Origin of the sequence: Streptomyces sp. NPDC015345, assembly GCF_043078805.1 — a bacterium.
Lineage (GTDB): Bacteria > Actinomycetota > Actinomycetes > Streptomycetales > Streptomycetaceae > Streptomyces.
The window spans coordinates 1-115343 of sequence record NZ_JBIBTX010000010.1 but is presented as its reverse complement, the minus strand read 5'-3'; the positions used below and the strand labels follow the sequence as shown (position 1 = coordinate 115343).

100 protein-coding genes and 1 pseudogene (1 of these 101 running past the window's edge) are annotated in these 115343 nt (G+C 72.1%); 57 read left to right on the top strand and 44 right to left on the bottom strand.

Translation table 11 applies throughout. The features are described from left to right. The 4 genes and pseudogenes from ACF062_RS33435 to ACF062_RS33420 all read right to left on the bottom strand — a co-directional run. Positions 1-476: the start of a right-handed parallel beta-helix repeat-containing protein gene (locus tag ACF062_RS33435; RefSeq protein WP_356576225.1), read on the bottom strand. It extends 1930 nt beyond the left edge of the window; the window shows 476 of its 2406 coding nt (coding positions 1-476); it begins with the start codon at positions 474-476; its stop codon lies off the left edge, out of view. A gap of 173 nt (positions 477-649) precedes the next feature. Then, entirely contained in the window at positions 650-1255 is a 606-nt protein-coding gene (locus ACF062_RS33430; RefSeq protein ID WP_392143341.1) for a hypothetical protein, read from the bottom strand. Positions 1256-1356: 101 nt separating this feature from the next. Further along, a pseudogene (locus tag ACF062_RS33425) lies at positions 1357-1458 on the bottom strand (MOSC domain-containing protein); the annotation flags it as partial. A gap of 92 nt (positions 1459-1550) precedes the next feature. Next, the gene (locus tag ACF062_RS33420; protein WP_223773245.1) at positions 1551-1976 is read right to left on the bottom strand and encodes a DUF6643 family protein; all 426 of its coding nucleotides are present in this window, start codon (positions 1974-1976) and stop codon (positions 1551-1553) included. Positions 1977-2275: 299 nt separating this feature from the next. On the opposite strand from ACF062_RS33420, the gene ACF062_RS33415 reads away from it, so the two are divergent. Then, positions 2276-3544, top strand: coding sequence for a TerD family protein (locus tag ACF062_RS33415; RefSeq protein WP_392143513.1), 1269 nt, complete (start codon positions 2276-2278; stop codon positions 3542-3544). Positions 3545-3554: 10 nt separating this feature from the next. Here the strand turns inward: ACF062_RS33415 and ACF062_RS33410 are convergent, their stop codons facing one another. Next, positions 3555-4760 (bottom strand): glycosyltransferase, encoded by a 1206-nt coding sequence (locus ACF062_RS33410; protein ID WP_392143340.1) that lies wholly within the window; start codon positions 4758-4760, stop codon positions 3555-3557. A gap of 58 nt (positions 4761-4818) precedes the next feature. On the opposite strand from ACF062_RS33410, the gene ACF062_RS33405 reads away from it, so the two are divergent. The 6 genes from ACF062_RS33405 to ACF062_RS33380 all read left to right on the top strand — a co-directional run bounded on the left by ACF062_RS33405 (position 4819) and on the right by ACF062_RS33380 (position 12795). Next, the gene (locus ACF062_RS33405) at positions 4819-5610 is read left to right on the top strand and encodes a glutamate racemase (RefSeq protein ID WP_392143339.1); all 792 of its coding nucleotides are present in this window, start codon (positions 4819-4821) and stop codon (positions 5608-5610) included. Between the two features lie 73 nt (positions 5611-5683). After that, entirely contained in the window at positions 5684-6259 is a 576-nt protein-coding gene (locus ACF062_RS33400) for a hypothetical protein (RefSeq protein WP_392143338.1), read from the top strand. Between the two features lie 520 nt (positions 6260-6779). Continuing rightward, positions 6780-8390, top strand: coding sequence for an apolipoprotein N-acyltransferase (lnt, locus tag ACF062_RS33395; protein WP_392143337.1), 1611 nt, complete (start codon positions 6780-6782; stop codon positions 8388-8390). A 48-nt stretch (positions 8391-8438) separates the two neighbouring features. After that, the gene (locus ACF062_RS33390) at positions 8439-8918 is read left to right on the top strand and encodes an NUDIX domain-containing protein (RefSeq protein WP_392143336.1); all 480 of its coding nucleotides are present in this window, start codon (positions 8439-8441) and stop codon (positions 8916-8918) included. A 59-nt stretch (positions 8919-8977) separates the two neighbouring features. Continuing rightward, positions 8978-10189 carry a methyltransferase gene (locus tag ACF062_RS33385; RefSeq protein WP_392143335.1) on the top strand — a complete coding sequence of 404 codons (1212 nt, stop codon included), beginning with the start codon at positions 8978-8980 and terminating at the stop codon, positions 10187-10189. A 185-nt stretch (positions 10190-10374) separates the two neighbouring features. Then, the gene (locus tag ACF062_RS33380) at positions 10375-12795 is read left to right on the top strand and encodes a phosphoketolase (RefSeq protein WP_392143512.1); all 2421 of its coding nucleotides are present in this window, start codon (positions 10375-10377) and stop codon (positions 12793-12795) included. 133 nt (positions 12796-12928) lie between these two features. On the opposite strand, the gene ACF062_RS33375 is transcribed toward ACF062_RS33380, so the two are convergent. Next, entirely contained in the window at positions 12929-13426 is a 498-nt protein-coding gene (locus ACF062_RS33375; protein ID WP_392143334.1) for a methylated-DNA--[protein]-cysteine S-methyltransferase, read from the bottom strand. Positions 13427-13608: 182 nt separating this feature from the next. On the opposite strand from ACF062_RS33375, the gene ACF062_RS33370 reads away from it, so the two are divergent. Both ACF062_RS33370 and ACF062_RS33365 read left to right on the top strand, forming a co-directional pair. After that, positions 13609-15630 (top strand): FAD-dependent oxidoreductase, encoded by a 2022-nt coding sequence (locus ACF062_RS33370; protein ID WP_392143333.1) that lies wholly within the window; start codon positions 13609-13611, stop codon positions 15628-15630. 21 nt (positions 15631-15651) lie between these two features. Continuing rightward, positions 15652-16185 carry a PadR family transcriptional regulator gene (locus ACF062_RS33365; protein WP_392143332.1) on the top strand — a complete coding sequence of 178 codons (534 nt, stop codon included), beginning with the start codon at positions 15652-15654 and terminating at the stop codon, positions 16183-16185. 103 nt (positions 16186-16288) lie between these two features. Here ACF062_RS33365 and ACF062_RS33360 read toward each other — a convergent pair whose 3' ends face one another. The 4 genes from ACF062_RS33360 to ACF062_RS33345 all read right to left on the bottom strand — a co-directional run bounded on the left by ACF062_RS33360 (position 16289) and on the right by ACF062_RS33345 (position 19757). Further along, positions 16289-17410 carry a Gfo/Idh/MocA family protein gene (locus ACF062_RS33360; protein ID WP_392143331.1) on the bottom strand — a complete coding sequence of 374 codons (1122 nt, stop codon included), beginning with the start codon at positions 17408-17410 and terminating at the stop codon, positions 16289-16291. Continuing rightward, on the bottom strand, positions 17407-18168 hold the full coding sequence (locus ACF062_RS33355; RefSeq protein WP_392143330.1) for a sugar phosphate isomerase/epimerase family protein: 762 nt from the start codon (positions 18166-18168) through the stop codon (positions 17407-17409). Before ACF062_RS33355 ends, ACF062_RS33360 begins: the two co-directional genes overlap by 4 nt. A gap of 464 nt (positions 18169-18632) precedes the next feature. Continuing rightward, positions 18633-19139, bottom strand: coding sequence for a hypothetical protein (locus ACF062_RS33350; RefSeq protein WP_392143329.1), 507 nt, complete (start codon positions 19137-19139; stop codon positions 18633-18635). A 189-nt stretch (positions 19140-19328) separates the two neighbouring features. After that, a complete protein-coding gene (locus tag ACF062_RS33345) occupies positions 19329-19757 on the bottom strand; it encodes a nuclear transport factor 2 family protein (protein WP_392143328.1) in 429 nt (142 codons plus the stop codon). Positions 19758-19879: 122 nt separating this feature from the next. On the opposite strand from ACF062_RS33345, the gene ACF062_RS33340 reads away from it, so the two are divergent. Next, positions 19880-20452 carry a PadR family transcriptional regulator gene (locus ACF062_RS33340; protein WP_392143327.1) on the top strand — a complete coding sequence of 191 codons (573 nt, stop codon included), beginning with the start codon at positions 19880-19882 and terminating at the stop codon, positions 20450-20452. Positions 20453-20459: 7 nt separating this feature from the next. Here the strand turns inward: ACF062_RS33340 and ACF062_RS33335 are convergent, their stop codons facing one another. From ACF062_RS33335 to ACF062_RS33325, 3 genes are all read right to left on the bottom strand, one after another. Next, complete coding sequence (locus ACF062_RS33335; RefSeq protein ID WP_392143326.1) at positions 20460-21407, bottom strand: fibronectin type III domain-containing protein; 948 nt, start codon at positions 21405-21407, stop codon at positions 20460-20462. Between the two features lie 174 nt (positions 21408-21581). Then, entirely contained in the window at positions 21582-23873 is a 2292-nt protein-coding gene (locus ACF062_RS33330; protein WP_392143325.1) for a hypothetical protein, read from the bottom strand. A 40-nt stretch (positions 23874-23913) separates the two neighbouring features. Further along, entirely contained in the window at positions 23914-26934 is a 3021-nt protein-coding gene (locus ACF062_RS33325; protein ID WP_392143324.1) for a CHAT domain-containing protein, read from the bottom strand. A 105-nt stretch (positions 26935-27039) separates the two neighbouring features. On the opposite strand from ACF062_RS33325, the gene ACF062_RS33320 reads away from it, so the two are divergent. Continuing rightward, positions 27040-27477 (top strand): hypothetical protein, encoded by a 438-nt coding sequence (locus ACF062_RS33320; RefSeq protein WP_392143323.1) that lies wholly within the window; start codon positions 27040-27042, stop codon positions 27475-27477. 2 nt (positions 27478-27479) lie between these two features. Beyond that, positions 27480-28457 (top strand): hypothetical protein, encoded by a 978-nt coding sequence (locus ACF062_RS33315; protein ID WP_392143322.1) that lies wholly within the window; start codon positions 27480-27482, stop codon positions 28455-28457. A gap of 26 nt (positions 28458-28483) precedes the next feature. On the opposite strand, the gene ACF062_RS33310 is transcribed toward ACF062_RS33315, so the two are convergent. The 3 genes from ACF062_RS33310 to dhaK are packed head-to-tail and all read right to left on the bottom strand — an operon-like array spanning position 28484 to position 30512. Further along, a complete protein-coding gene (locus ACF062_RS33310) occupies positions 28484-28894 on the bottom strand; it encodes a PTS-dependent dihydroxyacetone kinase phosphotransferase subunit DhaM (protein WP_392143321.1) in 411 nt (136 codons plus the stop codon). Then, positions 28887-29513 carry a dihydroxyacetone kinase subunit DhaL gene (gene dhaL / locus ACF062_RS33305; protein ID WP_392143320.1) on the bottom strand — a complete coding sequence of 209 codons (627 nt, stop codon included), beginning with the start codon at positions 29511-29513 and terminating at the stop codon, positions 28887-28889. The genes ACF062_RS33310 and dhaL overlap by 8 nt, the downstream gene beginning before the upstream one ends. A gap of 6 nt (positions 29514-29519) precedes the next feature. Next, complete coding sequence (dhaK, locus tag ACF062_RS33300) at positions 29520-30512, bottom strand: dihydroxyacetone kinase subunit DhaK (RefSeq protein WP_392143319.1); 993 nt, start codon at positions 30510-30512, stop codon at positions 29520-29522. Between the two features lie 333 nt (positions 30513-30845). Between dhaK and ACF062_RS33295 the strand changes: the two genes are divergently transcribed. Continuing rightward, complete coding sequence (locus ACF062_RS33295; protein WP_392143318.1) at positions 30846-32039, top strand: amidohydrolase; 1194 nt, start codon at positions 30846-30848, stop codon at positions 32037-32039. 34 nt (positions 32040-32073) lie between these two features. Here the strand turns inward: ACF062_RS33295 and ACF062_RS33290 are convergent, their stop codons facing one another. Together ACF062_RS33290 and ACF062_RS33285 are read right to left on the bottom strand one after the other, a co-directional pair. Next, positions 32074-32340: a DUF5133 domain-containing protein gene (locus tag ACF062_RS33290; protein ID WP_392143317.1), complete on the bottom strand. Its 267-nt coding sequence runs from the start codon at positions 32338-32340 to the stop codon at positions 32074-32076. A 164-nt stretch (positions 32341-32504) separates the two neighbouring features. Beyond that, positions 32505-33653, bottom strand: coding sequence for an amidase domain-containing protein (locus ACF062_RS33285; RefSeq protein WP_392143316.1), 1149 nt, complete (start codon positions 33651-33653; stop codon positions 32505-32507). A gap of 451 nt (positions 33654-34104) precedes the next feature. Between ACF062_RS33285 and ACF062_RS33280 the strand changes: the two genes are divergently transcribed. Next, on the top strand, positions 34105-35964 hold the full coding sequence (locus ACF062_RS33280; RefSeq protein ID WP_392143511.1) for a transglycosylase domain-containing protein: 1860 nt from the start codon (positions 34105-34107) through the stop codon (positions 35962-35964). A 55-nt stretch (positions 35965-36019) separates the two neighbouring features. Here ACF062_RS33280 and ACF062_RS33275 read toward each other — a convergent pair whose 3' ends face one another. Then, on the bottom strand, positions 36020-37357 hold the full coding sequence (locus tag ACF062_RS33275; protein ID WP_392143315.1) for a hypothetical protein: 1338 nt from the start codon (positions 37355-37357) through the stop codon (positions 36020-36022). Positions 37358-37711: 354 nt separating this feature from the next. On the opposite strand from ACF062_RS33275, the gene ACF062_RS33270 reads away from it, so the two are divergent. Further along, positions 37712-39349: a class I adenylate-forming enzyme family protein gene (locus ACF062_RS33270; RefSeq protein ID WP_392143314.1), complete on the top strand. Its 1638-nt coding sequence runs from the start codon at positions 37712-37714 to the stop codon at positions 39347-39349. Positions 39350-39409: 60 nt separating this feature from the next. Here ACF062_RS33270 and ACF062_RS33265 read toward each other — a convergent pair whose 3' ends face one another. The 5 genes from ACF062_RS33265 to ACF062_RS33245 form a co-directional block, all read right to left on the bottom strand. Beyond that, positions 39410-40858 (bottom strand): rhamnulokinase family protein, encoded by a 1449-nt coding sequence (locus ACF062_RS33265; protein ID WP_392143313.1) that lies wholly within the window; start codon positions 40856-40858, stop codon positions 39410-39412. Between the two features lie 5 nt (positions 40859-40863). After that, positions 40864-42903 carry a bifunctional aldolase/short-chain dehydrogenase gene (locus ACF062_RS33260; RefSeq protein ID WP_392143312.1) on the bottom strand — a complete coding sequence of 680 codons (2040 nt, stop codon included), beginning with the start codon at positions 42901-42903 and terminating at the stop codon, positions 40864-40866. 79 nt (positions 42904-42982) lie between these two features. Next, positions 42983-44143 carry an L-rhamnose isomerase gene (gene rhaI / locus ACF062_RS33255; RefSeq protein WP_392143311.1) on the bottom strand — a complete coding sequence of 387 codons (1161 nt, stop codon included), beginning with the start codon at positions 44141-44143 and terminating at the stop codon, positions 42983-42985. Positions 44144-44453: 310 nt separating this feature from the next. Continuing rightward, the gene (locus ACF062_RS33250; RefSeq protein WP_392143310.1) at positions 44454-45032 is read right to left on the bottom strand and encodes a DinB family protein; all 579 of its coding nucleotides are present in this window, start codon (positions 45030-45032) and stop codon (positions 44454-44456) included. A gap of 212 nt (positions 45033-45244) precedes the next feature. Further along, positions 45245-45712, bottom strand: coding sequence for a pyridoxamine 5'-phosphate oxidase family protein (locus tag ACF062_RS33245; RefSeq protein ID WP_392143309.1), 468 nt, complete (start codon positions 45710-45712; stop codon positions 45245-45247). A gap of 151 nt (positions 45713-45863) precedes the next feature. Here ACF062_RS33245 and ACF062_RS33240 point away from each other — a divergent pair, with 151 nt between their 5' ends. Next, positions 45864-46487, top strand: a complete 624-nt coding sequence (locus tag ACF062_RS33240) for a hypothetical protein (RefSeq protein WP_392143510.1) — start codon at positions 45864-45866, stop codon at positions 46485-46487. Positions 46488-46509: 22 nt separating this feature from the next. Here the strand turns inward: ACF062_RS33240 and ACF062_RS33235 are convergent, their stop codons facing one another. After that, positions 46510-47256, bottom strand: coding sequence for a TetR/AcrR family transcriptional regulator (locus tag ACF062_RS33235; RefSeq protein WP_392143308.1), 747 nt, complete (start codon positions 47254-47256; stop codon positions 46510-46512). A 162-nt stretch (positions 47257-47418) separates the two neighbouring features. Between ACF062_RS33235 and ACF062_RS33230 the strand changes: the two genes are divergently transcribed. From ACF062_RS33230 to ACF062_RS33210, 5 genes are all read left to right on the top strand, one after another. Beyond that, positions 47419-48450, top strand: coding sequence for a medium chain dehydrogenase/reductase family protein (locus tag ACF062_RS33230; RefSeq protein WP_392143307.1), 1032 nt, complete (start codon positions 47419-47421; stop codon positions 48448-48450). Between the two features lie 131 nt (positions 48451-48581). Then, positions 48582-49973 (top strand): carotenoid oxygenase family protein, encoded by a 1392-nt coding sequence (locus tag ACF062_RS33225; RefSeq protein WP_392143306.1) that lies wholly within the window; start codon positions 48582-48584, stop codon positions 49971-49973. A 286-nt stretch (positions 49974-50259) separates the two neighbouring features. Beyond that, positions 50260-50952, top strand: coding sequence for an ABC transporter permease (locus tag ACF062_RS33220; RefSeq protein WP_392143305.1), 693 nt, complete (start codon positions 50260-50262; stop codon positions 50950-50952). Next, entirely contained in the window at positions 50949-51629 is a 681-nt protein-coding gene (locus tag ACF062_RS33215; RefSeq protein WP_392143304.1) for an ABC transporter permease, read from the top strand. Before ACF062_RS33220 ends, ACF062_RS33215 begins: the two co-directional genes overlap by 4 nt. After that, positions 51626-52573 carry an ABC transporter substrate-binding protein gene (locus ACF062_RS33210; protein WP_392143303.1) on the top strand — a complete coding sequence of 316 codons (948 nt, stop codon included), beginning with the start codon at positions 51626-51628 and terminating at the stop codon, positions 52571-52573. Before ACF062_RS33215 ends, ACF062_RS33210 begins: the two co-directional genes overlap by 4 nt. 79 nt (positions 52574-52652) lie before the next feature. Here the strand turns inward: ACF062_RS33210 and ACF062_RS33205 are convergent, their stop codons facing one another. The 4 genes from ACF062_RS33205 to ACF062_RS33190 form a co-directional block, all read right to left on the bottom strand. Further along, complete coding sequence (locus ACF062_RS33205) at positions 52653-53816, bottom strand: betaine/proline/choline family ABC transporter ATP-binding protein (RefSeq protein ID WP_392143302.1); 1164 nt, start codon at positions 53814-53816, stop codon at positions 52653-52655. Positions 53817-53838: 22 nt separating this feature from the next. Beyond that, positions 53839-54486 (bottom strand): lactate utilization protein C, encoded by a 648-nt coding sequence (locus ACF062_RS33200; RefSeq protein WP_392143301.1) that lies wholly within the window; start codon positions 54484-54486, stop codon positions 53839-53841. Beyond that, on the bottom strand, positions 54483-55949 hold the full coding sequence (locus ACF062_RS33195; RefSeq protein ID WP_392143509.1) for a LutB/LldF family L-lactate oxidation iron-sulfur protein: 1467 nt from the start codon (positions 55947-55949) through the stop codon (positions 54483-54485). The genes ACF062_RS33200 and ACF062_RS33195 overlap by 4 nt, the downstream gene beginning before the upstream one ends. A gap of 71 nt (positions 55950-56020) precedes the next feature. Then, positions 56021-56782, bottom strand: coding sequence for a (Fe-S)-binding protein (locus ACF062_RS33190; RefSeq protein WP_392143508.1), 762 nt, complete (start codon positions 56780-56782; stop codon positions 56021-56023). 223 nt (positions 56783-57005) lie between these two features. On the opposite strand from ACF062_RS33190, the gene ACF062_RS33185 reads away from it, so the two are divergent. The 9 genes from ACF062_RS33185 to ACF062_RS33145 all read left to right on the top strand — a co-directional run bounded on the left by ACF062_RS33185 (position 57006) and on the right by ACF062_RS33145 (position 66835). Then, positions 57006-58505, top strand: a complete 1500-nt coding sequence (locus tag ACF062_RS33185) for a sugar ABC transporter ATP-binding protein (protein ID WP_392143300.1) — start codon at positions 57006-57008, stop codon at positions 58503-58505. A gap of 448 nt (positions 58506-58953) precedes the next feature. Next, entirely contained in the window at positions 58954-59988 is a 1035-nt protein-coding gene (locus tag ACF062_RS33180) for an ABC transporter permease (protein WP_392143299.1), read from the top strand. Continuing rightward, complete coding sequence (locus ACF062_RS33175) at positions 59981-60970, top strand: ABC transporter permease (protein WP_392143298.1); 990 nt, start codon at positions 59981-59983, stop codon at positions 60968-60970. The genes ACF062_RS33180 and ACF062_RS33175 overlap by 8 nt, the downstream gene beginning before the upstream one ends. A 107-nt stretch (positions 60971-61077) precedes the next feature. Further along, a complete protein-coding gene (gene rhaS / locus ACF062_RS33170) occupies positions 61078-62178 on the top strand; it encodes a rhamnose ABC transporter substrate-binding protein (RefSeq protein WP_392143297.1) in 1101 nt (366 codons plus the stop codon). Between the two features lie 57 nt (positions 62179-62235). Further along, positions 62236-63258, top strand: coding sequence for a LacI family DNA-binding transcriptional regulator (locus ACF062_RS33165; RefSeq protein WP_392143507.1), 1023 nt, complete (start codon positions 62236-62238; stop codon positions 63256-63258). Between the two features lie 83 nt (positions 63259-63341). Beyond that, the gene (locus ACF062_RS33160; RefSeq protein ID WP_392143296.1) at positions 63342-64643 is read left to right on the top strand and encodes an alpha/beta fold hydrolase; all 1302 of its coding nucleotides are present in this window, start codon (positions 63342-63344) and stop codon (positions 64641-64643) included. 76 nt (positions 64644-64719) lie between these two features. After that, positions 64720-65124 carry a hypothetical protein gene (locus tag ACF062_RS33155; protein ID WP_392143295.1) on the top strand — a complete coding sequence of 135 codons (405 nt, stop codon included), beginning with the start codon at positions 64720-64722 and terminating at the stop codon, positions 65122-65124. Positions 65125-65178: 54 nt separating this feature from the next. After that, positions 65179-65946, top strand: coding sequence for a PIG-L deacetylase family protein (locus tag ACF062_RS33150; protein ID WP_392143294.1), 768 nt, complete (start codon positions 65179-65181; stop codon positions 65944-65946). Between the two features lie 55 nt (positions 65947-66001). Next, complete coding sequence (locus ACF062_RS33145; RefSeq protein ID WP_392143293.1) at positions 66002-66835, top strand: enoyl-CoA hydratase/isomerase family protein; 834 nt, start codon at positions 66002-66004, stop codon at positions 66833-66835. A gap of 48 nt (positions 66836-66883) precedes the next feature. Here the strand turns inward: ACF062_RS33145 and ACF062_RS33140 are convergent, their stop codons facing one another. Both ACF062_RS33140 and ACF062_RS33135 read right to left on the bottom strand, forming a co-directional pair. After that, complete coding sequence (locus ACF062_RS33140; RefSeq protein WP_392143292.1) at positions 66884-67792, bottom strand: SDR family oxidoreductase; 909 nt, start codon at positions 67790-67792, stop codon at positions 66884-66886. Between the two features lie 317 nt (positions 67793-68109). Continuing rightward, positions 68110-69129, bottom strand: coding sequence for an NAD(P)/FAD-dependent oxidoreductase (locus tag ACF062_RS33135; protein WP_392143291.1), 1020 nt, complete (start codon positions 69127-69129; stop codon positions 68110-68112). A 92-nt stretch (positions 69130-69221) separates the two neighbouring features. Here ACF062_RS33135 and ACF062_RS33130 point away from each other — a divergent pair, with 92 nt between their 5' ends. The 12 genes from ACF062_RS33130 to ACF062_RS33075 all read left to right on the top strand — a co-directional run bounded on the left by ACF062_RS33130 (position 69222) and on the right by ACF062_RS33075 (position 81498). After that, complete coding sequence (locus ACF062_RS33130; protein ID WP_392143290.1) at positions 69222-69839, top strand: helix-turn-helix domain-containing protein; 618 nt, start codon at positions 69222-69224, stop codon at positions 69837-69839. 73 nt (positions 69840-69912) lie between these two features. Next, positions 69913-70881 carry an NADPH:quinone oxidoreductase family protein gene (locus tag ACF062_RS33125; protein WP_392143289.1) on the top strand — a complete coding sequence of 323 codons (969 nt, stop codon included), beginning with the start codon at positions 69913-69915 and terminating at the stop codon, positions 70879-70881. Next, the gene (locus ACF062_RS33120) at positions 70878-72065 is read left to right on the top strand and encodes an acyl-CoA dehydrogenase family protein (protein ID WP_392143288.1); all 1188 of its coding nucleotides are present in this window, start codon (positions 70878-70880) and stop codon (positions 72063-72065) included. The genes ACF062_RS33125 and ACF062_RS33120 overlap by 4 nt, the downstream gene beginning before the upstream one ends. Then, the gene (locus tag ACF062_RS33115) at positions 72062-73153 is read left to right on the top strand and encodes an acyl-CoA dehydrogenase family protein (RefSeq protein ID WP_392143287.1); all 1092 of its coding nucleotides are present in this window, start codon (positions 72062-72064) and stop codon (positions 73151-73153) included. The genes ACF062_RS33120 and ACF062_RS33115 overlap by 4 nt, the downstream gene beginning before the upstream one ends. A 158-nt stretch (positions 73154-73311) precedes the next feature. Continuing rightward, positions 73312-74901 (top strand): ABC transporter substrate-binding protein, encoded by a 1590-nt coding sequence (locus ACF062_RS33110; RefSeq protein WP_392143286.1) that lies wholly within the window; start codon positions 73312-73314, stop codon positions 74899-74901. A 59-nt stretch (positions 74902-74960) separates the two neighbouring features. Next, positions 74961-75926, top strand: coding sequence for an ABC transporter permease (locus tag ACF062_RS33105; RefSeq protein ID WP_392143285.1), 966 nt, complete (start codon positions 74961-74963; stop codon positions 75924-75926). Further along, the gene (locus ACF062_RS33100; protein WP_356576125.1) at positions 75919-76785 is read left to right on the top strand and encodes an ABC transporter permease; all 867 of its coding nucleotides are present in this window, start codon (positions 75919-75921) and stop codon (positions 76783-76785) included. The genes ACF062_RS33105 and ACF062_RS33100 overlap by 8 nt, the downstream gene beginning before the upstream one ends. Before the next feature lie 56 nt (positions 76786-76841). After that, a complete protein-coding gene (locus tag ACF062_RS33095) occupies positions 76842-77756 on the top strand; it encodes an ABC transporter ATP-binding protein (RefSeq protein ID WP_392143506.1) in 915 nt (304 codons plus the stop codon). Then, positions 77749-78405, top strand: coding sequence for an ABC transporter ATP-binding protein (locus tag ACF062_RS33090; RefSeq protein ID WP_392143284.1), 657 nt, complete (start codon positions 77749-77751; stop codon positions 78403-78405). Before ACF062_RS33095 ends, ACF062_RS33090 begins: the two co-directional genes overlap by 8 nt. Before the next feature lie 240 nt (positions 78406-78645). Next, complete coding sequence (locus ACF062_RS33085; protein WP_392143283.1) at positions 78646-79512, top strand: phosphatidylinositol-specific phospholipase C/glycerophosphodiester phosphodiesterase family protein; 867 nt, start codon at positions 78646-78648, stop codon at positions 79510-79512. A gap of 103 nt (positions 79513-79615) precedes the next feature. After that, positions 79616-79810 (top strand): hypothetical protein, encoded by a 195-nt coding sequence (locus tag ACF062_RS33080; protein WP_392143282.1) that lies wholly within the window; start codon positions 79616-79618, stop codon positions 79808-79810. Between the two features lie 95 nt (positions 79811-79905). Further along, a complete protein-coding gene (locus tag ACF062_RS33075) occupies positions 79906-81498 on the top strand; it encodes a hypothetical protein (RefSeq protein WP_392143281.1) in 1593 nt (530 codons plus the stop codon). An 18-nt stretch (positions 81499-81516) separates the two neighbouring features. On the opposite strand, the gene ACF062_RS33070 is transcribed toward ACF062_RS33075, so the two are convergent. Beyond that, complete coding sequence (locus ACF062_RS33070) at positions 81517-82707, bottom strand: phosphodiester glycosidase family protein (RefSeq protein WP_392143505.1); 1191 nt, start codon at positions 82705-82707, stop codon at positions 81517-81519. A 165-nt stretch (positions 82708-82872) separates the two neighbouring features. After that, a complete protein-coding gene (locus ACF062_RS33065) occupies positions 82873-83247 on the bottom strand; it encodes a DUF779 domain-containing protein (RefSeq protein WP_392143280.1) in 375 nt (124 codons plus the stop codon). A 246-nt stretch (positions 83248-83493) separates the two neighbouring features. Here ACF062_RS33065 and ACF062_RS33060 point away from each other — a divergent pair, with 246 nt between their 5' ends. Continuing rightward, entirely contained in the window at positions 83494-84972 is a 1479-nt protein-coding gene (locus tag ACF062_RS33060) for an integrin alpha (protein ID WP_223773190.1), read from the top strand. A gap of 292 nt (positions 84973-85264) precedes the next feature. Here the strand turns inward: ACF062_RS33060 and ACF062_RS33055 are convergent, their stop codons facing one another. After that, the gene (locus tag ACF062_RS33055; protein WP_392143279.1) at positions 85265-86383 is read right to left on the bottom strand and encodes a hypothetical protein; all 1119 of its coding nucleotides are present in this window, start codon (positions 86381-86383) and stop codon (positions 85265-85267) included. Between the two features lie 395 nt (positions 86384-86778). Between ACF062_RS33055 and ACF062_RS33050 the strand changes: the two genes are divergently transcribed. The 7 genes from ACF062_RS33050 to ACF062_RS33020 all read left to right on the top strand — a co-directional run bounded on the left by ACF062_RS33050 (position 86779) and on the right by ACF062_RS33020 (position 94891). Beyond that, the gene (locus ACF062_RS33050; protein WP_392143278.1) at positions 86779-87843 is read left to right on the top strand and encodes a phytanoyl-CoA dioxygenase family protein; all 1065 of its coding nucleotides are present in this window, start codon (positions 86779-86781) and stop codon (positions 87841-87843) included. Then, positions 87825-89150, top strand: a complete 1326-nt coding sequence (locus ACF062_RS33045) for a DUF6271 family protein (protein WP_392143277.1) — start codon at positions 87825-87827, stop codon at positions 89148-89150. Before ACF062_RS33050 ends, ACF062_RS33045 begins: the two co-directional genes overlap by 19 nt. Before the next feature lie 8 nt (positions 89151-89158). Continuing rightward, positions 89159-90355, top strand: a complete 1197-nt coding sequence (locus ACF062_RS33040) for a type III PLP-dependent enzyme (protein WP_392143504.1) — start codon at positions 89159-89161, stop codon at positions 90353-90355. Then, the gene (locus ACF062_RS33035) at positions 90352-90942 is read left to right on the top strand and encodes a GNAT family N-acetyltransferase (RefSeq protein WP_392143276.1); all 591 of its coding nucleotides are present in this window, start codon (positions 90352-90354) and stop codon (positions 90940-90942) included. The genes ACF062_RS33040 and ACF062_RS33035 overlap by 4 nt, the downstream gene beginning before the upstream one ends. After that, positions 90920-92107, top strand: a complete 1188-nt coding sequence (locus ACF062_RS33030) for an MFS transporter (protein ID WP_392143275.1) — start codon at positions 90920-90922, stop codon at positions 92105-92107. The genes ACF062_RS33035 and ACF062_RS33030 overlap by 23 nt, the downstream gene beginning before the upstream one ends. Positions 92108-92269: 162 nt before the next feature. After that, on the top strand, positions 92270-93184 hold the full coding sequence (locus tag ACF062_RS33025) for a diiron oxygenase (RefSeq protein ID WP_392143274.1): 915 nt from the start codon (positions 92270-92272) through the stop codon (positions 93182-93184). 54 nt (positions 93185-93238) lie between these two features. Further along, positions 93239-94891, top strand: coding sequence for an FAD-dependent oxidoreductase (locus ACF062_RS33020; protein WP_392143273.1), 1653 nt, complete (start codon positions 93239-93241; stop codon positions 94889-94891). A gap of 134 nt (positions 94892-95025) precedes the next feature. Here the strand turns inward: ACF062_RS33020 and ACF062_RS33015 are convergent, their stop codons facing one another. Further along, positions 95026-96345 carry a phytase gene (locus tag ACF062_RS33015; protein WP_392143272.1) on the bottom strand — a complete coding sequence of 440 codons (1320 nt, stop codon included), beginning with the start codon at positions 96343-96345 and terminating at the stop codon, positions 95026-95028. A 737-nt stretch (positions 96346-97082) separates the two neighbouring features. Between ACF062_RS33015 and ACF062_RS33010 the strand changes: the two genes are divergently transcribed. Further along, positions 97083-97508 (top strand): DUF1579 family protein, encoded by a 426-nt coding sequence (locus ACF062_RS33010; RefSeq protein ID WP_392143271.1) that lies wholly within the window; start codon positions 97083-97085, stop codon positions 97506-97508. A 195-nt stretch (positions 97509-97703) separates the two neighbouring features. Here the strand turns inward: ACF062_RS33010 and ACF062_RS33005 are convergent, their stop codons facing one another. From ACF062_RS33005 to ACF062_RS32980, 6 genes are all read right to left on the bottom strand, one after another. Beyond that, entirely contained in the window at positions 97704-98228 is a 525-nt protein-coding gene (locus tag ACF062_RS33005; protein WP_392143270.1) for a hypothetical protein, read from the bottom strand. 68 nt (positions 98229-98296) lie between these two features. Beyond that, the gene (locus ACF062_RS33000) at positions 98297-99514 is read right to left on the bottom strand and encodes a hypothetical protein (protein ID WP_392143269.1); all 1218 of its coding nucleotides are present in this window, start codon (positions 99512-99514) and stop codon (positions 98297-98299) included. Between the two features lie 110 nt (positions 99515-99624). Continuing rightward, positions 99625-99792, bottom strand: coding sequence for a hypothetical protein (locus ACF062_RS32995; RefSeq protein ID WP_223773159.1), 168 nt, complete (start codon positions 99790-99792; stop codon positions 99625-99627). 87 nt (positions 99793-99879) lie between these two features. Continuing rightward, positions 99880-101484: a SulP family inorganic anion transporter gene (locus ACF062_RS32990; RefSeq protein WP_392143268.1), complete on the bottom strand. Its 1605-nt coding sequence runs from the start codon at positions 101482-101484 to the stop codon at positions 99880-99882. 54 nt (positions 101485-101538) lie between these two features. After that, a complete protein-coding gene (locus ACF062_RS32985) occupies positions 101539-102180 on the bottom strand; it encodes a carbonic anhydrase (RefSeq protein ID WP_392143267.1) in 642 nt (213 codons plus the stop codon). A gap of 360 nt (positions 102181-102540) precedes the next feature. Then, positions 102541-102963, bottom strand: a complete 423-nt coding sequence (locus ACF062_RS32980; RefSeq protein WP_392143266.1) for a MerR family transcriptional regulator — start codon at positions 102961-102963, stop codon at positions 102541-102543. 239 nt (positions 102964-103202) lie between these two features. Between ACF062_RS32980 and ACF062_RS32975 the strand changes: the two genes are divergently transcribed. The 5 genes from ACF062_RS32975 (at position 103203) to ACF062_RS32955 (ending at position 109464) form a co-directional block, all read left to right on the top strand. Further along, a complete protein-coding gene (locus tag ACF062_RS32975) occupies positions 103203-104744 on the top strand; it encodes a SulP family inorganic anion transporter (RefSeq protein ID WP_392143265.1) in 1542 nt (513 codons plus the stop codon). A 197-nt stretch (positions 104745-104941) separates the two neighbouring features. Next, positions 104942-105838 carry an SDR family oxidoreductase gene (locus ACF062_RS32970; RefSeq protein WP_392143264.1) on the top strand — a complete coding sequence of 299 codons (897 nt, stop codon included), beginning with the start codon at positions 104942-104944 and terminating at the stop codon, positions 105836-105838. A 118-nt stretch (positions 105839-105956) separates the two neighbouring features. Further along, entirely contained in the window at positions 105957-107150 is a 1194-nt protein-coding gene (locus ACF062_RS32965; RefSeq protein WP_392143263.1) for an aromatic acid exporter family protein, read from the top strand. 146 nt (positions 107151-107296) lie between these two features. Beyond that, a complete protein-coding gene (locus ACF062_RS32960) occupies positions 107297-107773 on the top strand; it encodes an SRPBCC family protein (protein WP_392143262.1) in 477 nt (158 codons plus the stop codon). A gap of 59 nt (positions 107774-107832) precedes the next feature. Further along, positions 107833-109464 (top strand): phytoene desaturase family protein, encoded by a 1632-nt coding sequence (locus ACF062_RS32955; protein WP_392143261.1) that lies wholly within the window; start codon positions 107833-107835, stop codon positions 109462-109464. A gap of 303 nt (positions 109465-109767) precedes the next feature. On the opposite strand, the gene ACF062_RS32950 is transcribed toward ACF062_RS32955, so the two are convergent. From ACF062_RS32950 to ACF062_RS32940, 3 genes are all read right to left on the bottom strand, one after another. Continuing rightward, positions 109768-110646, bottom strand: a complete 879-nt coding sequence (locus ACF062_RS32950) for a VOC family protein (protein ID WP_223773151.1) — start codon at positions 110644-110646, stop codon at positions 109768-109770. 137 nt (positions 110647-110783) lie between these two features. Continuing rightward, positions 110784-112940 carry a glycogen debranching protein GlgX gene (glgX, locus tag ACF062_RS32945; protein WP_392143260.1) on the bottom strand — a complete coding sequence of 719 codons (2157 nt, stop codon included), beginning with the start codon at positions 112938-112940 and terminating at the stop codon, positions 110784-110786. A gap of 135 nt (positions 112941-113075) precedes the next feature. Continuing rightward, positions 113076-113678 carry a pep a2 gene (locus ACF062_RS32940; RefSeq protein ID WP_356576071.1) on the bottom strand — a complete coding sequence of 201 codons (603 nt, stop codon included), beginning with the start codon at positions 113676-113678 and terminating at the stop codon, positions 113076-113078. A 304-nt stretch (positions 113679-113982) separates the two neighbouring features. Between ACF062_RS32940 and ACF062_RS32935 the strand changes: the two genes are divergently transcribed. Further along, a partial coding sequence (locus ACF062_RS32935) for a maltotransferase domain-containing protein (protein WP_392143259.1) occupies positions 113983-115343 on the top strand: 1361 nt, incomplete at its 3' end.

The window sequence follows — 115343 nt, the reverse complement described above, 5'->3', positions numbered from 1 at the left end:
CACTCCTCGAAGACGCCACCGCCGCCGTCGAGCACCGCGATGCCGATGCCGCCGGGGTTGTCCACGGTGCAGCGGCGCACCGTCGGGCGCGCGCCGCCGCGCACCTCTATGCCGGCCGCCGAGCGGGTCACGACCCGGATGTCGGTCAGTTCGGGGGCGCCGTCCTCGACGAGCAGCGCGGGCGCGGAGGAGTCCTGACCCTCGATGTGCACGTCCTGCACGATCGCGGAGGCGCGCACCGTGAGGGGCACTCCGTCCGACGGCGCGATGCGCACCGACCCCGCCGAGCCGTCGGGCCCGCGCAGGGTCACCGCGCGCTGCACGACGAGGTTCTCGCGGTAGGTGCCGGCGGCGACGGTCAGTATGTCGCCGTCGCCCGCGGCCTCCAAGGCGGCGGCGAGCGATGCGTACTCGCCGGTGCGGCGCCGCCACCGCGACGTGCCGGTGTGCGTCACCTGGACCGTGCCCTGTGCCATGGAGTTGCTCTGCCCCCACCTCGTCGTACGCGGGTCTCGCGCCGGTGTGCCGCGATGTGCCGCGGCGCCGCGCAAGGAGCCGAAGAGTTCGGCCGGTCCACCGTAGCGCGCGTGAGCAGGGGCAGTTGACCCGATCGGCGGGCTCCGGCCAACCGGCCCGGTCACGGGGGCGGTCAGGAGCCGGTGCCGGCCCTGCCCCAGTCGGGGCCCGCCTTGGCCCACGCCTGGTCCAGGCGGACGTAACGCCCTTGGACGATGCGCCAGAGGACGAGCCTGCGGGCGCCCTCGACGAGGGCGACGCCCGCCGTCGCGGCGCCCAGTCCGGCGAGGGCCGCGTGGGTGGTCGCCGTCACGGGGTCCAGCGGGCGGCCGACGACGCGGCCGCGCTCGTCGGTCCACAGCCTGAAGTGGTCACCGGGACGCGGGGCGTCGAGCCGGGCGACGACGACTCCGGAGCGGTCCGCGCCGTCCGGGCCCGCCCAGCGGGCGAGGACGCGGCTGTGGGCGTCGCGCGCCGACGCGGTCTCGGGGTCGGGGTCGAGCGGGGGAGCGGGGACCTTCCGCACGACCGTGCCGACGGTCGCGTGGCGGGCCTCGCGCTGCTCCCGCACCGAGGCGAGCAGGGCGTCGCGCGACAGGCCGGCGGTGAGGGTGCCGACGACGGGAGCGGCGACGACGATCAGCACCAGGGCGGCGAGCGCCAGCCAGGCCTCCACGAGGTCGGTCCCGCGGCGCAGCGGATTGTGCCGCCAGCGCCAGAGCCCGACGATCGCCCGCACAGTCCTGCACCCCCTTCCGCGTCCGTCTCGACCGGGAACGGCACGTGTCCACGAAGCTCAACGTCCCTGCTCCGCCAACGAGTTCCCCGACCGGATGCGGGTCATTCGGGGATCATGAAGGCGTCACCGACGCGGCTGATCCCGGTGGATGCGGGAACCAGATTCTGCCCGAAGACGAGCTGGGCGCCGAAGCGGCGGTGACGGCGCCCCGGGGCCGGGCGCGGACATGCGAATGCCGCCGCCGGGCGGAGGCTCGGCGGCGGCAGGCGCCATGCTCGGACGGCGACTTCGGCGATCAGTACCCGCGGTAGGGGCGGTTGTACGGATCGTCGTACGGCGCCGGGGCCGGGCGGGGCGACGCCGGGCGCATCGCCTCGTACCCCGTACCGGCCGCGGGCCGTTGGGGCTGGGCGCCCGGGTAGCCGCGAGGGCCCGCGGCCTGCTGCGGGATGTACGGCGCGGGGGCCTGTTGCAGCGGGGCGGGCTGCTGGGCCTGCGGGTAGCCATAGCCCTGGTTGTGATGGGAAGGGGCGGCCGGCAGGGCGGGCAGCGCGGCCGGGAGGGCGGGCAGGTGACTGCCCGTGTCGTACGCGGACGGAACCCGGATCGGGGCGATCTGAGGAGTGCCCCGCTCTGCGACGAGGGAGTCGTAGATCGGAGTGTCCGTGAAGGACGGCGCGGAGTAGTAACCGCCGCCATAGGTGGAGCGGGGGGAGGTCATGCTCCATAAGTTAAGCCCTTGATGTGCTGGTTGGGGAGACCGATAAGAGGGTTGTTTTACGTGTCGGCAGTGGTGACGTGTACCCAATGCGAGCGAACTTGGGAAAATCGGTCGCCAAGTGGCGTAGGGATCGTGTAAAAGCCGCGTTCATGACGGGTTACCGGCGGTTGGCCACGGAGCGGCCGGGAGCCCCCGGGGCGCGGTCGTGGGCCTCCCGGTGATCCGGGTAATAGGTTGGCCGTGAACGGAATCGGCGGCCCTGCCGGACGCGGCGACTTGCGATGGGGGCGGACATGACAATGCCTAAGGGATCGAATGTTCCCGTACCGGCACCCGCGGTACGGGTCGAATTGGGGTGGGGTTCAGGCACCGGGGTGCCCGACGCCGACGCCTCCGCACTGTTGCTGGCCTCTTCCGGGAAGGTGCGCTCGGACGCGGACTTCGTCTTCTACAACCAGCCGGCGCACTCCTCCGGAGCGGTGCGGTACGAGGGCAAGCAGCGCTCCGACGGCGGCGTGAGCGATGTGCTCGCCGTCGACCTCGCGCGCTTGGAACCCGCGATCGAGACCGTGGTGCTCGCCGCCTCGGCCGACGGCGGCACCTTCGGACAGATCCCCGGCCTGTACATCCGGGTGCTCGACGCGGCGAGCGGCACCGAACTGGCGCGCTACGACAGCACGGACGCGACGGTGGAGACGGCCTTCGTCCTCGGCGAGTTCTACCGGCGCCAGGGCGCGTGGAAGTTCCGCGCCGTCGGCCAGGGCTACGGCAGCGGTCTCGCAGGCCTCGCCACGGACTACGGGATCACGGTGGACGAGCCGCAACGCTCCGCGTCGCCGACGGCCCCCGCCGCGGTCACCCCGCCGCCGCAGGCCGCCGCTCCCGTCACACCCGCACCGGCCCCTCCCGTGACCCCGCCCGCCGAGCCCGTGCGCCTCACCAAAGTCACCCTGACGAAGGACGCCCCGTCCGTCTCGCTGACGAAACAGGGCGGCACCTCGGGCGCCATGCGCGTGAACCTCAACTGGGAGATGCGCAAGCAGTTCAAGGGATGGGGCGCGAAGCTCGGCAGAGCCGTCGCCATGCACGCCGATCTCGACCTCGACCTGTGCGCGCTCTTCGAACTCGCCGACGGCCGCAAGGGCGTCGTCCAGGCACTCGGCAACGCCTTCGGGGCGATGCACCAGCCCCCGTACATGCTGCTCGACGGCGACGACCGCACCGGTGCCACGGCCAGTGGCGAGAACCTCACCATCAACCTCGACCACATCAAGGACTTCCGCCGCATCGTCCTCTTCGTGACCATCTACGAAGGCGCGCGCAGCTTCGCCGACCTCAACGCCACGGTCACCCTCCAGCCGCAGCACGGCGCCCCGATCGACTTCTCGCTCGACGAGTGCACCGTCCCCTCCACGGTGTGCGCGCTGGCGCTGCTCACCAACAACGGCGGCGACCTCGTCGTCCAGCGCGAGGCCCGCTACCTCGTCCCGGACCGAGGGGTGAGCCCGCAGCGCACCATCGACCACGCCTATGGCTGGGGCATGAACTGGACGCCCGGCAGGAAGTGACCGCGACCGGTCACCGCTGCTCCGGTGCCGGCTCCGCAGTGGCGTCCGGACGCGCGTATGTACGCCCCTTCCAGGCGGCGCCGCGCCCCCTGTAGTGCCGCACCGCCGAGTCCACCGTCATCAGGAGGTACAGGAACGCGGTGCCGGGCAGCAGCGGGGCGAGCCACAGGGGCTGCCGGTAGTAGCGGAGCATCGGCAGGTACGTCACGGTCATCAGCAACCAGGCGAGAGCGCCCGCGGCCGCCGCCGGCGCGTCGCTCGTGGCGAGGCCCGCGACCAGGGTGAGCGGGGGAGCGAGGTAGACCAGCGCGAGCCCGGCGACCGTGCCGAGGAGCAGCAGCGGCTGGTGCCGCAGCTGGGCGTACGCACTGCGCGCGACCATGCGCCACAGGTCCGCGAGGCGGGGGTAGGGGCGCACGCTGTCGACGCGCTCGGCGAGCCCCAGCCAGAGGTGACCGCCGGAGCGCCGGACCGCCCGCGCGAGCGCCACGTCGTCGATCACCGCGTGCCGGATGGCGTCGGGGATCCGCGCCCGCTCGGCGGCGTCGGCGCGCAGCAGGACGCAGCCGCCCGCCGCGGCGGCCGTCCGTGACCCCTTCCGCCCGATCCGGCGGAAGGGGTAGAGCTGCGCGAAGAAGTACACGAACGCTGGGACCACCAGCCGCTCCCACACGCTGCGCACCCGCAGCCGGGCCATCTGGGAGACCAGGTCAAAACCGCCCGTCTCCGCGGCGGCCACCAGCTCCCGCAGACTCTCCGGACCATGGGCGATGTCCGCGTCGGTCAGGAGCAGGTACTCGGGATCCCGCGCGCGGGCGAGGCCGATCCCGTGGCGCACCGCCCAGAGCTTGCCGGTCCACCCGGAGGGCGGCTCACCGGGGGAGGCGACGGTCAGCGGCAGGCCGCCGTGTTGTTCGCCCAGCGCGCGGGCCAGCTCACCCGTGCCGTCCGTACTGCCGTCGTCGACAAGGAAGACCTCGGCCCGGCCCGGATAGTCCTGCGCCAGCAGCGACGGCAGGCTCTCGGGCAGCATCGCGGCCTCGTCCCTGGCGGGCACGACGACACACACCGTCGGCCAGTGGCCCCGGCTCGTCCCGTCCGCCGGGTCCCGGCGCGGCGGCAGACGCACGTCCGTACGCCAGAAGAAGCCCTGCCCCAACAGCAGCCACAGCCACGCGGCAAGCGATCCGGCGGCGGTCCACGCAACGGCGCTCATCCGCCGAAGTCTGCCCCACGGCACGGTGCCTGTGGGGCCCATCGACTATGGTGACCGGGTGAAGATCGCGCTCATGGACTCCGGTATCGGACTGCTCGCCGCGGCGGCCGCGGTACGCCGCCTGCGGCCCGACGCCGATCTCGTGCTCTCCTCGGACCCGGACGGCATGCCGTGGGGACCGCGGACCACGGAAGACCTCACCGCGCGCGCTCTCGCCGTCGCGGAGGCCGCCGCCGCGCACCGCCCCGACGCGCTGATCGTCGCCTGCAACACCGCCTCTGTGCACGCGCTGCCCACGATCAGGGCCCGCCTGGAGCCCGCCGTCCCGGTCATCGGGACCGTGCCGGCCATCAAGCCCGCCGCCGCGGGCGTCGGCCCCGTCGCCATCTGGGCCACCCCGGCCACCACGGGCAGCCCCTACCAGCGGGACCTCATCGAGCGGTTCGCGCGCGACGTCGACGTCACCGAGGTGCCCTGCCCCGGCCTCGCCGACGCCGTGCAGTACGCGGACGAGAAGGCCATCGACGAGACCATCGCCGCCGCCGCTGCCCTCACTCCGCGCGATGTAAGGGCCGTCGTCCTGGGCTGCACCCATTACGAGCTGGTGGCGGAGCGTATCCGCGCCGCCGTGCAGCAGCCGCAGCTGCCGCCGCTCGCGCTGCACGGCTCGGCCGGCGCGGTCGCCGCCCAGGCGCTGCGCAGGATCGGCGCGCTCCCCAGTACCGACGCCGACGGCGGCGCGACACCCGGTCTCACCGTGCTGCTCAGCGGGCGTGCGGAGCCGCTGCCGCGGGAGGCGCTCACCTACGCCGAGGGACGCGTGCTCGCGGCGGTCACCCCCGCCCTCTGAGCCCTGGAACCCGAATCCGGTCACGCTCCGCGACGCGGTGCCTTCGCGGCGGAACGTGAGTAATCTCGATGGCATGAGGGACCCAGCCCACGAGGAGCACGGCGGGAACGGCGGGGACGGCGGGAATACCGCGCCCGACGCCCCGCCCGAAGTCTGGACCGGCCGCGCGACCAACCGCGTCCAGTGGCTGCTGGCCTGCGCGGGCGCCGCCTGCCTGGCCCTCGGCATCGAACTCGCGGTCGGCTCGATGTGGACATCGGGCTTCGCGCCCCTGCTCATGTCCGTCGTCGGATGCATCGCCGTCGGACTCCTGATGCTCTTCGGGACGCTGGCCTTCGTCCATGTGGCCGTGAAGGTCGACAAGGATTTCCTGGAGGTGCGCTGCGGCCATCTGGGCCTGCCGCGCCGCCACATCCCGCTCTCCCATGTCGTCGGCGCGGACTTCGCCCCGAGCGTCACACCCCGGCAGTGGGGCGGCTGGGGCTACCGCTGGCGGCCCGAGAAGGGCACGGCCGTCGTGGTCCGGCGCGGCGAGGGGCTGGTGCTCAGGCTGGGCGACGGCCACAAGTTCACGGTGACCGTGGACAACGCCGAATCCGCGGTACGCGCCATCCGGGCCCGGCTGAAGGTCAGGGGAACGTCGGTCTGACAAGGTCTGACGCCCACGGCACCGTCGGCACCGTCAGAGCCCCCGGGGTGCCCGGAGCCGTCGGGCAGGGGCCGCGCCGTGGCGATGCCCGCGAGCAGGCCGGCCGCGGCCGTCACCGACGTCACGCTGAGCGCCTTGCCCACCGTCGCCACGGCCGTCAGCGCCGTCAGGGCCGCGCCCGCCGACAGGACGACCTGGGTGGAGCGCGGCGAATGCCACAGGGCGCTGCCGCCGTTCGCGCCCGCCTGCCGGACCGGCCGTCGCGGCCGTACCCGTCGACCCCACCCGCCGCCCCCCGAGGTATGCGGACCCGAACGGCGCGGCCGGCCCACGGTGGCGTGCGCCGGGCCCGCGCCTGAGCCCGGCCACACGCTAACGGCAGGCGCCGCGCCATGGGGCCAGTCGCGCCGGAACGATACGGCGGAGGCGCCCACGACCGCTTTGTCGACGCCCACGACCAGGCTGTCGGCGCCCACGACCACGCTGTCGATGCTCCGGTGACGCGCCGTACACTCCCCGAGTGACAGCCACCACCACTCCCGTAGACGAGCCGGACCAGCTCGATCCGCAGCCCGCGCCGGCCTCCCGCGCCGGGCGCGTCCTGCGGCGGCTCGTGCCCGCCGCCGCGGCGGCCCTCTCCGGAGTGCTGCTCTACGTCAGCTTCCCGCCCCGGACGCTGTGGTGGCTCGCGCTCCCGGCCTTCGCCGTCCTCGCCCGGTGCCTGCACGGCCGCACCTGGAAGGCGGGCCTCGGCCTCGGCTACCTCTTCGGCCTCGGCTTCCTGCTGCCCCTGCTGGTGTGGACCGGCGTCGAGGTCGGCCCCGGTCCGTGGCTGGCGCTCGCCGCCGTCGAGGCGGTCTTCGTCGCCCTGGTGGGCGCGGGCATCGCGGCGGTCTCACGCCTGCCCGGCTACCCGCTCTGGGCGGCCGCCCTGTGGATCGCGGGAGAGGCGGCACGCGCGCGCGTGCCCTTCAGCGGGTTCCCCTGGGGCAAGATCGCCTTCGGCCAGGCGGACGGTGTCTTCCTGCCGCTCGCCGCGCTCGGCGGCACCCCCGTGCTCGGCTTCGCGGTCGTCCTGTGCGGCTTCGGGCTGTACGAGACCGTGCGCCGGATCCGCGACGTACGCGCGACCGGGGTCCTGCGGCGCGGGGCGGCGGCCGTGGCCGGGCTGAGCGTGCTCGTCCCGCTCCTCGGCGCCTTCGCCGCGCGGCCGCTCGTCAGCGACGAGGCCGAGGACGGCACCGCGACCATCGCCGCGATCCAGGGCAACGTCCCGCGCGCGGGGCTCGACTTCAACGCCCAGCGGCGCGCCGTCCTCGACCACCACGTGCGCGAGACCGAACGGCTGGCCGCCCAGGTGAAGGCCGGGAAGGTCAAGCGCCCCGACCTCGTGCTGTGGCCGGAGAACTCCTCCGACATCGATCCGTTCACCAACCCCGACGCGCGCCAGGAGATCGAGAACGCCGTCAAGGCCATCGGGGTGCCCCTCTCGGTGGGCGGTGTCGTCGAGACCGAGGACGGCAAGCTCTTCAACGAGCAGATCCTGTGGGACCCGGAGAAGGGCCCCACCGACACCTACGACAAGCGGCAGATCCAGCCCTTCGGCGAGTACATCCCGCTGCGCGATGTCATCGGCGTCTTCAGCAGCGACGTCGACATGGTGCGCCAGGACTTCAGCCGCGGTTCCGAGCCCGGTGTCTTCACCATGGCAGGCACCAAGGTGGGCCTCGCGACCTGCTACGAGGCCGCGTTCGACTGGGCCGTGCGCGACACGGTGACCCACGGCGCTCAGATCATCTCGGTGCCGAGCAACAACGCCACGTTCGACCGCAGCGAGATGACGTACCAGCAGCTCGCGATGTCGCGCGTCCGCGCGGTCGAGCACAGTCGCGCCGTCGCCGTCCCGGTGACCAGCGGCGTCAGTGCGGTGATCATGCCGGACGGCACGGTCAAGGCGAAGACGGAGTGGTTCACCGCCGATTCGCTCGTCGAGGAGGTGCCGCTGCGCTCGTCGCGGACCCCGGCCACCCGCCTCGGCGCGCTGCCGGAGGGCGTCCTGGTGCTGATCGCCCTCGGCGGACTCGGCCGGGCCGCGGCGTCGGCGCGGGCCCGGCGGGACGCCGGGGAGTAACGCGCGCTCCTGTCAAGGGCGGTGACGGGACGCCGTTAGGGTCGGACCATGGCCACTCCTGAATTCATCCGCACCCTGCGGGCCGACGCCGGCCAGCAGCTGCTCTGGCTCCCCGGGGTCTCCGCCATCGTCTTCGACGACGACGGCAGGGTGCTGCTCGGGCGGCGCTCCGACAACGGCAGGTGGTCGGTGATCGGCGGCATCCCCGACCCGGGGGAGCAGCCCGCGGAGTGCGCGGTGCGCGAGGTGTACGAGGAGACGGCGGTGCGCTGCGTGCCCGAGCGCGTGGTCCTGGTACAGGCGCTGGACCCGGTCACCTACCCCAACGGCGACACCTGCCAGTACATGGACATCACCCTGCGCTGCCGTGCCGTCGGCGGCGAGGCGCGCGTCAACGACGACGAGTCGCTGGAAGTGGCGTGGTTCGACGTGGACGCGCTGCCCGACCTGCACGAGTTCTCGCTCTCCCGCATCAAGCAGGCCCTGGTCGACGGACCCACCTGGTTCGAGCCGAGCACCGAGCGGTGAGACCCCCGCGCCCGGCTGACCGCCGGGCCCGGCAGGCCCTCCGTTAGCCTGAGGGCACGATGAACCGTTTGAGCACGTCATGGGGCGCGTACGACCTCACCCGCTTCCCGGAGGACCCCCGCGACCAGCTGCGCGCCTGGTCGGCGGCCGACGCCTATCTGCTGCGGCACCTTGCGGGCGAGGAAGGGGAGGTAGGGGAGGAAGGGAAGCGAGGGGAGCCAGGGGGCGTCACGGCGGCCGTCGACCTGAGTGGCACCGTGGCCGTCGTCGGTGACCGGTGGGGCGCGCTGACCACCGCGCTCGCGGGGCACGCGCGCGTGCCCGTGCAGATCACCGACTCCTTCCTCGCCCAGCAGGCCACCCGCGCCAACCTCGCGCGGGCGGGCCACGCGCCAGACGCGGCCCGGCTGCTGACGACCAGGGACACTCCGCCCGCCCGTATCGACGTACTCCTGGTCCGCGTACCGAAGAGCCTCGCGCTTCTCGAGGACCAGCTGCACCGGCTGGCGCCCGCCCTGCACGAGGGCACCGTCGTCGTCGGCACCGGCATGGTCACCGAGATCCACACGTCCACGCTGGAGCTCTTCGAGCGGCTCGTCGGGCCGACCAGGACCTCCCTGGCGCGGCAGAAGGCGCGGCTCATCTTCAGCACCCCGGATCCCGCGCGGACCCCGGGCCCCGCCCCCTGGCCCCGTACCCATGTGCTGCCTGCCGACTCCGGGGCCGGCGCGGGCCTGACCGTCGTCAACCACGCCGGCATCTTCTGCGCCGACCGCCTCGACATCGGCACCCGCTTCTTCCTCAAGCACCTGCCGCGCGCCCGGGCTGGCGCGCACGTCGTGGACCTCGGCTGCGGCAACGGCGTGCTCGGCACCGCCGCGTCCGTCGCGGACCCGGACGCCACGGTCACCTTCATCGACGAGTCGTTCCAGGCCGTCGCCTCCGCCGAGGCCACCTTCCGCGCCAATGCCGCCGAGGACGCCAAGGCGCACTTCGTGGCCGGGGACGCCCTCGCCGCCGTGCCGCCGGGGACGGTGGACCTCGTCCTGAACAACCCGCCCTTCCACAGCCACCAGGCCACCACCGGGGCGACCGCGTGGCGGATGTTCAGCGGCGCGCGCGCCGCGCTGCGGCCCGGCGGCGAACTGTGGGTCATCGGCAACCGCCACCTCGGGTACCACGTGAAGCTGCGCAAGCTCTTCGGCAACGCGCGCGTCGTCGCGAGCGACCCGAAGTTCGTCGTGCTGCGGGCGGTCAAGGGCAATCGCTGAGAGGCGATTGCCGAGGCGCCACCGCCCGTGTCGGCGGGGCCGAACGGCCCCCTTCGGGCTCGCGACGGCGGCCGGGCGGTGGCAGCGTCGAGGGAGGAATGCCGGGGCCGGTCCGCTGCCGCGACCGACCCGGCGCCGCGACGACTGACCCGGCGCTCCCGTGGAACCCGCGCCCCAGCCAAGTACTGGAACGTGATTCCGCCGCACACCACGACCCTCGCGAGGAGATCCTCATGGCGCCCATGGCGAAGGAGGACCTGGCGGCACTCGACGCCCACTGGCGTGCCGCCAACTACCTGTCCGTCGGCCAGATCTACCTGATGGGCAACCCGCTGCTGACCGAGCCGCTGCGGCCCGAGCACATCAAGCCGCGCCTCCTCGGTCACTGGGGCACCTCACCCGGCCTCAACCTCGTCCACACGCACCTCAACCGCGTCATCAAGGAACGCGACCTGGACGCGCTGTGCGTATGGGGACCTGGCCACGGCGGACCGGCCGTACTCGCCAATTCCTGGCTGGAGGGCAGCTACACGCAGACGTACCCGGCGGTGACGCGGGACGCGGAGGGCATGGCGCGGCTCTTCCGCCAGTTCTCGTTCCCCGGCGGCGTGCCGAGCCACGTCGCACCCGAGACGCCCGGCTCGATCCACGAGGGCGGCGAACTGGGCTACTCCCTCGCCCACGCCTACGGAGCCGCCTTCGACAACCCGGATCTCGTCGTGGCCTGCGTGATCGGTGACGGCGAGGCCGAGACCGGGCCGCTGGCCGGCTCCTGGCACTCCAACAAATTCCTGGACCCCGCGCACGACGGCGCCGTCCTGCCGATCCTCCACCTCAACGGCTACAAGATCGCCAACCCGACGCTGCTCGCCCGGCTCCCCGACGCCGAGCTGGACGCCCTGCTCAAGGGCTACGGCCACGATCCCCTGTACGTCACCGGGGACGACCCGCACCAGGTCCACCAGACCATGGCCGACACCCTGGACCAGGCCCTCGACCGCATCGCCGCCATCCAGCGCGCCGCCCGCGACGGCGGCGGGCACAACCGCACGCGCTGGCCCGTCGTCGTACTGCGCACACCCAAGGGCTGGACGGGCCCGCGGACCGTCGACGGGGATCCGGTCGAGAACACCTGGCGCTCCCACCAGGTGCCGCTCTCCGGAGTCCGCGAGAACCCGGACCACCTGCGGCAGTTGGAGGAGTGGCTGCGCTCCTACCGCCCCCAGGAGCTCTTCGACACCGAGGGCGCCCCCACCGCCGACGTTCTGGCCTGCGTACCCGAGGGGGAGCGCAGGCTCGGCGCCACGCGGCACGCCAACGGCGGTCTGCTCAGCCGGCCGCTGCCCCTCCCGCCGCTGGAGGACTTCGCCGTCCCCGTCGACCGGCCCGGCGCCACCCTGCACGAGCCGACCCGGGTCACGGGCGCCCTGCTCGCCCGGGTCATGGCCGACACCGCGCGGCGGCGCGACTTCCGTGTCGTGGGCCCGGACGAGACCGAGTCCAACCGCCTCGGCGCGCTCTTCGGCGCCACCGGCAAGGCCTGGCAGGAACGGACCCTCGACACCGACGAGCACCTCGCCCGCGACGGCCGCGTCATGGAAGTCCTCTCCGAACACCTCTGCCAGGGCTGGCTGGAGGGCTACACCCTCACCGGCCGGCACGGGCTCTTCTCCTGCTACGAAGCCTTCGTCCACATCGTCGACTCGATGGTCAACCAGCACATCAAGTGGCTGAAGACCTCGCGCTCCCTGCCGTGGCGAGCCCCCGTGCCGTCCCTCAACTACCTGCTCACCTCACACGTGTGGCGCCAGGACCACAACGGCTTCTCGCACCAGGACCCGGGCTTCGTGGACCACGTGCTCAACAAGAGCCCCGACGTCGTACGCGTCTATCTGCCGCCGGACGCCAACACCCTTCTTTCGGTGACCGAGCACGTCCTCGGCAGCCGCGACTACGTCAACGTCGTCGTCGCGGGGAAGCAGCCCTGCTTCGACTGGCTCACCCTCGACGAGGCCCGCGCCCACTGTGCGCGCGGCGCGGGGGTGTGGGAGTGGGCGGGCACCGACGACGGCACACGCGATCCCGACGTGGTCCTGGCCTGCGCGGGCGACGTGCCGACGCAGGAAGTCATGGCCGCGGCGAGTCTGCTGCGGGAGGCGCTGCCCGAGCTGGCCGTCCGCGTCGTCAACGTCGTCGACATCGCCCGCCTCATGCCCCGCGAGGAACACCCGCACGGCATGCCCGACTCCGAGTTCGACGCGCTCTTCACCCCCGACCGGCCGGTGATCTTCGCCTACCACGGCTATCCGTGGCTGATCCACCGCCTCGCCTACCGCCGTACCGGGCACGACAACCTGCACGTACGCGGCTACAAGGAGGCGGGCACGACGACCACGCCCTTCGACATGGTCGTCCGCAACGACCTCGACCGCTACCGCCTCGTCATGGACGTCATCGACCGCGTCCCCGGCCTTGCCGTGCGCGCCACGGCCGTGCGGCAGGCGATGGCCGACGCCCGCACCCGCCACCACGCCTGGATCCGCGAGCACGGCACCGACATGCCGGAGGTCGCGGAGTGGACGTGGCCCCATGCCGCCGGGCGGTGAGCCGTTCTCCCGCAGATGTCCGGTTCCTGGCTGAAAGCGTGCCGCACGAGTATGGGCCAGGTTCGACTCCACCTCGCAGGTCCGCGACCGCGCGGCGGGCGCGGGGAGCCGGGCCGGGGCGCCCCTGGTGCGGTCATGCCGCCTCCAGGTCGAGGAGGACCCGCTTGCGCTCCAGGCCGCCCGCGTAGCCGGTGAGGGAGCCGTCGGCGCCGATCACCCGGTGGCAGGGGCGCACGACGAGCAGCGGGTTGCGCCCGATGGCCGCGCCGAGGGCGCGCACGGCGGCCCTGGAGAGGCCGAGCTGTTCGGCGAGGCGTCCGTAGGTGGTCGTGGTGCCGTAGGGGACCGTGTCCAGGGCCTGCCAGACCTTGCGCTGGAACGCGGTGCCCGTCCCGGCGGCGTACTCGACGTCGAAGTGGGTCAGGCTCCCGGCGAAGTACGAGCGCAGCTGCGCGGTGATCGCCGTGAACGCCTCGTCGTCGCGGACCCAGCCGTCCAGGACGACGGCGGCGCCCTTCTGGCCCGGCATGGAGAGGGAGGCGAGCGCGGTGCCGCCCTTGGCGGTGGCGGAGGCCTCGCCCACCAGCAGCAGCCTGCCCAGCGGGCTGTCGATCGTCGTGTAGACGGTCATGGGACTCTCCTCCGGCGTTCTTGAGCGATCCGACTTCCAGTCTGTGGTGCGCGCGAGGCGGCGGCTGGCGGGATTCGGACATGACGCTCGCCATGCGTCGGCGGTTTATGCAACTAGTTGCACAACCCGTCGCGCGTCGTCTACAACTGTCCTGTAGACACCGCGTACGGAGGGCCGCCCGCATGAGCCGTTACCCGAACCTGCTGAACCCGCTCGACCTGGGCTTCACGACCCTGCCCAACCGGGTCCTGATGGGCTCCATGCACGTGGGCCTGGAAGAGGCCCCGAACGGCTTCGAGCGGATGGCGGCCTTCTACGCGGCCCGCGCGCGCGGTGGTGTCGGCCTCATCGTCACCGGCGGCATCGCCCCGAACGACGCGGGCCGCCCCTACCCCGGCGGCGCCAAGATGACCACGGAGGCGGAGGCCGCGCAGCACGCGGGCATCACCGCGGCCGTGCATGCCGAGGGCGGCCGGATCGCGATGCAGATCCTGCACTTCGGCCGGTACGCCTACCACCCCGACCTCGTCGCGCCGAGCGCCATCCAGGCGCCGATCAGCCCCTCCGTGCCCCGCGCCCTCACCGACGACGAGGTCGAGCAGACCATCGAGGACTTCGTGCGCGCCGCCGAGCTGGCCAAGCTCGCGGGCTACGACGGCGTCGAGATCATGGGCTCCGAGGGCTACCTCATCAACGAGTTCATCGCGGCCCCCACCAACCAGCGCACCGACCGCTGGGGCGGCGCCTACGAGAACCGCATCCGCTTCCCCGTCGAGATCGTCCGCCGCGTCCGCGAGCGCGTCGGCACGGACTTCATCCTCATCTACCGCCTCTCCATGCTGGACCTGATCCCCGGCGGCTCCACCCTCGAAGAGGTCGTCCACCTCGCCAAGGAGATCGAGGGCGCGGGCGCCACGATCATCAACACCGGCATCGGCTGGCACGAGGCTCGCATCCCCACCATCGCGACCTCTGTGCCGCGCGGCGCCTACACCTTCGTCACCAAGAAGGTCATGGGCGAGGTCTCCGTGCCGCTCGTCACCACCAACCGCATCAACACCCCCGAAATAGCCGAGCAGTTGCTGGCCGACGGCGCCGCCGACATGGTCTCCCTGGCCCGCCCGCTCCTCGCCGACCCCGACTTCGTCGCCAAGGCGCGCGCCGAGCAGTCCGAGGCCATCAACACCTGCATCGGCTGCAACCAGGCCTGCCTGGACCACACGTTCAACCTTCAGATCACCTCCTGCCTGGTGAACCCGCGCGCCTGCCACGAGACCGAACTCGTGCTCGCGCCGACCCGCACCAAGAAGCGCGTCGCCGTCGTCGGCGCGGGCCCCGCCGGGCTGGCCTTCGCCGTCTCGGCGGCCGAGCGCGGCCACGACGTGACGCTCTTCGACGCCGCCTCCGAGATCGGCGGCCAGCTCAACGTCGCCCGCAGGGTCCCCGGCAAGGAAGAGTTCGACGAGACCCTGCGCTACTTCCGCACCCAGCTCCAACTGCGCGGCGTGAACGTCCGGTTGAACACCGTCGTCAACGCCGACGACCTCACCGATGAGGACTACGACGAAGTCGTCGTCGCCACCGGTGTGACGCCCCGCACCCCCGAGATCCCCGGCATCGACCACCCGAGCGTCGTCGGCTACCTCGACGTGCTGCGCGACGGCGCGCCCGTCGGGGAGCGCGTCGCGATCGTCGGCGCGGGCGGCATCGGCTTCGACGTCGCCGAGTACCTCACCGACGGCGGCGAGAAGGCGAGCCTGGACCCGGCGACGTACTTCCGTCAGTGGGGTGTCGACATGGACTACCGCGAACGCGGCGGCCTGACCCCGCCCGAGCGGCCCGCCCCGCCGCGCACCGTCCACCTGCTCCAGCGCAAGGCGTCCAAGGTCGGCCAGGGCCTCGGCAAGACCACCGGCTGGATCCACCGCACCGAACTGCGCCACCGAGGCGTCACGATGGTCGCGGGCGCGAGCTACGACCTCATCGACGACGCGGGCCTGCACATCACCGTCGACGGGGTCTCCTCCGTCATCCCCGTCGACACGGTCGTCCTGTGCACCGGCCAGGAACCGCGCCGCGGCCTGTACGAGGAGCTGCTCGCCGCCGGGCGCAGCGTGCACCTCATCGGGGGCGCCGACATCGCAGCCGAGCTGGACGCCAAGCGCGCCATCAAGCAGGGCACGGAGCTCGCCGCCGCGCTGTGACCCGTCCCTAGGATTGCCCCCATGTCACTCCCGCACGCGATCCTCACCGCCCTGCTCGAGAAGCCGTCCTCGGGGCTCGAACTGACCCGCAGGTTCGACAAGTCGATCGGCTACTTCTGGTCGGCGACGCACCAGCAGATCTACCGTGAGCTGGGCAGGCTGGAGCGCGAGGGGGCGATCCGCGCGCTGCCGCGGCAAGGGGCGAGCCGCGGGCAGAAGAAGGAGTACGAGGTCCTGCCCGAGGGCCGCGCCGAACTGGCCCGCTGGACCGCGGCGAGCCAGGACCCGAAGCCGATGCGCGACACCCTGCTGCTGCGCCTGCGCGCCGCCGCGGTGGTCGGCACCGAGGGCGTCCAGGAGGACCTGCACCGCCATCTCAACCTCCACCGGCGGCAGTTGGCGGAGTACGAGGACATCGAGCGGCGCGACTTCCCGCCGGGGAAGGACGCGGTCGAGGACCGGCTGCGCCATGTCGTGCTGCGCGCGGGCATCGACCTGGAGACGTTCTGGACGCAGTGGCTCACGCGGGCGATCGAGGAACTCGAGGCGCCGTAGCGGGTCCGCGTGCTTCGGGCGCGTGGGTCGCCTTCCAGGGGGCCGGCCCGGGGAACCGGTCGGGGATCCGATCGTGGATCCGGTCCGCGGATCCGGTCGGGGGTCAACCGAGCGTCGCCTCCCGCGGGTCCCACTCCTCGGGCAGTGGCCGCGGCGGCACCACCCGCGTGGTCAGTGGTGTGAAGCGGGAGTGGGCGGCGGAGTCCGCGATCGCCGTCATGGTCTGGAGGACATGCAGGGCCAGCGCGCCGGACGCCCGATGCGCCCCGCCGCCACGCACGGCGCGCGCCATGTCGACCACGCCGAGGCCGCGCCCGTCGGTCCGCCCCCGCACCGGCAGCTCGCGCCACGCGTCAGCGCCGCTCGGCAGCACCTTCAGCGGGCCGCCGAAGGTGTTCGGGTCGGGTACCGCGAGGGTTCCCTCGGTCCCGGTGACCTCGAAGCGGATGCGCGGCAGCGCCGAGTCGAAGCTGAACGTCGAGTCGGCGCGTACGCCCGAGGCGAACTCGATGAGCGCTGACACATGCGTGGGCACGTCCACCGGGAACACCTGCCCCGCCTTCGGGCCCGACGCGACGGTCCGCTCCACGCGGGCGCGCGCGGCGGTCGCTGCCACCTGGGACACGCTGCCGAACAGGGCGACGAGCGAGGTCAGGTAGTAGGGACCGAGGTCGAAGAGCGGGCCCGCACCCGGCTGGTAGAAGAACGCCGGATCGGGGTGCCACGCCTCGGGCCCCAGGCCCTGCGTCACCGTCGTGGCCGCCACGGGCACGCCTATGTGCCCGGCGGTCACCGCCCGCAGCGCCGACTGGAGCCCCGCGCCGAGGAACGTGTCCGGCGCGTTGCCCACGAGCAGCCCGCGTTCGGAGGCCTCGGCGAGGAGCTTCTCGGCCTCCGCCGGGGCGAGGGTGATGGGCTTCTCGCCGTACACGTGCTTACCGGCGCGCAGGGCGGCCGTCGCCACCTGGGCATGCGCGGCGGGCACCGTGAGATTGACGACCAGTTCGACCTCGGGCAGGGCGAGCACGGCGTCGAGGCCGCCGGAGACAGGGACGCCGTGCGTGCGCGCCGCGGCGGCCGCCCGCCGCTCGTCGAGATCGGCGACGGCCACCACGTGGACGTCCGGGAAACCGCTCAGCGTCCGCAGATACTCGGCGCTGATGACGCCCGCGCCGACCACGGCGACTCCGACGGGCCCCGTGCCGCCCGTGACGCCCGAACTCACGCCGCCTCCAGGGAAGTCAGGTAAGTGCGGCTTGCCGCGAGCTCGTCGAAGAGGGCGTCGGCGTCACCCGCGCAGGAGTCGAACTCGACGACGCGCCAGGCGTCCGGGGCCGCGGCGAGGATCTCGGGCACCGGCATGGTGCCCCCGCCGACCGCCACGTTCGGGTCGTCTTTGGTGCCGGGCCCGTCCTTGAGGTGCAGGGCCCGCACGCGGTCGCCGAGGCGACGCAGGAGCGCCGGCACGTCGGCGCCGCCGACCGCCGCCCAGTAGGTGTCGACCTCCAGGAATACGGCGGGGTCCAGCAGCTCGGCCAGCACCTCGACGGCGTGCCGGCCGGCGCGGTCCTCGAAGCGGGGCTCGATCTCCCACCAGTGGTTGTGGTAGCCGACGCGCAGACCGCGCTGAGCCGCCGCGTCGGCAAGGCCGTTGAGGCGGTCGGCGGCGCGGGCGAGACCGTCGTGCGTGGTGAAGTCCTCGGGCGGGATGCCCGCGGGCACGATCGCGAGGTCGGTGCCGAGCGCGGTCACCGCGTCGAGGACGGGCCCGGGCTCCGGGCCGAGCAGCTGGACGACATGCGCGCCGGACACGGTCAGCCCGAACTCGTCGAGGCTCGCCCGCAGCCCTTTGGGGTCGGCGAGTACGTCGTACGGTTCCACCGCGCCGTATCCGAGGTCCGCGAGGCGGCGCAGGGTCCCGTCCCGGTCGGCGGTGAGCTGATCGCGCACGGAGTAGAGCTGAACGCTGAGCGGTCGTGACATGAAAGCGGCCTCCCTGTCGGCTGGGAGGACGGTAAGGCGGTTCCGGGGGGCGGGCAAGGGTGCCGCCGGGGGCGGGCGGGTGCCGGGGGTGGGCGTGGGTGTCGCTGATGCGGGCGGGGACCGTGGTGCGTACGGGTGTCGCCGGGAGCGGGCGGGGACCGTGGCGGGCAAGGGTGCCGCCGGGAGCGCCCAGGGGCTTGGGGGGCAGGCCAGTGTGCCGCCGAGAGCGCAGAGCCCGGAGTCGGCAAGAGTGCCGCCGGGAGCGCCTAGGGGCCAGGGGCGCGCAAGGGCGCCGCCGGCAGCACAGAGCCCCGAGTCGGCAACGGCGGAGCCGGTAGCGCACAGCCCCGGCTCGGCAAGAGCGCCGCCCGTACCGGAGCCGCACACGGCGGCTGCCGCCCACCCGCCACGCGGGCGAGGGAGCGGCAGCCGATGGTGTCGCCGTGGCCGAGCGGTGCCGGGAGTCAGAACCGGCTGCCCGCGGCGCGCCGCCGCAGGTACCAGACGCCGCCGCCCGCGGCCGCCGTGGCCACGAGGACCCCGCCGGTCATGAGCGTGAGCGCGCCCCGGTCCTCGGAACCGCCCCCGAGCCCGCCACGCACACCGCGCGCGGGCGCGGCCGTGGAGGACGCCGTCGGCATGCTGCCGACGGTGACGGTCTGAGGCCCGGCCTGCGAGCCGTCCTGACAAGCGACCAGAACCGTATAGGTGCCGGCACTGACATTCCGCCAGGTGCCGCTGCCGTTCGTCAGCTGCACCTGCCGACCGCCGGCGAAGCTCGCGTTCGCGGCGTCCATCAGCGAGGCCTTGCCGCCGCCCGCGCACGCGGCGGTGGTGACCTGCACGGTGGAGCCGGTGGCGGTCACGGAGATCCCGCCGCCCGCGAACGCCGCAGGCGCGGCCAGCGCCAGCGGAAGCACGGCGGCGGAAACGGTCAGGCCGGCACGGACATATATCTGAGTGCTACGCATGAGTCTGCCCTCCGGTGGCACGGGAGGCGGTACAACCCATGCGCCGCCGCGAGTCGGGGAACGCCCGTGCTACCTGACGAAGAGCCAACGTGCCGCGGGCGCGTACCGCATGCGGACTGCCTCCGGGCAGGTGACGGAATCCTTCGTCCGGCGCAGAGCTGACCTTCCGTCACCCTGCTCGGGGCGCCCTCACCGCGGGGCCGGGACGAGCCCGTCGGCGACCAGCCCCTCGTACACGGCCTGCCCGAGGGCCTGGACCGCGGACTGCGGCCGCACCATCACGGTGAACTCCTTGATCCGGCCGTCCTCGTCGAAGTGCAGCAGGTCGATGCCGTGGATCTCCTTGCCGTGCACGGTCGTCCGGAAGAGGAGGACGGCCGACTCGGCCTCGGCGCCGTCGGTGCTGGTCAGCGCCTGGCCGGCGTACGACCCGACGTACCGGAAGTCCTCGAACGTACGCAGCAGGACGCCGAAGAGCCCGAGCACCATCGGCCGGCCCTCGAAGGGGGTGAACTTCACGGGGCTGTAGAAGCGGATGTCCGGAGTGAACAGATCCGTCAGGGCGGTGAGGTCACGCTTCTCGACGACGGAGCGGAATCGTTCGGCGGTGGGGTGCATGAGGGTCCTCCCTGAGGCGCGCACCGGCAGGGGATGCCACGCCCGTCATAGTCATCAATCTGAGTAGTCATATTCGTGACTATGATGGGGGGTGAAGTGGTGAAAGGGAAGGGGATCGGGCCATGGCTCTGCGGCACGCGGTGCTTGCGGCACTGCTGGACGGTGAGTACAGCGGCTATCAGCTGGCCAAGGGCTTTGACATCGGCGTGGCCAACTTCTGGCACGCGCTGCCCCAGCAGCTCTACGCCGAACTCGCCAAACTGGAGGCGGAAGGCCTGATCGCCGGCCGGGAGGTCGTCCAGGAAGGGCGCCCGAACAAGCGGATGTTCCGCGTCACCGACGAAGGCCTGGCCGAGATGGAGCGATTCGCCGCGCGCGCCGCCAAGCCGTCCTTCATCCGCGACGACCTGCTGGTCAAGGTGCAGGCCGTGGACGGCGTCGACGCCGCGCCGGTGATCGGCCAGCTCACCGAGCGCGCGGAGGTGGCCGACGCGAAGATCGAGATCCTCGAAAAGCTGCTGGTGAAGCTGCGTGGCGGCGCGGACGAGGATACTTTCCTGCGCACCGGCGAGCGCGTCGGCCCCTACCTCACCTGCCTGCGCGGTCTCGCCTTCGAGCGGGAGTCCCGCGACTGGTGCCGGCGCGCGGCGGCCCTGCTCACCGAACGGGCGGCCGCCGCGCGGCAGCGGGGCTGAGCCCGCGTCAGCCCGTGGTCACCGCCCGCGTGGGGGAGTAGGCGCCCCACGTCCCGTCCGGCAGTTTGGGACGGATCCGCACCTGGTGCCGTTCCCCCGCCTTCCTGCCGATGTAGAAGCTGTGCCTGGCCTTGTCCCTCGGCGCGGTACCGCCGAAGACGAGCGAGGTGGCGGTGCGGCCGTCCAGCTGGATCTGATATTCCGTCACCGCGCCGCCCGTCCGCGGCGGCGTCCAGGACAGGTCGATGTAGTGCGCGCCGTCCGCCCGGTGCGTGGCGGCGCGGAAGGCGGTGGGCGCCGTGCCGCGCCCGGAGTCCTTGCCCGCGGCGGTGGTGAGACGGACCGCGGGGCTCGCGGGCGAGAAGTTGTCGGCGGCGTCGCGCGCCTTGACCGTGAACGTGTAGCCGGTGCCCGGCCGCAACCCGGTGACCAGTGTCGCGGTCTGCCCGCCGCCCACGCTGTGGATCTTCGAGGTGCCCTGATAGATCTCGTACGAGGCCACGGCTCGGTCGTCCGTCGACTTCCCCCAGGACAGCGTCACCGACCGGCTTCCCTCGGCCTTGCCCCGCAGCCGTGTGGGCCGGGTCGGGGGCTTGTGGTCGGCGGCGGCCGCGGCGGGCGTCGTGACGGTCAGTCTCCTGCTGTCCTCGCTGAGGTTCCCCTCGGCGTCGCGGGCGCGCACGGTGAAGGCGTAGGTGGTCGACGGCTTCAGGCCGGTGATGTCCACCATGTGCCGCCTGCCCGGCACGTCCTTGACCTTCTTGGCGTCGCGGTACACCGCGTAGCCGGTGACCTGGGTGTCGTCGGTGGCCTGGTTCCACATGACGTGGGCGGTGGTGGCGCTGCCCGCCTGGACGGTGAGGCCGCGGGGTGCCGCGGGCGGCCGCGTGTCCTGCCGTTCATCCTGGCCGCCCCACGCACAGCCGCTCAGCGCCACCGCGGCGGCGAGGGTCACAAGGGCAAGAGGGGCGAGAGGGGTAAAAAGCGACAGAGGGGTCGGCTGGGGGGTCCGTCGCACAGTGCTGCCTTCCGCTCGACGGCATTGGTCCGGACCTATTTGACACACAGGTGACGGGGTCACATCAAGAGGCGGGAGGTACTCGTCGTGGCGGGCGGCCGGACGATCCCCTCAGCCGAGCCAGTTCCCGATCCCGTCCCACGCAGCCTCCAGCGCGCGCCCCTTGGAGGGCAGGGCCCGGACGACGAGTTCGTGGGCCGCCAGCATCGCCCCCATTCCGCCGCGGGCGTGCAGCCGCTCCCCGGCGGCGCGCACGGGAGCCTCCTGGGCAAGGAAGCCGCCGCCGGCGCCCAGCGTGATCAATTCACGTACGGGTTGATGCGGATCGTCCCGCAGTTCGTTGGACAGCAGAGGCTCCCGGTCGGCGGGACAGGCCTGCCTGACCCGCTCCACGGCATCGTCGATGGCATGCAGCCGATCGAGCACGAGATGCGCCGGCAAGGGGTGCGCGTCCGGGCGCCGGAAGCCGAAGAAGGGGATGTCGCCGCGTCGGGCGAGGAGGGCGTCGAAGACACAGCTGACCGCGGTGTCGCCGAGACCCCACAGGGCCTCGACGGCGGTCTCCCGAACGCCCGCGTCCTCGGCCGATACCAGCAACTCCGCCAGGGTTTCCGTACACGCGCACAGAAGAGGGTGGCGCAGGCCCTGCATGACGACCTCGGCATCGGGGTGGTGGAGGAAGACCTCCATCCAGTCGGACACCGACTGGACTAGGGGTTCCTCCCGGGACGAGACGAAAGCGCGGTAGTCGTCATCGTCGGGCCAGGCGTACGGCAGCGGCCTCTGGTGGAGGAACGCTTCCACGTCGACGGAGCTGGGCGCGCGGACCGGCCTCGCCGTCCAGGGTCCGCGGGACCATCCATCGGCCCAGATCATGACCGTACCGCTGCCGCGCGGGGGGTCCTGCCCGGTGAAGGGCGGAGTGATCAGTACGACCCCGTCGGCTGCTCCTTGCCGCCCGGCGCTGGCAACCCTGGACGCCCCGTTGGGGGCGGACAGTGCCGTGGTGATCCAGAGGGCGTCCTCATGCATGCCGGGCCTCGGCTGATGCTCGTTGAACGGCTTTCCCAAGGGGCGGGCAGTGAACGGGTCGTACAGCTGGATATGGACACCGTCGCCCGCCCCCTCGTACTGGCCGGCGACGGCGAGCACGTCGTGGTCACCCAGGCGAACGGCATCCACGCGTACGATCCGCTTCAGTCCGGGGGGAGCGATCCCTGTCTGCTTCCGGCCGGCCTTCAGGTCCCACAGCCCATGCACGCCATGTCCGATGCAAGCGAGAAGGCCGCGGCCGTCGGTGGCCCGAACGGGTGCGTAATGACTGGGCTCAACGGTGCGACCGTTTGGGATGCGTGGCAGCTGGAACGTGGTGATGTGCCGCGTGCCATCGATCGACCAGATGTTCAGCCGGCCGTTCTTGTTGAAGGCGAGGACCGGGGTTTCGGCGTCCCAGTAGAAGGCCCGCAAGTCGGAGATCGTCTCATCAGGGCAGATCTTCCCCCAGCGCTTTTCCAAGGTTGTGATCCTGCGCCCTTTTTCGGGGTCCCAGATCTGGATGCAACGCGACCGCCGGTAAAAGGGTGCTCGGCCGATGGAGAGCGCCGAAGTGGCGCTGATGAGCCGGACCGAACCGTCGGGCAGCTCAAGGGATGCGTATGAGTTGCCCGGGAGGGTATTGCCGCGTGCGCCCCTTAAGCGGCGGACGGTGGCATGCTGTCGACCGATATGCAGGGGATCTACGAGACGGAGATCCCGACCGTGCGGAATGGCCAGCAAGGTGCGGCCGTCCGCAAGGGGAACTGGAGTGAGCTGATTACCCGTCACCGGTATGTCGCTGTCGTGCACCTCCGCACCGAGCAGCGTTCCGGTGGTCGCGTCCCACACGCGGACGGTGTCCTGGTCGCTGGTGACCAGCAGGGCCCTGCCGTCGCTCCCCGGAATCGCCACGAGGCCGCGGATCCGCCCCGAGTGGCCCCCCAGCGTCATCTCTCCGTCGCCGTCCCGGTGGCCGCCGAAGGGGCCTTCCGCGCCTCCGGACGACGAGAGGGGAAAGCCGGATTTCTTCTTTCCTCCCACGAGATAGGAGATTTCATGGTCGCTGAGCGGCTCCGCCTTTCCCTGTTCGGGAAGCGGAGCGCCTGCTTCGTCCTCGAACTCTTCGAAGCTGAGGACGGCGGAGCCGGCGCATGCTTCATGCGACCACACGCTGGCGTAGATGGGGCCGTGGTCAATCGTGGACGGCGCCAGTGCGACGGCGGAGAGGCAAGCCGTCTCTTCCTGTAAGGGGACCGGGCGCGAACAAACCCTACAGGTGGCGGAGCCCTCCGGGGGGTCTGCGAGAATTGCTTCCACGTTGCTCTCGCCGATGCACTCTCGTACGGCATCGGATATTTCGATCGCCATGGTCTCACCTTCGTCGAGCCGCACATGAGGTATTGCGCTGTCAGGCCCCGACATGCAGAAACGAGGCCCAGAGTGACGGGGTGCCGGGAAAAGGGTCGCGGACGTCGCGTACGGCATCGTGCAGCGCGTGAGCGGACCGGCCGGTATCGATCCTCTGTTGCGGCAGACGCAGTCGAGCATAGAAATCCCCGGCAATCGCCGCCGCCATCTGATCGTCGACCTCCCACGCGGTCCCGATCACGCGGGGAAACCCGATGAGTTGAAAGGCCGAAGCCAGATGAATGGCTTCATCCATCAGCCGCGGGGCGTGACTGACCGCCGTATGGCATGCCGACAGGTACGCCAACTGCACCGCGTCGGCATGGACGGGAGCCAGGCCGGCCACGGTGAGGGGGTCCCGCTCGTGATCCATCAGCAGCAGTCGGCTGCTGGACGGTTCGTCGGGATCGGTCAGGCCGTGGCAGGCGAAGTGGGCGATGGGACAGGACGGCAGGTGCAGCAGTACCTCGGCCTTCGTCGGCGCCCGGTCCGCGGGCGGCGCGGGTTCAGGGCCTCCCCACTCGGCAGGTCCGCTCAGGAGCACCAGGTCCGGGACGTGCCGTGCCAGCGCTGCCACCTCCGCCCCCACATGGCGAAGCCGCCCTCCACCGGGCAGGCCGGGGGTCGTCGGCATCGACACGGCCAAGGCACGCGCGCGGGCCGTGGGGGCCGCCCTGCGGCGCGCGTACCGCAGGGCACGGACGGTGGGCGTGTACGAGGACACGACGCGGTCCATCGCCGTACGCCGCCCCACCCCCGTCACCGGCTCCGTGTGGTATCCCGCCGCGTGCAGCGGCAGTTGTCCGAGCAACCCACCAGGCGCCCACCACACGCGCGGCCATTTCTCGTCGTCGGCCGGCTGACGCGTATGGCCGAGCAGGTCGAGTACGGGACTCACCGCGCTGTCCCACAACCATTCCAGGGTCTGCCCGAGGGCCTTCTGGGCCGCACGTCGCTCGCTGCCGCTCGTGCCGGTGGTCGCCTGCCGCAGCGCGGCGTGGAAGGACGCCGTCCGTCGCGCGAGCTCCTTCCTGCCGAGAGCCTGGAGCGGGAGCGTGGCCACGCCGCTCGACGTCAGGACGAGGGCGTCGCTGCGGTACCGGCTGACGTTGAAGACCACGACCGGTCCGGGTTCCGCCTCGGCCAGCAGTTCCTCCGGAGCGGGCGGGCGGCCGAAGGTCTCGAAGCCTTCCTGGGCCCGGATCACGTCGAGTGCGTCGGCGAATTCCTCGGCCAGGCGATTGCGTGCGTCATTGCCCACGGGCCGCCCGTGCAGGCGTACGCCCTCGGTGAAGGTGACCTGTTCCAGGGACGCGTCGGAGTCATTGACGTCCAGTTGGTCGCGGAGCGCTGTGAAGCGGTCGGCCAGGGCGGGGTGGTGACGGCGGAGATCGGCCAGGTCGCTGCGGACGTCGAGCGCCTGGCTGAGCAAGACCGTCCGCCCCAGTTCCAGGATTCCGAGTGCCTTCACGCCTTGTTCCTCGCCCGGCCGGCCGGCCATCGCGAGCGCTGCCGCGTCGCAGGCGAGATCGGATCCCTGGGTGACCAGGGCATGTTCCTGATCGGCACGCCGAAGGTTGCGGGCCGTGGTCTCGGGGAGCGTGAGTACGGCCTTTTCCAGCAGGGCGGCAGCGCGCGCCGCGTCCGTGTCCGCCAGCAGCGCGGCGGCGGACCTGGCTGCCGCGATACGCAGCGACGGCGCTGCCTGCGGGTCCTTCGCCGCCTGCGTGTAGGCGGCGATGGCCTGTTGCTTCGTCGTCACCGCCCGGGTCCGCAGGAACCTGCTGCGCAAGGCGCTGCCGAGATTGAACAGCAGGCTCGTGCGAGAAACGGCATCCACGAGATCGTTCTCGGAAGCCTGCCGACCGATTTTGATCGCCTTGTTGAGGTCATTGACGACGCCGTCTCGCGCGTAGCGACTGACCAGCATGCCCACCAGATTGGCCTGGGACTTCGACAGGCCGGGATGCCCTTCCGGCATGGCCTCCAGTGTCTCGGTGCCGTAGCGGATGGCCGTGTCGAGGTCCCCTGCCGTGTGCGTGGTCTCGTAGCGGCTGAGGAACGCCGACGAAGCGCTGGACAGGATCGCGCTTCGGAAGACATGGCCCGGCGGCACGGCCGCCGCGGCCGCCCGGCCCGCGGCGACCGCGGCGTCCGCGTCGTGCGCAAGGCCCTTGCGTACGTACCGGAGCCTCAGGGCCATGGACAACTGGGCGAGCCGCTCGGGCTTGTAGGCATGGCCATCCGCGGTGGCCTCCACCGCGGCCCGTCCCAGGCGGATGGCATCGTCCAGGTCGGCGATGGCGCCGGTTCGTTCGAAGCGTGCCAGCAATGAACCCGCCAGACTGAACAGGAACTCCCCGAACCTGGGGTGGTCGCCGCTGACCCCGTCGACAGCCAGGCGGCCCTCGGCGATCGCACGATCGGCGTCGGCGATGTCTCCGGTGCGATCGAAGCGGACCTGCAACGCCACACCCAGGTTGTTGTGGTGTGCCGACAGATCGTCATGCCCCTCCGGAGCGGCGGCGATCGCCCCCTCGAATGCGGCGATGGCTGCCGCCAGGTCATCGGCATCGCCCAGGGCCTCGTACCTGGACCGCGCCGTGTTCCCCGAGTTGGCCAGACACATGACGTGAACGGGGTGACCCAAGGGCGCCGCCCGCGTGCTCCGCCGACCGATGTCCACCGCCTCATGCAGATCCGCCACGTCTCCCCCGCACTCCCACCTCAATCGCAGGCACACGCCGAGCCAGGACAGACGCCGGGCGTGAGCGGGGTCATCCGGAGGTGTCGTCGCCGCGGACTCCCGGATGAGTTCCACCGCGAGCCGGACGGCCTCGACCTCCTGGGTGGACTCGTACCGCTCGACGAGCAGCGCCGCCAGGTGCTCCAGGTTTTCGGGGCGAACGGGGTGGCCGGGCGGGGCGGAGTCCGCGAGCCGGACCGACTCAGCCACCGTCAGCGCGCCAAGGCCCCCCTTGAGCACCTCTGCCGCTCCGGCCTTTGCCGCCCGACCGTCCACCGCGCGCCTCCCCACAAGTGCCGCGTACCGGCCCCGCTCCCCGACAACCACCTGTGCGCGTGCGACGGGCCAGTAGAATCCTCGTACCCACTGCGCGAAGCTGCCATGACCTTCGGGGGACGGATGGCCGACGAGCTGAGTCCGGCGGACATACGCACGGCGGACGCCCTCGCGTACGTCTGTGCGAACATCGACGACATACGTGACACCCTGCGTGACAGCGGCCCCGAGCACATGGCCTCGCTCGACGAACTGCTGACCGCGGCGGGCGGCGACGGCGACCTCGGCCCTCTTCTCGACGCGCTGCACGCCGTCGTCCAAGCCGGCGGGGACGCGCGCGGCGTCTACGTACCGGCGAGCGAAGTTCCCACCCGCGGGCTGCCGCGCATCGGCCCGGCATCGGTGCCGGGGTTCGGACCGCCTTCGGAGACGGCGTTCCTGTGTCCGCTGCGCCGCTGCACCCGCTTCTGGCTGCCACGTGCCGGAGAACCGGAACCCTGCTGCGAGATCAATGGGGTGCCGCTCCGCAAGGATCGACTCTAGGCATGGGCGGTCTGCTCTCCGAGCTGGGGAAGAGGCTCGCCGAACGATGGGTGACGCTGCTCGTCCTGCCGGGAGCTCTCTATCTGGTCGTTGCGGCGGCCGGCCACACCCTCGGCCATGCCCGGCCCTTCGACATGACCCGGCTGACGGGGCAACTGACGACGACGGCAAAGGAGCCGGTCGCGCAGACGGTGGGCGGCCAGGCGATCATCCTTGCGGCGGTGCTCGCGGGAGCGGCCGCCGCCGGCCTGCTCGTCCAGGCGATCGGCTCAACCGTGGAGAGGGTGCTGCTCGCCGCCAACTGGTACGCGTGGCCGGGCCCGTTCAAGCATCTCGCGAGGCGCCGCATCACCCGCAGGCAGCGACGGTGGGAGACCGCCACCGCGCATCTGGAGACGCGGCTCGGACAGGATGCCCGGGTCCGTGCCCTCGGCGGCCGGGCCGATCCGGCCGCACGCTGGATGGCGAGGCATCGCCGTGACCGCATCGCCGTCGAGTACCCCGAGCGACCGACCTGGGCGGGCGATCGCATCCACGCGGTGGCGCTGCGGCTGAACCGGGACCACTGTCTCGACCTGGCCGTCGTCTGGCCGGCCCTGTGGCTGGTGCTGCCGGACAGCACCCGCAGCGAGATCACGACGTCGCGCCGTGAGACCGGGCGTGCCGCCTCGCTCATCGCGTGGGGGCTGCTCTACCTGCCCGTCACGGTGTGGTGGTGGCCCGCGGGGCTGATCAGCATCAGCCTCTTCGCCATGGGCCAGGTGCGTTTCCGCAGCACCATCGACGACTACGCGCTGCTCCTGGAGGCCGCGGTCCGGGTGCACTGTGGCACCCTGCTCCAGTACCTCGGCCTCCACCCCGCACAGTCGCCCGCGGCAGCGGACGCACAGGCTCCCCCCTCACCGCTCAACCCTGACGCGGGAGAGGCCCTCATGCGTCTGCTCCGCAGCGAGTCTCCTCCGGGAGCGTCCGGGAGGTAGGTCCTTCACAGCATCGGGCGGCGGGCTCACACCTTCCGACAGGTGTACGCCTCCATGGCCGCTGCCTCGACCGTCGCGAGGTCGGCTCCGGCCGACGCGGTCACCACGGCCGCCACCGCCCCTTCCACGAACGGCGCGTCCACCAGGCGTGTCCCGTCCGGGAGTTCATCGCCCTCCGCGAGCAGGGCCTTCACCGTGATGACGGCGCTGCCGAGGTCCGCGAGCACCGCGACGCCCGCGCCCTGGTCGACGCGGGCGGCGGCCGCCGAGATCAGCTCCGCGCTCGTACCGTGGCCCCCGTCCCGCGTCCCGCCCGCGGCGGCCACGGGGGCGGTGACGCCGCCCCCGGCAAGCGCCGTGGCGAGGGCGGCGACCGCCTCGGCGACGGGACCGCTGTGCGACACGAGGACGACGCCCACCAGCCGGCCGTCAGCCATGGCCGGCCTCCTGCCGCTCGGTGCCCTCCGCGGTCCGTGCGAGCGCCTCGAAGAGCAGCGCCGAGGAGGTCGCGCCCGGGTCCTGGTGCCCGACGCTGCGCTCGCCCAGATAGCTGGCCCTGCCCTTGCGCGCCCGCAACGGCGTCGTCGCGAGCGCGCCCTCCAGCGCGGCGTCCCGTGCCGCCGCGAACGACGTGCCGAGCGCCTCCGCCGCGGGCGCGAGCGCGTCCAGCATCGTCTTGTCGCCGGGCGCCGCGCCGCCGAGCGCGGCCACCGCCTCGACGCCGGTACGCAGCGCTTCGGCGAACCGCGCCGCGTCGACCTCGGGGGCGTCGCCGAGCGCCTTGCCGGCGCGGCGCAGCAACGTGCCGTAGAGGGGGCCCGACGCGCCGCCCACGGTGGAGATCAACTGCCGCCCGGCCAGCAGGAGTACGGCCCCCGGCGTGGGGGGCGCCTCCTTCTCCAGGGTGGCCGCGACGGCGGTGAACCCGCGCCGCAGATTGCTGCCGTGGTCGGCGTCACCGATGGGCGAGTCCAGCTCGGTGAGCCGGGCCGCCTCACGGTCGACGGCATCGGCGGCGTTCAGCAGCCAGCGGTGGAAGAAGTCGGCGTCGAGCACGGGTACTCAGGCCCCCCAGCGCAGCGCGGCCGTGCGGACCGGCGCGTCCCACAGCCGCAGCAGTTCCTCGTCGACCTGGCAGAGCGTCACGGACGCCCCGGCCATGTCCAGTGAGGTCACGTAATTGCCGACGAGGGTGCGCGCGACCGGCACGCCGCGCTCCACGAGCACGCGCTGCACCTCGGCGTTGAAGCCGTAGAGCTCAAGCAGGGGCGTGGCTCCCATGCCGTTGACGAGCAGGAGGACGGGATTGCGCGGGCGCAGGTCCTCCAGTACGGCGTTGACGGCGAAGTCCGCGATCTCGCGCGAGGTCATCATGGGACGCCGCTGCCGCCCCGGCTCGCCGTGGATGCCGATGCCCAACTCCAGCTCTCCGGCGGGAAGTTCGAAGGTGGGGCCGCCCTTGGCCGGCGTACTGCACGCGCTGAGGGCGACCCCGAAGCTGCGCGCGTTGGCGTTGACCTGCCGCGCGATCGCCTCGACCCGCTCCAGCGGCATGCCCGCGTCGGCGGCGGCGCCCGCCAGCTTCTCCACGAAGAGCGTGGCTCCGGTGCCGCGGCGCCCGGCGGTGTGGAGGCTGTCGGTGACCGCGACGTCGTCGTCGACGATCACCTTCGCCACCTGGATGCCCTCGTCCTCGGCGAGCTCCGCGGCCATCTCGAAGTTGAGCACGTCACCGGTGTAGTTCTTCACGACGAACAGCACGCCCGCACCACTGTCCACGGCGGCCGCGGCCCGCACCAGCTGATCGGGCACGGGCGACGTGAAGACCTCGCCGGGGCAGGCGGCCGACAGAATCCCCGGCCCCACGAACCCGCCGTGCAACGGCTCGTGCCCCGACCCGCCGCCGGAGACGAGGGCCACCTTCCCCGCGACCGGGGCGTCCCTGCGGACGATCACGCGGTTCTCGACGTCGACCGTCAGCTCCGGATGCGCGGCGGCCATGCCCCGCAGCGCGTCGGCGACGACGGTCTCGGCGACATTGATCAACATCTTCATGGATACCTCCGCGTAGGTTCGGCGATCGCTTGGGTTCGGCGATGGCGCCGGTTCACGGGACAGCGCGTGTCGGCATGGGCAGTATCGACCTTGCCGGGCCGGTGGTCACTGGGTGCGGTCTCCAGGAGTGAACGGACCAGTCGCGGGGCCACGCATGTGTCGACGACGGCCCGCTCGCCGCCGCCGAGCCTGCCGAGCAGAGCCGTCCGCCCCGTGTGGGCCGCCGGAAACCGTGGAACACGTCCCGTGTCGTCGCCGGGCCACCGAGCCGGCTCGGTCCGAGGAGGTCACGTGTCACAGGCCAAGGACAGGGATACGGACAGGGATACGGACATGGATTCCGTGTACGCCCGCATCGAGCGGGAGGTCGCCGCCCGCGCCGACCGGCTCTGGGACGTGAGCCTCGCGCTGCACCGCGAACCGGAGACCGCCTACGAGGAACACCGTGCCGCCCGGCTGCTCGCGGACGAGCTGGAACACGAGGGGTTCCTGGTGGAACGGGGTGCCGCAGGGCTGCCGACCGCCTTCGTCGCCCGCACGGACACGGCGGCCGCGCCCGGAAAGGGCCCGCGCGTCGCCCTGCTGATGGAGTACGACGCGCTGCCGGAGCTGGGGCACGCCTGCGGGCACAACCTGATCGCGGCGGCCGGCCTCGGAGCGGCCCTCGCCGCGCGGGCCGCGCTCGGCGACACCGGCGGGTCCCTGCTGGCCGTCGGGACGCCGGCGGAGGAGCGCGGCGGCGGCAAGGTCGCGGAGGTCGCGGCGGGCCTGTTCGACGGGGTGGACGCGGCGCTGATGTTCCACCCGGGTGTGTACGACTGGTCGTGGGCACCCCTGACGGCGAGCGCGCAGGTACGTGTCGGTTTCCACGGCAGGGCCGCGCACCCGACGGGCAACCCGACGGAGGGCATCGACGCGCTGGGGGCACTGATCCAGCTGTTCAACACGCTCGGAGTCCTGGACCGGAGGCTGCCCGCCGGATCGCACGTCCAGGGCATCGTCACGGACGGGGGCCGGGCGACGAACATCGTCCCCGAGTACGCGGAAGGGCTGTTCGGGCTGCGCGGCGCGACCGCTTCCGCGCTGGCGGACCTGGTGGAGGAGCTGAGTTCGTGCGCCCGGGGTGTCGCGCTGGCCACGGGGACGAAGGCGGAGATCGCCGAAGTGGCCGCGCGGTACGAGCACTTCCGCGACAACGACGTGCTCTCGGGGCTGTTCGCGCGGCACCTGGAGAAGGCGGGCATCCGGCTTTCGGAGCCCGAGGCGGGGGTCTACCTGGGGTCCTCGGACATCGGCAACGTCAGCACCCGGGTGCCGGCGATCCATCCGTTCGTCGCCATCATGGGGTCGGACGGCTCGGACCACACGCCTGAGTTCGCCCGGGCGGCCGCCGGAGCGCGCGGGCGCGAGGTCATGCTGGCGGCGGCGTACGCGCTGGCGGCCACCGCGGCCGACGTCCTGCTCCGTACGGATGTGTCCGAGCGGGCCTGGGCCTGCCACCACCGGAAGGCCGCCGCCGGGCAGTGACGGCTTCCGGCCAGTGGCGGTTACAGAGGGCGGCTCAGGCCGCCAGGACCGGGTCCTCGGCGGAAGGTGCCGCCGGTCGTGCGTCAGGTCGTGCCGCGGGACGCTCGGCCGCCGCCAGGATCTCGTCGGCCGCCGCGATCGCGTCCGTGATCGACTGGGTGCCCGTCACCACGCACAGCGTGTAGGTGACGTCCTCCAGTTCCCGCTGCCAGGCCGGGTCGGCCTTCTCCATGAGCGCGATGCGCGCGCCCGCGTAACGGGCGAGCAGAGTTCTCACTGAGCGCGGTTCCGGCTTCAACACGACCACAGACCCCTCCAGAAGGCTCTTCGGTGGTCTACGGGTGCCCGTAATCGCGCCCCTCATTCCCGGGTGCCGCATGGCTGCCTTCTGGAGGGACCGGCGCGGGGACCCGGCGAGAGACGCTCGGTGCCGCCCGCGCCGGTCCGGTGGCGCTACCGGTCCCGTCAGGTGCGGTACGCGAAGTAACGCGCGTCGGGGTAGGACGCGAGGACGCTCGCGAGCGACCTGCGGTACGTGTCGGTCGAGTGGTAGGTCAGGTACGGCATGCCCCGCCGGTCGCGGTACGTCACCAGCATGGAGTGGTCCTTGGACCCGTCCCTGTCGAAGTCCGCCTGGAGGACGTCACCGACGTCCAGCTGATAGACGCTCGACAGGTTCGGGGCACGCCGGTTGGACAGCGTGAACCATGCCCATTCGTTCGTGCCGACCCAGGAGGTGCTCTGGCTCGCGCCCTCGTACCACCAGTTCCGGTAGTCGTGGGCGGAGCCGGGGACGGACTTCCAGCCGCCCGCCTTCAGCGCCTGGCTGACGAAGTTGGTGCAGTCGCCGCCGGCTCCGTTGAACTTCCGGTACGCCGGGTTGTAGCTGCGCCAGTACTTCTCCGCGTACCGCGCCATGGCGGAGTAGTCGTAGGCACCGGCCGTCTTGCCCGAGGGCATCGGCGTGGTGGGGTACCGGGTGGACGCCGGCGTGCCGTCCGGGTACTGGTTGCCGTCGTCCTCGACGGTGTTCACCCGGGCCGCCGACGGCTCGGCGACCGCGGCGGGGCCGTTGTCCCGCGAGGTGATCGTGGTGAGCTTCCAGCCGCCGTCCTTCGTGCCGGCGAGCTTCAGCTCCTGCCGCGTCGAGAACGCCGTGGTGTCCGGCGCGTCCCCGCGCGGCTTCTTGTAGGTGAGCGTCGACGACGAGGTGACCTGCACCGTCGCCGTCCCGCCGGTGATCGTGGCGCGCTCCACGACGACGCGGGTGTCCGCCTTCGTGTAGGCCTCGCCGAGCTTCGCGAGGCGCGCCTTGCGGGAGCGCAACGAACGGAGCGCGGCGGCCTCGTCCTTCTTCAGCCGGCCGGACATGCGCGTCGTGGAAGTGTCCTTGTTGGAGCCGCCGCGTCCCGCGTGCTCCTCCACGAGGGCCTCGGCGCGCCGGGAGAGGACGTCATCGGCGATGCGGGCGAAGGCGGCGACCGTCCTGCGGTCGGCCTTGCGGGGCTCGCTGTCGAGGGCGTCGGCGTGTGCGGGGGGCGCGAGCATGGAACCGGACGCAACGGCTGCGGTCAGACCCGCGACGACGGCGGGTCTGTATCTCTTGGGTATCACTCTGTTTCCTCTTTTGTCGCCCGATCACCGCGATCGGGGCACGGAATCTTCGCACAACTCCATGCCTTCACCGCACCGTTCGCCCAGCCCGGAGCCCGGTGGCCGCCGGACCAGGGCTCCAGGACCCCGCCGGTCCCGCCTCACGTACCTCTAGGGTGTCGGCAAAGCGCAGCAGAGGGAGGCATACGGGGTGGGTGGGCGCAGGAGGGCCGCGGCAGGGCGACCGGGGGGTCGGCGGGCGGCAGCATCGGGAGGTCGCCGCGCGGCGACCGGCCGACGCAGGCAGTCAGGGGAACGGCGCAGGGCACGGTCGGACGGCGGCATACCCGGCGCCGTCGCGGGGGCGCGCAGGCAGCTGCGGCGCCTGCGTCCGGCGTACCCCCGGCCGGGGCGCAGCGGTTGGCGGCGGTGGGTGCCCTCGTGGCGCCAGTGGCTCGGCGCGTTCCTGTACATGTTCATCGGTCTGACCGGCTTCGTCGCGATCGCGTACGCGGCCACGGACATACCGGATGACCTCAACTCGTTCGCCACGCAACAGGACAACGTCTACTACTGGTCCGACGGCACTGTCATGGCCCGCACCGGCTGGGTCATCCGGCAGGAGATACCGCTGGACAAGGTGCCGCCGAAAGTCCGGGGAGCCGTCCTCGCGGCCGAGAACGCGAGCTTCTACTCGGATTCCGGAGTCTCGCCGACCGGCGTCCTGCGTGCCGCGACCGCCGCGGTCACCGGAGGGGAGACCCAGGGCGGGTCGACCATCACCCAGCAGTACGTGAAGAACGTCTACCTCAGCCAGGACCGCACCCTGTCCCGGAAGTTCACCGAAGCCCTGCTCGCCGTGAAGCTGGACAACCGGACGAGCAAGGACAAGATCTTCCAGGACTACCTGAACACCAGCTGGTTCGGGCGCGGCACCTATGGCATCCAGCGCGCCTCGCACGCCTACTACGGCAAGGACGTCTCGCGGCTCAGCCCCAGCGAGGGCGCCTTCCTGGCCTCCCTGCTCAAGGGCGCCGGGCTCTACGATCCGGCCCTCGGCAAGGAGAACCGCGCGCGGGCCGTCGAGCGGTGGAGCTGGATCCTGGACCGCATGGTCGCCACCGGCCACCTCACGCAGGCCGAGCGCGCGAAGTACAAGAAGTTCCCGGAGCCCACGAAGCCGGGGTCCGGCGGCACCATCCCGGGCGCGCAGACCGGTTATCTGGTGGAGCTGGCCAAGCGGCACGCGATCAAGGCCGGGCACATCACGACCGCCGACTACGACCTCGGCGGCTACCAGATCCGCACGACCTTCGACCGGAAGCGCACGAAGGCCCTGACCGCCGCCGTCCGGAAGGCCGACAAGGACTTCGACGCCAAGCGGCGGCCCGACACGGACAAGTACGCCCGGATCGGCGCGGCGAGCGTCGGCCGGGACGGCCGGCTGCTCGCCGTGTACGGCGGCCACGACTTCCTGAAGCAGGGCTTCAACCAGTCGAACGCGACGACCATTCCGGCCGGCTCGGCGTTCACCCCCTTCGTCTACGCCGCCGCGCTTGAGGACGGCGTGACGCGCACCCGCGAGGGGGGCCGTACGCCCGTCTCCCCGGCCAGCGTCTACGACGGCGACGACCGGATCGCCGTGCGGACGCCGGAGGGGCCGTACTGGGACCGCAGCGGCAAAGTGGTGAAGGGCCGCAACGAAGGCGGCCGGGACTGGGGCAAGGTGACCCTGCGGCGGGCCGTCGCGAGCTCCGTGAACACGCCCATGCTCCAACTCGGCCTGGACGTCGGCCTCGACCGGGTGGAGAAGTACGCGCTGCGGGCGGGGCTGCTCGAATCGAGCCTCGGGGAACGGATCCCCACGTTCGCGCTCGGGGAGAACTCGACGCCCAGCGCCATCCGGATGGCGGGCGCCTACCAGACCTTCGCCGCCGACGGCATGCACACCGACCCCTATTCGGTGCTCTCGGTCACGCGGGCCGGTGACGCGGTGCCGCTCGCCGAGCCGAAGCCCACGCGGGCGGTGTCGCAGAAGACCGCCAAGGCGGTCACGGACGCCCTGCGGGCCACCATGACCGACGGATCGGCCAAGGCGGCGGGCGGGGCGCATGCCGGCGCCGTGGGCAAGACCGGGACGACCACCGCGAACACCGCGGGCTGGTTCGTGGGCGGCACCGAGGACGAGACGACGGCCGTGGTCGTCTACCGCATGTCGCTGAAGGACCTGGTGCCGCTGCCGCTGAAGGGGCTGGGCGGGGACGCCCCCGGAAGGCTCGGCAGCGAGCGGGCGGTGGGCCTTTGGGCCGACTACATCAAGGCCGTCGAGTAGGGGGCGCCGGGGCGATGCGGCGGTGGGGCCGCGGCGTGCCGCGGCCCCACCCGCGCTACTTGACGAGCGACTTCCAGTCCGGCGCCTGCGCGGGGTCGAGCAGGCGCAGCCGGGCCAGGACCTTCGGGTCCTGGACGTCGAGCCAGTCCGCCAACTCCCTGAAGGACACGCAGCGGACGCCCTTGCGCGGGCACACCTCCCGCATCACGTCCTCGACGGCGTTCATGTAGATGCCGCCGTTCCAGTCCTCGAAGTGGTTGCCGATGAACATCGGCGCCCGGCTGCCGTTGTAGACGCGGTTGAAGCCGTTCATGTACGACTTCCGGACCTGCGCCTCCCACTCCGGGTACTTCTCCGGGTCGCCCTCGGTGCTGTCGCCGGACTGGTGGTAGAGGAAGTTGAAGTCCATGGAGAGGACTTGCACCTCTTTGCCCTCAAGGGGAAGCAGTTGCAGGGGGAAGTTCCATATGTCGTCGACCTTGGACGGCCATATCTGGAAGTCCCCCGAGGAGCTCGCGTCGTAGCGCCAGCCGAACGGCTTGATCGCCGTCAGGAGGTTCTTCTGGCCCTCAAGGCAGGGCGCGCGGCCGCCGACCACTTCCCGGTCCGGGTCGAAGGGCAGGGGCGCCTCCTGGGTGAAGCCGGTGTTGGTCTTCCACTTCTTCATGAACGAGTACGTCTGCTCGATCTCGCTCTTCCACTCCTCGGTGCTCCAGTCCCCGCCGCCCTTGGGGCCGCAGAAGTGGCCGTTGAAGTGCGAGCCGATCTCGTGGCCGTCCTTCCAGGCGCCGCGCAGCTGCTGGAGCGTGGTCTGGATGTGCGGGACGGTCGGGTACGAGATGGCGGCCGACCCCGTGCCGTGCTGCGGGGGGCGGTAGAGCGTCTTCTTGCTCTCCGGCAGGAGGTAGATGCCGGTGAGGAAGAAGGTCATGTGGGCCTTGCTCTCCCGCGCCACCTGACGGAAGTGGGAGAAGCGGTGGTCGTCGCCCTCCAGCGCGCCGTCCCAGGAGAAGACCACGAACTGCGGCGGCTTCTCGCCGGGCTTCAGCTTCTTGGGCTTGAGCTGCCCGCGCGGCGGCCCGGCGTACGAGGTGGAGCCGTCGCCCAGCACCTTGACCTTGCCGTCCCACTTCTCCTCGCCCTTCTTCGAGCGCTTGGCGGAACGCGCCTTCTCCGCCGCGTTGCCCGAGGAAGTGGACGCCGTATGCCGGTCGTCACCGCCGCCGCCGGAGGAGTTCCCGAGGGCGAGAACGCACGTACCGGCCACCCCGCCCAGACCGAGCACGGCCGCGACCACGGCCATTCGCCTGCGCTTGCGCGCCTTCTCCCGCGTCTTGCGGGCGGCGCGGGACTCGGTGCGGGCGGGTCTGTTGGTGCCGTCGGGCTCAATCACTGCGGTCCTACCCCGTGTTCATCGCAGCAGGGCCGCGTGTGAATTGTTTGTATGAATATAGGACCGATGGGGCGTCTTCAGTAGTCCAGGTTGGTCACATCGTCGCCCCGCCCGGAGAACTCGGTCGAGACAGAACTCGTTGCCCTCGATGTCCTGCGTCGCGAGCGGGAATCGTCCTCGTCGGCCGGCACCGCACGCGTACCGCGCCGAGCGCGACCAGGCGGCAAGGGGCTTGTGGAGCCTGTCCTCCGGTGGACATCCGCGTCGGGGGCCGGGGCATGGTACTCCGCCCGTCGACGACCGAACCCGCCCCCTACGAGGCAACGGCCCTGAGTGGCGTGTTTGCATATGTTCATGATCATTAACGCACAGGGGGCATCCGAGCCGCAGACCTACGTCGACCGCGTCCTGGAGCACTGGCACCAGGACGAGGACGCCGAGGCACTCGTCCAAGGGGCGCGGCGGCTGACTCGGGGGGAGGCGCGGCGGAGGCTGTTCGGCCTGGGACACGCGCTGCGTCGGCAGGGGCTCGCGCCCGGTGACGGAGTGGGGCTGTTCCTGGCCAACCGCGTGGACTCCGTCCTGGTGCAGCTCGCGGTCCACCTCATCGGCTGCCGCGTGGTGTTCCTGCCACCGGAGCCAGGACCCGGCGAACTCGCCGCGCTGGTCGAGCAGTCCAAGGCGCGCGCCGTGGTCACCGACCCGCTGTTCGCGCGGCGGGCCGCCGACGCGGCCGGCCGCAGCGTCCACGCACCCGTGCTGCTCAGCCTCGGCCCCTGCGAGGAGCCGTGCACCGACCTGCTGGCCCTGGCCGCCGAATGCCCCGAGACGCGTCCGGACGCCGTGCCCGCACCGGGAGCGGACGAGGCCGTCACCGTCCTCTACACCGGCGGCACCCTGGGCCGCCCCAAGCTCGCCGCGCACAGCCACCGGCTCTACGACGCGCTGGTGGACCTGGCGGACAACGCCTCGGAGGACTCCGGGCCCGCCGTCTTCCCGACCATGGACCCGGACACGGACCGGGTGCTCGTCGCCACGCTGCTCACCCACGGCAGCGGGCACCTCACCTCGGTCCAGGCGCTGGTGACCGGCTCCGTCCTGGTCGTGCTGCCCGAGTTCGAGGCGGGCGCGGCGCTGGCGGCGCTGCGCGAGGAGCGGATCACCGCCACCATGTTCGTACCGCCCATGCTGTACGCCCTCCTCGACCACCCGGCGTGCGGGCCCGGCGCGTTCCCCGCGCTGCGGCGGATCGTCGTCGGCGGCGCGGCCTCCTCGCCCAGCCGGCTCCAGCAGGCGGTCGAGGTCTTCGGGCCCGTGCTCAGCCAGGGCTACGGACAGTCGGAGGCGCTCGGCATCGCCGCGTTCGGCGCGGCGGACCTCGCATCGGAGGGGGCCCGCAGGCCGGAGCTCTGGCGCAGTTGCGGCCGCGCGATATCCGACGTCGAGATCGAGATCCGTGGCGAGGACGGCACGGCGGCACTGCCCGTCCGGCAGGTCGGCGAGGTCTGCGTCCGGGGCGAGACGGTGATGCTCGGCTACTACGAGGACCCCGAGCGCACCGCGCAGGCGCTGCGCGACGGCTGGCTGCGCACGGGCGACATGGGCTACCTCGACGCCGAGGGCTACCTCTATCTCGTCGACCGGGCCAAGGACATCATCGTCACCGGCAGCACCAGCGACAACGTCTACTCCCGCGTCCTCGAGGACTTCCTGCTCACCCTGCCCGGTGTGCGCAACGCGGCGGCGCTCGGCGTACCGGACGAGGAGTACGGCGAGGCCGTGCAGATCTTCCTGGCCACGGCCGAGGGCGCCGACGTCGACCCGGACGAGGTCGCCGCGGCGGTCACCGCAGAGCTGGGCGAGCTGTACACGCCCCGGACGACGGTCCTGCTGGACCGGCTGCCGACGACCAAGGTCGGCAAGGTCGACAAGAAGGCGCTGCGCGCCGCGTGGGCGAGCGGAGCCGTGGACAGGCCGTCCGTGTCGGCGTGAGAGAGGGCGCTCCGGGCGGACGCGGCAGACCCCCTCGGTGTCCGCGCCCGCCCGGAGCGGTCAGGGACAGGCGATCCGCTCGGCGGCAGCCGCCCAGGCCGCCGGAGCCGCACGGTCGCCGGTCGGTTCATAGCGGGTCAGGGGCTGGGTGCCCGCCAGCAGGCGGCGCATCGCGGTGAGGTCGCCGACCAGGCCGTGCGCACGCGCCTGGACGAGTACGTTGCCGAGTGCCGCCGCCTCCGCCGGGCCCGCCACCACCGGCAACCCGCAGGCGTCGGCGGTCAGTTGGCACAGCAGGGCGTTGCGGGCCCCGCCGCCCACGACGTGGATGACGTCCACCGGCCGGTCGGCGAGGCGCCGCGCGTCCTCCACGGCACGGCGGTGCGCGAGGGCGAGCGAGTCGAGGACGCACCTCGTCGTCTCGGCGGGCGTGCCCGGCACCGGCTGCCCCGAGGCGCGGCACGCCTGTGCCACGCGCCCCGGCATCCGGCGGGGTGCGAGGAAGGCCGGGTCCGAGGCGTCCACCACGGAGGCGGGCCCTGGGATCTGCGCGGCCGCTTCCAGGAGTGGCGCGAGCGGCGGGTCGCCCCACTCCCGCAGGCACTCCTGGAGGAGCCACAGGCCCATGATGTTGCGCAGATAGCGGACGGTGCCGTCGATGCCCAGTTCGTTGGTGAAGTTCGCCCGGCGGCTCGCCTCGGTGAGCACGGGCGCGTCGAGCTCCAGGCCCGCCAGCGACCAGGTGCCGGTGCAGATGTACGCGAAGCGGTCGCCCGCGGTGGCCGGTACGGCCGCGACGGCCGACGCGGTGTCGTGCGAGGCGACCGTGGTGAGCGGCACCGGGCCGGCGAGCCCGGCGGTTTCGAGTACCTCGGGGAGCAGGAACCCGGCGGGGTCGCCCGGCCGTCGCAGCGGCGCGAACAGGTCGGTGTCGATGCCCGCGGCCTCGGCGACCGCGTGCGACCAGCCGCCGGTCCGCGGGTCGAGCAGCTGGGTCGTGGACGCGTTGGTGACCTCGGTCCCCTGCTCGCCGGTCAGCCAGTAGGCGATCAGGTCGGGGACGAGCAACGCCCGCCGCGCCGCCGCCAGTTGGGCCGTTCCGTGGGCCGCTGTCAACTGGTACAGCGTATTGAAGGGCGCGTATTGGATGCCGGTCGCCGCGTAGAGCCGGTCGGCGGGGAGGGCGCTCCACACCCGCTCCGCGACGCCCTCGGTGCGGGCGTCGCGGTAGTGCACGGGGTTGCCGAGCAGTTGTCCGTCCGCGTCGAGCAGGCCGTAGTCGACGGCCCAGCCGTCGATGCCGACCGAGTCGACGTGCCCGGCTGCCCGCAGTCCGTCGAGCACGCCCGCGTACAGGGCGAGGATGTCCCAGTGCAGGGTGCCGGCGGTGCGGACGGGGCGGTTGCGGAAGCGGTGTGCCTGGGTCAGCTTCAGCGTGCCGGGACCGACGCGGCCGGTCATGACGCGCCCGCTGGAGGCGCCGAGGTCGACGGCGGCGTAGGTCTTCACGGGTGTCACCGCAGGAAGGCGGCGGCGACCCCGGCGTCCACGGGGATGTGCAGGCCGGTGGTGTGGGTGAGGTCGCCGCCGGTGAGGGCGAACACGGCGTTCGCCACGTGTTCGGGGAGCACCTCGCGCTTGAGCAGCGTGCGCTGGGCGTAGAACTCGCCGAGCTTGTCCTCCTCGATGCCGTAGGTGGCCGCGCGCTGGGCGCCCCAGCCCCCGGCGAAGATGCCCGAGCCGCGGACGACGCCGTCGGGGTTTACGCCGTTCACGCGGATGCCGTGCTCGCCCAACTCGGCCGCGAGCAAGCGCACTTGGTGGGCCTGGTCGGCCTTGGTGGCGGAGTAGGCGATGTTGTCGGGGCCGGCGAACACGGCGTTCTTGGAAGTGATGTAGATGATGTCGCCGCCCAGCCCTTGGGCCCGCATGACGCGGGCGGCTTCGCGGGAGACGAGGAAGGAGCCGCGGGCCATGACGGCGTGCTGGACGTCCCAGTCGTGGGCGGTGGTCTCCAGGAGCGGCTTGGAGAGGGAGATGCCCGCGTTGTTGACCACGAGGTCGACGCCGCCGAAGGCGAGCAGCGCCTCCTCGAATGCCTTGGTGATCTGTTCCTCGGAGGTGACGTCGACGGTGACGGCCATGGCCTTGTCGGGACCGCCGAGCGCCTCGGCGACGGCCTCGGCGTTGCGGGCGTCGATGTCGGCGACCACCACGCAGGCGCCCTCGGCCGCGAGGCGGTGCGCGAGGGCCCGGCCGATGCCGCTGCCCGCGCCGGTGACCAGCGCGATCCGGGTGGCCAGCGGCTTGGGCGCGGGCAGCCGCCGCAGCTTGGCCTCCTCAAGCTCCCAGTACTCGATACGGAACTTCTCCGCCTCGTCGATCGGCCGGTACGAGGAGACGGCCTCGGCGCCGCGCATCACGTTGATCGCGTTGACGTAGAACTCACCGGCGACCCGGGCGGTCTGCTTGTCCTTGCCGAACGAGAACATCCCGACGCCCGGGACCAGGACGATCGCCGGGTCGGCGCCGCGCATGGCGGGGGAGTCCGCGGTGGCGTGGCGGTTGTAGTAGGCGGCGTACTCCTCGCGGTAGGCCGCGTGCAGTTCCTCCAGCCGGGCGAGTGTTTCGTCCAGGGGCGTGGTGGGCGGCAGGTCGAGGACCAGCGGGCGGACCTTGGTGCGCAGGAAGTGGTCGGGGCAGGAGGTGCCCAGCTCGGCCAGGCGCGGATGCTCGGCGCGGGAGACGAAGTCCAGGACGGGCGCGGTGTCGTCGAAGTGCCCGACCTGCGGCCGGTCCCGCGAGGCGAGGGCCCGGACGTGCGGGGCGAGCGCCGCGGCCCGCGCGCGGCGCCCGGCCTCGGGCAGCGGCTCGTACCCGTCGACGACGGGCCCGAAAGGATCCGGCCTGCCGCGCTCGGCGAGGAAGGACTCGGCGGTGCGGATGATGCGCAGCGAGTTGCGCTCGCACTCCTCGCTGGTGGCCCCCCACGCGGTGATGCCATGGCCCCCGAGGACGCAGCCGATGGCCTGCGGGTTGGCTTCCTTGACGGCGGCGATGTCGAGGCCGAGCCGGAAACCGGGGCGGCGCCACGGCACCCATGCGACGCTGTCGCCGAAGCACTCGGCGGTGAGCTTCTCGCCGTCGGCGGCGCAGGCCAGCGCGATACCGGAGTCGGGGTGGAGGTGGTCGACGTGGGCCGCGTCGACCAGGCCGTGCATGGCCGTGTCGATGGAGGGGGCGGCGCCGCCCTTGCCGTGCAGGCAGTAGTCGAAGGCGGCGACCATCTCGTCCTCGCGCTCGTCGCCCGGATACACGTCCTTCAGGGCGCGCAACCGGTCCAGGCGCAGGACCGCAAGGCCCTGTCCGGTGAGGGTGCCCAGGTCGCCGCCGGACCCCTTGACCCACATCAGCTCGACGTCACCGCCGGTGACCGGGTCGGGGGCGGTGCCCTTGGCGGAGGTGTTGCCGCCGGCGTAGTTGGTGTTGCGCGGGTCGGCGCCGAGGCGGTGTGAACGCTCCAGGAGTGCGGCGGCTTCGGGGTGAGGTGCCATGTCCTTGTATGTCCTCAGGTCCGTGACGGGAGGGGGCGGGGGATGATCGGGTTCGGGGGGCGGGCGGGCCAGGGACGGTTCACGCTCCCCAGCCGGCCTGCGCGCCGCCGACGCGCTCCCCGGCGGTCTTCGCGGCCCAGCCGGAGCGGTGGTAGGCGGCGACCGGATCGCCGTCCAGGCCCTGCTCTTCCCGGAGTTCGGCGAGCAGCGGGCGTACGTCGGTGTCGTAGGCGTCCATCAGTACGGCGTTCGCGGCCAGGACGTCGCCCGCGGCCTGCGCGGAGGCGAGGGCCGCGCGGTCCACCAACAGGGCCTTGACGGTGGCCTCTTGGACGTTCATCACCGAGCGGATGATCGCGGGGATCTTCGCTTCGATGTTGTGGCACTGGTCCAGCATGAAGGCGACGCCAGGGGTGAACCCGCCGCCCCGGACGACCTCGTACATGATCCGGAACAGCTGGAAGGGGTCGGCGGCGCCCACCATCAGGTCGTCGTCCGCGTAGAAACGGGAGTTGAAGTCGAAGCCGCCGAGCTTCCCCTCGCGCAGCAGCGTCGCGACGATGAACTCGATGTTCGTGCCGGGCGCGTGGTGTCCTGTGTCGACGACGACCCGTGCCTTGTCGCCGAGCTTGAGGCAGTGCGCGTACGCCGTGCCCCAGTCGGGCACGTCGGTGGCGTAGAAGGCCGGCTCGAAGAACTTGTACTCCAGGAGCATGCGCTGGTCGTCGCCGAGCCGCTCGTGGACGGTGGCGAGGGCCTCGGCCAGGCGGTCCTGGCGGGCGCGGATGTCGTCCTGGCCGGGGTAGTTGGTGCCGTCGGCGAACCACAGCTTCAGGTCCCGTGAACCGGTGGCGTCCATGATGTCCACGCACTCCAGCAGATGGGCGACCGCCTTGCGGCGCACGGCGGCGTCCGGGTGGCAGACGCTGCCGAGCCGGTAGTCGTCGTCCTGGAAGGTGTTGGAGTTGATGGCCCCGAGCCGCAGGCCGCGCTCCTCGGCGTACCGGGCGAGGGCGGCGTAGTCGTCCACCCGGTCCCAGGGGATGTGCAGCGCCACGGTCGGGGCGGCGCCGGTGAACTCGTGGACCTTCGCCGCGTCGTCGAGCTTCTCGCGTGGGCTGCGCGGCACGCCGGGCTGCGTGAACACCTTGAAGCGGGTTCCGGAATTGCCGTACGCCCACGACGGCGTCTCGATGGCCTGGGTCTTCAGCGCGGCCTTCACGGCGGCGACGTCGGTCACGGTGGCTCCTGCGAATCGGAGGCGAGCGGTTGCGTGAACGGGGTGTGAAACGATGCGTGAAACGTGCGTGAAACGATTCAAAGTCTGGGCGAGAAGCTATGAGTCGGCGGCGTCGGTGTCAACCCTTCGGCTCGCTGCTCGGCTGCTGGGGGAGAGGGCACGGTGGGCCCGCCCGCAAGGTGTCCGGGTGGCCGAACGAGAGGGCCGAATCGATTCATTCAGGCGGGCGGGCGCGGGTGCTGTGGCGGAGTGTCGTGGTGCGGTGGTGCCGCTGGGGCGGGCGAGGGTGTCCAGGGTGTCGCCGGCCGTCTCACCCGGCTTCGCGTGCCGCCCGCTCCACCTGGGCGCGGTGCTCGGCCCACCAAGTGGCGTCGCCCTGCGCCAGGTTGTCGTTGTCCTCCCTCAACCCGGCGGTGCCGTCGATCAGTTCGCGGGCGACGTCGGCGTGGCCCGCGTGACGGTCGGTCTCGGCGATCATGTGGACGAGAACGCGGTGCAAGGTGATCTCCCGGCCCTCGGGGCCGGGCAGTCGGCCGATCGCGTCGAGTTCCAGAGACTCGATCGTCGCGTCCGAGTGGGCCCACGCTTTCCGGTAGAGCCCGACGATGTGCTCCCGGCTCTCGTCGGCGGTGGCCCACAGGTCCGCGTTCGGCTCGGCGTCGCCCGTGATCCACAGGGGCGGCCCGTCGAACGGACGCCCGAACGTGGCGCCAAAGTACAGCGCCTCGGCGCCCGTCGCGTGCTTGACCAGCCCGAGAAGGTTGGTCCCGGTCGGCGTCATGGGCCGGCGTATGTCGTACTCGGACAGCCCTTCGAGCTTCCAGAGCAGTGCGTCGCGCGCGTCCTGGAGGTAGACGCGGAGGTCGGTCCTGAAGTCTGAGGGGATCATGGGGGCAAGTCTGTCGTGCGGGGATCTTGGGTGGCGGGGGTGGGGGTGGAATTGATCGGGGCGGGCTTCGCGCGAGGCCGGAAGTCGGGTCCCGTGCTCCGCGGTGAGGGCGCGGGTGGCGGGGTTCGCGTCGGCCGGGAGTCGGTTCGCATGCTCGACGGGGGGCGTCAACCGTTTCAACGTCCCCCGGGCACCCGGGCATCAGAGCCGCGCTACGCCAGCCATACCCCCTCGCGCATGATGACCCGGCCGCGCAGCTCCGCTTCCCCGCGCCAGGCGCGCACCGTCCGGGGCGTAACGCGCAGGTACAGGTAGGGGGCGGCCTCCGCCGTACGCGGATCCCAGCCGAACTTGCCCGCGAACGCGTCCGCGGCAGCCTGGGGGACGTCCCGCGCGGAGTAGTACTCCGCCTCGCCCTGTAGCAGCACCACGTCGAAGGTGTCCGGCAGCGCCAGCCGTACGCGTGGCTCCTCTCGTACATTCCGTGCGGTCGCGGACTTCGCGCCGGTGCACATCCACACCGCCTGCCCGTCCCACAGGAACCACAGGGGAACCTGGTGCGGCCCGTGGTCCGGGTGGGACGTCGACAGCCATATGTCGCGCTCCGCGCCGAGCCGTTCCAGAGTGGCCCGCTTGCGCTCCGCCGGGTCGCGGCGGCGAGTGATCTCGGTGGCTTGCATGGACGCCGACCCTAGCCAGCGACGGCGCCGCGCGCATGGGGCGCGAGGCCTAGGCCCAGCGGCCGACCGCTGCCCCGCCGTCACGGTCACCTGCCGGCGCAGGCCCCCCGGCGGCCCTCGCGCCGCCGTCACGGATCATGGTGGCGTGACGATGCACACGGACGACGAGACGAACGCCGGGGCGGCGGGTGGCGGCCGCGCGCTCTCCGCCTACCAACTCGCCCTGCGGGAGCGCCTCCTGGCGGCACCCGTGGTCGCGCCGCCCACGCCCTGGCGCCCCGTGTTCGAGCCGTACGCGGCCGTCGGCGGGCTGCTCGGCATCGGCTTCGGGGTCCACCCCGACAGCGGCCACGACCTGGTCATGGTCGTCTCGCACGACGGCCACGGGCTCTTCGACGCCGTCACGGGGGAGAGGCTCGCCCGGGACCGCGACCCCGATCCCGAGGACAGTACGCCGGACGCGGTGCCCGATCTCTCCTGCCCGGGGCTCGGCGTGCTCGCCGGGAGCCGCGTCCGCATCGCCGGGCTCTACGGGGGCGGGCTGCACACCACCACGGCCGACGGCTGGACGCTCGAAGTGGTCGCGCCCGCCTGGCCGAACGACCGCGTCCTGCTCTCCACGGACGGCGGCCTGCCCCACCGCGGCCCGCACGGGGAGCGGTGGTGGCACGTCTTCCACTCGACGTACTCGGAACTGCGGACCGCCGGGTTCTCCCCCTCCGGCCGTACCCTCGCCGTCGCCACCAGCAGTGACCTGACTCTCTGGACGCGGTGACCGGTGGACCGGCACGGACCGGTCAGGCCGGCGCGAGCAGTCCTTCCAGCTCCGCCTCGAAGAGCGCACCCGCGTCGAAGCCCATCCCGGTGAAGTGGCCCGCCAGTTCGAGCGAGAGCACGCCGTGCAGGCGGGTCCAGAAGGACAGGGCGCGATGGAGCTGGGCGGGCGTGGCCGGGTGCTCGCCCGCCCACTGGGCGTGCGCCTCGATGTGCTGCTCGAAGGGCCGCGACCGGCCGGCGGCCTCGCCCGAGGTGCCTCCGGGGAGCTTCGCACATGCGTCGAGCAGCGCCGACATGATCTCCGAGGCGATCTCGGTGACGTCGTCCGGGGCGTGGTAGCCGGGCACGGGCGTGCCGTAGACGAGGAAGTACCGGTGGGGGTCGGCCTGCGCCCACCGGCGCAGGGCGCGGGCGAGGCTCGCGAGGCCGGCGCTGTCCTCGGCCTCAGAGGCTTCGGAGGCCTTCGAGGCCTCGGAGCGGAAGGTGTCGGCCAGGCTGCGGTAGGCGTCCCGGATGAGTTCGGTGATCAGCTCGTCGCGGCTGCCGAAGTAGCGGTAGAGAGCCGGTCCGCTCATGCCCATCCGTTTGGCGATCGCGTTCAGTGACAGGGCCGAGGCCCCCGCGTCGGCGATCTGCTCCCACGCGCGTTCCTTGATCTCGGCGCGTACCTGCGCGCGGTACCGCTCGCGGGGCGTCCCCGCAGCGGCGCCGGCCGCCGCCCCCGCGCCCTTCTTCCCTGCCGTGCCCGACCCGCCGGTCTCCGGCATGCCGCCTCCCTCTCCTCTTCCATTCCTGATGCCCTGACGCTGAAGTTAGAGGCTATCACTCGATGTCTTGACGGCCTCGGGAAGACGGTTGTAGCTTCTAACCACGATGGTTACAGCTTCTAACCACAGCGAATACTTCTACGGAAAAGAAGAGGGCGTAAAATGATTGCTGCGGAACTGGTCGAGGTCGTGCTCCCGGGGCAGGTCGAGCCGGAGGGACTCCAGTTGCGGCGCGGGCCCCTGCCCGTCGCGGGCGCCGGTGAGGTCGTCGTCGAGATGGAGGCGACCGGCGTCTCCTTCGCCGAGCAGCAGATGCGCCGCGGTCGCTACTTCGACCAGCCGCCGTTCCCGTTCGTCCCCGGCTACGACCTCGTCGGTACGGTGCTGGCGGCCGGCCCCGGTGTCGCGCCCTCGCTCGTCGGCAAGCGGGTCGCTGCGCTGACCAAGACCGGCGGCTGGGCCAGCCACGTCCTGCTCGACGCGGCGGACGTCGTCGAGGTGCCCGGGGCAGTGGGCGCCGTGGAGGCGGAGACGGCGGTGGTGAACGGCATCACCGCCTGGCAGATGCTGCACCGCAAGGCCCGGGTCCGCGCCGGTCAGACGGTGCTGGTGCACGGGGCGAACGGCGGGGTCGGCTCCCTCCTGGTCCAGCTGGCCCTCGCCGCCGGTGCACACGTGATCGGCACGGCCTCCGCCCGCCACCACGAGGCCTTGCGGCGGCTCGGCGTCCGGACCGTCGACTACCGGACCGAGGATGTCCCGCGCCGCGTAAGGGAGTTGGCGCCTGATGGTGTGGACGCGGTCTTCGACCACGTGGGCGGGCGCAGCGTCATCGACTCCTGGGGGCTGCTGGCTCCCGGCGGCACGCTCGTCTCGTACGGCACCGCGGCCACGCGCGACGACACGGGGTCCAAGCAGTGGCCCGTGCTCAAGATCCTCGGCCGGGTGTGGCTGTGGAACGGCCTGCCCAATGGGCGTCACGCGTACTTCTTCAACGTCTGGGCCGGGCGCGCCTTCGGCAAGGACCGCTTCCGGGCCCGGCTCCGCGCCGACCTCGGCGAGGTGTTCGCCGCGCTCGAACGCGGCGAGATCACCGCCGGCGTCGCCGCCGAACTGCCCCTGGCCCGCGTCGCCGACGCCATGCGGCTCGCCGAGTCGGGCACGGTCAGCGGCAAGGTCGTCCTCACGCCCTGACGGCGCCGGCTGTCTCGAGCCGAACCCACGTGTGCGGTCGGGGCCGAGCGCACCCCGAGCGGCCCCCGGACCGCCCACGCCACACCGGCCACACCGGCCACACCGGCCACACCACAAGGAGAACCCGGACCATGACCACGACCGCGACCACGAGCCATCCCGACAGCGCCGTCGGTGTCGATCGCCCACAACTCCCTTATCTGACCGGCCATTTCACCCCCGTCCCCGACGAGATCACCGCACGGGACCTGACCGTCCGAGGTGCCGTCCCGCCCGAGCTGTCGGGCCGCTACTTCCGTAACGGGCACAACCCCAAGCCCGGCCGGCGGCCCACTCACTGGTTCCGCGGTGCGGGCATGCTGCACGGTGTGCGTCTCGGTGGGGGCCGCGCCCAGTGGTACCGCAACCGCTGGGTCCGCACTCCCGCCCTGGACGGCGCTCCGCTGGTCCGCGGCGACGGCACCGTCGACCTCACCGCCAGCGTCGCGGGCACCCACGTCATCGGGCACGCGGGCCGCATCCTCGCCCTGCAAGAGGCCAACCTGCCCTTCGAGATGAGCCCCGAGCTCGACACGGTCGGCGCGTACGACTTCCGGGGCAGGCTCACGACCGCCATGACGGCGCACCCCAAGGAGGACCCGGGGACCGGCGAACTGCACTTCTTCGGTTATTCGTCCATGGCGCCGTACCTGACGTACCACGTGGCCGACGCCCAGGGGGAGTTGATCAGAAGTCAGGTGGTGCCGGGCGCAGGGCCCACCCTGATGCACGACTTCGGCCTCACCGCGCACCACACCGTCTGGCTCGACCTGCCGGTCGTCTTCGACGCCGAGGAGCGCTCCGGGATCCCGTACCGCTGGAGCGACACGTACCTGCCCCGGATCGGCGTGATGCCGCGCAGCGGTCCCGCCGAGCCCGTCTGGTACGAGGTGGAGGCCGGCGCGATGATCCATGTGACCAACGCCTACGAGGACGCGGCGGGAAGGATCGTCGTGGAGGGCCCCCGCTACGACCGGTCAGCCTGGGAAAGCAGCTGGAAGTGGTGGACCGGCGCCCCCGGTCACCCGCCCGTGCTCGACGTCGGCTCGATGCGGCACCGCTGGATCCTGGACCCGGCCACCGGCACCGCCCGTGAGGAGCGGCTCGACTCCCTCGTCACCGAGTTCGCCACGATCAACGATGCGTTGACCGGCTCGGCGCACCGCTACACGTACACCGTCGCCTTCCCCGGCGCGGGTCTGGAACGGTACGCGCTGGTCAAGTACGACGCGTTGACCGGTCAGCGGCAGATCGCGGACGCGGGGCCCGGGCGGATGTACGGCGAGCCGTACTTCGTACCGGCGGCCGGGGGAACGGCCGAGGACGACGGCTACCTCATGACCCTGGTCAGCGACCTCGCGCGGAACGCGTCCGAGCTCCTCGTCCTGAGCGCGCGGGACATCACCCGGCCGCCGATCGCCGCGGTCGAGCTGCCGCGCCGCGTTCCGGCGGGGATCCACGGCTCGTGGATCCCTGACACCTGAGCCGGGACCGTGCCCCGTCCGGGCCACCCCAACGCGTCACCGCCCACCGCCCCGCCCTGAATGGACGGGTGACCGCACCTCCCGACGACTGCCTCGCGCGGGCCGCCTCCGAGCTCCCCGCCCCGAGCGCGCGGGACATCCCCCGGCCGCCGACCACCGCAGCCGCGCCGCCGCGCCGCGTCCGGCGGGGATCCACGGCTCATCGACCCCGACGTCCGAGACCCGCCGTGCCCCGTCCGGGTCACCTCAACGCGCCGCCATCCGCCGCCCCGCCTTGAATGGACGGGTGACCGCGCCCCCCGACGACTGCCTCGCGCGCAATGAGTGGGTCTGCGGCGAGTATCTGAGCACCCGCCGCCAGATCATCCTCGACGCGGTCGTGCAGCATCTCGAACTGACCGCCGTCTCCGTTCTCATCGCTCTCGTCGTCGCCGTGCCCCTCGCCGTGCTCGCCCGCCGCTGGCGCTGGGCCGCCGGGCCCGTCCTCGCGCTCACCACGATCCTGTACACCATCCCCTCGCTCGCGATGTTCTCGCTGCTCCTGCCGGTGTACGGACTCTCCGCGTCCCTCGTCGTCGCGGGCCTCGTCCTCTACTCGCTCACCCTGCTCGTACGCAACATCCTCGCCGGGCTCCGCGCCGTCCCCGAGGAGACGCGGCAGGCCGCCCGAGGCATGGGGTACGGCCCCGTCCGCCTCCTGCTCACCGTCGAACTGCCCCTCGCGCTGCCCGCCGCCATGGCCGGGCTGCGCATCGCCACGGTGTCCGCCGTCTCCCTGGTCACCGTCGGCGCGATCGTCGGCTTCGGCGGGCTCGGCAACCTCATCTACACCGGCATGAACACCTACTTCAAGGCCCAGGTGCTCACCGCCTCCGTGCTCTGCGTCGTCATCGCCGTCGCCGCCGACCTGCTGCTGCTCGGCGTACAGCGCCTCCTCACGCCCTGGGAGAGCGCGTCACGGGCGGCGGCCCGCTCATGAGGACGCTCACCGACGCCTGGGCATGGCTCACCGACTCCGCGCACTGGGCCGGCGACGACGGCATCTGGCACCGGCTCACCCAGCACCTCGTCCTCACCGTCGTCTGCCTGGTCATCAGCTGCCTGATCGCCCTGCCCGTCGCCCTCGTCCTCGGCCACCTCGGCAAGGGCGGCGCGCTCGCCGTGAACATCTCCAACGCCGGACGCGCGGTGCCGACCTTCGCCGTGCTCGTCCTGCTGCTCCTGACCCCGCTCGGCCGGTGGGGCGACGGACCGACCGTCGTCGCCCTCGTGCTGTTCGCCGTGCCACCGCTGCTCACCAACGCCTACGTCGGCATGCGCGGCGTCGACCGCAGCGTGGTCCAGGCGGCGCGCGGCATGGGGATGACCGGACGCCAGATGCTCTGGCGGGTCGAACTGCCGCTCGCCATGCCCCTGGTGCTCAGCGGCGTCCGTATCGCCGCCGTGCAGCTCGTCGCGACAGCCACCATCGCCGCGCTCGCCGGCGGCGGTGGGCTCGGCCGGATCATCACGGCGGGGTTCAACCTGGCGAGCACCCCGCAGGTGCTGGCGGGCGCCGTGCTCGTGGCGGTCTTCGCGCTCCTCGTCGAAGGCGTCTTCGAGGCGGCCGAGCGGATCGCACCCGGCTGGACGCGGGGCCGGGGAGGCACCGGATGAGGCGCCGCGCCGCCCTGGCCGCGGCCCTCCTCGCCCTGACAGCCCCGGCCACGGGTTGCGCCTCAGGGCCCTCGCTGGAGGACCAGGGCCAGGTCACCGCACCCCCGGGCGACAGCAGGAACCTCGTCGTGGGCTCCGCGGGCTTCACCGAGTCCGACCTGCTCGCCCAGATGTACGCGCTGCTCCTGGAGAAGGCCGGCTACGGCACGCGGATCCTCACCGTGGCCAACCGCGAGCTGTACGAACCCGCCCTGGAGTCCGGCCAGATCGACGTCGTCCCCGAGTACGCCGCCACCTTCGCGGACTGGCTGAACGCCAAGAAGCACGGCGCCGACGCACGCCCCGTCGGCTCGCCCGACCTCGGTACCACCATGCGGGCCCTGCGCCGCCTCGCGACCCCGCGCGGCCTCACCGTCCTCGACCCCGGCAAGGCCGTCGACCAGAACGCGTTCGCCGTCACCGCGTCGTACGCCGCCCGGTACCGCCTGAAGACGCTGAGCGACCTCGGCACGTCACGACAGAAGGTGCGCCTCGCCGCGGGCGACGAATGTGTCCGGCGCCCCTACTGCGCCCCCGGCCTCAAGAAGGTCTACGGCATCGACATCACCGGCGTCGACCCGAAGGGCGTCGGCACGACCCAGGCCAAGAAGGCCGTCCAGAGCGGCCAGGACCAGATGGTGCTCACCACGTCCACCGACGCTACCCTCGACGACTTCGGTCTCGTCCTGCTGAAGGACGACAAGCACCTTCAGAACGCCGACTACATCGTGCCCGTCGTCAACCGCTCCCAGGCGGGCAGCGAGGGCGTCGCGGCTGCGCTCGGGCGGCTCAACACCGTCCTCGGTACGGAGGATCTCGCGTCCATGAACGAGCAGGTGGACAGCTGGCGGCGACTACCGCAGGACGTGGCACGGACGTACCTGGAGGACAAGGGCCTGCTGTAGCGCCCCGTCAGGGGCGCGGGGAACCGCGCGACCAGCCACGGACGGCCCGCAGACGAAGAACCGCCTCACCAGCGGAGCGTCACGCGTCGGCCACCGAGTCGAACTCCACCTCGTCGCGCGCCACGCCCTGCGCGTCCGCGTCCACCGAACGGCGCAGCGCCTCATGCAGCTTCGCCGGGGTCAGGACACCGAGGAAACGCGCCCCGTCGAGCACCGCGACCCAGCCCGCGTCATGCTGCAACATCACACCGAACGCCTGCTTGAGCGGCGCCCCGACCGGCACCCACGAATTCATGCGGTGCGCCAGGTCGCCGACCGTGCCCCCGGCGCCGGCCAATGCCACCTCGTCGACGCCCACCCAGCCGTGCAGATCACCCTCCGCGTCCAGGACCACGGCCCACCGCGCCCCCTCCTCGCGCAGCCGGGCCGCCGCCTGCGCGGCGGGCTCGTCGAGCCGCGCGACCGGCGGCTCCTCCAGGTCGTCGGGCTGGATTTCGGTGACCGACAGCCGCTTCAGACCTCGGTCGGCCCCCACGAACTCGGCGACGTACGGCGTCTCGGGCGCCCCGAGCACAGCGCCGGGAGTGTCGAACTGTTCGATGCGGCCCCGGCCGTACACCGCGATGCGGTCACCGAGGCGGACCGCCTCCTCGATGTCGTGCGTGACGAGCAGGACCGTCTTGCGCACGGCCCGCTGCATCCGCAGGAACTCGTCCTGCAACTGCTCGCGCACCACCGGGTCGACCGCGCCGAACGGCTCGTCCATCAGGAGGACGGGCGGATCGGCCGCCAGAGCCCGCGCAACGCCGACCCGCTGGCGCTGACCGCCCGACAACTGCTCGGGGTAGCGGGATCCGTACGTCTTCGGGTCCAGGCCCACCAGATCGAGCAGCTCCGCCGCCCGGGCCCGGGCCTTCGCCTTCTTCCAGCCGATGAGCGAGGGGACGGTCGCCGTGTTGTCGAGGACCGTGCGGTGCGGGAAGAGGCCGACCTGCTGGATCACGTAACCGATGCGGCGGCGCAGGCGCACCGGGTCCACGCCGGCGATGTCCTCGCCGTCGACGAAGATGCGGCCGGACGTCGGTTCGATGAGCCGGTTCACCATCATCATCGTCGTGGTCTTGCCGCAGCCGGACGGGCCGACGAGCGTGACCAGTTCGCCCTCGGCGACCTCGAAGGAGAGGTCGTCCACGGCCGTCGTGCCGTCCGGGTAGCGCTTGGTCACCTGCTCGAACCGGATCATGCCCTCACGCTAGCCGCGCCCGTCACTCACCGCTCACCAGCACCACCTGAAGGACGCGCGGCCCATGGACCCCCTCGACCCGGTCCAGCTCGATGTCGCTGGTCGCGGAGGGCCCCGAGATCCAGGTCAGCGGACGCGCCGGATCGAGACGTTCGAGGGCCTGCGGGACGGAGGAGACGACCTGCTCCGGGACCCGGACCAGGCAGATGTGATGGTCCGGGATCAGGGTGATGCGGCGACGCCCCTGGTCGGGCGAGCCGTCGAGCACGATCGTGCCCGTCTCGGCGACGGCGACGGCGCAGCCGGTGACGACGGCCCCGCACCGGTCGAGCTCGGTCGCGGTGCTCTCCGCGCGGTCGTGGACGAGAGGCGCGTCGACGGCCGACATCCATCCGGCAGGCAGCCCCGGCGGCACCAGCACTGTGCCGGGCCATCGCTCGGCGAGCAGCCGCATGAGCAGGTGCGGCAGCTCCCCGGCGTCCGTACGGTGCACGATCGCCCGGTAGTCCGTCAGGTTCTCCGCCAGCAGGTCCACCGTCTCCTCGACGGTCCGCTCACCGTGCTGACGGCGGTAGCCGCGGTCGATGTCCATGTCGTACGCGGCCGGGGCCCCGCCCGGTCCGCCGAGCGCCCGCCGCACCCGGTTGAGGATCACGTCCCTGCCGCTCACTTGCCGCCCTTTCCGCTGTCCTTGCCGCCGCCCGTACGCCGCCACCAGTCGCGGAAGGACTCCGCGGGCACCTCCGGCAGGTCCCGGGCCGCCGTCCACGCGCGGCCCGGTCCGGGGAGCGTGCGCGGATGGAACCGCCGGGTGCGCGAGGCCATGCGCTGGCCCGCGCGCAGCACGCCGGGGCGGGCGAACGCGAGGCCCGCCGCCCGCATCGCCGCCCGCTCCGCCGCGTGCCCCTTCGCGGGCTTCAGCGTCACCTTCACGCCGCGCCGCGTCACCTCACCGCCCTGCACGACCCGCTCACGCAGGTGCACCAGGACCTCGGGGATGTCGATGGCCACCGGGCACACCTCGTAGCAGGCGCCGCAGAGCGAGGACGCGTACGGGAGCGACGCGTCGATCTCGCTCGCCGTACCCCGCAGCTGAGGGCTGAGGATGGCGCCGATCGGTCCCGGATAGACCGAGCCGTACGCGTGCCCGCCCGCCCGCTCGTACACCGGGCAGACGTTGAGACAGGCCGAACAGCGGATGCAGCGCAGGGCCTGGCGGCCCACCTCGTCGGCGAGGGTGTCGGTGCGGCCGTTGTCCAGCAGGACCAGGTGGAAGGCGCGGGGGCCGTCCGAGTCCGTCGTACCGGTCCACGTCGAGGTGTAGGGGTTCATGCGCTCGGCCGTCGAGGAGCGGGGGAGCGTCTGGAGGAAGACCTCGAGGTCACGCCAGGTCGGCACAGTCTTCTCGATGCCGACGACCGAGATCAGGGTCTCCGGCAGCGTCAGGCACATCCGGCCGTTGCCCTCGGACTCGACGACGACGAGGGTGCCCGTCTCGGCGACCATGAAGTTGGCGCCGGAGACGCCGACCTTCGCGCGCAGGAACTTCTCGCGCAGATGGAGGCGGGCGGCCTCGGCGAGTTCGCGGGGGCTGTCGGTGAGGCCGTCCGGTGCCGGACGGCCCCAACGGCCCATCTCCGCGCGGAAGATGTCGCGGATCTCGCCGCGGTTGCGGTGGATGGCCGGGACGAGGATGTGCGAGGGGCGGTCCTCGCCGAGCTGCACGATGAGCTCGGCGAGGTCGGTCTCGTACGCGCGGATGCCCGCCTCTTCGAGGGCTTCGTTCAGCCCGATCTCCTGCGTGGCCATCGACTTGACCTTGACGACCTCGGACTCGCCCGTCTCCCGGACGAGCCGGGTCACGATGCGGTTGGCCTCGTCGGCGTCGGCGGCCCAGTGGACGGTGCCGCCCGCCGCCGTCACCGACTCCTCCAACTGGACGAGGTAGTGGTCCAGATGACGCAGCGTGTGGTCCTTGATCTGCTTGCCCGCCTCGCGCAGCGCGGCCCAGTCGTCGAGCTCGGCGACCGCGCGGGCGCGCTTGTCGCGGATGGTGTGGGTGGCGTGCCGGAGGTTGGCGCGCAGGGTCGTGTTCCCGACCGCCTCGCGCGCGGCCTCCGGGAAGGCGGGCATCCCGAGGTGCGTGGCGCTCGCCCCGTTCCCGCCGTTCCTGTCGTTCCTGCCGGTCCTGCCGTTCCTGTCGCTCATGACAGGGGCTCCTCCTCCGTGCTCGCCAGGATCTCCGCGATGTGGACGGGCCGTACGGCTGTGCGCAGCCGGGCCATCGTGCCGCCGATGTGCATCAGGCAGGAGTTGTCCGCCGCGCACAGCACCTCGGCCCCCGTCGACTCGGCGTGGCGCACCTTGTCGGCGCCCATCGCCGCCGAGACATCGGAGTTCTTCACGGCGAACGTGCCGCCGAAGCCGCAGCACTCCTCGGCGCCGGGCAGCTCCACGAGCTCCAGCCCCTCGACCGCCCGCAGCAGCCGGGCAGGGCGCTCGCCGAGGCCGAGGCTCCGCAGGCCGTGGCAGGTCGGGTGGTAAGTGACCTTGTGCGGGTAGTACGCCCCGACGTCCGTCACGCCGAGGACGTCCACCAGGAACTCGGTCAGCTCGTACGTCTTGGGCACCACCGGCGCGAGCGTGCGCGCGAGGGCGTCTCCGCGGCCCTCCGCACGTGCCCGCTCGCCCATGCGCGGATACAGCTCGCGCACCATCGCCCCGCACGACCCGGAGGGCGTCACGATCGCGTCGTACGCATCCGAACCAAAGACATCGGAGAAATACCGGGCGAGCGGCTCCGCCTGATGCCGGTACCCGGTGTTGTAGTGCGCCTGCCCGCAACAGGTCTGCGCCGCCGGGAAGTCGACGTCGACCCCCAGCCTGGTCAGCAGTTTCACCACCGCGCGGCCCGTGTCCGGATAGAGCGTGTCGTTGACACAGGTCAGGAACAGGGCGACGCGCATCGCGGGTTCCTCCTCGTCGATCATCGGATGGATGCAGGGTACGCGGGAGCAGGGCCGTGCGGGAGGTGTCGGTGGGGAGGGTTGCGACAGTGGAGATGAATCGTTTCGAGCGGACCCATTGACGGCTGACTCGGCCTGGGTCTAGCTTCCCTGACACCCGATTGAATCCTTTCATAAACCGGCCTTCCTCCGTCACTTCCCTCGTCGCCGATCGGTGTCACCCATGAGAGAGCCCCCTGTCCTCGCCGCGCACGGCCTGGGCAAGTCCTTCGGTGCCGTCCGCGCCCTCCAGGACGTCTCCCTGCACCTCCATGCCGGTGAGGCGCATGCCCTCGCGGGCGAGAACGGTGCCGGGAAGTCCACGCTCATCAAGATCCTCGCGGGCGTTCACCGGCCCGACGCCGGGAGCCTCCTCCTCGACGGTGAACCGCTGGTGCTGCACGGTCCCGCCGACGCCCGCGACGCCGGGATCGCCGTGATCCACCAGGAACCGACGCTCTTTCCCGACCTGTCCGTCGCCGAGAACATCTTCATGGGGCGTCAGCCGCGCCGCTCACTGCGGCGCGTCGACCACAAGGCGGTCGCCGAGGCGGCCCGGGTGCTCTTCGCGCGCCTCGACGTTGACCTCGATCCCGGGCAGCCCGCGCGCGGCCTCTCCATCGCCGACCAGCAGATCGTCGAGATCGCGAAGGCGCTCTCCTTCGACGCGCGCGTACTGATCATGGACGAGCCGACCGCCGCGCTCACCGGCAGCGAAGCGGCCCGCCTCTTCGGCGTCGTGCGCGCCCTGCGCGAACAGGGTGCCGCCGTCCTCTTCATCTCCCACCGGCTCGACGAGATCTTCGAGCTCTGCCGGCGCGTCACGACCTTGCGGGACGGCACCCTCGTCGCGAGCGAGCCCCTGGCCGGGCTCACCGAGGACGACCTGGTGCGCCGCATGGTGGGCCGCGACCTCGACGAGCTGTACCCGAAGCAGGCCGCGGCGGCCGGCGAGGTCGCGCTCAGCGTGCGGCGGCTGACCCGCGAAGGGGTCTTCACCGATATCTCCTTCGACGTGCGGCGCGGTGAGATCGTCGGGCTCGCCGGCCTGGTCGGCGCCGGCCGCAGCGAGGTCGCCCGCGCCGTGTTCGGTGTCGACCGTCGGGATGCCGGAACCGTCGAGGTGCGGGGCAAGGCCCTGACCAACGGTGCCCCGAGCGCCGCGATGGCGGCCGGGCTCGCGCTCGTCCCCGAGGACCGGCGCACCCAAGGCCTCGTGATGGACATGTCGATCGAGCGGAACATCGGCCTCACGGGGCTGCGCACGACCGTCCGGGCGGGGCTGATGGACCGGGGCGCGGAGCGCGACCGCGCGCTGGACTGGGCGGTGAGGCTCCAGGTGAAGTACGCGCGTATCGCCGACGCCGTCGGCACGCTCTCCGGCGGCAACCAGCAGAAGGTCGTCCTCGCCAAGTGGCTCGCCACCGGGCCCCGCGTGCTGATCGTCGACGAGCCGACGCGCGGCATCGACGTCGGCACCAAGGCGGAGGTGCACCGGCTGCTCTCCGCGCTCGCCGCGGACGGCGTCGCGGTGCTGATGATCTCCTCCGACCTGCCGGAGATCCTCGGCATGGCCGACCGCGTCCTCGTCATGCGCGAGGGACGGCTCACCGCGGAGTTCGCGCGCGCCGAGGCCACGGAGGAGACGGTCATGGCGGCGGCGACGGGGAGGGCGGCGGCATGAGGGCGTGGCGGTGCGGCTCTGGTGGGTTATGCGGAGGCGGAGGTGACGGCTCGGCTCAGGTACACGTACCCGCGCACGCCCGCGAAATGACGGCCCGGCTCAGGCACACGTACCCGCACGCTTGCACGCCCGCGAAGGCGACTGCCCGGCTCAGGCGCACGCACACGCCCGCCGACGTGACGACCCGTCATGCCTGCACGCCCGCAGACATGACGTCCCGGCTCAGTTGCGCGCACACGCACACGTACACGCCCACCGACGGAACGGCCGGGCTCACACCCACGCCCGACGACGTGATGGCCCGGCACACGCGTACGCACACGCCCGCGCCCGTGACAGCCCAGCACACGCACCCCCACGTGACAGCTCGACACACGTACACCTACTCGTACACGTACTCGCACCCCCACGCGACGGCCCAAACCCCCTCGTCCTCCAGGAGGTTGGGATGAGCGCGACCTCGCGGAGCCCCGCCGGTGCGGCCCGGCTCGTCGACCGTGTCCTCAAGGTGCGCGAGCTCGCCGTCCTTCTCGTCTTCCTGGTGATGATCGCCCTGACCCAGGCCGGCAACAGCGCTTTCCTGTCCGAGCAGGGCGTCAAGGACCTGCTCCTGAACGCGACCATCCTCGTCCTCGTCGCCACCGGTCAGGCCCTGGTCGTCATCACCCGCAACGTCGACCTGTCCGTCGGCTCCACCCTCGGCATCAGCGCCTTCGCCGCGGGCGACCACCTTCAGGGCGACGGCGGTTCCCTCACCGCGATCGGGCTGGCCGTCGCGCTCGGCGTCGGGTGCGGGCTCCTCAACGGTGCCCTCGTCAGCCTCGGCCAGGTGCCCGCGCTCGTCGTGACCCTCGGCACGCTGTACGTCATCCGCGGCATCGACTCCATCTGGGTCGGCCCGCGGCAGATCACCGCCGCCGACCTGCCCGGCGGCTATGTCGACTTCGGCTCCGGCGGCGTCCACGCGGTGCCCTGGCTCGCGCTGATCGCCCTCGCGGTCCTGCTCACCGTCGCGTACTACCTGCGGCACTTCGTCGGCGGCCGCGAGCTGTACGCCCTCGGCTCGAACCCGGAGGCCGCCCGGCTCGCCGGGATCTCCGTCCGCGGGCGGATCCTCCTCGCGTACACCGTGTGCGGCGCGCTCGCCGGACTCGCCGGCGCCCTCTACCTCGCCCGCTTCGGCAACGTCGACTCCGCGACCGGCACCGGTTACGAACTCACCGTCGTCAGCGCGGTCGTGGTCGGCGGCGTCGCCTTCACCGGAGGCTCGGGAAGCGTGTACGGCGCGGCCCTCGGCGCGCTCCTGCTGACGTCCGTCAACAGCGTGCTGCCCGCCCTCGGCGTCAGCTCCGTGTGGGTGATGGCCATCAACGGCGTGCTGCTCGTCCTCGCCATCGCCGTCGACCGGGTCGTCGCCCTGCGCGTCACCGAGGCCCTGAAGAAGAGGGCGGCATCGAACAGAAGGAGGGGCCGCCATGGCTGACACCCCGCTCACGCGCGCCGTCCGCTGGGACACGGCCGTCGGCGCCCTTCTCGTCCTCCTGCTCCTGCTCTCCTTCGGCTTCGTCGACGGCTTCGGCAACGCCCTCAACCTCTCCTTCCTCATCGGCAACACGCTGCCCATCGCCCTGATCGCGCTGCCGATGACGCTCCTCGTGGTCTCGGGAGAGATCGACCTCTCCGTGGCGTCCACGGCGGGGCTCTCCGGAGCGGTGATGGGCGCCCTGTGGAACGCGGGCCTCGCCATCGAGACGATCATCCCGCTCTGTCTCCTGCTCGGCGTGGTCTGCGGCCTCGTCAACGGCCTCCTCGTCACCCGGCTCGGCCTGCCCTCCCTCGCCGTCACCATCGGCACCATGGCCGCCTACCGGGGCATCGCGCAGATCGTCCTCGGCTCGGACGCCGTCACTGACTTCCCCGCGGCGTACCTCGACTTCGGGGCGGGACGGATCGACGGCACCTTCATCCCGTACGCCTTCGTGCCCTTCCTGGTGCTGCTCGCCATCGCCGTCGTCGTCCTGCACGCCACGCCCTTCGGACGGTCGCTGTTCGCGATCGGAGCCAACGAGGAGGCCGCGCGGTTCGCGGGTGTGCGCGTGAAGCGGCACAAGCTGTGGCTGTTCGTCGCCACCGGGCTGCTGGCCTCGCTCACGGGCGTCTTCTGGGCGCTGCATTACGCGAGCGCCCGCTACGACAACGCCACCGGACTCGAACTCTCCGTCGTCGCGGCCGTGCTGCTCGGCGGCATCGACTTCGACGGTGGCAAGGGCACCCTCGGCGGCGCGATCGCCGGGGTCTTCCTCCTCGGCGCGTTGCAGAACGCGATGAGCCTGCTCGACGTCTCCGCGCAGTCCCAGATCGTCGTCACCGGTGTGCTCCTCGTCGTGTCGGTGCTCGGGCCGCGCGTGGCACGCCGGTTGGCGACGGCACGCGCGAGCCGCCGCACGGCCTCACCCGTGCCATGACCTCACCGTGCCATGACCTCACCCGCGCCCTGACTCCACCCGTGCCGGCCTTACCTCCCCCGTACCTGACGACACCAACAGCGAACGCCCTCAGAAGGGGACCGACGATGCTCTTCCGCACGCCGCCTCGAACGCCCGCCCCGCGCCGCGCCCGCGTGACCCTCGCCGCCACCATCGCCCTCGCCCTCGCCGCCACGGCCTGCGGCGGCACCACCAAGGACTCGGTGCGCGACGACGACAGCGCCAGGTCCACGGACACCAAGGCCGACCCGGACGCCGCGACGAAGAAGGGCCTCACCGTCGGCTTCCTGCCCAAGCAGGTCAACAACCCCTACTTCACGGTCGCCGGCAAGGGCGGCGAGAAGGCCCTGCGGGAACTCGGCTCGACGTACAAGGAGACAGGGCCCAACAGCGCCACCGACACCAGCGGCCAGGTGAGTTACGTCAACACGCTCACCCAGCAGCGCGTCGACGCCATGGCCGTCTCCGCGCAGGACCCCGGCGCCCTGTGCACCGCGCTGAAGCAGGCCATGAAGAACGGCGTCAAGGTCGTCACGTACGACTCGGACACCAAGCCCGCCTGCCGGCACGTCTTCGTCTCCCAGGCGAGCGCCGAGGCCCTCGGCCGCGGCCAGGTCCGGCTCCTCGGCGAGCAGCTCGGGTACGAGGGCGACATCGCGATCCTCTCCGCGGCCCAGACCGCGACGAACCAGAACACCTGGATCGGCTTCATGAAGGACGAGCTGGACAAGCCGCGGTACAAGAACATGCGGCTGGTGAAGACCGCCTACGGCAACGACGACGCCCAGCACTCCTTCCAGCAGACCCAGGGCCTCCTCCAGGAGCACCCGAGGCTGGCCGGGATCATCTCGCCCACCACCGTCGGCATCAAGGCGGCCGCGCAGTACCTGTCCGGCTCCAAGTACAGGGGGAAGGTCCTGCTCACCGGCCTCGGGACCCCCAACGACCTGCGGAAGTACGTGAAGAACGGCACCATCGAGGCCTTCGAGCTGTGGGATCCCGCGAAGCTCGGCGCGCTCGCCGCGCACACCGCCGTCGCGCTCTCCTCCGGGCAGATCACCGGCAGGAAGGGCGAGACGTTCCGGGCGGGCGACCTCGGTTCGTTCACCCTCGGCGAGGGCGGCGTCGTCGACCTCGGCCGGCCCACCGTGTTCGACAAGGAGAACGTCGACCGCTACAGGTTCTGAGTCCTCAGTAGGGTGGACCGCAGGGCCGCCGGACGGCCGCACAGCAGGATGGAGCACCTGAGACGCATGGTCGGCATCAAAGACGTGGCGAAGCACGCCGGAGTGTCGGTGGGCACCGTGTCGAACGTGATCAACCGCCCCGACATGGTCTCCGAGGAGACCCGGCACCGCGTGCTGGCCGTCATCGACCGGCTCGGGTACGTACGCAGCGAGTCCGCGCGTCAGCTGCGGGCCGGGCGCAGCCGCATCATGGCGCTGCTCGTCCTGGACATGGGCAACCCGTTCTTCGTGGACGTCGCCCGCGGCGCCGAGCGCGCCGCGCGCGAGGCCGGGCTGCGGGTCATGGTGTGCAACAGCGGGCAGAGCCCCGCGGAGGAGGCCGACTACCTCGCGCTCTTCGCCGAACAGCGGGTGCGCGGCGTCCTGCTGACCCCCGCCGACGCGACCGGTGAGAACATCGACGCCTTCCGTCGGCATCACATCCCCTTCGTCCTCGTCGACCGGGTCGCCCGCGGAGCCACCGAGTGCTCGGTCTCCGTCGACGACGTGATGGGCGGGGCGCTCGCCGCCCGCCATCTCGTGGACGCGGGGCACCGCTCCCTCGCGTACGTGAGCGGCCCGCCCGGACTCAACCAGGTCGAGGACCGCCGCGAGGGGGCGCTCCAGGTGCTCGCCGAGGCGGGCCTCGGCCCCTCGGCGCTCCGGGAGTTGCCGACCGAGCGGCTCGACGTGGCCGCGGGCCGCGACGCGGGCGCCCGCATCCTCGGCCTCGCGGACCGGCCCACCGCCGTCTTCTGCGCCAACGACCTGCTCGCACTCGGCGTGCTCCAGGCGATGTACGCGGCCGGGGTGCGCGTCCCCGAGGACGTGGCGATCGTCGGCTACGACGACATCGAGTTCGCGGCCGCCGCCGTCGTACCGCTCACCTCGGTGCGCCAGCCCGCCATGACCATGGGCGCGATGGCGGCGGAACTTCTCCTGGAGGAGACCGAGTCGGACGCCGGGCCCGGACACCGCCACCGGCGCGTCGTGCTCACCCCGGAGCTTGTCGTACGACGCTCCAGCCTGGTCCCGCGCTGACCGGAGCCCCCGCGGCCCGGCCGTGCCGCGGGTGTGCTGCACTGGGCGGCAGACCCGCTTGCGACCACCGACCAGGAGCAGCCTTGACCGCCACGTACCGCCAGCCAGGAGTCGTCCTCACCGACCGCCGCTTCAGCGTGCCGCTCGACCACGACGATCCGGCGGGGGAGCGGATCGAGATCTACGCCCGTGAGGCGGTCTCCGCGTCGCGCGGCGGCGCCGAGCTGCCCTGGCTGGTCTACCTGACGGGTGGCCCCGGCTTCGGGGCCACCCGCTTCCACGGCAGGGAGTCCTGGCTCGACCGCGCCCTGCGGGACTTCCGCGTCCTCCTCCTCGACCAGCGCGGCACCGGCAGCTCCACCCCCGCCAATCGCCAGACGCTCCCGCTGCGCGGCGGCCCCCGCGCACAGGCCGACTACCTCGCCCGCTTCCGTGCCGACTCCATCGTCCGCGACTGCGAGGCGATCCGCCCCGAGGTGACGGGCGGCGCGCCCTGGACCGTCCTCGGCCAGAGCTTCGGCGGGTTCTGCGCCACGCACTACCTGTCGGCGGCGCCCGAGGGCCTGTCCGCGGCGCTCATCACCGGCGGTCTGCCCACCCTGGACGGCCACGCCGACGACGTGTACCGCGCGGCCTACCCGCGCATGGCCCGCAAGAGCGCCGCGCACTACGCCCGCTACCCGCAGGACGTCGAGCGCGCCCGCCGCATCGCCGCCCACCTCGCCGAGCACGAGCCGGTCCTGAACGGCGGCTACAGACTCACCGTCCCCGCCTTTCAGTCCCTCGGCATCCTGCTCGGCATGGGCGACGGCAGCCACCGGCTGCACTACCTCCTGGAGGACGCCTTCGTGCGCACGGCGTCGGGGACCGCGCTCTCCGACGCGTTCCAGGAGAACGTCCAGGCCGTCCTCTCGTACGCGGGAAACCCGCTCTTCGCCCTCCTGCACGAGGCGATCTACGGCCAGGGCGAGCGGCCCACCGCCTGGTCGGCCGAGCGGATGCGCGCCGGATTCCCTGAGTTCGACGCGGAGAAGACCCTGGCGGGCGACGAGCCGCTGCTGTTCACCGGGGAGGCCGTGCAGCGCTGGATGTTCGACTGCGATCCGGCGCTGCGCCCGCTGCGCGAGACCGCGGACCTGCTGGCCGAGCGCACCGACTGGCCGCGCCTGTACGACGTGGACCGGCTGGCGGCGAACGAGGTGCCGGCCGCCGCGTCCATCTACCACGACGACATGTACGTCGACACCGAGCACGCGCTGCGGACGGCGCGCGCCATCCGCGGGCTGCGCACCTGGGTCACGGACGAGTTCGAGCACGACGGGCTGCGGGTGAGCGGCCCCCGGGTCCTCGACCGGCTGCTTGCGCTGACCCGCGGCGAGGCGTGAGCCACGGCTCCCCGCACCCCGGCGGGGCTCGGTCGCACCCTTGACCTCGCCGGGGGCGGCGGACGAATCTGGGCGCATGAAGATCACGGACAGCGGCACCATCCTCTTCCGCAACACCATGCGCATCACCGACGGCCACCTCGACGGCTTCCGGCACGCCATCGCCCAGGCGGTGGCGTTCACCGAGGAGCACGGTCCGCAGCTCATGGTGGAGGTCTTCATCGACGAGGAGCGGATGCTGGCGTACAGCTTCCAGCTCTACCGCGACTCCGACGCGATCCGTGCCCACTGGCGGCTGTCGGATCCGTACATCCGCGAGGTGATGGAGCACTGCACGGTGCGGCACTTCGAGATCTACGGTGAACCGGACGACGACATCATGGCGGCCCTCAAGACCCCCGACGGCGAGTCCTTCCCCCTCACCCACACACCTCGCCTCGTCGGCTTCACCCGCCTCGAACACCCCTCCCACGCCGAGTGATACGCCCGTGGGGGCCGGGCATCGGCTGCCGACGGCGGGCCTTAGGCTGCCGCCATGACCGAGTCGCAGACCGCAGCCGAGGCCGCAGCGCCCGACCAGCTCACCCCTATGCCCGAGGACTGGCGGCGCGCGCTCGCCGTCGTCGCGCACCCCGACGACCTGGAGTACGGCTGCGCGGCGGCGATCGCCGGCTGGACGGACGCGGGCCGCGACGTCGCCTACCTGCTGGCGACCCGGGGCGAGGCGGGCATCGACACCATCGACCCCGCCATGTGCGGACCGCTGCGCGAGCGGGAGCAGCGGGCCAGTGCGGCGGTCGTCGGCGTCGGGACGGTGGAGTTCCTCGACCACCGGGACGGCGTCGTCGAGTACGGCACGGCGCTGCGCCGCGACATCGCCGCGGCGATCCGCAGGCACCGGCCCGAACTGGTCATCACGCTCAACCACCGCGACACCTGGGGCGGCGTCGCCTGGAACACCCCCGACCACGTGGCGGTGGGCCGGGCCACGCTCGACGCGGCGGCGGACGCGGGCAACCGCTGGATCTTCCCCGAACTCATCGACGAGCAGGGCCTTCAGCCGTGGAACGGCGTGCGGTGGGTCGCCGTGGCCGGTTCGTCGACCCCCACGCACGCGGCGGACGCGTCGGCCGGGCTCGACCGCTCGGTGGCCTCGCTGCTCGAACACCGCACCTACATCGAGGCGTTGACGGACGAGGACCCCGAGAAGTACTGCCGTACGTTCCTGACGGGCAACGCCCAGGCGCTGGCCCCGCGGTTCGGCGGGAAGCCCGCGGTGGGGTTCGAGGTCTTCAGCCGGTGAGCCCGCGCCCCTAGCCTGACGGGACATCAGGCCCGTCGGCCCAGGGGAGCGCGGCATGATCGACATCATCGGTACGGACATCCCGGCGGGCGAGGAGCGGCTGCGCCTCGACATCGAGGACGGGCTCGGCGTCCTCACCCTCTGCCGACCGCGCAAACTCAACGCCTGGAGCTGGGAGTCCACCCGCCAGCTTGGCCTGTTCACCGACCGGATCCGCTTCGACCCCGCCGTCCGGGCGGTCCTGCTGCGCGCCGAGGGCAGGGCCTTCTGCGCGGGCATCGACCTCACCGCGCCGGGCGGCGCGATCACCGGCCGCTCCGGTGCCGAGCGCGCCCACCACTACTACGAGGGCATGCGCTGGGTGCACGAGCGCTTCCGGGCCTTCGCCGGGCTTCCGCAGCCGGTGGTGGCGGCGGTGCAGGGGTACTGCCTGGGCTTCGGCTTCGAACTGGCGCTCATGGCGGACGTGCGGATCGCGGCGGACGACGCGGTGTTCGCCCTCCCCGAGGCACAGTTGGGCGTCGCGGTCGACGCGGGCGGGGACCTGCGCGTCGCGCGCGAGGCGGGCGCGGGGTGGGCCAAGTTCCTCGCGCTCACCGGGCGCCGCGTCGACGCCGCCACGGCCGAGCGGCTGCGCCTGCTCCAACAGGTGGTGCCCGTCGAGGAGTTGGCGGGCACGGCGCACGTGCTGGCGGCGGAGATCGCCGCGAACGCCCCGCTCGCCGTGCAGGGCATCAAGCGCGGCATCGACGCGTACGCCGACGCGGGGATGTCCGGCGCGCTCGACCGTGTGGCCATGAACGCGGCGATCACCCTCACCTCGGAGGACGCGCGGGAGGGATTCGGGGCGAGGGCGGCCGGGCGAGCGGCTTCGTTCGAGGGGAAGTGAGCGGAGCCGGGCGACGGTGCACAGGGGCGGACGGTGCCGTCCGGCGGCTCAGGGCGTGAAGCCGCCCCGCCCCAGCTGCTCGCGCACGGTCGTCACCGGAGGGCTCACGACGGCGCGCCGCTGCCAGTTCGCGCCGTCCACCACCAAGGTGTGGCCCGTGATGAAGCGGGCGTAGGGGGAGGCCAGGAACGTCGCCGCCCAGCCCAGTTCGCGGGGCAGGCCGACGCGGAGCGCGGGCTGACGGGCGGCCGTGTTCGGGGCCCGGTCCAGGTTGCCGCGGATGTCCGCGCTCATGTCACCGTGCGGCATCAGGCCCGGCACCAGGCCGTTGACCTGGATGCCGTACGGGGCCCACTCCACGGCGAGGGTCTCCACCAGGCTCTTCACGCCCGCCTTGGCCGCCGCGCTGTGCGCGTAACCGGGGCCGCCCGTCCACGCGTACGACGCCCCTACGTCGATGACCGACCCGGGGGTGCCGGCGGCGAGGTGACGGCGGGCGAACTCGCGCGTCATCAGGAACGTGCCGGTCAGCGTGGTGTCCACGACCGCGCGCCAGGCGTTGGGGGACATGTCCTCGGCCGGGACGGGGAAGTTGGCGGCGGCGTTGTTCACGAGGACCCCGGGCATGCCGTACGCCTCCTGCACCGCGTCGAAGACCTCGGTGACGCGCTCGGCGTCCCGGATGTCGCACACCGCGGTCCTCACGCGGCCGCCGAGCGAGGCCAGTTCGTCCCGCGCCGCCGTGAGCCGGTCCTCCTTGCGGCTCGCGATCACCAGGTCGGCGCCGAGCCGCGCGAACTCCGCCGCGATCGCCTTGCCGAGCCCCGTCCCGCCGCCGGTGACCAGGACGACCGTGCCGTCGTACGTCCCGGGCGGCAGCGCGCTCGCGCCCGGCGGGGGAGGGCCGGGCAGACCGGGCAGCCCACCGTCGACGCCGTCCGTCTCGTGGTCCGTCATGTGCGCATCGATACCGCCTACGGGACGAAACCTCCATGCCCGACTCCGATTCCGTGCCGCGCAGGCCGCGGAACCGCGCGTCAGCCGGGGCTCGGGCCGCCAGCGGGCGCCTGTACGGTGTCGTCGGCCGCCTCGACGGCCGGAAGGTCGTCCTCCACCCCGCCCGCGGCCTCGGCTCCGATGCGATCTGCGCACTGGACCTGGGCGGCCGCCAGGCATTGGACCGCCGACTGCCTGACGTCGCTCGCCGGTATCACGACGGCCGTGGCGGCGCGTCTGTGCGGCCGCGCGGACCGCTCGCGCCGCCCCCGCGCGGTCTACCCCGCGAGCCCGTGCTCGCGGCCGCCCGCCGCCACGCGCGCCACCGCGGCCTCCGTCTCCGATGCGAAGACTCCCGCCCGGCGGCGGGCCGCCTCCGCGTCGATGTCCGCCATGACGAGCTCGGCGTTGATCATTACGCCGGCCCGGTAGCCCATGCTCGCCGCGTTGATCACCTGTTCCATGGGGCCCGCGGCGTTGCCGACCGCCCACACGCCGGGGACCGTGGTGCGGCCCGCCTCGTCCACCGCGGGGTACGGCCCCACCGGGGTGTCCCTGGTTCCGGCGCCGAGCGCGGTGAGCAGGCCGTCGCGGGGCACCGGCCGCGCTGTGACGAACAGGACCGAGCGGGGGAACACCCGTCCGTCGGCGAGCCGGACGCCCGTCAGCCGGTCGTCGGTCACCTCCAGGCCGGCGACCTCGCCCTCCACCACCGAGACCCCGGCGGCCGCGAGACGTTCCCACTCCGCGTCCGGCAGCTCCCGCACGGTGTTCAGGAAGAGCGTCACATCCTTGGACCACTGGGTGACGAGCAGCGCCTGGTGGCTGTTGAACGGCTCCGGGGCGAGCACCCCGAAGGGCTGGTCCCGCACCTCCCAGCCGTGGCAGTACGGGCAGTGCAGCACGTCACGGCCCCAGCGCCCGGCGACCCCCGGCACCGCGGGTGGCTCGTCCACCAGGCCGGTGGCCACGACCACCCGGCGCGCGTGCACGGCCCCGCCGTCCGCGAGCCGCACCCCGAACTCGCCCCGCCCGTCCGGCAGCACCTCCGTCACGCGGCCCCGCGCCACCTCCACGCCGTACCGCTCCAGCTCCCGGCGCCCCTCGGCGAGGAACTCCGCGGGCGGCATGCCGTCCCGCGACAGATAGCCCTGCATGTGCGCGGCGGGCGCGTTGCGCGGTTCACCGGCGTCGACGACGAGGACCCGCCGCCGCGACCTGCCGAGCACGAGCGCCGCGCTCAGGCCCGCCGTGCCACCTCCGACGACCACGACGTCGTAACCGTTCTTCTGGGTCATGGTGACCACCTCCACGGGAACTGTCCCGCCGTCGGTGCGTTTTTGACAAACAGCTTTGCCGATGTGGCAACCCGTGCGCCATGATGGGAGCCATGAGCGACGAGAGCGAAGTTCCGCAGGAGCAGGAGATGGACCAGGTCCTCACCGAGGTCGGCCCCCGGCTGCGCCGTATCCGCAGGGAGCGCGGCGCCACCCTCGCGGGGCTCTCCGCCGCCACCGGCATCTCGGTCAGCACCCTGTCCCGCCTGGAGTCCGGCAACCGCAGGCCGAGCCTCGAACTCCTGCTGCCCATTGCCCGCGCCCACCAGGTCCCCCTGGACGAGCTGGTGGGCGCCCCGCCCGTGGGCGACCCGCGGGTGCGGGCCAAGCCGATCGTCCGGCACGGGCGCACGATGCTGCCGCTCACGCGGCAGCCCGGCGGTCTCCAGGCGTACAAGGTGATCGAGCCCGCCCGCACCACCCCCGCCCCGGACCCGCAGACGCACGAGGGGTACGAGTGGCTGTATGTGCTCTCCGGCAAGCTGCGGCTGATCCTCGGCGACCACGACGTGGTGCTCGGTCCCGGCGAGGCCGCCGAGTTCGACACCCGCGTCCCGCACTGGTTCGGGGCGACGGGCGAGGGAGGAGCGGAATTCCTGAGCCTCTTCGGGCCGCAGGGCGAGCGCATGCACGTACGGGCGCGGCCCACGCGCAAGGAGAAGGACGACTGACGGTTCCCCTGGGGCAAGCGACCGCTTAGTATGCGAACGAGCCCGGTCTACGACAGCCCCGTGGAGGCCCCGCATGCAGGCATGGCAAGTGCACGAGAACGGCGAGCCGGGCGAGGTGATGCGCCTCGTGGAGACCGACCGCCCGGAGCCCGGCGACGGGCAGGTGCTCCTGAAGGTCCGCGCCGCGAACATCAACTTCCCCGACGCGCTCCTCTGCCGCGGCCAGTACCAGGTCAGGCCCTCGCTGCCCTTCACACCGGGCGTGGAGATCTGCGGCGAGACCGAGGACGGGCGGCGCGTGCTCGCCAATCCCGCGCTGCCCCACGGCGGCTTCGCCGAGTACGCCGTCGCGGACGCGGCCGCCCTGCTCCCCGCGCCCGACGCGCTGGACGACGCGGAGGCCGCGGCGCTGCACATCGGCTACCAGACGGGCTGGTTCGGCCTGCACCGCCGGGCGCACCTCCAGGAGGGCGAGACCCTCCTCGTGCACGCGGCGGCCGGCGGCGTCGGCAGCGCCGCCGTGCAGCTCGGCAAGGCCGCGGGCGCCAAGGTCATCGGCGTCGTCGGAGGCGCGGACAAGGCGGCGGTCGCCCGCGAGCTCGGCTGCGACCTCGTCATCGACCGGCGTACGGACGACATCGTCGCCGCCGTCAAGGAGGCCACCGAAGGCCGTGGCGCCGACGTCGTCTACGACCCCGTGGGCGGCGACGCGTACGCCAAGTCCGCCAAATGCGTTGCCTTCGAGGGCCGCATCGTCGTCGTCGGCTTCGCGAGCGGCTCCATTCCCTCGCCCGCGCTCAACCACGCCCTGGTCAAGAACTACACGATCATGGGCCTGCACTGGGGTCTGTACAACACCAAGGAACCGCGCGCGATCCGGCGCTGCCACGAGGAGCTGACCGAGCTCGCCACCAAGGGCGCCATCAAGCCGCTGGTGAGCGAGCGCGTGCCGATGGCCGACGCCGCCGCGGCCGTGCAGCGGGTCGCCGACGGTGTCACCACCGGACGCGTGGCCGTCCTGCCGCAGGGCGGTGCCGCATGACCGACGCCGCCGAACTGCGCACCCGGACACAGGAGTTCCTCGCCGCGCACCCGCCCGCGAGCACCGACCGCGAGACCTTCCTCAAGGCCCGCTTCGACGCCGGCCTCGCCTGGGTGCACTACCCCGAGGGCCTCGGCGGCCTCGGTGTGCCACGCTCCCTGCAAGCCGTCGTGGACGCCGAACTGGAGGCGGCGGGCGCGCCCGACAACGACCCGCGGCGGATCGGGATCGGCCTGGGCATGGCCGCGCCGACCGTCCTCGGCTTCGGCACGGAGGAGCAGAAGCGCCGCTTCCTGCGCCCGCTGTGGACCGGCGAGGAGGTGTGGTGCCAGCTCTTCAGCGAGCCGGGCGCCGGATCCGACCTCGCCGCGCTCGGTACGCGCGCCGTCCGCGACGAGGCGAGCGGCGACTGGATCGTCAACGGCCAGAAGGTGTGGACCTCCAGTGCCCACACCGCGCGCTGGGCCATCCTCATCGCCCGCACCGACCCGGAGCAGCCCAAGCACCGCGGCATCACGTACTTCGTGTGCGACATGACCGACCCGGGCGTCGAGGTGCGGCCGCTGCGCCAGATCACCGGCGAGGCCGAGTTCAACGAGGTCTTCCTGACCGATGTGCGCATCCCCGACGCGCACCGCCTCGGCGCGGTCGGCGAGGGCTGGAAGGTCGCGCAGACCACGCTCATGAACGAGCGCGTCTCCATCGGCGGCATGCGCATCCCCCGCGAGGGCGGCATGATCGGGCCCGTCGCCAAGGCCTGGCGCGACCGCCCCGAGCTGCGCACCCACGACCTCCACCAGCGCCTGATGACACTCTGGGTCGACGCCGAGGTCGCCCGGCTCACCGGCGAGCGGCTGCGCCAGCAGCTCGTCGCGGGCCAGCCGGGACCCGAGGGCTCCGGCATGAAGCTCGGCTTCGCCCGCCTCAACCAGGAGATCAGCGGCCTAGAGGTCGAACTCCTCGGTGAGGAGGGGCTGTCGTACGAGGACTGGACGATGCGCCGCCCCGAACTCGTCGACTTCACGGGCCGCGACGCGGGCTACCGCTATCTGCGCTCCAAGGGCAACAGCATCGAGGGCGGGACCAGCGAGGTCCTGCTGAACATCGTCGCCGAGCGCGTCCTCGGACTGCCCTCCGAGCCCCGCACCGACAAGGACGTCGCCTGGAAGGACCTCGCGCGATGACTGACCTGCTCTACTCCGAAGAGGAAGAGGCACTGCGCTCGGCGGTGCGCGACCTGCTCACCGACCGCTGCGACGCCGCCTCCGTGCTCGACCGCGCCGAGAGCGGCGTCCCGCACGACCGCGAGCTGTGGAAGGCCCTCACCGAAGGCATGGGGCTCGCGGGCCTCCTCGTGCCCGAGGAACTGGGCGGCCAGGGCGCCACGCACCGCGAGGCCGCCGTCGTCTTGGAGGAGCTGGGCCGCGCGGTGGCGCCCGTGCCCTACCTCACCAGCGCCGTCGTCGCCACGGAAACGCTGCTCGCCTGCGACGCGAGCGAAGCCACGGAACTGCTCGGCGCGCTCGCCTCCGGACGCACGGTCGGCGCGCTCGCGGTGAGCCTCGCCGCCGCGCCCGGCGCCCCCTTCAAGGACGTACGCCACGAAGACGGCACCCTGCACGGGGAGTTGACCGGCATCGCGGACGCGGATGGCGCCGATCTCCTGCTCGTCCCGGCGGGCGGCGCCCTCTTCGCCGTCGACACGGACCAGGACGGCGTCACCGTCACCCCGCAGATCTCGCTGGACCTCACCCGCAGGATCGCCACGGTCACCTTCGACGGGGCACGCGCGCGTGCTCTCACGCAGGACGCGCGGCACGCTGTCGCGCAAGGGCTGCGGGCCGGGGCGGGACTGCTCGCCTCCGAGCAGCTGGGCATCGCCGAATGGTGCCTGACCGAGACGGTGCGGTACGTGAAGGAGCGGCACCAGTTCAACCGGCCCGTCGGCTCCTTCCAGGCGCTCAAGCACCGCCTCGCCCAGCTCTGGCTGGAGGTCGTGAACACCCGGGCCGCCGCCCGGCACGCCGCGGACGCCCTGGCCGCGGGGAGTGACGAGCCGAACCTCGCCGCGGCACTGGCGCAGGCGTATGCCGCGCCCGTCGCCGTCCGTGCCGCTGAGGAGGCCCTGCAACTGCACGGCGGCATCGGCATGACCTGGGAGCACCCCGTGCACCTGTACCTCAAGCGCGCCAAGGCCGACTCGATCGCCTACGGCACGGTCGGGCGCCATCGCGATGCGCTGGCGGAGATGGTCGAGCTTCCGGCGCCCTGACACCACCGCGTCACCGCCCTGACCTGCGTACACACCCCGACACCGTTCGATGCGGCCCGCACGTGCCGCGTGCGGGCTGCGGCTTCCCCCCCTCGTGGGGTAAGGCATAATTGCGAGCCGTTCGCAACAACGGTTGATCTTCAGTAGGGGTGTGGAGCATGAGGGCCCGATCGATACGGGGCACGGGCGGCCTGGCCGCGGCCATCGCGATAGCGGTCGCGGCCTCCGCCTGCTCGGCGCCGGGCGACGGCGGCGGGAGCGCGAAGGACTCGGCGGTCGTCGGCATCGCCTACGAGCCCGACACCCTCAGCCCCCTCCTCGGCTACGGCAAGGACGGCAACTCGAAGATCTTCGACGGGCTGCTCACGCACGACGCCGACATGAAGCTCAAGCCCGCCCTCGCGGCCGAGCTGCCCAAGGTCACCGACGACGGCAAGACCTACACGTACAAGCTCCGCAAGGGCGTCAAGTTCAGCGACGGCAAGCCCTTCTCCGCCAAGGACGTCGTCTTCACGTACGAGACGATCCTCGACAAGAAGACGAACAACGCGTCCAAGACCGAGCTCGACGCCGTCAAGAGCGTCGAGGCGAAGGGCGAGGACACTGTCGTCTTCCACCTCAAGTACCCCTACGCTCCGTTCGCCGAGCGGACCGTCCTGCCCATCGCGCCCGAGCACATCGCGGCCAAGCAGGACGTGAACACCGGCGCCTTCACCACCAAGCCGGTCGGCACGGGCCCGTACGAGCTGGTCAAGTGGTCCAAGGGCGAGAAGCTGACCTTCAAGGCCAACCCCGACTACTGGGGCGGCGCGCCGAAGATCAAGAACTTCACGATGGCGATCATCAAGGACGACGACGTGCGGGCCACCCGGCTCGACGCCGGTGAGCTCGACGGCGCGATCCTGCCGCCGAACCTCGCCAAGAAGTACAAGGGCGACAGCGGCAAGAAGACGTACGCCGCCAAGACCTTCGACTACCGCGTCGTGACGCTGCCCACCGGCAACAAGGTCGCCGGCGACACCGACATCCGCCGCGCCCTCGACGTCGGCGTCGACCGCAAGGCCATGGTCGACTCGATCCTGGACGGCGCGGGCAAGGAGGCCTACGGCCCGGTCCCGACCGACAGCCCCTGGTTCACCAAGGGCACCGAGCGCGAGTTCGACGCCGCCAAGGCGAAGAAGATCCTCGACGACGCCGGGTGGAAGCCCGGCAAGGACGGCATCCGCGAGAAGGACGGCGTCCGGGCGACATTCCCGCTCTGGTACCTCTCCGGCGACAAGCTCCGCCAGGACCACGCCCTCGCCTACGCCTCCGACGCCAAGAAGCTCGGCATCAAGGTCGAGGTGCAGTCCGGCACCTGGGAGGTCATCGAACCGCGCATGCCGAAGGACGCGGTCCTCGCGGGCGGCGGCTCCCCGGCCGACCCGGACTTCGACCAGTACACGCTCCTGAAGTCCTCCCTCGCCGGTGACGGCTTCAACAACATGGCCCACTACGACAACCCCAAGGTCGACAAGGCCCTGGAGGACGCCCGCAAGAGCGGCGACCACGCGAAGCGCCAGGCCGCCTACGACACCATCCAGCGCGAACTGGTGAAGAACCCCGGCTACACGTTCCTCACGCACATCGACCACCTCTACGTCGTCGACAAGAAGTTCGGCGACCTGAGCACGCAGGTCGAGCCGCACGACCACGGCCTGGCGTCCGGCCCCTGGTGGAACGTCGAGGACTGGCAGCCGAAGAAGTGACGTCGGCGATATCCGAGGCTCCGGGGGAGGCGACGCGGCGTCGCCTCCCCTGGGGGCCGATGGCGCGCCTCGCGGGACGGCGGCTGCTGTTCGCCGTGCCCGTCCTGCTCGTCGTCACCTTCGGCGTCTTCGCCATCGCCGCCGCCTCGCCGTTCGACCCCGTCAAGGCGTACGCGGGCACCGCCGGACTCACCGCCTCGCAGGAGAACCTCGACCAGCTGCGCGCCAACCTCGGCGTCGACCGGCCGCTGGCCACCCGCTGGTGGGACTGGCTGACCTCGGCCCTCACCGGCGACCTCGGCGACTCCAGCACGCTGCGCCAGCCCGTCGCCGACGTCATCGGCGAGCGCGTCGGCTGGTCCGTGCTGCTCGCCGCGACCGCCTTCGCCGTCGCCATCCTGCTCGGCACGGCCCTCGGCGTCCTCGCCGCGCGCCGCCCCGGCGGCTGGCTCGACCGCGCCGTGACCTCGCTCGCGTACACCCTCGAAGCGGCGCCGCCGTTCTGGCTCGGCCTGCTCGCCGTCTGGCTGTTCGCGCTGAAGCTCGGCGTGCTGCCCTCGGGCGGCCTGACCGACACGGCCAGCTCGACCGTCACGGCCGGCCAGGTCGCGAGCCACCTGGTGCTGCCCGCGGGAGTGCTCGCCGTCTCGCAACTGCCCTGGTTCGTGCTCTACGTACGCCAGGGTGTCGGCGACGCGCTCGGTGACGACCCCGTGCGCGGCGCACGCGCGCGTGGCCTCGCCGAACGGACCGTCCTCCTCGGCCACGCGCTGCGCTCCGGCATGCTGCCGGTCCTCACGCTCATCGGCTCGCGCGTGCCCGAACTGATCACCGGGGCGCTCCTCGTGGAGACCGTCTTCAGCTGGCCCGGCATCGCCGCGGCCACCGTCCAGGCGGCGACCTCCGTCGACTTCCCGCTGCTCGCCGCGCTGACCGCGCTCGCCACGGCCGCGGTCCTCCTGGGCAACCTCGTGGCCGACCTCCTGTACGGCCTCGCCGATCCGAGGGTGGGTTTCGATGGCTGACCTCGCATGGCGCGCCCATGGGGGCGTACGGCGCTCCACCCGCGCGTGGCGGGTGCGTTCCTCCGCGGTGATCGTCGCCGCGGTCGTCCTGGCCGTCCTCGTCGTCCCGCCCCTCGTCAACCTCGACGAGCAGGCCGTCGACCTGGCGGCCAAGCTTCAGCCGCCGTCGCTCGCGCACCCCTTCGGCACCGACGACGTCGGCAGGGATCTGCTGCTGCGCTGCGTGTACGGGCTGCGGGTCTCGCTCCTCGTGGGTGTGGTCGCGGCCGTCGTCGCCACCGTCATCGGCACGGCGGTCGGCGCCCTCGCCGCCGCATCCGGGGGCTGGGTGGACCGGATCGTGATGCGGCTCGTGGACGTCTTCTCGTCCGTGCCGCACCTGCTGCTCGGCATCTTCATCGTGGCGATGTTCCGGCCCGGCGTATGGCCCGTCGTCGTCTCCGTGGCACTCACGCACTGGCTCTCCACCGCCCGCATCGTGCGCGCCGAGGTGCTCTCCCTGCGCTCACGGCCCTACGTCGACGCGGCCATCTCCGGCGGCGCCTCACGGCTGCGCGTCGCGGTGCGCCACCTGCTGCCCGGCGTCCTGCCGCAGGCCGGGCTCGCCGCCGTCCTGATGGTGCCGCACGCCATCTGGCACGAGTCCGCGCTGTCCTTCCTCGGCCTCGGACTCCCCACCCACCAGGCCAGCCTCGGCACGCTCGTCCAGAGCGCCCGCGGTTCACTCCTCGCGGGCGACTGGTGGCCGACGCTCTTCCCCGGCCTGTTCATCATCGTGCCCACCCTGGCGATCGCGGGCCTCGCGGGCGCCTGGCGGGAACGGATCAATCCCCGGCGCCGATCGGAGCTGATGCTGTGACGGTCCCCGACGCGTCTCCCGTGCTGTCCGTACGGGGACTTTCCGTACGTTTCCGCATGCGCGGCGGCAGCCATGTCTCCGCCGTCACCGACGCCACCTTCGACCTCGCGGCGGGGGAGTGCCTCGCCCTGGTCGGCGAGAGCGGCTGCGGCAAGTCCGTGCTGGCCTCCGCGCTGCTCGGCCTGCTCCCCGAGAACGCGGAGACGGCCGGTTCGGCGCTGCTCGGCGACGGCACCGATCTGCTCACCGCCGACGAGCGCGCCCTCGCCCGCACCGTGCGCGGGCGGCGCGTCGGCCTCGTACCGCAGAGCCCCGCCGCGCACCTCACGCCGGTACGGACCGTGCGGTCCCAGCTGGAGGAGACCGTGCGGGAGCTGACCGGGGTGCGCAGGGCGGACGTGCGCGCCGCCGCCGAAGCGGCCGCCGGGCGCGCCGCGTTCCCCGCCGGGCACCTCGACCGCTACCCCCATGAGCTGTCCGGCGGCCTCGCCCAGCGCGCCGCCACCGCGCTCGCCCTCATCGGCGACGCGCCCCTGCTGCTCGCCGACGAACCGACGACCGGCCTCGACCGTGACCTCGTGGACCGCACCGTCGACGAACTGCGCCGGCACGTCGGGGACGACCGCGCGCTGCTCCTGATCACCCACGACCTGGCCGCCGCCGAACGCATCGCCGACCGTGTCGCCGTGATGTACGCGAGCCGCGTCGTCGAGATCGCCGACGCCCCCGACTTCTTCGGCGCGCGCGGGCCCCGCCATCCCTATGCCCGAGGGCTCCTGAACGCCCTGCCGGAGCGGGAGTTCGCGCCCGTCCCCGGGCTGCCGCCCGAGCTGTCCGCGCTGCCGGCGGGCTGCGCGTTCGCGGCGCGCTGCGAACGGGCCGACGAGGCGTGCGGTGCCGTGCCCGCGCTCAGTGGCGGGGCCGCCTGCCACCACCCCCACGCGGATGTGCTGGAGGCGCCCCGTGCTTGAACTGCGCGCGATCACCGCCGGATACGACCGGCGCGCCCCCGTCGTCCGCTCGGCGAACCTCACCATCGCCTCCGGTGAGTCGGTGGGGCTGCTGGGGCCCAGTGGCTGCGGCAAGTCGACGCTGGCGCGGGTCGCGGCGCTGCTGCACCGCCCCGACGCCGGGCAGGTCGTCATCGACGGCACCGTCGCGGGCGGCTGGCGCCACCGGGCCCCGCGCGAGCAGCGCACCGCCTTCGGCGTCGTCTTCCAGCAGCCGAGGCTCTCCGCCGATCCCCGGCTTGCGCTGCGGGATCTGATCGCCGAGCCGCTGCGGGCGGTGGGCCGTTCCGCCGAAGTCACCGCGCTCGTACCGGAGCTGGCGGCCCGCGTCGGCCTCGGCAAGGACCTCATGGGGCGCCGCCCGCACGAGGTCAGCGACGGGCAGCTGCAGCGGGCCTGCCTGGCACGTGCGTTGGTGCTGCGCCCGCGGTGGCTGATCTGTGACGAGATGACGGCGATGCTGGATGCTTCCACGACGGCGGCGTTGGTCCACGTCGTGGAGGAGTATCGGGCGGAGTCGGGGGCGGGGTTGTTGGCCGTGGGGCATGACCGGGTGCTGCTTGAGCGGTGGTGTGATCGCACGGTGGGGTGGGGTGAGGTGGCCGGGTAGGGGGGTGCGGTGGGGGTTGGTTGCGGGGTGCGGGTTGTGAGTGGCTGATCGCGCAGTTCCTCGCGCCCCTGACCGGGGGCGGGGGTTGCGTGGGTGGTGTGGTTCGCGGGGTGCGGGTCGGAGGTGGCTTGGCGCGCAGTTCCTCGCACCCCTGACGGGGCGTGGACGTCTGTTGTTTCGTCGCGTGGGGCAGGATTCGTACTCACTGCTCACTTCGGTCACACCGTCCCGGAGGAAGACATGGCCCTCACCAGCCGTCGCAGAGCCCTGGCCGCCCTCGGTGCCGCCCTTGCCGGCAGCATCGCGATACCCGCCCAGGCACGCGCGGACGAGCGCGGCCGGCATCCGCGTCCCCGCCCCCTCATCCGCGCCCACGCGCACAACGACTACGAACACCCCAGGCCCCTCCTCGACGCACTCGACCACCGCTTCGGCAGCGTCGAGGCCGACATCTACCTCGTCGACGGACAACTCCTCGTCGCCCACGACCCCGTGGACCTCGACCCCGCCCGCACCCTCGAATCCCTCTACCTCGACCCGCTGGCCGCCCGTGTCCGTGCCCACCACGGCTCCGTGTACCGGGGGCACCACCGCACCCCCTTCCAGCTCCTGATCGACATCAAGACCGAGGGCGCGTCCACGTACGCCGAGCTCCACCGCCATCTGCGGCCCTACCGCCACCTGTTCACCTCATACGTCCACGGGAAGGTGCGCCGCTCCGCGGTCACGGCGGTCGTCTCCGGGCACCGCGCGGCCCGTGCCCCGATGGAGGCGCAGCGGGTCCGGTACGCCTTCTACGACGGGCGTCTCGCCGACCTCGGGACCCCGGCGCCCGCCTCCCTGATCCCGCTCATCAGCGACAACTGGTCGCTCAACTTCGGCTGGCGGGGCGCGGGACCCATGCCCGCCGCCGAGCGCGACAAGCTGCGCGGCATCGTCTCCACCGCGCACGCGCGCGGGCAGCGTGTCCGTTTCTGGGCGACGCCCGATCTGCCCGGTCCGCAGCGCGACGCGGTGTGGGCGGAACTGCTCGCCGCCGGCGTCGATCACCTCAACACCGACGACCTCGCGGGGCTGGCGGCCTTCCTCGACGCCCACGGCCGCTGACAAGTAACACCCGTTCGGAGCACAGGTCAGAGGCCCGGACGCACCCTCCGTTACGCGACACTGACGGCCGAGAGCCGCGGTGTCGCGTGGCGGAGGAGGTTCCATGGCTGTCTCGATCTCTGTGGTGCTGTTGCTGCTCATCCTGGCGGTGGTCTTTCTGCGCAACGGCGCGCTGAAGATCTCCCACGCCATCGTCTGCGCCCTGCTCGGGTTCTACCTGGCGAGCACCAGCATGGCGCCGACCATCCACGACGGCCTGACGGCCACCGCCCACATCGTCAGCGGGCTCCAGCCGTGAGCGTTCCTTGCGGCGTCATGAACAACCGAGCCGTTTTCATGAGCAACTGACGCTGTTTCATGGACACTTCGAGCGGGTGGTCCTAGCTTCGGCGCATGCCACGCATGTCCCGGAGCATCCCGCGCACCGCCCTCGCCCTGGCCGTGACGGTGACCGCCGTCGCGGCCACCCTCGCCGCCCCCGGCCCCGCCCGCGCCGACGACATCCCCAAGGCGCCCGGACACCGGCTCGTCAAGAGTTACGAGGGGGCGCCCGCGGCCGCCCGGCCGCTGCCAGGCACCCCGCCGCCCCAGCACCCCCACCTCGCCGCCAACGGCCGCAGCGGCATGCACGCCGACGCCGCGGGCAGCGGAACGTACCCCTGGAGCGGCCCCCTGGGGAAGCGGCCCGAGGCCGACAGCGAGAAGATGGCGGCCCTCGGCGGCGAGTGCGCGACCGTCACCTTCGACCGCGACGGACGGATCGTCACCGTCTGCGGCACCTTCACCGGCTTCCTGGTCAAACTGCTCGACCCCAAGACGCTCGACACGCTCGCCGAGTACAAACTGCCGCAACGGCCCTCGACCGTCGAGGCCATCACCCGGCTCGACTTCTCCAAGATCTTCAAGGACACCTCCGGCGGCGCCTACTCCTACCTCGACGACAAGGACCGCCTCGTCCTCGCCGACTCCCGCCAGCACGTCATCCGGCTCGCCCACGAGCGGACGGCCGAGGGCGACTGGCGCTTCGTCGTCGACAAGGAGTGGGACCTGACGGCGCACGTTCCGCACGACTGCGTGACCTGGTCAAATCTCTACCCCAGTGGCGAATGTGACCCGGTCACCTCCGTGATGCCGGACTGGGACGGGCGCATCTGGTGGGTGACACGGCAGGGCCGTGTCGGCACCGTCGACCCGGCCACCGGCGCCATTCGCTCCATCCGGCTCGACGGCGAGGAGATCCAGAACTCCTTCTCCGTCGCCGAGGACGGTGTATCGATCGTCTCCGACCACGCCCTCTACAGCTTCCGGGCCGCCCCGGACGGCACGCCCGAGATCGTCTGGCGCGAGACGTACGACCGCGGCACCGGCACCAAGCCGGGCTCCGTGAACCAGGGCTCGGGCACCACCCCCGACCTCTTCGGCGCACGCGACGACTACGTGGCGATCACCGACAACGCCGACGACCGCATGAACGTCCTCGTCTACCGGCGCGGCGCCGACGTGCCCGGCGGGCGGCGGCTCGTCTGCGAGATCCCCGTCTTCGGCTCCGGCGCGTCGACCACCGACAACTCCCTGATCTCCTGGGGCGACAGCCTGATCGTCGAGAACAACTATGGCTACGAGAACATCACCTCGCTCACCCTCGGCCGCAGCGTCGTCGGCGGCGCCACCAGGATCGACGTACGCGAGGACGGCAGCGGCTGCGACACGGTGTGGGAGAGCGACGTGCGCGCCCCCTCCACGGTGCCCAAACTCTCCACGGCCAACGGCCTGCTGTACTTCTACACGAAGGAGCCCAGCAGCCTCGGTGTCGACGCCTGGTACCTGACCGCCGTCGACTTCCGCACCGGCGAGACCCGGTGGAAGCGACTCGCCGGCACGGGTGTCGCGTACGACAACAACTGGGCGCCCGTGACGCTCGGCCCCGACGGAACGGCGTACGTGGGTGTCTTCAACGGCCTGGTGGCGGTGCGGGACACACGGTGAACCGCCGGGCCGCTCCTGTCACGTCCGGGAGAACACGCCGATGCCGTTGGGCACCGGGCGCTCCACCCCACCGCTGGGGTTGTTGCGCACGGTCACGGCGTCGGCGCCCGGCGCCCGCGCGACCAGCGTGGACGTGGACGAGACCAGCGTGGAGGAGCCCCCGCCGTCCAGGCTGAAACCGTCCTCGGCACCCAGTCCGCGCAGCGTCCGTGCCACTTCGGCGATCGTCAGGCCCGTACGGAACTCGGGGGAGCCGTCCAGTGAGAGCAGCACCAGGCGCCGGCCGCCGTCGGCGATCCCGGCGGCCGTCCGCACCGCCGAGGTGGTGGAGTCCAGGCCAGGCAGCGGCGCGCCGTCCCGCAGCACGGGGTAGCCGCCGAGCGCGAAACGGAACGGAATGCGGGACTCGGCGGCCACCAGGCGGTGCCTGACCTGCACGCGGTCGCCCGTCGACAGCTTCCGCAGCTGCTGCGCGCCCGCCTCACGGCCGACCAGGACCGTGCTGTCACCGGCGATCGGGCCGCTGCCCGGCGTGTCGGCCGAGGCCACGACACGCCCGTGGCGGACCGTCACCTCGTGCGTGTCCGTACTGCACGGCGCGCCCCGGCTCGTGTCCGTGCCGCACGTCGCGCGCACCCGCGAGACGGCGCCCCAGTCGCTGGTGAACGCGCCGACGGAATCCACCGGCAGCGCGTACTGGTTCAGCCCGCCCAGCCGGAGCCGGGCGTCCCGGGTGCGCAGCACACCGTCGAGCGTGAGCCTGTCCAGGCGGGCCCTGCGGTCCACGCCCACCCCGAGGACGGCCTCGGTCGTGATGCCCGGCGGCATGGCGGGGCCGAAGCGCTGCCCGTTCGGCACGGCGGCCTTCAGCGCGCGGCCGCTCGCGATCGCCGGCCCGACGGGCGCGCCGGTCGCCTCGACGCCGGGGTGCTGCGTCTCGGTGATGTTGAAGAAGTCGCCGTTGATCCCGCCGACCGCGCCCGCCCCGTCCGCGAGGGCCGAGACGGGCGAGCGCGCGGCGACCTTGCCCGGGTACAGCAGGCCGACGGCGGTGCGCGGATCACGCAGGTCGACGTCGAGCACATGGGCGCGGGCGGTGCCGCGCGAGGCCGGGACGTCGAAGTACCGGTACTCCACCCCCGGCGCGATCCGCGTGGCCGCCGCCCGCCGGGTGTCGTCCTCGGCGCCGCCGGCCGGTGCCGCTCCCATGAGAGCCGCACCGGCCAGCGTGCCGAGCGTCGAGATGAGGGCGAGGGCCGTTCTGAACCGTCCGCCGTGCAGTGTCTGCCGTCTCTGCCGTGTCACAGATTCCCCCTGGGGTCGGCCGGGCGTCAACTGTCCCAGCGGTCAGCGGAGTTCACCAGAGGGCGGTGGTCAGGCCGTGACCAGCCGGGAACGGATCAGGAAACGGACGCCTTCCGGAGCCTCCAGCGAGAAGCCGCTGCCGCGCCCGGGCACCACGTCCACGATCAGCCGGGTGTGGCTCCATGCTTCGTACTGGCTCTTGGACATCCAGAAGGGTATGGGCTCCGGCACGCCTTCGACGGGGAGCGACGCGAGCAGTACGTCCGAATCGCCGGTACGGAACTCCCCGTCGGGGTAGCACATGGGCGCGCTGCCGTCGCAGCAGCCGCCCGACTGATGGAACATCAGCGGCCCGTGCTCGTCACGCAGTAGCCGCAGCAGGTCGGCCGCGGCGGGCGTCAGCTCCACGCGGGCGGTGTCGTCCTTGCTCTCATGGCGGTCCATGGGACGAGCCTGCCCCTCGGCACGTTGCAACGGGGTTGCACGCCGCGCGCATGGACCAAGCGGGGGATGTCGCGGATGATCGGGGGAGGCGACCGCCCGGAGGGGGCGACCGAGTGGCCCGGCCGGCGGTGAACTCCCGTACAACCCTTGTGCCTCATGCCGTGTCGAACAGGGCGCCGGACAAGGAACGGGCCCTTTCCGGACACCCCCGCGCCTGCCCGGCCACCTTCCTTACAGGAGCCGCTCGTGCGCAAGAACCGTTCGGCCGCCCTCGCCGCGGCATCGTTCCTTCTGCTGACCGGGGCCGGTATCGCCGCCGCCCCCTCCGCCTTCGCCGGCACCCCTGGGGGTACGCACGCCGACGACCGCAACAGCGACTTCAACGGCGACGGATACGAGGACGTGCTGGTCGGCGCTCCGGGCGCGACGGTCAGCGGTCAGAAGGGCGCAGGACTCGTCACGGTCCAGTACGGCTCGACCAGAGGCATCGGCACGACCGACGTCGACCGGTTCAGCCAGTCGACGTCCGGGGTCGCCGGCGCCGCCGAGGCGGGCGACGCCTTCGGCAAGGCCGTCGCCACGGGCGACCTGGACGCCGACGGTTACGACGACGCGGTCGTCGGTATCCCGGGTGAGGACCTCGGCGACCGGGCGGACGCCGGTGGCGTCGCGATCCTGTGGGGCTCGAAGGACGGGCTCAGCGGCTCGGCGAGCGACTGGCTCGAGGCGCAGGAGCCCACCCAGGGCGAGCGGTTCGGCGAGGGCCTCGCCGCGGCGCACCTCACCGGCGACACGCCGGGTGACGTGCTCGCCGTCCTGGACCGTGACGACCTGCACCTCTTCGTGTACGACGCCTCGCCGCAGCCCGGCGAGGCCCCGCTGCGCCGCCAGGACACCCAGCGGCTCGGCGCGGCAGCCCAGGAGCGCGACATCCTGCCGAAGTCCCTCACCACCGGCGACTACGACGACAACGGCTACGCCGACCTCGTCGTCTCCGGCGTGACCGCGGGGCCCGAGGAGCCGGGGCACGGCTGGTCCGTGCACTTCGCGGGGAGCGCGGACGCACTCACGTACAAGGGTGAGCTGCGCGGTGGACCGGCGGCGGCCTCCGGCGACATCAACAACGACGGCTACGACGACCTGGTGACCGGCGAGCCGGCCTCGCCGGACGACGGCGGCGAGACCATGACGGGCGGTCTGGTCGGCGTGCGCTACGGCACCGCGGACGGCCTCGGCGAGGAGGCCAAGTGGTGGACGCAGGACTCCACCGGCGTGCCCGGCACCGCCGAGCGCGGTGACGGCTGGGGCGCGGACCTGTCCGTCGCGGACACCAACGGCGACGGTTACGCGGACGTGGCGATCGGCGCGCCCGGCGAGGACATCGGCACCGTCGCCGACGCGGGCGCGGCCTGGGTGCTGCGCGGTTCGGAGAACGGCCTGACGGCGACCGGCGCCAAGTCGTGGGACCAGAACTCCGCGGACATCCCGGGCGTGGCCGAGAAGGGCGACAAGTGGGGCGCGCAGGTACGGCTCACGGACCCGAACAAGGACGGCCGCTTCGGTCTCCTCGCGGCCGCGCCGGGCGAAAACGCCGGCGACGGCGTGGTGTGGGTCCTGTCGGCCGGCTCGGGCGGCGTCGTCGCGTCGGGTTCCTGGACATACGGCGCGTCGTCACTGGGCGCACCGGGCACGGGTGCGGGGTTCGGCGCGGCGATCGACGAGTGAGCGGGGGGTGACGGGGGCGGCCGGGCCCGCCCCGGCCTGCTGAGGCTGCCGGGTCTGGCGGCCCCCGTCGGGTCTGACGGGGGCCGCTGGGCCGGGCAGTTCACGGCGGTGGGACCGGTGCGGGCGCCGCTGTCCGGCAGTTGCGGGGTGGCGGTCGCCGCGTGGTGGTACCGACCCGCTGTGCCAGGAGGGGGGGCCGGCACCTTCCCCCACCTGCACGCCGACACCCCGCTGGGCCCCCGGCCGCCGGGCGCGGCCGGGAGCGGCTGAGCTCCCGGTTCCCGGCCCCGGCTCAGCCGAAGCGTTCGACGCGGTTCTGGGCCGGGGGGTACGGATAGAAGGAGGTCGTGCCCACCGACCACAGGCCGCCGTCCGTGCCGGGGATCCGCGCGAGCGCCACCGGCAGGGCCACGGAAGGCGTCTCCGGGCCCCGCTCGCTCACCCACGCCGTGCCGTCCCAGCGCAGGTAGTGGGCCCGCTTCTGGTCCCAGAAGTCCCAGCCCGAGATCCGGTCGGGCCTGCCGTCCGCGTCCCCGACGATCGAGGTCAACATACCGACGCCGAACGGCGCCTTCACGTCGTTCCACTTCGTGCCGTCCCAGTGCTCGAGACGGACCCCCGGCGGCTTGCCCGCCGGCCCCCCGATCCCGTACGCCCACCCCGTCAGCCAGATGTCGTCGTGGGCGACCGGCAGCAGGCCGGAGACCGACGCGCGGATGCCGAGCAGGCGGGGGATCACCGTCCAGGCGCCGTCCCAGCGGGCGATGACGTCGCCGAAGACCCACACCTCCCCGCCGGGCGTGACATGCACGCCGGCCGGCGTGGGCGCGGCCTCGTCCGGCAGTGGCCGGCACCAGCGCCACGCCTTGCCGTCGCCCTTCAGCAGCCCCGCCCGGCCGCCGTGCCGCCCCGACGCCCAGAAGCGGCCGTCCGGCCCGGCGGCCACATCCGTCACCTGCGTCCCCGCCTCGCCGCGCCCCGGGAACGAGGTCTCCCGCCAGGTCGTGCCGTCCCAGGTGAGGAGCTGGTCGTGCCCCGCGGTGTCGGTGCCGACTGCCCAGGCCGCCCCACCCGAGGGGCTGACGGCGACGGACCGCAGCGTGGCGTACGTCAGGTGGGACAGGTCGGTCGGCGTCCAGGCGGTGCCGTCCCAGCTCAGGGCGATGGCGGTGCCGTCACTGGTGTTGTCGAGGCCCTGGGTGCCGACGGCCCAGGCCAGGTCGGCTCCCGCGGCCGCCACGCCGTAAAGGCGCGAGGCCGGTTGCCCGCCGGGGGCGGGCACTTCCCGCCAGGTCGCGGCGGCCGACGCGGAACGGGGCGCCGCCGTGGCGGCCGTGCCGGTCAGGGCCGCGGGCACGGCCAGTCCCGCTCCGGTGGTGGCGATTCCACGGACAAAGACACGTCTTCGCATGAGAGGCCTTTCCTTGGCGCGCGGGTTCGGTGTGGGCAACACCCTGAACCGGGCCTCGCGCGGCGTCAATGCACGGGGATGCCAGTTGTGGGCGGCCAACTTCCGTGTCTGGCAGGGGGGTTGGCGGGGCGACTCGGGCTCCGTCCTGACGTGACGGGCGTGTGAACCAGGGGCAAATATCCGCGTTTTGCTCTACAAGGCGCCCAAGTCAATTGTTGACAGGGGTCGTTGGTCTAGTCCATTTTGATGGTACGCAAGTTCGACGTGGGGCGGATGTGACACCCGCTGCCCCGGCCGACCTGAAGCGGCCCGCCGGCCCGGCGCGGAGACCTCCCGGGGGATGAAGCCCTCCGCCGCCGTGCCCGCCCCGGAACAGACCAACCTTGGAGCACGCCATGCCAGCGTCCGACCGCTACCTCCATCGAGCCCCCAGTGCCGTCCCCTACTTCAGCTCCGACGGCGACACGTACCTGGCGCAGACCCAACTGCGGGACCTGAAGAAGACCCGGCCGCTCAAGGTCCTGTCCGAGGAGGACTTCGCCTTCTGGCAGACGTACGGCTACGTCGTCGTGAAGCAGGCGATCCCCGCCGAGGCGGCCAAGGACCTCCTCGACTTCGCCTGGGAGTTCCAGGGGCTCGACCGGGGCCGCCCCGAGACCTGGTACGAGGAGCGGGAGTTCCGCTCGGACCTCGACCGCGAGCTGCACGTCTACGGCTTCGTCGAGGCCTACCACCACCAGCTCATCTGGGACAGCCGGCAGACGCAGCGGGTCTACGACGCCTTCACCGACGTATGGGACTGTGAAGAGCTCTGGGTCACCCTGGACCGGCTCAACCTCAATCCCCCCAACGTCAAGAACCGCTCCCGCTCCCTGATCGCCCCCACCGAGCGCGGCTTCGACATCAACCTCCACTGGGACGTCGACACCACCCTCGGCGTGCTGCCCCAGCGCGTGCAGGGGATCATCGCCCTGGACGACACCCACGACGAGCACGGCGGCTTCCAGTGCTGCCCCGAGCTGTTCCGCCGCTTCGACCGGTGGAAGGCCCTCCAGCCGGACGGCCGCGACCCGATCCGCCCCGCGATCGACCGGGACGAGATGCCCGTCGTACGGCCCGAGCTGGAGGCGGGCGACCTGCTGATCTGGAACGGCCTGCTCGCCCACGGCGTGGCCCCCAACACCTCCGCCGACGGCGTCCGCGCCGTCCAGTACCTCTCGATGATGCCCGCCCTGGAGTCCCACGAGGAGCTGCGCCGCTCCCGGGTCGACTCCTGGCGCACCCTCGCCACGCCGGACTGGAACGCCACGCTCCTCGGGGACCGCGACAAGCACGAGTCCCTGCGCTACGGCACCGCGACGCTGAGCGAACTGGGCGAGAAGCTGCTGGGCCTCACCTCCTGGACCGGTCAGGACTTCGACCAGCCGATCGGGGAAGCCGCATGCGCCGCATCTGCCTGACCCTCCCCACCAACCGGGCCTGCCCGGAGACGATCGCCGCGATCGGCGGCGAAGCGGCCTACGCCGCCGCGCACTTCGACGTCGAGGTCCACCTGCTGATCCTCGACTCCTCCGAGCCGGACACCTTCGCCGCGCACGCCGAGGCCGTCCGCGCGCTGGGCGCGGTGCCGCACGTCGTCACGCACCACCTCGGCGAGCCGCAGCAGCGTGACTTCCTGCGCCAGGTGATCGGCCGGGCCGAGGTCGCCAAGCCCGAACTGATGCTGGAGCTGATGCTCCCGGCCGGGCTCTCCTACGGCGCGTGCACCAACCGCGCCTTCCTCATCGCCGCCGCGCTCGGCTGCGAGTCCGTCCACCGCAGGGACTCCGACAGCCGGTACCAGACCGTCGACGGCACGCCCGTCTTCCCCGTCCACCACGAGCTGATGTCGCTCGGCAAGCGCGCGGCCGACGCGGCGCGCGGCCCCGTCGAGACGGCACTCGACGAGCGTCACGCCGACAAACGCGTGGCCATGGTGGGCAGTTCCTTCGTGGGGGAACTGTCCGTGGACATCGGTGAGATACGGGGGCTCGACCCCGAGGTCTACTACGACGTGGTCAGCCTCTGGGCGCCGGGCCACTGGTCCGACGAGCAGAAGCGGGAACTCGTCGACGACTCCTTCCGCGGCGCCGGTTCGGAGCCGTTCACCGGTGACCGCGCGACGCTGACCCTGGTCGACCCCATGCGCGTCGACATGTGCAACATCAGCTTCCACGGCGTGCACGAACGCGTGCCGCTGCCGCCCGCCACCGACACCATCGGCAGCGACTACTTCCTCATCCATCTGGTTTACGACGCCGCGCTGCCCGGCGTCCTGCACAACCGCAACATCGTCAACTTCTACACCGCGGAACGCCGGACCGACGCGGGCTTCATCGCGTACCAGACGCGCTTCGTCAAGTTCTTCCTGTCGATGCTCTACTTCAACCACGTCTACGAGCGGATGACCGCCGCCGGGGAGACGCTCCTGGACGGCCAGGGCCACGTCCGGGCCTCCGTCATCAGCGCGCTCGCCAGGGAGAGCGCCGCACTCGACCGCTCCGAGAACGTCCACCGCCTGGACCGCGTCGATGCCGCCTACCGCAGACTCGGCGGCAGATACGCGCAGTTCGCCGACATCCTCGCCACCCGCCGCGAGCGCCTCCTGGACGAGGCGCGGAGCGACATCGAGGACTTCGCTCTGCTGACCGAGGCGTGGGCACCCCTGATGCGGGCGAGCAGGGAAGCCGGACCGCTCCTGCCTGTGGTGGCGGGGCGGCCGACGTGAGCGCCACGATGACCCACCGGGCCGCGCGCACCGAAGAATCCGCGTCCCTCCTCGACGCCCTGGCGGCCGCCGCCGAGGACCAGATCGTCTTCGACCTCCCCGGCATCGAGGAGCGCTATGAGACGCTGCGCCGCGAACTGCCGGGCGTGGACGTGCGGTTCGCCATGAAGGCCTGCCCGGTCGACGAGGTCCTCGCCCGCCTGGCCGCGCGCGGCTCCGGTGCCGACGCGGCGAGCCCCCGCGAGGTGGAGCAGGCCCTGAGCGCCGGCTTTCCGGTCGCCAGGATGCACTACGGCAACACCGTCAAGTCCGACCAGAACATCGCGGACGCGCACCGCCTCGGCATCACGCTCTTCGCGACCGACAGCCTGGAGGACGTGACCGCGATCGCGGAACACGCCCCCGGCGCCCGGGTGTTCTGCCGCCTCGCGACCACCGGGGAGGGCGCCCTGTGGGGGCTGAGCAACAAGTACGGATGCCCGCCCGCCGACGCCGTCGCCGTGCTGGAAAGGGCCCGTGACCTCGGGTTGACCCCTGCGGGCCTGTCCGTTCACGTCGGCTCCCAGCAGATGACGGCCGACGCCTGGCGCGACGCCTTCGACCGCATCGCGGGCGTCCTCGAAGCCCTCCACCGGCGCGGCATCCCGCTCGACCACGTCAACCTGGGCGGCGGCCTGCCCGCGCTGGGCTACCGCGACAAGCACGGCAGAGCGCTCGACCCGCCGATGGACAAGATCTTCGCGGTGATCCGCGAAGGCATGGCGCGCCTGGGGGAGATCCCGGGCCACCGGCTCGGCTTCGTCGTCGAACCGGGGCGCTATCTCATCGCCGACCACGGCGCCATCCGCGCCCATGTCTCCCGGCTGTCCGCACGGCGCGGACCCGACGGCGAGCGCCAGTACTGGCTGTATCTGAGCTGCGGCAAGTTCAACGGCCTCTACGAGATGGATCAGTTGCAGTACCGCCTCGTCTTCCCCTCGCACCGCGACGCCGAGTCCGTCCCTGCCGTGGTGGCCGGCCCCACCTGCGACAGCGACGACGCCTTCTCGCACGAGCACGGCCTGATCCCGGTGCCCAAGGCGCTGGCCTCGGGCGATCCGGTGTGGGTCCTGTCCAGCGGCGCGTACGCGACCAGCTACATGACGCAGGGCTTCAACGGCTTCAGCCCGCTTCCGTACACCTGGATAGACGGCGGCGACGCGTGAACCACGAGATCACGGACCACGAGATCGTGAACCACGACGAGATACGGATACGCCACATCGCCGACCGGGACTGGGACGGCATCGTCGCCCTGGAGTTCCGCGCCTACAGCCGCCTCGGCCTGTCCGAGGGGCGCGCCGCGCTGAAGTCGAAGGCACACGCGTCACCGGCCACCTGCTACGCACTCGACCTGGGCGGGCGCCTCGCGGGCTATCTGCTGGCGCTGCCCTACCCGGAGTCCGCCTACCCGGACCTGCGCGCGACCACCGAGACGAGGCCCGCGCTCCCGTCCCGCAATCTGCATCTGCACGACATCGTCGTCGCACCGGACCTGAGGCACCGCGGTCTCGCCCGGCATCTGCTCAACCACCTGACGGCGGTTGCCCGTTCGCACGGCTACGAGCAGCTCTCGCTGGTGGCCGTCGGCGGCAGCGAGACGTTCTGGGCGGCCCGGGGCTTCACACCCGGTCACGTCTCCCCGGCCGGATACGGCCCGACGGCTGTGTACATGTCCAAGGCGGTGCCGGCCGCGCCGGCGCCGCGCACAGAAACAAAGAAGTGGGCTGATGCGGGTGCTGCGCGTGCGTGATCCTTTCCACCGGGCCCAGTTGGCGATCGCGGCCCTGTTCTGCTCGCTCGGGTTCCAGTACGCCACCTGGGCGTCGCGGATCCCCGCCCTCAAGGACGACCTCGGCCTGACGGCGGCGGAGGTCGGCGTCCTGCTGATGGCCGCCGGCGTCGGAGCGGCGGTGTCGTTCCCCCTGGTGGCGGCGTTGATGCGGCGCCTCGGCTCGCAGCGCCTCGCGTTGTTGTCGGCGCTCTGTCTCGCACTGGTGCTCCCGGCGCTGGCCGCCGCGCCGAACTACCCCCTCGCGCTGCTCGTCATGTGCGTCGACGGAGTGCTCGTGGGTTGCCTGAATGTCGCCATGAACGCCCAAGGCGCCGCCCTGGAGGCTCGGTTCGAGCGCAACGCCATGGCCCGGCTGCACGCCACCTTCAGCGGTGGCTCCCTGCTCGCCGCGCTGCTCGCCTCCGGCATGAACGCGCTCACCTCGGCGGTCGCCGTGCACTTCGCCGCGGCCGCCGCGGTCCTGCTCCTGCTGGTGGTGTGCGCGAGGACCGGGCTGCTGGCGGAGGGGCAGCTGCCGGAGCCGTCCGCGGCGAAGGAGAAGAAGCGCGCCGGGAAGTGGGCCGTCCCCTCCCGCATGACGCTGTGGATGTGCGTCGCGATGGCGTTCGGCACGGTCACCGAGGGCGCCATGAACGACTGGTCGGCGCTGTATCTGGAGGACGTCGCCGAGGCGTCCGCGGAGCTGGCGCCCCTCGGCATCGCCGTCGTCTCCGGAATGATGGTCGTCGCCCGCCTCTTCGCCGACGGCTGGCGCAGCCGCTGGGGCGACGGCCGCGTCGTCCTGACCGGAAGCGTGCTGGCGGGCGCGGGCCTGATCCTCGCCCTGCTCAGCGGCGGCCTGGTGCCGGCGCTGCTCGGCTTCGCCTGTGTCGGCCTCGGCATCGCGGCCGTCACCCCGTGCGTCTACGTGGCGGCGGCGGGGCAGGGTTCGGACTCGCTGACGCTCGTCGCCGCCATGGGGACCACGGGCCTGCTGGCGGGGCCGCCGCTGATCGGCTTCATCGCCAACGCGAGCAGCCTGGTGTGGGGCTTCGCCGCTGTCGCCGCGTCGGCGCTCGTCGTCTCCGCGTGCAGTACGCGGATCCGGTGGACGCCCGCCGCCGAGCAGTTGAGCCGCTCGTAGCCCGGCGTTCGTAGCCATCGCCCGCGCCCCCGTTCGCGCTTACTCGGGGGTAGGCCTACCCGACCCCCTTGTTATACCGTCTGTCTAACAAGGGGGTCGTGGCGTGCCGCGCGTGGCGCCGCCGCGGGCCTTGCCCTGACGTCCGAGTCAAGGAGCAGCTCCATGGCACGCAGCACTGTTCGGCCGAGCACACAAGACCACTCCCCGGAGGGCGACATCGCCCGGCGGCTGCTCGACTCGGCCGCCGTCCTGGCGTACGACCCGGCCACCGAGGTCGACTGGGACACCCCGCTGGACCGCGACTGCCACGGCGCGAGCCCGGAGTGGAGCACGCTCTACGGCACCGCGTACTGGCGGGAGATGACCGAGGAGCAGCGCAAGGAGCTGACCCGCCAGGAAGCCGCCTCGGTCGCCAGTACCGGCATATGGTTCGAGATGATCCTCCAGCAGATGGTGCTGCGCGACGTCTACGCGAAGGACCCGACCAGCGCCGAGGTCCAGTGGGCGCTCACCGAGATCGCCGAGGAGTGCCGCCACTCGATCATGTTCGCCCGCGGCGCGGCGAAGCTCGGCGCGCCCCCCTACCGGCCGCACCGCCTCGCCGTCGAACTGGGCAGGGTCTTCAAGTCGGTTGCCTTCGGGGAGGCCGCCTACGCCGCGATCCTCGTGGCCGAAGAGGTGCTCGACGTCATGCAGCGCGACTGGATGCGCGACGAGCGGGTCGCGCCGTTCGTCCGCACCATCAACAACATCCATGTCGTCGAGGAATCACGGCACATGAAGTTCGCCCGCGACCAGACGCGCAAGCGCCTCGCGGGCGCGGGCCGGGTGCGCCGCCGGATCAACGCCCTGGTGATCGCCATCGCGTCGTACGTCATCGTCACCAGCATGGTGAACCGCGAGGTGTACGCGAACGCCGGGCTCGACGCGGAGCGTGCCCTCGCCGAGGCGAAGGCCAACGAACACCACAAGTCCATGATGCGCTCCAGCTGCGCCGGCCTCATGGAGTTCCTCGCCTCGTGCGGCCTGCTCACCAAACCGGCGCTGGTCTTCTACAAGCGCGCCCACCTCATCTGACCGGCACATGAGCAGATCCGCCGACCCGAGCCGATTCGAGCTGAGTCCCCGAACATGACCTACGCCATCACCCAGACCTGTTGCAACGACGCCACCTGCGTCGCCGTGTGCCCGGTCAACTGCATCCATCCCACGCCGCAGGAACGGGCGTTCGGCAGCACGGAGATGCTGCACATCGACCCCCGGACCTGCATCGGCTGCGGCGCCTGCGCCGACGCCTGCCCGGTCGAAGCGATCTTCCCGGTGGATCGCCTGCCCGCCGCCCAGCAGGAGTACGCCGCCATCAACGCGGCGTACTACGAAGAAGCCGAGGCGCCCGGACCCGAGCCCGAGGGGCCGAACTTCCACGCCTGGGGCGAGCCGGAGTTCCCGCGCGTCCTGCCCGCGGACTTCGCCCCGCTCAAGGTCGCCGTCGTCGGCACCGGCCCGGCCGGCATGTACGCCGCGCAGGACCTGCTGCTGCACACCAGCGCCGAAATCACTCTGATCGACCGGCTGCCCGTGGCCGGCGGTCTCATACGCTACGGCGTGGCGCCCGACCACCCCGCGACGAAGAAGGTCGGCGACACCTTCGCCCGCTTCCACGCGCACCCGAGAGTGCGGATGCACCTCGGGCTCGACGTCGGCACCGACGTCACCCCGCAGGAGATAGCCGCCCACCACGACGCGGTGATATACGCCGTCGGGGCGTCCGCCGGCCGCCGCCTGTCCATCCCGGGCGAGGAGCTGGCCGGAAGCGTCTCCGCGAGCGCCTTCGTCGCCTGGTACAACGCCCATCCGGACGCGGCGGAGGACGCCGTCGACCTGTCGGCGGAGCGCGTCGTCGTGGTCGGCAACGGCAACGTCGCCCTCGACGTGGCCCGCATCCTGCTCACCGACCCCGAGGCGCTGGCCCGTACCGACATCGCCGACCACGCCCTGGCGGCGTTGCGTGACAGCAAGGTCCGCGAGGTGGTCCTGCTCGCGCGCCGCGGGCCCGAAGACGCCGCGTACACCACGTCCGAACTGCTCGCCCTGAAGCATGTGCCGGGCGTCGAACTGGTCGTCGACGACCATGACCCGCGGATCGCCGCCGCTGTCGACGAGGCGGCCCCGCAGGGCAAGGCGGCCGTCCTGCGCGGCGTCGCGCGACGACAGCCGGACTGGGAGGCTCCGCCGGAGCCCGGCCGCCGCATCGTGCTGCGCTTCTACTGCGAGCCCCGCGAAGTGCTCGGCGAGGGCCGCGTGGAGGCCGTGCGCGTCGCGTCCGGCGCGGGGGAGCGGACCCTGCGCGCGGGCCTGATGCTGCGCGCGATCGGGTACCGGGGCGTGCCCGTCGCGGGGCTGCCCTTCGACGAGAGCACGGGGACGGTGCCGCACGAGGGCGGCCGGGTCACCGGGCAGCCGGGTACCTACGTCGTGGGCTGGATCAAGCGCGGGCCCACCGGCGGCATCGGCGCCAACCGCACCTGCGCCGCCGAGACGGTATCGACGCTCCTGGCCGACGCGGTAGCCGGAACGCTGCCCGCGCCGCACCACACGACGCGGGCCTTCCACCGCCTGGCCCGCCGCCGCAGCCGGCACGTGGTCGACGCCCGTGGCCTGGCCGCGATCGAGCGGACCGAGATCGCCCGGGGCAAGGAGGAGGACCGCCCCCGCGTCAAACTGGCCACGGTCCCCGAACTCGTCGCCACGGCCCGGTCAAAGCGGGTGAGCCTGCGGCGCTGACCGGTCCGGCCCTGGGCTGACACCGGTGGGCGAGGCCAGCACGGGATTCCTCCTCAAGGACCCCTTCGGTGACCCGACGCCTGATCGCCGAGTTCGCTCGTCGTGCTCGTGGCGCGTGGCCTCTCCAAGGCTCGTCAGTCCTCGATGGCCTCCTTCACCTCACCCAGGTCCACGAACTTGAAGTTGGTGGAGGGACGTTCGGCGTCCCCGGGGGCGTCATGGCCGTCCTGGACCACAAGCAGCCCGTTCGGGTACTTGCGGCCGAGCGGCGCGGCAAGCGCGGCGGCGCCGTCGCACTCCTCCGAGCCGTCGAGGGCGGCGGACGCCGCGGTGACGCGGAAACCGCCCTCGTACTCGTTGCCGTCGGACAGCTCGCGGTCATAGGCGGCGAAGGTGTCGTCGCCCTGGCTCGAAGCGAGGAGATGGCCGTCGCCGTCCGCCTCCGTGAGCAGTGTCAGCCCTTCGACATCGGCGGTCAGACGGGTGCCGCCGAACCCGGGGTCGGCGCCCGCGACGCACTCCTCGGTCCCTTCGTCGTAGGTGCCGGGCACGCCGTACTCACGGACCTTGTCGACGAGCTTCGGCGTGCCGGTCAGGTCGGCGCGCATCCGCCAGATGCCGACGTCCTCCTGGCCCGCGTACAGCATGCCGTTCGCCGGGTCGACCACCATGCCCTCGACCTGCGGGAGTTCGCCCGGCTCACCGCACGGAGACCACGAAGCGCCGTTCGGCAGGCGGAAGTCGGCGGGCAGGTCGATGGTGCGGATCTTGCGGTAGCCGACCTTGCCGTCGGCGCCGGGGGTGATTTCGAGCAGGGCGACGCTCGTCCGCTCCCGGCGGCTCACCAGGGCGTAGGAGCGGCCGGACGACTTGTCGGTCCAGGTCGCGAGGCCGTACGCGGTGCGCTGATCGTCGATCTCCTCCTGGGAGGAGGAGAAGACGGGCGGGGCGGAGGGGTCCGTGACGTCGGTGAGCGGGCCACCGGCGCGGTTCGCGTCGATGCGGTGGAAGCGGAGCCGGTCGCCGCCGCGGTCGCTGGTCACGGCGAGGTCGGCGCGGCCCGAGGGGAGGCGCAGGCCGTGGACCAGGTCGACGTTGTTGAAGCGGCCGGGCGCGTGGTCCGGGCCCGGTGCGGCGGGCGCGGGCACGGACTGCACCTCGCGGGCGTCCAGGTCGTACACGCGCAGACCGCCCTGCTTGGCGGTGGCGATGACCAGGCTGCGGTCCGGGTCGGCGGCGTTGCGCCAGATGGCCGGGTCGTCCGCGTCGGCGTCGCCGCCGGCCTCGTCGTCGTGCAGGGCCGGGGTCTCGGAGCGCGCGGTGACGGCGGGCAGCGCGGCGCGTGAGCCGTTGGGGGCGGCCAGCGCCTGGAAGGGGAGGGCGGTCACGGTGAGCGCCGCGACCGCCGTGGCGAGGGCGAGCGTCGTCGACCGTGCGGTGCGGGACGTGGCCATGTAACGGCTCCTTCTGGAGAGCGAGTTGCCGGAAAAGGGACGTGGAGAGCGTGTGATCTCCGCATGAAGACTTACCGCCAGGTAACGCGTCCTCAATTAGTGCAGGGCGTGAACAAACGGTGTCGCGGAGCGATCCCGTCCGGGCGGTCCAGGGGGCAGGCAGGCCATTGGGGCGATCCATCACTTTGATCTTCGTTTGGCCGGAAAACACCCATGAGTTCTGGCTATGCCGCACCGCGCACCTCCGCCGAGCCCGGACTCGCCGCGCCCGCCCAACGGGAAGATCGACCACCGGGCGCCGGACCGAGAGGCGCAGACGCCGACTCATGGCGTCCACCAGTGCGCCATATGACCCACATTTCGGGGACCGTTGGCGTGCCCCGCAGTTTTTCGGACGTGCGCACCCGATCGTGGTGCTGATATCCGGTCATGTGATCGCAATGGGGCGGCGATCTTTCTCCGATGTGCCACCTGAGTACGGGTTACGGATTACGTATTACGGATTCCACTTACGGTCGACATCTGGATGGGCGGGAATGATGGCTGCTGAGAACAGGGGCTTCCTCACGTCGCGCGGATTTTCCCCGGCGCGGCGGCGGGCGAGCTCCTCCCGGTGGAGCGGGCGCGCGGCATTCGGAGCGGTCACCAGCGCCGCGGGCGCCGTCCTGCTGGGCGCGACGTCGTCCAGGGCCGTGGCCCGGTCGGCGCCCACGGGCGGGCCGCCGCCGTCGGAGCGCATGCATGAACTGGACTTCCTGCTCGGGTCGCTGCGCTGCGTGTTCCGCACGGGCTCGATCCGCACGGCCCGGGTCCGTCCCATTCTGGGCGGCCATTACTACCAGCTGGATCTGACCCACGTACGGCCCCGGAAGAAGGAAAGGGTCAGGGGCAGCTGGGTGCTCGGCTGGGACCGGGTCGACGCCTCGTTCGTCTCCTACTACTTCGACGATGCCGGCATGCAGGGCACTTCGGCCTCCCCCGGCTGGCAGGACGGGCATTTCGCCCTCACCGGATCCTTCGTCCTCGGCGAGCCGGCACAGCGCGTGGTCATCAAGAGCGACATCACGCGTATCGACGAGGACCATTTCACCATCGAGGAGCACATCGAGAAGAACGGGAAATGGGAACTTCTCGACACCCAGGAATGCACCCGCAAGCGATAGCGGATGTCGCGGGCGGGGAAAGGAGAAGACCCCGGTCTCCTTGACGGAGACCGGGGTCTGTCGCGAGCGCTGGGCAGGCCTTGCACCTGCATCTCCCCACAGGAAGTGGGGCGCCTTTCCTTGGACCACCAACGCCGGGCCTGTCACCGGATGTCCGGCGGCGAGCTCAGGATTGATCATACCGTATGTCTGGGGTCAGCCCTCCAGGGCGGAGATCTCGGCCAGGGACAGGCCCAGTTCGTCGTGGAGGAACCGGACGACCGTCCAGTGGGGCAGGGCGTGCTCGTCGAACGGGCCGAACGTCGCGGTGTAGAGGGGGACCCACCGCAGCGCCTCCTCGGCGGCTCTCTCCCGGCCCGGTGCCGCCTGGTAGGCGTCGTACGCGATGCTCCGGTGGTGGATGAAGTGGCCGCCGGGGAGCCGCTGTTCGCACAGCTCCCGGTATTCACGGGTCTGGAGGATGAGGTAGTGCCAGATCTCGTCGATGTCCTGCTCGACGGGGAGGAAGAGGCCACCGAGCCGGTCGGGGTACCGCGAGACGAGGTAGAGATAGCGGAGGCATTCGCGGACCTGGTACGTGACGCGGGCGGCGTCCGGGGTGTTCGGAGTGGTGAAGTGCCGGACCACCTCGTCGTGCAGGGCCTCACCGAGCAGCTCTTGGGCGGTCGGAGCTGCCTCGGAGAGGGGAGCGGGGGCCGGCGGTGTCGCGGTCGGGCGCATGGCGGAGTCCTGTCGGGGCGTGAGGTCGGGCAGGGCTTCGGCGGGGTCTGCCGGGGGGCGGGGGGCTGTCAGGCCGGATCCGGGGTGGTCAGCCACGCGTACTTGCCCGAGCGGCCGATGGGAATGTGCTTCCGGTGCTCCACGGCGGCGGTGCGGCCCGTCAACGCGGCGACGGAGGCGGACAGTTCGGCCTCCCGGGCGGGGGTGAGCGGCGCGCCGTCGAACGTCGTGAACCACAGGCGGCAGTGGTCGTCACCGAGCAGATGGAGCTGGTGGAGGAAGACCTCCGGGCTCACGGCGGCGATACGGGCGTCCAGGTCGGCCTGGGCGACAGGGCCGTCGGGCGTGGCGAGGAGCTCCTTCTCGCGGCCGCAGAAGGAGGCGATCCGCCGCGCGTCGGCGCTTCCGTCGTGGGTGCGGACGCAGTCACCGGAGCGGTAGCGGACCAGCGGCATGTACGGGTTGCGGACACTGGTGACGATGAGGCTGTGGATGCCGCTGCCCGGCTCCACCGGGATCAACTCGACGCTCATCTCGTGCAGATAGGGCTGGTAGGCGCCCTTCGCGTCGCTGTAGAAGAGGTACCCCAGCTCCGTGCTGCCGAAGAGGTCGATGACGGGGCAGTCGAAGCGGTCGCGCAGGTGGGCGCGGACGTTCAGCGGCGTGTATTCGTAGGCGTGGACGATCCCCGAGGGCCGGGGGAAGCCGTCCCACAGGTCCCACTCGGTGACCTTGGCGACCAGATGGGCGAGGTGGTAGCCCGAGCAGTCCAGGAGGTACGAGCCCTGTGGGTGCGCGGCGCTGACCTCACGGATCTCCGCGAGCATCCGCTCGACCTCCGCGCGCTCCCACTCCGCCGGGTCCAGGCGGCGGTTGAGGTAGAGCGTCCGGTCGTCCAGCCACCGCTCTCCCGGAGTGGCGCCTGGCTTACGGGAGTTGACGCGGGCGACGTGCTCGGTGGCCAGAACGGTGGTCAGCGAGATCCGCCGGGCGCCGTCGTGCCACAGCGGGCCGAGGTCGGGGTGCTCGCTCCACAGCCGGTAGTAGGAGCGGAGCAGGAAGTACGGCGGCCGGATGAGCTGCATGCGGGCGTGGTTGGTCCCGGTGGACAGCACGAACTCGGCCTCGCCCGACTCCAGGGCACGTGCCAGCTCGGGGGTCATCCAGTTGTCGGGGAAGCCCCGGGCGATCTCCGGCTTCTCCAGGATCGGGAAGTCCCCGCGTTCCAGGGACGCGCGGTAGAGGGGGATGTCGCGGATGTGGTCCAGGACGTCGGCGCTCGGCATGGGGTTCAAGGCGGCTCCGGGGCGCGGGGGTGGCAGGGGCACAGGGCAAGGGGGCGGGGCCGCCGCCATGGCGTCGACGGCCGTGGCGGCGGCCCCGCGGGGTCACCGGGTCAGGAGATGCAGCCGGTCTTGCCGGTGGCGCTGATGCACCCGCTCTTCGGCGCCGCGCTGATGCAACCGCTCTTCGCGGCCTGCGTGGCGCCGCCTGAGGCCGAGTTGGCATCGACCCACTTCTGCCACACGGACTCTTCCGTCATGCGCTTGATGAGCTGCTCCATGGTGAAACCTCCATAGGTGATCGCTGGAAACGGGATGTGAGAGAGAAGAGAGAAGAGAGAAGAGGGCGTTGGCGGCCCCGCCCCGCGTCAGCTCCGTGCCTGCGCCTCGGCGGGCTCGTGCTCACGCCCGGGCCCGGCCCCGCGTCCGGGTTCGGAATCGCCCGTGAGGCCGGCGGAATCGGCGTCGGCGGCGCCCACCGGACGCGTCCTCATCCGCACCGCCTCCGTACCGCTGTCGTTGTGCCGCAACGCCCAGTTCTCCAGCGTCGTACGGCACGCGTGGTCCAGGTGGCGCACCACGGTCAGGTCCAGCTCGATGGGCCGGTCCTTGGGCATCGCCTCAAGGGCCTCCAGGATGCGCGGCAGCCTCAGGAACGTGGCGTTGCCGGTCAGGGTCACGATGAGGCGGCCGTCCGGCAGCTCCCGCTGGTCCACGTGGACATGGGAGGTGTCCCAGGCGGACTTGACCACCGCGAGGACCAGGCCGAGCACGACGCCCTCGAACATGTTCGTGACCAGGATGGCGATGGCCGTGGTGGCCAGGACGATGGCCTCGCCCCGGTGGGCCCGGGCGAGCGGGACGATCTCCTTGACGGGTATCAGCTTGAAGCCCGCGTGCACCAGGACACCGGCGAGGGCCGCCAGCGGGATGATGCCGAGCGCGGCGGGCAGCAGCACGGCGAACAGCAGCAGCCACGCGCCGTGCAGGATCCGCGAGAGCGGAGTGCGGGCCCCGGCCTGGACGTTGGCGGAGCTGCGGACGATGACCGCGGTCATCGGCAGGGCTCCGAGCACGCCGCACACCGTGTTGCCGACGCCCTGGGCGACGAGTTCCTTGTCGTACTGCGTGCGCGGACCGTCATGCATGCGGTCCACCGCCGCGGCGCTGAACAGTGACTCGGCTGAGGCGATCAGGGTGAACGCCAGGACGGTGCCGAGCACGGCGACACTGCCGAGGTCCGCCAGGTCCCCGAGACCCGGCGGCTGGATGGCGTCGACGAGGCCGCGTACCGTCACGGTCGCCACGTCCAGGCTGAGCCCGGCGACGGCGGCGGTGGCCAGCGCCACGGCGGCGAGCGGGGCGGGCACCAGCTTCGCGGCCGCGGGCACCTTCGGCCACAGCACGAGGACGGCGATGGTGCCGAGGCCGACGGCCGCGGCGGTCAGGGATGTGGTGCTGCCCAGGATGTCGCCGACCAGTCCGGGCAGCCCGGCTATCTTGTCGATCCCGGAGCGGGGCTGCTCCACCTCGGCCATGGTGTACAGCTGGCCGAGGATCAGCACGAGTCCGATGCCCGCCAGCATGCCCTGGACGACGGAGACGGAGATCGCGCGGAACCACCGGCCGCAGCGCAGCAGGCCGAGGGTGATCTGGAGCGCGCCGGTGAGCAGCACGATCGCGCCGAGCATACCGAGGCCGAACTCCTGTACGGCCTCGAAGACGAGCACGGTCAGACCGGCTGCGGGCCCGCTCACCTGGAGGGCGCTGCCCGGCAGGAAGCCGACGACGAGACCGCCGACGATGCCGGTGACCAGGCCCAGTTCGGCGGGGACCCCGGATGCCACGGCCACACCGACGCACAACGGCACGGCCACGAGGAAGACGACGAGCGAGGCGAGGATGTCCTGGCGCAGGACACCGGGCTCACGCAGCGCGCGGTAGGGGGAGAGGAAAGACGATGCGGGGGACATGAGGGTGGGAAGTCCTGTCGTGGGAGCGGGCAGGGCGGAGGGGCGCCGTGGAACTCACAGCGGACCGAACGCCGAGCGGCCGTCGGACGACTGACGGTGGGTGGAGACGATGCCGGTGTGCACCTCGTAGTACCAGGCGTGCAGGGTGAGCGAACCGTCGGCGACGCGCTCGCTCACGCAGGGGTAGGCGCGCAGCCGCTCCAACTGTGCGAGCACGTGTGCCTGCACCGCCTCCGCCACATCCGGTGAGGTCGGGGTGAGGGAGCGCAGGGCGTCGTCCGGAGCGACGGAGTGCTCCAGCCAGTCGCGCACGGCCGGCACGGCGGACAGGTCCTCGCCGCGCACCAGGGCGCCCACCGCGCCGCAGTGCGAGTGTCCGCAGACGACGATGTCGCGGACGCCGAGCACGCACACGGCGTACTCGATGGTGGCCGCCTCGCTCATCGGGCGGCCGTCGCGGTCGGAGTGACCGGCGGAGGGGTAGGGCGGTACGACGTTGCCCGCCGTGCGCAGTTCGAAGAGCTCGCCGGGGCGTGCGCCGGTGATCAGGGTCGGGACGACGCGTGAGTCGGAGCACGTGACGAACAGGGCTTCGGGGGACTGCCCGGCCTCAAGGGCCTCGAAGGCCGCGGCGTTCCCGGGGTCCGCGACGTGTGTCGCGGCGAATGAACGGGCGTTGTCGATCAGTGACTTCATGGTGGCCTGCCTCCTGCGTCTCTCCGGCGGCGCCGGGACGCGGTGTGGTCGGGTCGATGGTGACAGTAGGGGCGGAGCGGGCCGCTGGGTCGCAGCGGGCTCCTTTGGCGCCCCGGGCAACACAGCCTGGACGGCGGGTGTGTCTCTCACTTTGCCATTGCATTACGGTGAGATGACAGAGCAAATTCTTGCCAAAGAATGAGTAATAAGCGTCCCTGACCAGGGAATTGGTACGGACCTCAACCATGGGGTGCGGCTTTGTGTGCACGTGCTGTGGAGCATGTGGGGCGGTTCCGCTCACATGTCCTTGCGGCAGCGACGGCTCGACTGCGGATCGACTACAGCGCGCCTGCGGATCAACTACGGCGCGGGGACCTGCCGTTGTCCGCCGTCCCGGTCCAGCCGCTCCCGCAGTGTCCGCGTGAACTCCTCGGCGCGCGACAACTGGACCCGCAACCTCTCCACCTGTTCGGCCGCCTCTCGCTCGTATCCGCGTACCCGTTCCAGGAGGGCGTCCCGTTCGGGCGCCGACAGGGGCTCGGCGGAGTCCAGGCGGTCGGTGGCGTCCAGCAGGTCCCCCATCTGGTCCAGGGTGAAACCGAGCGGCTTCATGCGGCGGATCACCATCAGGCGGGCCACGTCCGACTCCGTGTAGAGCCGGAAGCCGCCCTGGGAGCGGGCGGAGGGCGGCACCAGCCCTGTCTCCTCGTAATGGCGGATGGTGCGCAGCGACAGTTCGGTCCGTGCGGCGACCTCGCCGATCTGCATGTGTTCGCCACTCATGCGGACGCCCTGCCCTTCTTCACGCCGATCTCTACCCTAACGTCAGAGTAGGGTGGGGGTGTGCACATGTCCCTGATGTCCGGCGCCTCCGCCTGCCCGCCGTGACGCTGCGCTCCTGAGCGGCCGCGCGGCTCCGGACCGCGCCCGCCGCCCCTCCTGCCTCGCCCGCCGCACGCGGGCTCCGCGGACGGCCGCCCCGGCCCTCCCGCGCCTTCCCGCACGTCTGCGGTGACGCAGGCGTGCCCGAGCACGACAGGTCGATCTCCTTGTCCACGCCGCCCCCGTCCACACTCGCCCCGGCCGCGCGCCTGCGCGGCCTGCGCCCCGACTGGCTGTCCGACCCGAAGGTGTGGCGCACCGAGATCCTGGCCGGACTCGTCGTCGCCCTCGCGCTGATCCCCGAGGCGATCTCGCTCTCGATCATCGCCGGGGTCGACCCGGCGATCGGCCTGTTCGCGTCGTTCACCATGGCCGTGACCATCTCGGTCGTCGGCGGACGCCGCGCCATGATCTCCGCCGCGACCGGCGCCGTCGCCCTGGTCATCGCCCCGCTCAACCGCGAGCACGGCCTCGGCCACCTCGTCGCCGCCGTCATCCTGGCAGGCGTCATCCAGATCGCGCTCGGCGCGCTGGGCGTCGCCAAGCTGATGCGGTTCGTGCCGCGCAGCGTGATGGTCGGTTTCGTCAACGCCCTGGCGATCCTCATCTTCGTCGCACAGATCCCCGAGATGCACGACGTGCCATGGGCCGTCTACCCGCTGCTCATCGGCGGCCTCGCGCTCATGGTGTTCTTCCCGAAGGTCACCAAGGCGGTCCCGGCCCCGCTCGTCTCCATCGTCATCCTCACGGTCATCACCGTCGCGGCCGGGATCGCGGTGCCGACCGTGGGCGACAAGGGTGACCTGCCGTCCGCCCTGCCCGTGCCGGGTCTGCCCGACGTGCCGTTCACGTTCGACACCCTCACCACCATCGCCCCCTACGCCCTCGCGATGGCGTTGGTCGGCCTGATGGAGTCACTGATGACCGCGAAGCTGGTCGACGAAATCACCGACACGCACTCGTCCAAGACGCGCGAGTCGATCGGCCAGGGCATCGCCAACATCGTCACCGGCTTCTTCGGCGGCATGGGCGGCTGCGCCATGATCGGCCAGACGATGATCAACGTGAAGGTGTCCGGCGCCCGGACGCGCCTTTCCACCTTCCTCGCCGGGTCGTTCCTTATGGTGCTCTGCATCGCCTTCGGGCCGGTCGTCTCCGACATCCCCATGGCCGCGCTGGTCGCCGTGATGGTGATGGTGTCGTTCGCGACCTTCGACTGGCACTCCATCGCCCCGAAGACGCTGAAGCGGATGCCCGCCGGGGAGATCACCGTCATGGTCGTCACCGTGGCCTGCGTCGTCGCCACCGACAACCTCGCCATCGGCGTCGTCGTCGGATCGGTCACCGCCATGGTCATCTTCGCCAAGCGGGTGGCCCACCTGGCCACCGTCACCCCGGTCGAGGCTCCCGACGGCACCAAGGTCGTCTACGTGGTCACCGGCGAGCTCTTCTTCGCCTCCTCCAACGACCTCGTCACCCAGTTCGACTACGCCACCGGCGCCGAGAAGGTCGTCATCGACCTGACCGCCGCCCACATCTGGGACGCCTCATCCGTCGCCGCCCTCGACGCGATCGAGACCAAGTACGAGCAGCGCGGCAAGACGGTCGAGATCGTCGGCCTGAACCAGTCCAGCGCCCGGATCCACGAGAAGCTCAGCGGCGAGCTCACCGGCGGCCACTGAGCCGTCCCTCCCGCCCCACCGTCCCCGGCCTGAACGACCACGTCCGTTTCACGGCCGCGCCCCCGGGGCACTCGACGGTCCCTCCCCGACGGGCGGCCGCACGGACCGGCCGGCGCGCGCGGCTCCCACCACGGCTCAAGTGGTGGGAGCCGCGCCCGCGGCGGAGGGTAGTAAGGGACGAGCAGGAGGCACAGCCGATGAGTGACACCCCCGGCGCACAGGACGGACAGGACCCGACCACGCGCCACCCCCAGCCCGACTTCCCGCAGCAGGACCAGCAGCCGCCGGGCTGGACGGGCCCCATGGACCCGCCGCCGGACCACGGCGAGGAGTCGTACCGAGGCAGCGGCCTGCTGAAGGACCGCAAGGCGCTGCTGACCGGCGGCGACTCCGGGATCGGCAGGGCGGTCGCACTCGCCTTCGCACGCGAGGGCGCGGACGTCCTCTTCACCCATCTGCCCTCCGAGGCGGGCGACGCCCGGGAAACGGCGCGCCTCGTGGAGGAGGCCGGTCAGCGGGCGATCGCGGTGCCGTGCGACATCCGCGAGGAGGAGCAGTGCCGCAGGCTCGTGGCCCGCGCGGTGGAGGAGTTCGGCCGGATCGACATCCTCGTCAACAACGCCGCCTACCAGATGTCCCAGCCGGAAGGCATCGGTGACATCTCCACGGAACAGTTCGACCAGGTGGTCAAGACGAACCTGTACGGCATGTTCTGGCTCTGCAAGATGGCCGTGCCGCACATCCCGGCGGGCGGGTCCATCATCAACACCACGTCCGTGCAGGCCTACAAGCCGAGCCCGCACCTGCTGGACTACGCCATGACCAAGGGCGCCATCGTCACCTTCACCCAGGGGCTCGCGCAGATGCTGGTCGACGACGGCATCCGCGTCAACGCCGTGGCCCCGGGCCCGGTATGGACCCCGTTGATCCCCGCGACGCTGCCCGACACCAAGGAGTTCGGCAAGCAGGCGCCGCTGGGACGGCCCGCTCAGCCCGCCGAGATGGCGCCCGCGTACGTCTTCCTCGCCTCCGAGCACGCGAGCTTCATCACCGCCGAGATCATGAACGCCACGGGCGGTACCCCGCTGCCGTGACACACCCGCCCCGCCGGACGGCAGCCGCTCGCCCTGCCGCCGCGACGACCGACCGACGACGGAAGGACAACGTGAGGAGGCGACCACCATCCGGTGGAGAAACGCGCTGATCCAGGATGTGACGGCCCTGTGGCGCTCCGCACGCAGGGCCGTCACGACCTCGGGACCGGAACGCGACACGACGGTCCAGTCGCTCAAGGCGGCCGGCGCGGGCGTACTCGCCTGGGCGCTGGCCGGCTGGTGGTGGAGCGCGCCGATGGCCCTCCTCGCGCCGTGGACGGCGCTCTTCCTCGTGCAGAGCACCGTCTACCGCTCGGTGCGCTCCGCGATGCAGCAACTCGCGGTGGTCATGTTGGGCACCCTGCTGGCCGCCGGCGCGGCGGTCCTCACGGGGAACAACTCGCTGGCCGCGATGGCGATCGTCCTGCCCATCACCGTGCTCCTGAGCACGTACGCCCGCTTCGGCACGCAAGGCGTCTACGCCCCGACGGCGGCGCTCTTCGTCCTCGCCTACGGGACCTACTCGGGCGTCGACATCCTGCACCGCCTCTTCGAGACCCTGCTCGGCGCCGTCATCGGCATCGCCGTGAACGCGCTGGTCCTGCCGCCGGTGCACGGCCGCGACGTATGGCACCTGCGCAGGCGGCTGCCGCAGGAGAGCGCCGACCTCCTGCACACCGTCGCGGACGGCATCGAGAAGGAGTCGTACGACCCGAAGAAGGCCCAGGGGTGGTACGACCGGGCACAGCGGCTCACCGACCTCATGACGGATCTGCGCACCGCGCGCCGCTGGACCGACGAGAGCTACCGCTTCAACCCCGGCCGCAAACTGCGCCGCTCCGTGCCCCATCCGCCGCCGCCCGACTGGGACTTCACCTGGGACAGGATCACGGAGCACATCAGGACCACCGTGCGCACCGTCGTCGAGACGCGCGAGGACCGGCCGTCCCTCGCCGACCTGCCGGCGGAGGCGCCGGGCATCCTGGCCGAACTGCTGCGCGCGGCGGGCGACGTGTGCGAGCTGGACGACAGCGACACCCGGGCCGCCGGGACCGAGAGCCCGCCGGAGACGGTGGATGACCGCAGGCGCGCCATGAGCGCGGCGGCGGCGGCGCACGACCGGTTGGCGCAGCTGCTCACGGACAGCCGCTACGAGGTCACACCCGCCCTGGGCGGGCTCATCGCGGACACCCAGCGGCTTCTGAGTGACCTGACGGCCATCGGGGGGAACCCGGAGGCCGAGAGCACGGACGGCACGGCCGGTACGGCCAGTACGGCCGGCACGGACAGCACGAGCAACGCGGTCGGGTGACGGGACGGGTGCGTGCGGCCTCGTGTGGCGTGCCGCACGAGATTGCGGTGGGCTGATGGACAAGAGATGGACAAGAGAACGACAAGCGCGGGGAGACCGCGCACGCACCGGCCCGGACGGGCCGGTCCAGGACGAGGAGGCATGACGTGGCCGTACGCCACCAGTTGGTCAAGAGTCCGCCCTCCAAGGTGTGGGAGGTACTGGAGGACGGGCGCCGGTACGCCGACTGGGTGGTCGGTACGCACGACTCCCGGCCGCTCGACACCACGTGGCCGGCGGTCGGCTCACGCATCGAGTACACCGTCCGGCTCGGCCCCTGGCAGGTCGGCGGACACACCGTGGTGCGCCATCTGGACAAGCCGCACCGCCTCGAACTGGAGGCGTACAGCGGGGCGCTCGGCACGGGCCGCATCGCCATCGAGGTGCGGCCCTGGGGCAAGCACACCCTGGTGATCGTCGACGAACACCCGCTCCAGGGGCCCGGCGGCGTGCTGCACAACGCCGCGGTCGACGCCCTCATCCAGGTCCGGCACCGCAGCATGCTGAGCCGCCTGGCGAAGCTGGTCGAACAGGGCGGCCGCCCCCGCGAACACGGGGGCACCCGCCAGACCGCCGAGGCCTAGCCCGCCTTCCGGACCGGCGGACCGAACGCCCGGCGGATCGAGAGCGAAGGGGAGTGGACATGCCGGACGCAGTGGTGATCGGCGCGGGACCCAACGGGCTGGTGGCGGCGAACGTCCTGGCCGACGCGGGCTGGAGCGTCGTCGTCCTGGAGGCCCAGGACGAGCCGGGCGGCGCCGTGCGCAGCGACCGCGGCGTGCACCCGGACTACGTGAGCGACGTGTTCAGCGCCTTCTACCCGCTGGCCGCCGCCTCGCCGGTCCTCGCGGCCCTGGAGCTGGAACGCGAGGGCCTGCGGTGGGCCCACGCCGAGCACGTACTGGCGCACCCCCTCTCGGACGGGCGCTGCGCGGTGCTGAGCCGTGACCGCGCCCGGACCTGCGCGTCGCTGGACGCGTTCGCCGACGGCGACGGAGCGAGCTGGGAACGCCTGTACGGCATGTGGGAGAACCTGCGGGAGCCGCTGATGGGGGCCCTGTTCACGCCGTTCCCGCCGATCCGCTCCGGGATCGGCCTCGCCGCGCGGGTCAGGGCGGGCGGCGGTCTGCGCGTGGCCCGCTCGCTCGTGCTGCCGGTACGCCGGCTGGGCGAGGAGGAGTTCGGGGGCGAGGGCGGGCGACTCCTGCTGGCGGGCAACGCCCTGCACGCCGACCTGGCCCCCGAGGCGGCGGGCAGTGGCGGCTTCGGCTGGCTGATGTCCATGCTCGGACAGACGCATGGCTTTCCCGTGCCGGCGGGCGGCTCGGGCGCGCTGACCGACGCCCTGGTGCGGCGGCTGAACCGGCGGGGAGTGAGTGTCCGCTGCGGCGAGCGCGTCACCGAGGTGGTGGTGCGCGGCGGCCGGGCGGTCGGTGTGCGCACCGCGTCGGGGGAAGGGGTCGTGGCGCGCAAGGCGGTGCTGGCCGACGTCGCCGCCCCCGACCTGTACGGACGCCTCGTCGACGCGGCGCATCTGCCCTCCCGTCTCCTGGACGACCTGCGCCGCTTCCAGTGGGACTTCGCCACGTTCAAGGTCGACTGGGCGCTGGCCCGGCCGATCCCCTGGTCGGCCGAGGGCGCGCACGGGGCGGGCACGGTCCATGTGGCCGAGGGGGTGGACGAACTGACGCGGTTCGCCGCCCAGATCGCGCGGGGCCTGGTGCCGGACAGGCCGTTCGCCCTCGTCGGGCAGATGACCACGGCGGACGCCGCGCGCTCGCCGGCCGGGACCGAGTCGGCGTGGGCGTACACCCACGTCCCGCAGCGCATCAAGGGCGATGCCGGGGAGGACGGCCTGACGGGCACGTGGGACGAACGGGAGGGCGAGGCGATGGCCGACCGGGTGGAGGCGCAGATCGAACGGCTCGCCCCCGGCTTCCGCGAACAGATCCTGGCCCGGCGCGTCCTGACACCCGCCACCCTCGAAGGCATGAACGCGAATCTGCGCAACGGCGCGATCAACTCCGGTACCACCAGCATCCACCAGCAGCTCGTCTTCCGTCCCGTCCCCGGCACCGGCCGCCCCGAGACCCCGGTGCCCGGCCTCTACCTCGCCTCCGCCTCGGCGCACCCGGGTGGCGGGGTACACGGGGCGCCGGGTGCCAACGCCGCGCGCGCGGCCCTGCGTGCCCGCTTCGGAGGGGGTCTCCTCTTCACGGCGCAGCGGGCGCTGGGCCGCCGCGACCGAAGGGGCCAGGAGTCGGGGAACACGTGAGCCGCGCGGCCGGGACCATGGGTGCGCCGGTGTACGTGATCAGGCCCGCGGCCGCGCGGGTGCCTGGTCTCCATCTCGCGTTCGCCTCGGCGCACCCGGGTGGCGGGGCGCACGGGGCGCCGGGTGCCAACGCCGCGCGGGGCGCCCTGCGTGCTGTGCCGGTGTGCGCGTTCAGGCCCGCGGCCGCGCGGGTGCCTGGTCTCCATCTCGCGTTCGCCTCGGCGCACCCGGGTGGCGGGGTGCACGGGGCGCCGGGTGCCAACGCCGCGGGGGCCGCCCTGCGTGCTGTGCCGGTGTGCCCGATCAGGCCCGCGGCTGCGCGGGCGTTCCGGTCTCTCCCTCGACGACCCTGAACTGCGCGCCGTCCGGGTCCCGCAGCGTCGCCCACGGCGGGCGCGCGTGCAGGTCCTGGTCGACCACGTGCCCGCCGGACTCGGCCGTGGCACGCACACACGCCTCGACGTCCGGGACGGTGAAGTGGACCTGCCAGTGCGGGCGTACGGCCGGGTCGGGGTCCGCCTCGACGGCGCCCGAACTGAGCCGGGCGGCGGGCCGGCCCCCGCTGTAGACCACCACCTCGTCCTGCTGGTAGAGCACCTCGCAGCACTCGGGACGCCCGCACGCCCAGTCCAGGACCTCGCCGTAGAAGATCGCGGCGTCGAAGGCGTCGCGGGTGCGCAGGCGCAGCCAGGCGGGCGCCGAGTGGACCCCGCTGCGCCAGCTGGTGAGGATCTCGCCCTCCCAGATGCCGAAGACGGCGCCGTCGCGGTCCGACAGCAGGGCCGCGCGCCCGTTGGGGAAGGGGATCGGTCCCACCGCGGTCGTCCCGCCGCGCTCCCGGACGCGGCTCACCGTCTCGTCCGCGCTCAGCACCGCGAAGTACGGCGTCCAGGCCACGGCGATCTGGAGGGAGGACGCGATGGCGCCGACCCCGGCGACGGGGTCGCCGTGGGCCGTCGCGACGGAGAACTGCTCGCCGAGCTTGGCCGGCCGGAACCGCCAGCCCATCACGGCCCCATAGAACCTTTGTGCGGTGGTGAGGTCTCGTGCCGTCAGGCTGACCCAGCAGGGTGCCCCGACCGCCGCCTCACTCAGCACCGACCCGGTCCTGGCACCCCGGGCGTTCCCGCCCGAGGCCCGAGAGACGTCCGGAGCCGGAGGGATCCTGTTGTCGTGGTGCATGTGCAACCCGTCCTGGAAATCGAGGCGCCCTGAAGAACCGGCCTGGCACCTGTGCTTTCGGGCTCAGCGGGAGGCTCGGCGCCCTGCCGCCCTTCAGTGTGGGCAAAGGGGCGGGCGCCGCGCCACTCGACGCGGGCTCACCGCCTCTTGGCCGCCCGGTCCGCCGATCCGGTGATACGACGCCGGGCGAGGGAGGGCCGGGAGAGCAGCAGCAGACCGTGCGCCTCGACGGTGACCTCGCCGCCCGCCTTGTGCTCGGCCTCCTCCGAGAGGCCGAGCGGGTCCGTGGTGTCGATCCGCGACGACCAGCGCTCCCCGTACGTGGCGCCCGGCAGACGGAAGACGACCGGCTCCCGGTAGCTGTTCAGGAGGAGCAGGAACGAGTCGTCCACCACCGGCCTGCCACGCGAGTCCGGCTCCGCGATCGCGTCGCCGTTGAGAAAGGCGCAGACGGCGTGGGCGTCGCCCCGCTGCCAGTCGGCCTCCGTCATCTCGCGCGCGTCGGGCCGCAGCCACACCAGGTCCGGCAGCGGCTGGCCGTCGTGCGTCGCGGTCTCCCCGCGGAAGAAGCGGCGCCGGCGCAGCACCGGGTGCGCGGCGCGCAGCGCGATGGCCCGCCGGGTGAATTCGACCAGGTCACGCTGTTCGTCGTCGAGGTCCCAGTCGATCCAGGAGATTTCGTTGTCCTGGCAGTAGGCGTTGTTGTTGCCCCGCTGCGTGCGGCCCAGCTCGTCGCCATGGGCGAGCATCGGGATGCCCTGCGAGAGCATGAGCGTGGCGAGAAAGTTGCGCTGCTGGCGCGCGCGGAGCTCCAGGACGCCCTCGTCGGTGGTGGGCCCCTCGACGCCGCAGTTCCACGAACGGTTCGTGCTCTCGCCGTCCCGGTTGTCCTCGCCGTTGTCCTCGTTGTGCTTGTCGTTGTACGAGACCAGGTCACGCAGCGTGAAGCCGTCGTGCGCGGTCACGAAGTTGATGCTGGCGCGCGGCCGGCGGCGATCGTGCTGATACAGGTCGGAGGAGCCGGTCAGCCGGGAGGCGAACTCGGCGAGGGAGTGCTCCTCGCCGCGCCAGAAGTCCCGTACCGAGTCGCGGTACTTGCCGTTCCACTCCGACCACAGGGGCGGGAAGTTGCCGACCTGATAGCCGCCCTCCCCTACGTCCCACGGCTCGGCGATGAGCTTGACGCGGCCGACCACCGGGTCCTGCTGGACCAGGTCGAAGAAGGCGGACAGCCGGTCCACCTCGTAGAACTGGCGCGCGAGCGTGGCCGCCAGGTCGAAGCGGAAGCCGTCGACGTGCATCTCCGTGACCCAGTACCGCAGCGAGTCCATGACGAGCTGCAGGACGTTGGGATGGCGCATCAGCAGACTGTTGCCGGTGCCGGTGGTGTCGAAGTAGTGCGCCGGGTCGTCCTGCGCCAAACGGTAATACGAGGCGTTGTCGATGCCGCGGAAGGCGAGGGTAGGGCCGTTCTCGTTGCCTTCCGCCGTGTGGTTGTAGACCACGTCGAGGATCACTTCGAGCCCGGCCGCGTGCAGCTTCTTCACCATCGACTTGAACTCGGTGACCTGCTCGCCGCGGGAGCCGCGCGCCGCGTAGGCGTTGTGCGGGGCGAAGAAGCCGATGGAGGTGTAGCCCCAGTAGTTGGACAGACCGCGGTCGCGCAGGAAGCCGTCCTGCACGTACTGGTGCACCGGCATCAGCTCGACGGCGGTCACCCCCAGCGCGAGCAGGTGGTCGATGACCGCCTCCGTGGCGAGACCGGCGTACGTACCGCGCAGCTCGTCGGGGACCCCTGGATGGGTGAGGGTCAGGCCGCGCACGTGCGTCTCGTAGATCACGGTGTCGGCGTACGGCCGCCTGAGCGGCTGATCGCCCTCCCAGGGGAAGGACGGGTCGGTCACCACCGAGAGCATGGTGTGACCGGCGCTGTCGGCCGGGTCGGGTCCGTCCGCCGCGCGCTCGTAGAGGGCCTCGTGGTTGTCGATCTGCCCCTCGAACGCTCTTGCGTAGGGGTCCAGGAGCAGCTTCGCGGGATTGCACCGGTGGCCGGCGGCGGGGTTCCAGGGGCCGTGCACCCGGTAGCCGTAGCGCTGGCCCGGCCCGACTCCGGGCAGGTAGCAGTGCCAGACGAAGCCGTCGACCTCCGAGAGGGTGACGTCGCGGTGGGTGCCGTCCTCGTGGATGAGTACGAGGTCGACACGGTCGGCGATCTCGCTGAACAGGGCGAAGTTGGTGCCTTCGCCGTCGTAGGTGGCCCCCAGGGGGAAAGGCCGTCCGGTCCAGGTGCGCACGCTGCTGCCTCCGTACGGATGAGCGTGGTCGGGTCAGTCCTCAGCGCCCGGGGCACGTCCGAAGACGCCGACGGGCCGCGGCTTCCCGGCCGGGGTCGCCGCGGCCTGTGGCGCGCTGCCGCGTGAGCAGGGCGCTCACATCGCGGACGGCGTACGTGACCCGGGAGCCGACGCTGTGGTTCGCTCCACCATCTTCGGCCAAGATCCGCCGGACCGCTGGGCGGCGCCCGGAGCGGAGCCGATGGTCACCGGCTCCTCCTCCGCCGGGGCCGCGAGCGCGGAGACGGGCACCTCGCGCGGCAGTTGGCGCGCCGTACGCAGCGTGGGCGCGGGCGGCGTCGGGGCGAGCGGGGCGCGCTCCGGGCACCGGGCGCGGTGCGAGAACCAGATGATCTTGCCGTTGGTCCCCGGGTAGTTGCCCCAGCCGTCGCTGAGCGCCGCGATCTGCGCCAGGCAGCCCTGCGGCCCGTAGTGCGGGCGAGGGAGGTCGGGCTCGTTGTCCGACACGGCGGTGATGAGGTGCTGACCGTTCCACCACATCTCGACCACGGCGTTCTTGTCCGTTCCGTGTTCCTCGATCGCGCCGAGCAGTACACCGGCGCAGTGGCACACGGGTTCGACGAGAATCCCCAGACCCCAGTGCCGGAGATGTGCGGCCAGAATGCGCCTGACCTGATCGATCCTCTCCGGGCTGATCTCCACCTCGAGGTGGTAGTAACAGGGGATTGCAGTCTTCATCGCGCTTGGCTCCTCTCAGCGAAGCCCCGGTCTTCATCGGCTCTGTGAGCCGAGCCCCGAGCACGAAGCGTGAGCAGTGATCGCTTCTGAGTAGTCCCAGGGTGAGAGCGCTGCTCCATTCGTGCAACACGAGCAGGTCAGACCTGGTCGTTGAAGATCCAACAGGACGCTGCGTGGTCACACGTGCACCATGGGTCGGGAAGCTTGACCGGCGAAACACGCCCATTCCTCTACGTGCGCCGCGGCCCGGCACCAGCCAGGTGCGCCGTGCGTACGTCCGGAGAACGAGAAGGTGACCAGCGTGATGCTGCTGCCTACGAAAGCTGAGGTCGCGCGGCATCTTGACCAGTACCGGGCATGGGAGCGGCTGTTGCTCGCGGACCCGGCGGACCGCGCCGTGCGGACGCACTTCGAGAACACCGCGTACACCCTGTGCGTGCTGATGGGTGAGCTCACCGCACGGACCGCCGCCGACGCGGCCGAGCACTACCTCGGCCTGCGGCCGGCGCGACGGCAGCAGAAGGCGACCGGCGTGAAGTCGTCGGTGGTGCACGGAAGTTGTCTTCGACCCGTACGTCCGAGCGTGGCAGAGGAGAGAGCGATGACCACAGGCCCGCACTCGACCCCGGCCGCGTCGGTGCGCTCTTCGGCGCTGCGTCCGTCGGAGGTGCGCTCATCGGAGGCGCGCTCAGCGCCGGTGCGTTCAGTGGAGGCGCGTTCAGGGGAGGTGCGCTCGTCGGTGGTGCGGGAGCCGGTCTCCCGTCCCGCGCCGGTTCTCACGGTGCCGATCCTCGACGTCCGCCCGGTGCTCGACTGCGGCCGGCGCCCGGTGAAGGCGGTGCCGGGGGAGACCTTCCAGGTCACGGCCACGCTCTTCGGCGAGGGGCAGGAGGCGGTCGGTGCCAACGTCGTGCTGCTCGGCCCCGACGGACGAAGCGGCCCCTGGACGCCCATGCGCGAACTGTCCCCCGGCAGCGACCGCTGGGGCGCGGGCGTCACCCCGGACGCGGAGGGCCGCTGGACGTACGCCGTGGAGGCATGGGCTGATCCGGTGACCGGGTGGCGCAGGACCGCCGAGGTCAAGATCCCGGCCGGTATCGACACCGAAGTGACCCTCGAAGAAGGGGCGTTGCTGTTCGAGCGTGCCGCGGATGGAGTGCCGGACGGCACGGACCGCCGGACGCTGCGGGCCGCCGCCGAGGCGCTGCGGGACGAAGTGCGCCCGCCGGCCGACCGCCTGGCGGCGGCGCTCACACCGGAGACGGGCGCCGTCCTCGCGCGGCACCCCCTAAGGGAACGCGTCACCCGTTCGGACGCCCTGCCCCTGCTCGTGGAGCGGAAGCGGGCGCTGTTCGGGTCGTGGTACGAGTTCTTCCCGCGCTCGGAGGGTGCGGTGGTCCGTGCGGGCGAGCCGCCGGTCCCGGGTACGTTCCGCACGGCCGCCGAGCGGCTGCCCGCCGTGGCGGACATGGGGTTCGACGTGGTGTATCTGCCGCCGATCCACCCGATCGGCACCACCCACCGCAAGGGCCCGAACAACTCCCTGTCCCCGGGCCCGCACGACGTGGGCGTGCCGTGGGCGATCGGTTCGCCGGAGGGCGGGCACGACGCCGTGCACCCCGACCTCGGGACGCTGGACGACTTCGACGCCTTCGTGCGGCGTGC

Coding starts and splice junctions, on each gene's coding strand:
- ACF062_RS33050 (WP_392143278.1), top strand. CDS start 86,779: ATGCCAGCGTCCGACCGCTACCTCCATCGAGCCCCCAGTGCCGTCCCC.
- ACF062_RS33210 (WP_392143303.1), top strand. CDS start 51,626: ATGAGGCGCCGCGCCGCCCTGGCCGCGGCCCTCCTCGCCCTGACAGCC.
- ACF062_RS33295 (WP_392143318.1), top strand. CDS start 30,846: ATGGATTCCGTGTACGCCCGCATCGAGCGGGAGGTCGCCGCCCGCGCC.
- ACF062_RS33400 (WP_392143338.1), top strand. CDS start 5,684: ATGAGGGACCCAGCCCACGAGGAGCACGGCGGGAACGGCGGGGACGGC.
- ACF062_RS33390 (WP_392143336.1), top strand. CDS start 8,439: ATGGCCACTCCTGAATTCATCCGCACCCTGCGGGCCGACGCCGGCCAG.
- ACF062_RS33230 (WP_392143307.1), top strand. CDS start 47,419: ATGATTGCTGCGGAACTGGTCGAGGTCGTGCTCCCGGGGCAGGTCGAG.
- ACF062_RS33140 (WP_392143292.1), bottom strand. CDS start 67,792: ATGACGGACCACGAGACGGACGGCGTCGACGGTGGGCTGCCCGGTCTG.
- ACF062_RS33085 (WP_392143283.1), top strand. CDS start 78,646: ATGGCCCTCACCAGCCGTCGCAGAGCCCTGGCCGCCCTCGGTGCCGCC.
- ACF062_RS32990 (WP_392143268.1), bottom strand. CDS start 101,484: ATGTCCCCCGCATCGTCTTTCCTCTCCCCCTACCGCGCGCTGCGTGAG.
- ACF062_RS33130 (WP_392143290.1), top strand. CDS start 69,222: ATGAGCGACGAGAGCGAAGTTCCGCAGGAGCAGGAGATGGACCAGGTC.
- ACF062_RS33350 (WP_392143329.1), bottom strand. CDS start 19,139: ATGCGTAGCACTCAGATATATGTCCGTGCCGGCCTGACCGTTTCCGCC.
- ACF062_RS33180 (WP_392143299.1), top strand. CDS start 58,954: ATGAGCGCGACCTCGCGGAGCCCCGCCGGTGCGGCCCGGCTCGTCGAC.
- ACF062_RS33375 (WP_392143334.1), bottom strand. CDS start 13,426: ATGACCGTCTACACGACGATCGACAGCCCGCTGGGCAGGCTGCTGCTG.
- ACF062_RS33185 (WP_392143300.1), top strand. CDS start 57,006: ATGAGAGAGCCCCCTGTCCTCGCCGCGCACGGCCTGGGCAAGTCCTTC.
- ACF062_RS33320 (WP_392143323.1), top strand. CDS start 27,040: ATGACCTTCGGGGGACGGATGGCCGACGAGCTGAGTCCGGCGGACATA.
- ACF062_RS33370 (WP_392143333.1), top strand. CDS start 13,609: ATGAGCCGTTACCCGAACCTGCTGAACCCGCTCGACCTGGGCTTCACG.
- ACF062_RS33280 (WP_392143511.1), top strand. CDS start 34,105: ATGTTCATCGGTCTGACCGGCTTCGTCGCGATCGCGTACGCGGCCACG.
- ACF062_RS33155 (WP_392143295.1), top strand. CDS start 64,720: ATGAAGATCACGGACAGCGGCACCATCCTCTTCCGCAACACCATGCGC.
- ACF062_RS32940 (WP_356576071.1), bottom strand. CDS start 113,678: ATGAAGACTGCAATCCCCTGTTACTACCACCTCGAGGTGGAGATCAGC.
- ACF062_RS33235 (WP_392143308.1), bottom strand. CDS start 47,256: ATGCCGGAGACCGGCGGGTCGGGCACGGCAGGGAAGAAGGGCGCGGGG.
- ACF062_RS32995 (WP_223773159.1), bottom strand. CDS start 99,792: ATGGAGCAGCTCATCAAGCGCATGACGGAAGAGTCCGTGTGGCAGAAG.
- ACF062_RS33065 (WP_392143280.1), bottom strand. CDS start 83,247: ATGGACCGCCATGAGAGCAAGGACGACACCGCCCGCGTGGAGCTGACG.
- ACF062_RS33245 (WP_392143309.1), bottom strand. CDS start 45,712: ATGCAAGCCACCGAGATCACTCGCCGCCGCGACCCGGCGGAGCGCAAG.
- ACF062_RS33005 (WP_392143270.1), bottom strand. CDS start 98,228: ATGCGCCCGACCGCGACACCGCCGGCCCCCGCTCCCCTCTCCGAGGCA.
- ACF062_RS33145 (WP_392143293.1), top strand. CDS start 66,002: ATGATCGACATCATCGGTACGGACATCCCGGCGGGCGAGGAGCGGCTG.
- ACF062_RS33225 (WP_392143306.1), top strand. CDS start 48,582: ATGACCACGACCGCGACCACGAGCCATCCCGACAGCGCCGTCGGTGTC.
- ACF062_RS33080 (WP_392143282.1), top strand. CDS start 79,616: ATGGCTGTCTCGATCTCTGTGGTGCTGTTGCTGCTCATCCTGGCGGTG.
- ACF062_RS33260 (WP_392143312.1), bottom strand. CDS start 42,903: ATGGCACCTCACCCCGAAGCCGCCGCACTCCTGGAGCGTTCACACCGC.
- ACF062_RS33025 (WP_392143274.1), top strand. CDS start 92,270: ATGGCACGCAGCACTGTTCGGCCGAGCACACAAGACCACTCCCCGGAG.
- ACF062_RS33095 (WP_392143506.1), top strand. CDS start 76,842: ATGCGCGGCGGCAGCCATGTCTCCGCCGTCACCGACGCCACCTTCGAC.
- ACF062_RS33045 (WP_392143277.1), top strand. CDS start 87,825: ATGCGCCGCATCTGCCTGACCCTCCCCACCAACCGGGCCTGCCCGGAG.
- ACF062_RS32955 (WP_392143261.1), top strand. CDS start 107,833: ATGCCGGACGCAGTGGTGATCGGCGCGGGACCCAACGGGCTGGTGGCG.
- rhaS (WP_392143297.1), top strand. CDS start 61,078: ATGCTCTTCCGCACGCCGCCTCGAACGCCCGCCCCGCGCCGCGCCCGC.
- ACF062_RS32970 (WP_392143264.1), top strand. CDS start 104,942: ATGAGTGACACCCCCGGCGCACAGGACGGACAGGACCCGACCACGCGC.
- ACF062_RS33365 (WP_392143332.1), top strand. CDS start 15,652: ATGTCACTCCCGCACGCGATCCTCACCGCCCTGCTCGAGAAGCCGTCC.
- ACF062_RS33195 (WP_392143509.1), bottom strand. CDS start 55,949: ATGCCCGCCTTCCCGGAGGCCGCGCGCGAGGCGGTCGGGAACACGACC.
- ACF062_RS33040 (WP_392143504.1), top strand. CDS start 89,159: ATGACCCACCGGGCCGCGCGCACCGAAGAATCCGCGTCCCTCCTCGAC.
- ACF062_RS33125 (WP_392143289.1), top strand. CDS start 69,913: ATGCAGGCATGGCAAGTGCACGAGAACGGCGAGCCGGGCGAGGTGATG.
- ACF062_RS33120 (WP_392143288.1), top strand. CDS start 70,878: ATGACCGACGCCGCCGAACTGCGCACCCGGACACAGGAGTTCCTCGCC.
- ACF062_RS33015 (WP_392143272.1), bottom strand. CDS start 96,345: ATGGCCACGTCCCGCACCGCACGGTCGACGACGCTCGCCCTCGCCACG.
- ACF062_RS33135 (WP_392143291.1), bottom strand. CDS start 69,129: ATGACCCAGAAGAACGGTTACGACGTCGTGGTCGTCGGAGGTGGCACG.
- ACF062_RS33250 (WP_392143310.1), bottom strand. CDS start 45,032: ATGATCCCCTCAGACTTCAGGACCGACCTCCGCGTCTACCTCCAGGAC.
- ACF062_RS33070 (WP_392143505.1), bottom strand. CDS start 82,707: ATGGGAGCGGCACCGGCCGGCGGCGCCGAGGACGACACCCGGCGGGCG.
- dhaK (WP_392143319.1), bottom strand. CDS start 30,512: ATGAAGATGTTGATCAATGTCGCCGAGACCGTCGTCGCCGACGCGCTG.
- ACF062_RS33010 (WP_392143271.1), top strand. CDS start 97,083: ATGCATGAACTGGACTTCCTGCTCGGGTCGCTGCGCTGCGTGTTCCGC.
- ACF062_RS33240 (WP_392143510.1), top strand. CDS start 45,864: ATGCACACGGACGACGAGACGAACGCCGGGGCGGCGGGTGGCGGCCGC.
- ACF062_RS33100 (WP_356576125.1), top strand. CDS start 75,919: ATGGCTGACCTCGCATGGCGCGCCCATGGGGGCGTACGGCGCTCCACC.
- ACF062_RS33175 (WP_392143298.1), top strand. CDS start 59,981: ATGGCTGACACCCCGCTCACGCGCGCCGTCCGCTGGGACACGGCCGTC.
- ACF062_RS33345 (WP_392143328.1), bottom strand. CDS start 19,757: ATGCACCCCACCGCCGAACGATTCCGCTCCGTCGTCGAGAAGCGTGAC.
- ACF062_RS33315 (WP_392143322.1), top strand. CDS start 27,480: ATGGGCGGTCTGCTCTCCGAGCTGGGGAAGAGGCTCGCCGAACGATGG.
- ACF062_RS33355 (WP_392143330.1), bottom strand. CDS start 18,168: ATGTCACGACCGCTCAGCGTTCAGCTCTACTCCGTGCGCGATCAGCTC.
- ACF062_RS32985 (WP_392143267.1), bottom strand. CDS start 102,180: ATGAAGTCACTGATCGACAACGCCCGTTCATTCGCCGCGACACACGTC.
- ACF062_RS33385 (WP_392143335.1), top strand. CDS start 8,978: ATGAACCGTTTGAGCACGTCATGGGGCGCGTACGACCTCACCCGCTTC.
- ACF062_RS33205 (WP_392143302.1), bottom strand. CDS start 53,816: ATGATCCGGTTCGAGCAGGTGACCAAGCGCTACCCGGACGGCACGACG.
- ACF062_RS33410 (WP_392143340.1), bottom strand. CDS start 4,760: ATGAGCGCCGTTGCGTGGACCGCCGCCGGATCGCTTGCCGCGTGGCTG.
- ACF062_RS33115 (WP_392143287.1), top strand. CDS start 72,062: ATGACTGACCTGCTCTACTCCGAAGAGGAAGAGGCACTGCGCTCGGCG.
- ACF062_RS33330 (WP_392143325.1), bottom strand. CDS start 23,873: ATGGCGATCGAAATATCCGATGCCGTACGAGAGTGCATCGGCGAGAGC.
- ACF062_RS33215 (WP_392143304.1), top strand. CDS start 50,949: ATGAGGACGCTCACCGACGCCTGGGCATGGCTCACCGACTCCGCGCAC.
- ACF062_RS33340 (WP_392143327.1), top strand. CDS start 19,880: ATGGCTCTGCGGCACGCGGTGCTTGCGGCACTGCTGGACGGTGAGTAC.
- ACF062_RS33105 (WP_392143285.1), top strand. CDS start 74,961: ATGGCGCGCCTCGCGGGACGGCGGCTGCTGTTCGCCGTGCCCGTCCTG.
- ACF062_RS32980 (WP_392143266.1), bottom strand. CDS start 102,963: ATGAGTGGCGAACACATGCAGATCGGCGAGGTCGCCGCACGGACCGAA.
- ACF062_RS33420 (WP_223773245.1), bottom strand. CDS start 1,976: ATGACCTCCCCCCGCTCCACCTATGGCGGCGGTTACTACTCCGCGCCG.
- ACF062_RS33000 (WP_392143269.1), bottom strand. CDS start 99,514: ATGCCGAGCGCCGACGTCCTGGACCACATCCGCGACATCCCCCTCTAC.
- ACF062_RS33055 (WP_392143279.1), bottom strand. CDS start 86,383: ATGCGAAGACGTGTCTTTGTCCGTGGAATCGCCACCACCGGAGCGGGA.
- ACF062_RS33110 (WP_392143286.1), top strand. CDS start 73,312: ATGAGGGCCCGATCGATACGGGGCACGGGCGGCCTGGCCGCGGCCATC.
- ACF062_RS33190 (WP_392143508.1), bottom strand. CDS start 56,782: ATGCGCGTCGCCCTGTTCCTGACCTGTGTCAACGACACGCTCTATCCG.
- ACF062_RS33310 (WP_392143321.1), bottom strand. CDS start 28,894: ATGGCTGACGGCCGGCTGGTGGGCGTCGTCCTCGTGTCGCACAGCGGT.
- ACF062_RS33150 (WP_392143294.1), top strand. CDS start 65,179: ATGACCGAGTCGCAGACCGCAGCCGAGGCCGCAGCGCCCGACCAGCTC.
- ACF062_RS32950 (WP_223773151.1), bottom strand. CDS start 110,646: ATGCACCACGACAACAGGATCCCTCCGGCTCCGGACGTCTCTCGGGCC.
- ACF062_RS33075 (WP_392143281.1), top strand. CDS start 79,906: ATGCCACGCATGTCCCGGAGCATCCCGCGCACCGCCCTCGCCCTGGCC.
- ACF062_RS33020 (WP_392143273.1), top strand. CDS start 93,239: ATGACCTACGCCATCACCCAGACCTGTTGCAACGACGCCACCTGCGTC.
- ACF062_RS33030 (WP_392143275.1), top strand. CDS start 90,920: ATGCGGGTGCTGCGCGTGCGTGATCCTTTCCACCGGGCCCAGTTGGCG.
- ACF062_RS33415 (WP_392143513.1), top strand. CDS start 2,276: ATGCCTAAGGGATCGAATGTTCCCGTACCGGCACCCGCGGTACGGGTC.
- ACF062_RS33270 (WP_392143314.1), top strand. CDS start 37,712: ATGATCATTAACGCACAGGGGGCATCCGAGCCGCAGACCTACGTCGAC.